At 74.5% G+C, this 114,350-nt stretch carries 91 protein-coding genes and 6 pseudogenes (1 of these 97 only partly in view); 45 read left to right on the top strand and 52 right to left on the bottom strand.

The genetic code is table 11. The features are described from left to right. Positions 1–145 precede the first annotated feature (145 nt). Entirely contained in the window at positions 146–868 is a 723-nt protein-coding gene (locus OYE22_RS06105) for a 3'-5' exonuclease (RefSeq protein WP_277319456.1), read from the top strand. Between the two features lie 95 nt (positions 869–963). Here the strand turns inward: OYE22_RS06105 and OYE22_RS06100 are convergent, their stop codons facing one another. Continuing rightward, a complete protein-coding gene (locus OYE22_RS06100) occupies positions 964–1,836 on the bottom strand; it encodes an aminoglycoside phosphotransferase family protein (protein ID WP_277319455.1) in 873 nt (290 codons plus the stop codon). Between the two features lie 579 nt (positions 1,837–2,415). Here OYE22_RS06100 and OYE22_RS06095 point away from each other — a divergent pair. The 4 genes from OYE22_RS06095 to OYE22_RS06080 all read left to right on the top strand — a co-directional run bounded on the left by OYE22_RS06095 (position 2,416) and on the right by OYE22_RS06080 (position 6,929). Next, positions 2,416–3,258: a sugar ABC transporter permease gene (locus OYE22_RS06095; RefSeq protein WP_277324005.1), complete on the top strand. Its 843-nt coding sequence runs from the start codon at positions 2,416–2,418 to the stop codon at positions 3,256–3,258. Between the two features lie 92 nt (positions 3,259–3,350). Continuing rightward, on the top strand, positions 3,351–4,193 hold the full coding sequence (locus OYE22_RS06090; RefSeq protein ID WP_277324004.1) for a carbohydrate ABC transporter permease: 843 nt from the start codon (positions 3,351–3,353) through the stop codon (positions 4,191–4,193). Continuing rightward, positions 4,193–5,521 (top strand): extracellular solute-binding protein, encoded by a 1,329-nt coding sequence (locus tag OYE22_RS06085; RefSeq protein ID WP_277319454.1) that lies wholly within the window; start codon positions 4,193–4,195, stop codon positions 5,519–5,521. The genes OYE22_RS06090 and OYE22_RS06085 overlap by 1 nt, the downstream gene beginning before the upstream one ends. A gap of 181 nt (positions 5,522–5,702) precedes the next feature. Further along, positions 5,703–6,929, top strand: coding sequence for a macrolide family glycosyltransferase (locus OYE22_RS06080; protein ID WP_277319453.1), 1,227 nt, complete (start codon positions 5,703–5,705; stop codon positions 6,927–6,929). A 72-nt stretch (positions 6,930–7,001) separates the two neighbouring features. Here OYE22_RS06080 and OYE22_RS06075 read toward each other — a convergent pair whose 3' ends face one another. Further along, complete coding sequence (locus OYE22_RS06075; RefSeq protein WP_277319452.1) at positions 7,002–8,147, bottom strand: NAD(P)/FAD-dependent oxidoreductase; 1,146 nt, start codon at positions 8,145–8,147, stop codon at positions 7,002–7,004. 177 nt (positions 8,148–8,324) lie between these two features. Here OYE22_RS06075 and OYE22_RS06070 point away from each other — a divergent pair, with 177 nt between their 5' ends. Together OYE22_RS06070 and OYE22_RS06065 are read left to right on the top strand one after the other, a co-directional pair. Then, a complete protein-coding gene (locus OYE22_RS06070; RefSeq protein ID WP_277319451.1) occupies positions 8,325–8,918 on the top strand; it encodes a TetR/AcrR family transcriptional regulator in 594 nt (197 codons plus the stop codon). Between the two features lie 80 nt (positions 8,919–8,998). Next, complete coding sequence (locus OYE22_RS06065) at positions 8,999–9,550, top strand: GNAT family N-acetyltransferase (RefSeq protein ID WP_277319450.1); 552 nt, start codon at positions 8,999–9,001, stop codon at positions 9,548–9,550. A gap of 24 nt (positions 9,551–9,574) precedes the next feature. On the opposite strand, the gene OYE22_RS06060 is transcribed toward OYE22_RS06065, so the two are convergent. Both OYE22_RS06060 and OYE22_RS06055 read right to left on the bottom strand, forming a co-directional pair. Next, on the bottom strand, positions 9,575–10,231 hold the full coding sequence (locus OYE22_RS06060; RefSeq protein ID WP_277319449.1) for a maleylpyruvate isomerase N-terminal domain-containing protein: 657 nt from the start codon (positions 10,229–10,231) through the stop codon (positions 9,575–9,577). 219 nt (positions 10,232–10,450) lie between these two features. Continuing rightward, positions 10,451–13,285, bottom strand: a complete 2,835-nt coding sequence (locus tag OYE22_RS06055; protein WP_277319448.1) for a hypothetical protein — start codon at positions 13,283–13,285, stop codon at positions 10,451–10,453. An 864-nt stretch (positions 13,286–14,149) separates the two neighbouring features. Here OYE22_RS06055 and OYE22_RS06050 point away from each other — a divergent pair. Further along, positions 14,150–15,025 carry a hypothetical protein gene (locus OYE22_RS06050; RefSeq protein ID WP_277319447.1) on the top strand — a complete coding sequence of 292 codons (876 nt, stop codon included), beginning with the start codon at positions 14,150–14,152 and terminating at the stop codon, positions 15,023–15,025. A 177-nt stretch (positions 15,026–15,202) separates the two neighbouring features. On the opposite strand, the gene OYE22_RS06045 is transcribed toward OYE22_RS06050, so the two are convergent. The 11 genes from OYE22_RS06045 to OYE22_RS05995 all read right to left on the bottom strand — a co-directional run bounded on the left by OYE22_RS06045 (position 15,203) and on the right by OYE22_RS05995 (position 26,030). After that, positions 15,203–15,988, bottom strand: a complete 786-nt coding sequence (locus OYE22_RS06045) for a sirohydrochlorin chelatase (RefSeq protein WP_277319446.1) — start codon at positions 15,986–15,988, stop codon at positions 15,203–15,205. Between the two features lie 10 nt (positions 15,989–15,998). Further along, positions 15,999–16,982, bottom strand: a complete 984-nt coding sequence (locus OYE22_RS06040; RefSeq protein ID WP_277319445.1) for an ABC transporter permease — start codon at positions 16,980–16,982, stop codon at positions 15,999–16,001. Beyond that, positions 16,969–17,763, bottom strand: coding sequence for an ABC transporter ATP-binding protein (locus OYE22_RS06035; RefSeq protein ID WP_277319444.1), 795 nt, complete (start codon positions 17,761–17,763; stop codon positions 16,969–16,971). Before OYE22_RS06035 ends, OYE22_RS06040 begins: the two co-directional genes overlap by 14 nt. 78 nt (positions 17,764–17,841) lie before the next feature. Further along, the gene (locus tag OYE22_RS06030) at positions 17,842–18,972 is read right to left on the bottom strand and encodes an aliphatic sulfonate ABC transporter substrate-binding protein (RefSeq protein WP_277319443.1); all 1,131 of its coding nucleotides are present in this window, start codon (positions 18,970–18,972) and stop codon (positions 17,842–17,844) included. 233 nt (positions 18,973–19,205) lie between these two features. After that, positions 19,206–20,621, bottom strand: a complete 1,416-nt coding sequence (locus tag OYE22_RS06025; protein ID WP_277319442.1) for a GTP-binding protein — start codon at positions 20,619–20,621, stop codon at positions 19,206–19,208. A 2-nt stretch (positions 20,622–20,623) separates the two neighbouring features. Beyond that, positions 20,624–21,559: a sulfate adenylyltransferase subunit CysD gene (gene cysD / locus OYE22_RS06020; protein ID WP_217198048.1), complete on the bottom strand. Its 936-nt coding sequence runs from the start codon at positions 21,557–21,559 to the stop codon at positions 20,624–20,626. A 50-nt stretch (positions 21,560–21,609) separates the two neighbouring features. After that, positions 21,610–22,215 (bottom strand): adenylyl-sulfate kinase, encoded by a 606-nt coding sequence (gene cysC / locus OYE22_RS06015; RefSeq protein WP_277319441.1) that lies wholly within the window; start codon positions 22,213–22,215, stop codon positions 21,610–21,612. A gap of 32 nt (positions 22,216–22,247) precedes the next feature. Beyond that, the gene (locus tag OYE22_RS06010) at positions 22,248–22,955 is read right to left on the bottom strand and encodes a phosphoadenylyl-sulfate reductase (protein ID WP_277319440.1); all 708 of its coding nucleotides are present in this window, start codon (positions 22,953–22,955) and stop codon (positions 22,248–22,250) included. After that, a complete protein-coding gene (locus OYE22_RS06005; protein WP_277319439.1) occupies positions 22,942–23,142 on the bottom strand; it encodes a hypothetical protein in 201 nt (66 codons plus the stop codon). Before OYE22_RS06005 ends, OYE22_RS06010 begins: the two co-directional genes overlap by 14 nt. Continuing rightward, positions 23,139–24,857, bottom strand: coding sequence for a nitrite/sulfite reductase (locus OYE22_RS06000; protein ID WP_277319438.1), 1,719 nt, complete (start codon positions 24,855–24,857; stop codon positions 23,139–23,141). Before OYE22_RS06000 ends, OYE22_RS06005 begins: the two co-directional genes overlap by 4 nt. A gap of 522 nt (positions 24,858–25,379) precedes the next feature. Then, a complete protein-coding gene (locus OYE22_RS05995; protein ID WP_277319437.1) occupies positions 25,380–26,030 on the bottom strand; it encodes a GNAT family N-acetyltransferase in 651 nt (216 codons plus the stop codon). Between the two features lie 90 nt (positions 26,031–26,120). On the opposite strand from OYE22_RS05995, the gene OYE22_RS05990 reads away from it, so the two are divergent. Then, the gene (locus OYE22_RS05990; RefSeq protein ID WP_277319436.1) at positions 26,121–27,512 is read left to right on the top strand and encodes a YhjD/YihY/BrkB family envelope integrity protein; all 1,392 of its coding nucleotides are present in this window, start codon (positions 26,121–26,123) and stop codon (positions 27,510–27,512) included. Between the two features lie 9 nt (positions 27,513–27,521). Here OYE22_RS05990 and OYE22_RS05985 read toward each other — a convergent pair whose 3' ends face one another. The 3 genes from OYE22_RS05985 to OYE22_RS05975 form a co-directional block, all read right to left on the bottom strand. Beyond that, the gene (locus tag OYE22_RS05985; RefSeq protein WP_277319435.1) at positions 27,522–27,872 is read right to left on the bottom strand and encodes a metalloregulator ArsR/SmtB family transcription factor; all 351 of its coding nucleotides are present in this window, start codon (positions 27,870–27,872) and stop codon (positions 27,522–27,524) included. A gap of 158 nt (positions 27,873–28,030) precedes the next feature. Next, positions 28,031–28,405 carry an ATP-binding protein gene (locus OYE22_RS05980; RefSeq protein ID WP_277324003.1) on the bottom strand — a complete coding sequence of 125 codons (375 nt, stop codon included), beginning with the start codon at positions 28,403–28,405 and terminating at the stop codon, positions 28,031–28,033. A 65-nt stretch (positions 28,406–28,470) separates the two neighbouring features. Then, positions 28,471–28,653, bottom strand: coding sequence for a hypothetical protein (locus OYE22_RS05975; protein ID WP_277324438.1), 183 nt, complete (start codon positions 28,651–28,653; stop codon positions 28,471–28,473). A 500-nt stretch (positions 28,654–29,153) separates the two neighbouring features. Here OYE22_RS05975 and rsgA point away from each other — a divergent pair, with 500 nt between their 5' ends. Further along, positions 29,154–30,326 (top strand): ribosome small subunit-dependent GTPase A, encoded by a 1,173-nt coding sequence (gene rsgA / locus OYE22_RS05970; RefSeq protein ID WP_277319434.1) that lies wholly within the window; start codon positions 29,154–29,156, stop codon positions 30,324–30,326. Between the two features lie 376 nt (positions 30,327–30,702). Beyond that, complete coding sequence (locus OYE22_RS05965) at positions 30,703–32,157, top strand: NAD(P)/FAD-dependent oxidoreductase (protein WP_277319433.1); 1,455 nt, start codon at positions 30,703–30,705, stop codon at positions 32,155–32,157. A gap of 313 nt (positions 32,158–32,470) precedes the next feature. On the opposite strand, the gene OYE22_RS05960 is transcribed toward OYE22_RS05965, so the two are convergent. After that, positions 32,471–32,674, bottom strand: a complete 204-nt coding sequence (locus OYE22_RS05960; protein ID WP_277319432.1) for a cold-shock protein — start codon at positions 32,672–32,674, stop codon at positions 32,471–32,473. Positions 32,675–32,940: 266 nt separating this feature from the next. Then, the gene (locus OYE22_RS05955; RefSeq protein WP_277319431.1) at positions 32,941–33,807 is read right to left on the bottom strand and encodes a helix-turn-helix domain-containing protein; all 867 of its coding nucleotides are present in this window, start codon (positions 33,805–33,807) and stop codon (positions 32,941–32,943) included. A 76-nt stretch (positions 33,808–33,883) separates the two neighbouring features. On the opposite strand from OYE22_RS05955, the gene OYE22_RS05950 reads away from it, so the two are divergent. Beyond that, entirely contained in the window at positions 33,884–34,732 is an 849-nt protein-coding gene (locus OYE22_RS05950; RefSeq protein WP_277319430.1) for an alpha/beta hydrolase, read from the top strand. Positions 34,733–34,786: 54 nt separating this feature from the next. Here OYE22_RS05950 and OYE22_RS05945 read toward each other — a convergent pair whose 3' ends face one another. The 3 genes and pseudogenes from OYE22_RS05945 to OYE22_RS05935 all read right to left on the bottom strand — a co-directional run. Further along, positions 34,787–35,269, bottom strand: coding sequence for a DUF456 domain-containing protein (locus OYE22_RS05945; RefSeq protein ID WP_277319429.1), 483 nt, complete (start codon positions 35,267–35,269; stop codon positions 34,787–34,789). A gap of 513 nt (positions 35,270–35,782) precedes the next feature. Then, a pseudogene (locus OYE22_RS05940) lies at positions 35,783–36,118 on the bottom strand (helix-turn-helix transcriptional regulator); the annotation flags it as partial. A 600-nt stretch (positions 36,119–36,718) separates the two neighbouring features. Next, positions 36,719–36,910, bottom strand: a pseudogene (locus OYE22_RS05935) (helix-turn-helix domain-containing protein); the annotation flags it as partial. 1,642 nt (positions 36,911–38,552) lie between these two features. Here OYE22_RS05935 and OYE22_RS05930 point away from each other — a divergent pair. From OYE22_RS05930 to OYE22_RS05920, 3 genes are all read left to right on the top strand, one after another. Next, positions 38,553–40,439: a protein phosphatase 2C domain-containing protein gene (locus tag OYE22_RS05930; RefSeq protein ID WP_277319428.1), complete on the top strand. Its 1,887-nt coding sequence runs from the start codon at positions 38,553–38,555 to the stop codon at positions 40,437–40,439. 110 nt (positions 40,440–40,549) lie between these two features. Further along, complete coding sequence (locus tag OYE22_RS05925; protein ID WP_277319427.1) at positions 40,550–42,292, top strand: pyruvate dehydrogenase; 1,743 nt, start codon at positions 40,550–40,552, stop codon at positions 42,290–42,292. A gap of 327 nt (positions 42,293–42,619) precedes the next feature. Further along, complete coding sequence (locus tag OYE22_RS05920; protein ID WP_277319426.1) at positions 42,620–43,021, top strand: ATP-binding protein; 402 nt, start codon at positions 42,620–42,622, stop codon at positions 43,019–43,021. A 268-nt stretch (positions 43,022–43,289) separates the two neighbouring features. On the opposite strand, the gene OYE22_RS05915 is transcribed toward OYE22_RS05920, so the two are convergent. Together OYE22_RS05915 and OYE22_RS05910 are read right to left on the bottom strand one after the other, a co-directional pair. Continuing rightward, a complete protein-coding gene (locus tag OYE22_RS05915) occupies positions 43,290–44,381 on the bottom strand; it encodes a DUF2637 domain-containing protein (RefSeq protein WP_277319425.1) in 1,092 nt (363 codons plus the stop codon). 484 nt (positions 44,382–44,865) lie between these two features. Further along, complete coding sequence (locus OYE22_RS05910) at positions 44,866–45,705, bottom strand: (2Fe-2S)-binding protein (RefSeq protein ID WP_277319424.1); 840 nt, start codon at positions 45,703–45,705, stop codon at positions 44,866–44,868. Between the two features lie 182 nt (positions 45,706–45,887). Here OYE22_RS05910 and OYE22_RS05905 point away from each other — a divergent pair, with 182 nt between their 5' ends. Beyond that, on the top strand, positions 45,888–46,535 hold the full coding sequence (locus OYE22_RS05905; RefSeq protein WP_277324002.1) for a GntR family transcriptional regulator: 648 nt from the start codon (positions 45,888–45,890) through the stop codon (positions 46,533–46,535). A gap of 108 nt (positions 46,536–46,643) precedes the next feature. On the opposite strand, the gene OYE22_RS05900 is transcribed toward OYE22_RS05905, so the two are convergent. After that, entirely contained in the window at positions 46,644–47,471 is an 828-nt protein-coding gene (locus OYE22_RS05900) for a hypothetical protein (RefSeq protein WP_277319423.1), read from the bottom strand. A 226-nt stretch (positions 47,472–47,697) separates the two neighbouring features. Continuing rightward, positions 47,698–48,900, bottom strand: a complete 1,203-nt coding sequence (locus OYE22_RS05895) for an IS110 family transposase (protein WP_277319422.1) — start codon at positions 48,898–48,900, stop codon at positions 47,698–47,700. 1,852 nt (positions 48,901–50,752) lie between these two features. On the opposite strand from OYE22_RS05895, the gene OYE22_RS05890 reads away from it, so the two are divergent. After that, positions 50,753–52,378, top strand: coding sequence for a phosphodiester glycosidase family protein (locus OYE22_RS05890; RefSeq protein WP_277319421.1), 1,626 nt, complete (start codon positions 50,753–50,755; stop codon positions 52,376–52,378). A gap of 188 nt (positions 52,379–52,566) precedes the next feature. On the opposite strand, the gene OYE22_RS05885 is transcribed toward OYE22_RS05890, so the two are convergent. Then, complete coding sequence (locus OYE22_RS05885; RefSeq protein WP_277319420.1) at positions 52,567–54,243, bottom strand: PucR family transcriptional regulator; 1,677 nt, start codon at positions 54,241–54,243, stop codon at positions 52,567–52,569. A 397-nt stretch (positions 54,244–54,640) separates the two neighbouring features. On the opposite strand from OYE22_RS05885, the gene OYE22_RS05880 reads away from it, so the two are divergent. The 9 genes and pseudogenes from OYE22_RS05880 (at position 54,641) to OYE22_RS05840 (ending at position 65,447) form a co-directional block, all read left to right on the top strand. Continuing rightward, positions 54,641–55,543, top strand: coding sequence for an FAD binding domain-containing protein (locus tag OYE22_RS05880; protein ID WP_277319419.1), 903 nt, complete (start codon positions 54,641–54,643; stop codon positions 55,541–55,543). Then, positions 55,534–56,135, top strand: a pseudogene (locus OYE22_RS05875) ((2Fe-2S)-binding protein). Before OYE22_RS05880 ends, OYE22_RS05875 begins: the two are co-directional and overlap by 10 nt. Before the next feature lie 2 nt (positions 56,136–56,137). Then, on the top strand, positions 56,138–58,522 hold the full coding sequence (gene pucD / locus OYE22_RS05870) for a xanthine dehydrogenase subunit D (RefSeq protein WP_277319418.1): 2,385 nt from the start codon (positions 56,138–56,140) through the stop codon (positions 58,520–58,522). Between the two features lie 228 nt (positions 58,523–58,750). Continuing rightward, positions 58,751–60,202 (top strand): NCS2 family permease, encoded by a 1,452-nt coding sequence (locus tag OYE22_RS05865; RefSeq protein WP_277319417.1) that lies wholly within the window; start codon positions 58,751–58,753, stop codon positions 60,200–60,202. 53 nt (positions 60,203–60,255) lie between these two features. Further along, on the top strand, positions 60,256–61,548 hold the full coding sequence (locus OYE22_RS05860; protein ID WP_277319416.1) for an XdhC/CoxI family protein: 1,293 nt from the start codon (positions 60,256–60,258) through the stop codon (positions 61,546–61,548). A 193-nt stretch (positions 61,549–61,741) separates the two neighbouring features. Further along, the gene (locus tag OYE22_RS05855) at positions 61,742–62,341 is read left to right on the top strand and encodes a hypothetical protein (protein ID WP_277319415.1); all 600 of its coding nucleotides are present in this window, start codon (positions 61,742–61,744) and stop codon (positions 62,339–62,341) included. Next, complete coding sequence (locus OYE22_RS05850) at positions 62,334–63,209, top strand: DUF692 domain-containing protein (RefSeq protein ID WP_277319414.1); 876 nt, start codon at positions 62,334–62,336, stop codon at positions 63,207–63,209. The genes OYE22_RS05855 and OYE22_RS05850 overlap by 8 nt, the downstream gene beginning before the upstream one ends. Beyond that, entirely contained in the window at positions 63,202–64,098 is an 897-nt protein-coding gene (locus OYE22_RS05845) for a DNA-binding domain-containing protein (protein WP_277319413.1), read from the top strand. Before OYE22_RS05850 ends, OYE22_RS05845 begins: the two co-directional genes overlap by 8 nt. Continuing rightward, positions 64,095–65,447 carry a ferritin-like protein gene (locus OYE22_RS05840; RefSeq protein ID WP_277319412.1) on the top strand — a complete coding sequence of 451 codons (1,353 nt, stop codon included), beginning with the start codon at positions 64,095–64,097 and terminating at the stop codon, positions 65,445–65,447. Before OYE22_RS05845 ends, OYE22_RS05840 begins: the two co-directional genes overlap by 4 nt. Before the next feature lie 85 nt (positions 65,448–65,532). Here OYE22_RS05840 and OYE22_RS05835 read toward each other — a convergent pair whose 3' ends face one another. The 3 genes from OYE22_RS05835 to OYE22_RS05825 form a co-directional block, all read right to left on the bottom strand. Further along, positions 65,533–67,095 carry an alkaline phosphatase D family protein gene (locus tag OYE22_RS05835; RefSeq protein WP_277319411.1) on the bottom strand — a complete coding sequence of 521 codons (1,563 nt, stop codon included), beginning with the start codon at positions 67,093–67,095 and terminating at the stop codon, positions 65,533–65,535. Then, positions 67,092–67,673: a phosphoesterase gene (locus OYE22_RS05830; protein ID WP_277319410.1), complete on the bottom strand. Its 582-nt coding sequence runs from the start codon at positions 67,671–67,673 to the stop codon at positions 67,092–67,094. Before OYE22_RS05830 ends, OYE22_RS05835 begins: the two co-directional genes overlap by 4 nt. A 138-nt stretch (positions 67,674–67,811) precedes the next feature. Next, on the bottom strand, positions 67,812–68,672 hold the full coding sequence (locus OYE22_RS05825; protein WP_277319409.1) for an LLM class flavin-dependent oxidoreductase: 861 nt from the start codon (positions 68,670–68,672) through the stop codon (positions 67,812–67,814). 598 nt (positions 68,673–69,270) lie between these two features. Here OYE22_RS05825 and OYE22_RS05820 point away from each other — a divergent pair. Continuing rightward, entirely contained in the window at positions 69,271–69,648 is a 378-nt protein-coding gene (locus tag OYE22_RS05820; protein ID WP_277319408.1) for a hypothetical protein, read from the top strand. Between the two features lie 209 nt (positions 69,649–69,857). Here OYE22_RS05820 and OYE22_RS05815 read toward each other — a convergent pair whose 3' ends face one another. The 13 genes from OYE22_RS05815 to OYE22_RS05755 form a co-directional block, all read right to left on the bottom strand. Then, positions 69,858–70,736 (bottom strand): hypothetical protein, encoded by an 879-nt coding sequence (locus tag OYE22_RS05815; RefSeq protein WP_277319407.1) that lies wholly within the window; start codon positions 70,734–70,736, stop codon positions 69,858–69,860. 185 nt (positions 70,737–70,921) lie between these two features. Next, positions 70,922–71,791, bottom strand: a complete 870-nt coding sequence (locus tag OYE22_RS05810) for a glycosyltransferase (RefSeq protein WP_277319406.1) — start codon at positions 71,789–71,791, stop codon at positions 70,922–70,924. Then, entirely contained in the window at positions 71,788–72,804 is a 1,017-nt protein-coding gene (locus OYE22_RS05805) for a glycosyltransferase family 9 protein (RefSeq protein WP_277324001.1), read from the bottom strand. The genes OYE22_RS05810 and OYE22_RS05805 overlap by 4 nt, the downstream gene beginning before the upstream one ends. A gap of 104 nt (positions 72,805–72,908) precedes the next feature. Then, positions 72,909–74,315, bottom strand: coding sequence for a PfkB family carbohydrate kinase (locus OYE22_RS05800; RefSeq protein WP_277319405.1), 1,407 nt, complete (start codon positions 74,313–74,315; stop codon positions 72,909–72,911). A gap of 33 nt (positions 74,316–74,348) precedes the next feature. Continuing rightward, a complete protein-coding gene (locus OYE22_RS05795) occupies positions 74,349–75,002 on the bottom strand; it encodes an SIS domain-containing protein (RefSeq protein WP_277319404.1) in 654 nt (217 codons plus the stop codon). Between the two features lie 98 nt (positions 75,003–75,100). Then, complete coding sequence (locus OYE22_RS05790; protein WP_277319403.1) at positions 75,101–76,339, bottom strand: glycosyltransferase; 1,239 nt, start codon at positions 76,337–76,339, stop codon at positions 75,101–75,103. Then, positions 76,336–77,304, bottom strand: a complete 969-nt coding sequence (locus OYE22_RS05785; protein WP_277319402.1) for a glycosyltransferase — start codon at positions 77,302–77,304, stop codon at positions 76,336–76,338. Before OYE22_RS05785 ends, OYE22_RS05790 begins: the two co-directional genes overlap by 4 nt. Then, the gene (locus OYE22_RS05780) at positions 77,301–78,365 is read right to left on the bottom strand and encodes a glycosyltransferase family 9 protein (protein WP_277319401.1); all 1,065 of its coding nucleotides are present in this window, start codon (positions 78,363–78,365) and stop codon (positions 77,301–77,303) included. Before OYE22_RS05780 ends, OYE22_RS05785 begins: the two co-directional genes overlap by 4 nt. Then, positions 78,362–78,940, bottom strand: coding sequence for an HAD-IIIA family hydrolase (locus tag OYE22_RS05775; protein ID WP_277324000.1), 579 nt, complete (start codon positions 78,938–78,940; stop codon positions 78,362–78,364). The genes OYE22_RS05780 and OYE22_RS05775 overlap by 4 nt, the downstream gene beginning before the upstream one ends. A gap of 99 nt (positions 78,941–79,039) precedes the next feature. After that, positions 79,040–80,095, bottom strand: coding sequence for a glycosyltransferase (locus tag OYE22_RS05770; RefSeq protein WP_277319400.1), 1,056 nt, complete (start codon positions 80,093–80,095; stop codon positions 79,040–79,042). Next, positions 80,092–81,909 carry a carbamoyltransferase C-terminal domain-containing protein gene (locus OYE22_RS05765; protein WP_277319399.1) on the bottom strand — a complete coding sequence of 606 codons (1,818 nt, stop codon included), beginning with the start codon at positions 81,907–81,909 and terminating at the stop codon, positions 80,092–80,094. The genes OYE22_RS05770 and OYE22_RS05765 overlap by 4 nt, the downstream gene beginning before the upstream one ends. Before the next feature lie 84 nt (positions 81,910–81,993). Beyond that, a complete protein-coding gene (locus OYE22_RS05760) occupies positions 81,994–82,956 on the bottom strand; it encodes an NAD-dependent epimerase/dehydratase family protein (protein ID WP_277319398.1) in 963 nt (320 codons plus the stop codon). A 249-nt stretch (positions 82,957–83,205) separates the two neighbouring features. Beyond that, entirely contained in the window at positions 83,206–83,811 is a 606-nt protein-coding gene (locus tag OYE22_RS05755; RefSeq protein WP_277319397.1) for an NAD(P)H-dependent oxidoreductase, read from the bottom strand. A gap of 731 nt (positions 83,812–84,542) precedes the next feature. On the opposite strand from OYE22_RS05755, the gene OYE22_RS05750 reads away from it, so the two are divergent. Beyond that, positions 84,543–85,820 (top strand): MFS transporter, encoded by a 1,278-nt coding sequence (locus tag OYE22_RS05750; RefSeq protein ID WP_277323999.1) that lies wholly within the window; start codon positions 84,543–84,545, stop codon positions 85,818–85,820. A gap of 127 nt (positions 85,821–85,947) precedes the next feature. Here OYE22_RS05750 and OYE22_RS05745 read toward each other — a convergent pair whose 3' ends face one another. The 3 genes from OYE22_RS05745 to OYE22_RS05735 form a co-directional block, all read right to left on the bottom strand. Next, positions 85,948–86,877, bottom strand: coding sequence for a polysaccharide pyruvyl transferase family protein (locus OYE22_RS05745; RefSeq protein WP_277319396.1), 930 nt, complete (start codon positions 86,875–86,877; stop codon positions 85,948–85,950). Positions 86,878–86,935: 58 nt separating this feature from the next. Continuing rightward, complete coding sequence (locus OYE22_RS05740; RefSeq protein WP_277319395.1) at positions 86,936–87,862, bottom strand: glycosyltransferase; 927 nt, start codon at positions 87,860–87,862, stop codon at positions 86,936–86,938. A gap of 145 nt (positions 87,863–88,007) precedes the next feature. Continuing rightward, a complete protein-coding gene (locus OYE22_RS05735; protein ID WP_277319394.1) occupies positions 88,008–88,235 on the bottom strand; it encodes a DUF6480 family protein in 228 nt (75 codons plus the stop codon). A gap of 392 nt (positions 88,236–88,627) precedes the next feature. Here OYE22_RS05735 and OYE22_RS05730 point away from each other — a divergent pair. The 3 genes and pseudogenes from OYE22_RS05730 (at position 88,628) to OYE22_RS05720 (ending at position 92,480) form a co-directional block, all read left to right on the top strand. Next, positions 88,628–89,456, top strand: a pseudogene (locus tag OYE22_RS05730) (IS5 family transposase). A gap of 30 nt (positions 89,457–89,486) precedes the next feature. Continuing rightward, positions 89,487–90,358 (top strand): annotated as a pseudogene (locus OYE22_RS05725) (IS5 family transposase). Between the two features lie 91 nt (positions 90,359–90,449). Further along, positions 90,450–92,480, top strand: coding sequence for a UvrD-helicase domain-containing protein (locus OYE22_RS05720; RefSeq protein ID WP_277319393.1), 2,031 nt, complete (start codon positions 90,450–90,452; stop codon positions 92,478–92,480). Between the two features lie 205 nt (positions 92,481–92,685). Here the strand turns inward: OYE22_RS05720 and OYE22_RS05715 are convergent, their stop codons facing one another. Further along, entirely contained in the window at positions 92,686–93,474 is a 789-nt protein-coding gene (locus tag OYE22_RS05715; protein ID WP_277319392.1) for a LysR family substrate-binding domain-containing protein, read from the bottom strand. A gap of 105 nt (positions 93,475–93,579) precedes the next feature. On the opposite strand from OYE22_RS05715, the gene OYE22_RS05710 reads away from it, so the two are divergent. Then, positions 93,580–93,972, top strand: a complete 393-nt coding sequence (locus tag OYE22_RS05710; protein ID WP_277319391.1) for a DUF5997 family protein — start codon at positions 93,580–93,582, stop codon at positions 93,970–93,972. A gap of 622 nt (positions 93,973–94,594) precedes the next feature. Beyond that, entirely contained in the window at positions 94,595–96,289 is a 1,695-nt protein-coding gene (locus OYE22_RS05705; protein ID WP_277319390.1) for a PHP domain-containing protein, read from the top strand. 96 nt (positions 96,290–96,385) lie between these two features. Here the strand turns inward: OYE22_RS05705 and OYE22_RS05700 are convergent, their stop codons facing one another. The 3 genes from OYE22_RS05700 to OYE22_RS05690 form a co-directional block, all read right to left on the bottom strand. Then, positions 96,386–97,306: a Gfo/Idh/MocA family oxidoreductase gene (locus OYE22_RS05700; protein WP_277319389.1), complete on the bottom strand. Its 921-nt coding sequence runs from the start codon at positions 97,304–97,306 to the stop codon at positions 96,386–96,388. A 224-nt stretch (positions 97,307–97,530) separates the two neighbouring features. Beyond that, positions 97,531–98,091, bottom strand: coding sequence for a GNAT family protein (locus OYE22_RS05695; protein ID WP_277319388.1), 561 nt, complete (start codon positions 98,089–98,091; stop codon positions 97,531–97,533). Positions 98,092–98,365: 274 nt separating this feature from the next. Beyond that, positions 98,366–99,202 (bottom strand): LuxR family transcriptional regulator, encoded by an 837-nt coding sequence (locus tag OYE22_RS05690; protein WP_277323998.1) that lies wholly within the window; start codon positions 99,200–99,202, stop codon positions 98,366–98,368. Positions 99,203–99,339: 137 nt separating this feature from the next. Between OYE22_RS05690 and OYE22_RS05685 the strand changes: the two genes are divergently transcribed. From OYE22_RS05685 to OYE22_RS05675, 3 genes are read left to right on the top strand one after another with little or no spacing between them, the layout of a single operon-like run. Next, complete coding sequence (locus tag OYE22_RS05685; RefSeq protein WP_277323997.1) at positions 99,340–101,010, top strand: AMP-binding protein; 1,671 nt, start codon at positions 99,340–99,342, stop codon at positions 101,008–101,010. Then, positions 101,007–102,866 carry an AMP-binding protein gene (locus OYE22_RS05680; RefSeq protein WP_277319387.1) on the top strand — a complete coding sequence of 620 codons (1,860 nt, stop codon included), beginning with the start codon at positions 101,007–101,009 and terminating at the stop codon, positions 102,864–102,866. The genes OYE22_RS05685 and OYE22_RS05680 overlap by 4 nt, the downstream gene beginning before the upstream one ends. Before the next feature lie 2 nt (positions 102,867–102,868). Beyond that, the gene (locus OYE22_RS05675) at positions 102,869–104,578 is read left to right on the top strand and encodes an AMP-binding protein (RefSeq protein WP_277319386.1); all 1,710 of its coding nucleotides are present in this window, start codon (positions 102,869–102,871) and stop codon (positions 104,576–104,578) included. 13 nt (positions 104,579–104,591) lie between these two features. Here the strand turns inward: OYE22_RS05675 and OYE22_RS05670 are convergent, their stop codons facing one another. Continuing rightward, a complete protein-coding gene (locus OYE22_RS05670) occupies positions 104,592–105,332 on the bottom strand; it encodes a hypothetical protein (RefSeq protein ID WP_277319385.1) in 741 nt (246 codons plus the stop codon). A 556-nt stretch (positions 105,333–105,888) separates the two neighbouring features. Between OYE22_RS05670 and OYE22_RS05665 the strand changes: the two genes are divergently transcribed. The 9 genes and pseudogenes from OYE22_RS05665 to OYE22_RS05625 form a co-directional block, all read left to right on the top strand. Further along, complete coding sequence (locus OYE22_RS05665) at positions 105,889–106,140, top strand: thiamine-binding protein (protein ID WP_277319384.1); 252 nt, start codon at positions 105,889–105,891, stop codon at positions 106,138–106,140. Next, the gene (locus tag OYE22_RS05660) at positions 106,137–106,517 is read left to right on the top strand and encodes a helix-turn-helix domain-containing protein (protein ID WP_277319383.1); all 381 of its coding nucleotides are present in this window, start codon (positions 106,137–106,139) and stop codon (positions 106,515–106,517) included. The genes OYE22_RS05665 and OYE22_RS05660 overlap by 4 nt, the downstream gene beginning before the upstream one ends. A 440-nt stretch (positions 106,518–106,957) precedes the next feature. Continuing rightward, positions 106,958–107,458, top strand: a pseudogene (gene uraD, locus OYE22_RS05655) (2-oxo-4-hydroxy-4-carboxy-5-ureidoimidazoline decarboxylase); the annotation flags it as partial. 95 nt (positions 107,459–107,553) lie between these two features. Next, positions 107,554–107,970: a hydroxyisourate hydrolase gene (uraH, locus tag OYE22_RS05650; protein ID WP_277319382.1), complete on the top strand. Its 417-nt coding sequence runs from the start codon at positions 107,554–107,556 to the stop codon at positions 107,968–107,970. 7 nt (positions 107,971–107,977) lie between these two features. Next, a complete protein-coding gene (gene pucL / locus OYE22_RS05645) occupies positions 107,978–109,030 on the top strand; it encodes a factor-independent urate hydroxylase (RefSeq protein WP_277319381.1) in 1,053 nt (350 codons plus the stop codon). 134 nt (positions 109,031–109,164) lie between these two features. After that, positions 109,165–110,607 (top strand): 8-oxoguanine deaminase, encoded by a 1,443-nt coding sequence (locus tag OYE22_RS05640; RefSeq protein WP_277319380.1) that lies wholly within the window; start codon positions 109,165–109,167, stop codon positions 110,605–110,607. 579 nt (positions 110,608–111,186) lie between these two features. Continuing rightward, complete coding sequence (locus tag OYE22_RS05635) at positions 111,187–112,527, top strand: nucleobase:cation symporter-2 family protein (RefSeq protein ID WP_277323996.1); 1,341 nt, start codon at positions 111,187–111,189, stop codon at positions 112,525–112,527. Positions 112,528–112,719: 192 nt separating this feature from the next. Beyond that, the gene (locus tag OYE22_RS05630; RefSeq protein ID WP_277319379.1) at positions 112,720–113,730 is read left to right on the top strand and encodes a LysR family transcriptional regulator; all 1,011 of its coding nucleotides are present in this window, start codon (positions 112,720–112,722) and stop codon (positions 113,728–113,730) included. 260 nt (positions 113,731–113,990) lie between these two features. Continuing rightward, positions 113,991–114,350 carry the 5' end (the start) of a carbohydrate-binding protein gene (locus OYE22_RS05625; RefSeq protein WP_277319378.1) on the top strand. It continues 1,002 nt past the right edge of the window, so 360 of the gene's 1,362 nt are visible here — the first part of the coding sequence; the start codon lies at positions 113,991–113,993; its stop codon lies beyond the right edge, outside the window.

The following is a 114,350-nucleotide window of genomic DNA, read 5'->3' as shown; positions in this document are numbered from 1 at the left end:
AAAACCCATCAACTCGGGCATATCCGCGCTTCTTGGGGTATTCGGCCGGTCGGAGCGGTCGGCCGCGCCCGACGCCGGACGGGTTGTCAGTGGCGCGTGGGAAGGTGATGAACAACAGGGGGACGCACCACGAAGGAGGGCCGCCATGGGCTGGCACCGAGAGCTGCTGATCGGCTTCGACCTGGAGACCACGGGCACCGACCCGGACGAGGCACGGATCGTGACGGCGGCGGTCGTCGAGGTCCGGGGCGGGGAAGCGGTGGGCGGCCGGGAATGGCTGGCCGACCCGGGCATCCCGATACCGCAGGACGCCGTCGCCGTGCACGGCATCACCAACGCCCGCGCGGCGGCCGACGGACGGCCGGCCCGCGAGGTGGTGGCCGAGATAGCGGAGGTGCTCGTGGCGCACTGGCGGGCGGGCACACCGGTCGTGGCGTACAACGCGGCGTTCGACCTGAGCATGCTGGCGGCGGAGTTGCGCCGACACGGGCTGCCCTCGCTGGCCGAGCGGCTCGGCCGGGCCGACGTCGGCCCGGTCATCGACCCGTACACGATCGACCGGTCCGTCGACCGCTACCGCAAGGGCAAGCGCACCCTGGAGGCCGTCTGCGGGCACTACGGCGTCCCGCTCGACCAGGCGCACGAGGCCCGGGCGGACGCGCTGGCCGCGGCCCGGGTCGCCTGTGCGGTCGCCGAGCGGCACGCCCAGGTGGCCGGGCTCGACCTGTGGGAGCTGCACCGCAAACAGGTCGGGTGGTACGCGGAATGGGCCGCCGACTTCCAGTCCTGGCTGCGCCGCAAGGGCACCCAGGACGCGGTCGTGGACGGCGCCTGGCCGCTGCGCGGGGCGCCCGCGATAGCCGGCTGACCGCGGGCCGGGCCCGAGGCGTCGGGCCGCCGCGGACGGATGGAGCGTCCCGCTACGAAGCGGGTGCGACCGCTACGGCGCGCCCCAACGGACGCTCACAGCGCGAACCACCGTACGCTCGGGTCGTCCGCGCGCAGTGACGCCACCCGGCGCTCGAACTCCGCGCGGGCGCTCGGGTTGCCCGGCGCGTGCTGCGCGACCCAGGCGCAGCTCGCCGTCTCCCGGGCCCCGCGCAGCACCGCACAGCCCTCCCACTCGCGCACGTCCCAGCCGTAGGCCGAGGTGAACTCCGCGTAGGCCGCCGGGTCGAGCCCGTACCGGTCGCGGGTGAGAGCCATCACTACCAGGTCGTGTTCGCGCAGGTCGCTGGCGAAGGTCTCCAGGTCCACCAGGACCGGGCCGTCGGCGCTGACGTGCACGTTGCGCGGCAGCGCGTCGCCGTGCAGCGGGCCGGGCGGCAGATGGGGCGTCAGCTCTGCCGTGGCCTGCGCGAAACCGTCCCTGCGCGCCCGCAGGTAGGCCGCGTCGGCGGGGTCGATCGCGTCCCCGGCCAGCCGCAGCCACCGCTCCACGCCGCCCAGCAGCTCGCGGCGCGGCAGCGCGAACGGGGGCTCCGGCAGCGCGTGCACTCGCCGCAGCAGCCCCGCCAGGTCGGTCGGGGTCGCGGCGCGGACGGCCGGCGGCAGCCGGTGCCAGACCGTGACCGGGTGCCCGTCGACCAGCAGCGCCCTCGGCTCGGCGGGGCGCACCGCGGGCACCCCGTGCTCGGCGAGCCAGGTCGCGACGCGCGGTTCGCGGCTCGCCCGTTCCCACAGCCCGCTCTCGCGCCCCACCTTGACCACGGTGCTGGCCAGCGCGAACACCGCGTTCTCGCCCAGGGCGAGCAGCCGCGCGTCGGCCGGCGTCCGCGCCAGCCCCGCCGCCGCCAGCACCCGCCGGGCCCGCTCCTCGGTGAACCCCGCGCTCACGCCAGGCTCCCCACGCCGTCACGCCCCACGCCGCGCCCGTCCTCTCGTCTCCGACCCTGTCTGGCCCTGTCTGGCTCTGCCTGACCGTGCTTGGTCGTGCTTGGCCGCGCTTGGTCCTGCCCGGCCCGGTTTGACCGTGTCTGGTCCTGCCCGGTCCCGCCCGGTCCTGTCTGGTCGTGCCTGAGTCTGACCGGTCCTGTGCGGTCAGTCTCGCATCGCGCGAGTCGAGGTCGTGCGCGCGTACCGCTTGACTGCGATACGGACCGTCAGCACGATGACGGGGGCCTCCTGACGGGCGCCCGCTCCCCGTGACCACGGGACGGTACCGCCCGCCCCAGGCGCGGCTGCCCCGCCCCAGCCATGCCCAGCACCGGGGTGCCGCGCTCCCCGGACGGCGTCCGGGCCGCCGCGCCCCACCGCGCCGCGCCGTGAAGGAGCCCCCCTGCCGTGAGACCGACGACCGAGGCGGCGCGGCCCGGTGACGAACCGGACCGCGCCCCAGCCAGCAGGGGCCGCGCCCCGGGGTCGGACGCCGGCCGGGGCCGGGGCGGGCGGCCCGCCGGGCTCGGGCCCTGGTTCCTGGTCCTGCCCGCACTCCTGCCCATCCTGCTGCTGAGCGCGGGACCCCTGCTGTACGGCATCGGCCTCGCGTTCACCGACTCCCAGTCGGGCCGCACCGAACCCACCGAGTGGATCGGCCTGCTCAACTTCCGCGACCTGCGCCACGACACCCTCTTCTGGGAGTCCTTCCGGGTCGGCCTGGTGTGGGCGGTGGGCGTGACGGTGCCGCAGTTCCTCCTCGGGCTCGGGCTCGCCCTGCTGCTCAGCCAGGACCTGCGGATGCGCTGGCTGGCGCGGACGCTGGCGATCGTGCCCTGGGCGATGCCGGAGGTCGTCGTCGGCATCATGTGGCGCCTCGTCTACCACTCCGACGCCGGCATCCTCAACGAGACGCTGCGCGACCTGCGCCTGGGCGACGGCTCCGACTGGCTCGCCGGGCTGTCCACCGCGCTGCCCGCGGTGATCGTGGTGGGCGTCTGGGCGGGGTTGCCACAGGTCACGGTCGCCCTGCTGGCGGGGTTGCAGAACGTACCGCGCGAACTGCGTGAGGCGGCGGCCGTGGACGGCGCCGGCGCCTGGCGCAGGTTCCGCACCGTCACCTGGCCCGCCATCCGCCCCATCGCCCTGGCCATCAGCGCGCTCAGCTTCATCTGGAACCTCAACTCCTTCGCCCTGGTGTACGTGCTCACCAGCGGCGGGCCCGGCGGTCGCACCCGGCTGCCGATGCTCTTCGCGTACGAGGAGGCGTTCCGCTACGGCCAGTTCGGCTACGCGGCGGCCATGGGCTGTGTCCTGGTCGCGGTCGTCTCCGTGCTGCTCGCCGTGTACCTCGTCGGACGGCTGAGAGGAGCGGACCAGTGAAGCGAGCCGACTCCGGATCGACGGGCCGCACGGCGGGCCACCCGGCGGGCCGCGCCTCCGGAGAGACCGCGCCGGTCCGGCCGCGCGCCGGCGTGCCCCGGCGCGGCCGACGCCGGGCGGCGCGCGCCGGCCAGTACCTGGCGCTCCTGGGCTACCTGGTCTTCCTGGCCTTCCCGCTGCTGTGGCTCCTCTCCACCGCGTTCAAGCCACCCACCGAACTCGCCACCCTGCACCCGACCTGGCTGCCGGAGCGGCCCACGCTCGACAACTTCCGGCGAGCCTTCGACGAGCAGCCGCTGCTGCGGGCCGCCGGCAACAGCCTGCTCACCGCGGGCTGCGCCGCCGCGGTCTCGGTGCTGATCGCCACGCCGATGGCCTACGTGATGGCCCGGCACCGCTCCGCGCTCTCCCGCGCGGCCACCGGCTGGGTGGTGGTCAGCCAGGCGTTCCCGTTCGTGCTGGTGATCATCCCGCTGTTCCTGATCCTCAAGGAGTTCCGGCTCATCGACGAGCCCGCTGGTCTCGTCCTGGTCTACGTGGTCTGGTCGCTGCCGTTCGCGCTGTGGATGCTCGCCGGGTACGTACGGGCCGTGCCGCGCGAGTTGGAGGAGGCCGCGGCGGTGGACGGGGCGGGCCGGCTGCGCACGCTGGTGTCGGTGACGGCGCCGCTGCTCGCGCCCGGCATCGTGGCCACCGCGCTGTTCACGTTCATCACCGCCTGGAACGAGTTCTTCTTCGCGCTCGTCCTGCTCAAGTCCCCGGAGAAGCAGACCATGCCGGTCGTCCTCACCCACTTCATCGGCACCGAGGGCGTCGCCGACCTCGGCCCGCTGGCCGCCGCCGCGCTGTTGGCGACCCTGCCGTCGCTGGTGCTGTTCGCCTTCATCCAGCGTCGGATCACCGGCGGCCTGCTGGCCGGGGCGGTGAAGCACTGATGGCGGGAGGCTCGTACGATCCGGCCCGTACGGCACCGCCGCCGCGCCGCCCCTCGCGCCGGCGCCTGCTGGGCGTGGCCGGGGCGGCCGGGGTCGGCGCGCTGGTGCCCGGGTGCGCGAGCGGGGACCGGGGCGGCCTGCGCTTCCTCTCGCTGGCCTGGCAGCGGGAGTCGGTGCGGGCCAACAAGGAGTTGGTCGCGGAGTGGAACGCGGCTCACCCGCGCTCCAGAGTGACCTACGTGCAGGGCAGTTGGGCCAGCGTGCACGACCAACTCCTCACCTCCTTCGAGGGCGGCGAGGCGCCGGACATCATCCACGACGCCTCCGACGACCTCGCGGACTTCGCCTACGGCGGCTACCTCGCCGACCTGGGCGGCCTGCTCGCGGACCGGCTGCGGCGCGAGATCCCGCCGCACGGTTGGCAGACCGCGACGTTCGGCGGGCGGGTGTACGGGGTGCCGTTCCTCCAGGAACCCCGCATGATCATGGCCAACCGGCGGCTGCTGGCCGCCGCCAGGGTGCGGCTGCCCACGGCGCGCGAGCCCTGGACGTGGGAGGAGTTCGCGGACGCCGCCGGGCGGCTCACCCGTGGCGCCACGTACGGGGTGGCCTGGCCGCTCAAGGAGCCGGTCTCCGCGACGCTGAACCTCTCGCTGTCCACCGGCGGCCGGCTGTTCCACCGAGGCGACGACGGCAAGGTCACCATCCGCTACACGGCGCGCGACCGGGTGGTGCCGAACGCCATCCGCGACCAGGTGGTGCGCGAGAGGTCGGCGTCCCGCGCCACCCTCGGTATGAGCGGCGCCGACACCCTGCCGGGCTTCTTCGGGGACCGGTACGCGATGGTGCCGCTCGGCTTCTCGTACCGGCAGCAGATCGTCCAGCAGGCCCCGCACGGCTTCGACTGGGTGGCGCTGCCCGCGCCCGCCGGCCCCGGCGGCGACCAGCGACAGGGCGTCAGCCCGCAGACGCTGTCGATCGCGGCGGACTGTCGCCGCAAGGAGGAGGCGATGGCCTTCGTCGACTTCCTGTTGCGGCCCGCGAACATGGTGCGGCTGGCCCGGGGCGACTGGCTGCTGCCCACCGGCACCACCGCGCTGGCCGACCCGGCGCTGCGCACCCCGCGCCACGGCTGGGCCACCGGCACCGCGCTCGCCGGCCACCTGCGCTCGGCGCCCGCCCAGTCCGTGCGCGGCTACCCGGAGTGGAAGGACAAGGTGGCCACGCCCGCCTTCCAGGAGTTCTACAGCGGCGCGATCGACGACGGTGAACTGCGGGACCGGCTGGTCTCCGACGGAAACCTGGTCCTCGCGCGCTACCAGCGCTGAGCGCCCCGACCGGGGCTGGTCGGGCCTGCCCAGCCCGCCGAGCCCTCAGCCCTCGCGTCCAGCCGCCTGGCCCCAGCCGCCGAGCTGCCGAAGCCCCCGAGCCGCCGCCGCGCGGACCCAATCAGTTGAACGATACGTATCGTCTTGCACGAGACGTATCGTCTCGCGTACAGTCCCGATCATGCCGACAACCGAACGCGCCCACATCGCCATGTTCAGCATCGCGGCCCACGGGCACGTCAACCCCAGCCTTGAGGTGATCCGCGAACTCGTCGCCCGCGGCCACCGGGTCACCTACGCCATCCCCGCCTCGTTCGCGGAGAAGGTCGCCGCCACCGGCGCGGAGCCGGTGATCTACACCTCCACCCTGCCGATGGACGACGAACCGGAGGCGTGGGGCACCGAACTCATCGACTACCTGGAGCACTTCCTGGCCGACGGCATGCAGATGCTGCCGCAGCTCCTCGACGCGTATGCCGGTGACGAACCGGACCTGGTGCTGCACGACATCACCTCGTACCCGGCGCCCATGCTGGCCCACCGCTGGGGCGTGCCCGCCATCCAGCTCACGCCGAACCTGGTGGTCTGGGACGGGTACGAGGAGACCGAACTGGCCCAGGGCTTCGAGGAGATGAAGCGCACCCCGCGCGGCGCCGCCTACTACGACCGCTTCGCGGCCTGGCTCGCTGAACACGACATGACGCACACCGACCCGGCCCGGCTGGTCGGGATGCCCGAGCGCGCCATCGTGCTCATCCCCAGCGCCCTCCAGCCGCACTACGACAAGGTCGACACCTCGGTCTTCACCTTCGTCGGCGCCTGCCAGGGGGACCGCGCCGACCAGGGGGAGTGGCACCGCCCGGCGCACCTGGACGCGGAGACCAAGGTGGTGCTCGTCTCGCTGGGCTCCGCCTGGACCAAGGAGCCCGCCTTCTACCGCGAGTGCCTCGCGGCCTTCGGCGACCTGCCCGGCTGGTACCTGGTGCTCCAGATCGGCAAGTTCGTGGACCCCGCCGAACTCGGCCCGATCCCCGACAACGTCGAGGTCCACTCGTGGGTGCCGCAACTGTCCGTCCTGCGCCAGGCCGACGCCTTCGTCACCCACGCCGGGGCCGGCGGCAGCCAGGAGGGGCTGGCCAGCGGCGTGCCGATGGTGGCGGTGCCGCTGGCCACCGACCAGTTCGGCAACGCGGCCATGCTGGCCGAACTCGGCGTGGCCCGGCACGTGCCCAAGGCGGAGGCCACCGCCGACACGCTGCGGGCGGCGGTGCTCGGCCTGGTGGCCGACCCCGAGGTCGCCGCGGCCGTGCACCGCATGCGGGAGCGCACGGCCGCCGAGGGCGGGACCGAGCAGGCCGCCGACCTCATCGAGGCCGCGCTGCCCGGGCGCGCCGCGCGGCAGGACTAGCCGCGCCGCGCGGGCGCCGGCTCGGCTGCTCGGCGCCGCTGGCCGACGCCGCCGCCCACGGGTCGCGGGCGCTCAGCCGTGGGCGGCGCCGGCCTGGCCGAAGTCGGGGACCTCGGCGGACAGCAGGTGTTCCGCCCCGCCTTCGAGGGCGCGGGCCGTCTCGACGGAGCGGGGCAGCATGGTCTCCTCGTACGCGCGGACGGCCTCCGCCACGGTGGTGGCGCTCGTGAGGGCGAGGGCGAGTTCGCTGGCGTCGAGCAGGGCGAGGTTGACGCCGACGCCGAGCGGGGGCATGAGGTGGGCGGCGTCGCCGAGCAGGGTCACCGTCGGGCAGGGCGGCCAGGTGTGCGGCACCGGGAGAGCGAGGATCGGGCGATCGACGTAGGGCCCGTCGTTGTCGGTGATCAACCGCCGCATCCGGGGCGCCCAGGCGGCGTACGCGTCCAGCAGCAGGGCGCGGATGCCGGCGGTGTCGTCGGCGGCCAGGCCGCTCGCGGCGATCCAGTCGATCGGGGCCCGCTGGACGAGGTAGACGCGGACCTCGTCCCCGCCGTTGCGCTGGGCGAACAGGCCGCGATCGCCGTCGGCCGCGGCGGCGCTCCCCGCGCCGACCAGCGCGGCAATCTCGGGGTGCCGGCGCTCGACGTCGGAGAACCGCGCCTCCAGGAAGCTCACCCCGGTGTACCGGGGGACGGCGGGGGACACGGCGGGGCGTACCCGCGAGAAGGCCCCGTCGGCGCCGATGACCAGGTCGGTTTCGACGCTCGTGCCGTCGGCGAAGCGCAGGCGCCGAGGTCCGTCGGCGGGTCCGCTGATCCCGTCGAGGGCGCGGCCCCAGCGAACGGTTCCCGGCTCCAGGGAGCCGAGTAACAGGTCGCGCAACTGGCCGCGATCGATCTCCGGTTGGAGGAGTTCGCCGGCCTCCGGGGCGGAGTGGAACAACAGCGACCCCGACGGGTCGAGTTGGCGCATCTCCTGCCCTTCGGGCCGGGCCAGTGAGAAGAAGTCATCGAGCAGGCCGGCCGCGCGCAGGGCGCGTTGACCGTTGTCGACGTGCAGGTCGAGGGTGCCGCCCTGGTCGCGCGCGGTCGGGCCGGGCTCGCGCTCGTACACGGTGACCGCGAGGCCGTGCCGCTGGAGGACCCGGGCGCAGGTCAGGCCGCCGGGCCCGGCGCCGATGACGCTGATCCTGGCGCGGGCGGGTGCTGGGGAGTGCATGGCTGTTCCTTACGTCGAGGGCGAAGGGATGCGGCGGGGCGAGGGCGCGCGGGGCGGCCAGGAGGGGGGCGGTCGCCGCGTCGGCCGGGCGTGCGCCGCTCTCAGAACAGCACATCGAATAAAAAAGTGCAACGAGTCAACTTTTTAAGCGAGACAACCATCGGTTACGCTCCCCCCATGACCGAGCCCCCCGTCGGCCGCCGCGAACGCAAGAAGGCGGCCACCCGACAAGCCATCGCCGACGCCGCCCTGCGCCTCTTTCTGGAGCGCGGCTACGACCAGGTGAGCGTCCGCGACGTCGCCGAGGCGGCCGACGTGTCGACCACGACGGTGTTCAAGCACTTCAGCGGCAAGGAGGCGCTCGTCTTCGACCAGGAGGCGGACCGCGAGGCGGCGCTCGTCGCGGCCGTACGTGAGCGGCCCGCCGGCCGGAGCATCCCCGACGCCCTCCGCGCGCACGTCCTCGACACCTGGTTGCCGCTCACGGCTGACCCCCAACTGCCCGATTTTGTCCGCCTCGTGGACACCACGCCCGCGCTGCGCGCCTACGCCGAGCACATGTGGACGCGGTACACCGATGCCCTCGGCGCGGCCATCGCCGAGGAGTGCGGCGTGCCCCACTCGGACCCCGCCTGCACGGCCCTGGCGCGGTTCGTCCTGGAGGTCCCGACCCTCGCGCGCGGCCAGGCGGACCGCCGCGCCGCCGTCGAAGCGATCTTCGACATCCTCACCCGGGGCTGGCAGCCACCCCGCCCGCCAGGCGACGCCTGAGCCCGGCCGCGCCGGCGGGGCCGCGCGACGGGCGCCCCGGCGACACGGCCGCGTCACACGGGCCGCGTACCGTCGTACGGATGAACGCACAGGTCAGCGGGTACGGTACGGGGTCGGGCGCACGGGTGCGGCCGGGCGGCGAGGGCGACCTCGAAGAGTTGACCCGGATCTACAACCACTACGTCGTCCGGACGCCCATCACCTTCGACACCGAACCCTTCACCGCCGAGCAGCGGCGGCCGTGGCTGCTGGCCCACCCTGCCACGGGGCCGCACCGGCTGCTCGTGGCCGAGGCGGGCGGCGCGCTCCTCGGCTACGCGACCAGCAGCGCCTTCCGTGCCAAGCCGGCGTACGCGACCTCGGTGGAGACCACCGTCTACGTGGCGCCCGAACAGGTGGGGCGCGGCGTCGGACGGCTGCTGTACGCCGGGCTCTTCGCGGCGCTGGAGGCGGAGGACGTCCACGTGGCGCTCGCCGGGATCACCGTGCCGAACGAGGCGTCCCGGCGGCTCCACGAGCGCTTCGGCTTTCGGCCGGTCGGCGTCTACGAGCGCGTGGGGCGCAAGTTCGACAGGTTCTGGGACGTGGCCTGGTTCCAGAAGCCGCTGTCCCCGGGGAACGCGGACGGCTGACCCCGCCGCCGACCGAGCGACGCCTCAGCCGATGACGAACGGCAACCGCTCGGCCAGCGCGCCGAGTTCGGCCACCTCCGCCTCCGTCGGCGCCCGCCGCCCGGTGCCGACCAGGAGGACGTCCCGGTCGCTGAACGACGCGGGGAACGCGGTGCCCGCGATCGTCTCCAGCGTGGCCCGGCAGTGCGCGAGAGCCTCGGCGGGCGGGCCCGCGACGCCGGGGAGGTGGGCGACCAGGTCGAGGTGGTGCAGTGTCCACTCAAGGACGTACGCGGTGCGGAAGTCGGCCACCGTCAACACCATGTCCTGGGTGCTCACCAGGGCGTCGGGGTCGGCGAGCTCGGCCGCGCGCCCGGCGGCGGAGCCGACATCGTCGAGGTGGAAGGTGAGCAGGTTCGGCTGTTCGTACGCGGCGGCCAGCCGGACGATCAGCGCGTCGAGCGGGTCGTCACCGGTCGGCGGCTGGTGCGTGACGCTCCAGTACGTCACCGCGTCGGCGGTCGGCTCCGTCGTGGCGGGGGTGGCGAGGGTGATCAGGACGTCCTGCGCGTCGATGACCAGGTGGCAGACGAGGTCGCGGACGAGCCAGCCGGCGCAGCCCGACGGCTGCTCGAAGGCCGCGTCGGGGAGTTCGGCGACCGCCGCGCGCAGCGCCGCCCAGGAGTGCGAGAAGAGATCCACCCGGGCACGGTAGTGCGGCCCGTGGCGGCCGAACAAACGAATTCGACGCGGCCCACCACCCGGGGGGAAGAGTTCGCCACACACGCGCCGCGCCCCTACGCCGATCGACGTAGGGGCGCGGCAACTCACCAGTGTGGTCGCGAGGTTGGCGACCCGCGGACGCCGCTCGGGCGCCCGCGGCGTGCGCCGGGCGACGCGTGTCCGGCGCCGGGCGGGGAGCTAGGAGGCGTCCCGCACCGTCCCGGTGACCAACGGGCCCTCGTACTCCTCGCTGTCGTCGTCGTAGGTGACCAACCGGGCCTGGAGCAGCTCATCCGGCTCGGTGATCGCGTCCTTGACGGTGGGCACGGTCACCACCGCGCTCAGCTTCCCCGCCCCCACCGGGATCGGGATGACCGGGGGCTGGGACGCCTGGGAGAGCGGGCGGACCGGGGTCTGGTCCTCGTAGAAGACCTCCTCGAACCACTTCTTCTCGACATCGACGCTGGACAACTCGGCCCCGCTGGCCGGGGCCCGGAGGCGCAGCACGGACCAGATGTCGGTGTCGGCGGCCTCGGACAGCGTCACCCGCCAACTCAGCGCCTGCCCCTCGGTGACCCGGTCCCTGACCGGTGTCACCGTGACCTTGGGCATCGGGTCGTCGTCGCGTACGAAAACCCCGCCGTGGTCGGAACCGACCGCCGTGCCGCGCAGCGCGCGTACCGAGACCCAGTACCCGACATCGGCGCCGTAGCGGGTGTTGCCCCGCACCGTGAACGGGATGTCGATGGTCTGGGTGCCCGGGCGCACCGTCACCGTCCGGTACGTGAGCTTGTCCGTCGTGCGGTCGGTGGTGAACAGCCGGACCTGGCCGGTGCCGTGGCCGGCGACGCGGATGGGCACCCGGTGCGTCCGGACGCCCGCGTCACCCTCCTTGACCTCCACCCGGCCGATGTCGATGCGGGGCAGGGCGGTGGGCCGGACGGCGGGCGTGCCGGGGCTCCAGCCCCACGCGTCCACCAGCCACGCGCGACCGGGGCCGCTACGTGGCGTCAACTCCAGCGAGGTGATCCGCTTCAGGTCGAGCCTGGCCCGCGCGGCGGCCGACAGCGGCACCCGCACCTCACGCCCCCACAGGGACGCGGTCCGGTCGGTGCCCGGCAGCCCGTCCACGCGCACCCGGCCCAGCGTCGCGCGGTGGCCCGCAGCGTCGGTGAGGGTGACGTCGAGCGAGGTGCCCGAGGTGTTGGGCGGCACCATCACGCGCAGGGCCAGCTCCTTGGAGCCGGCGACCGAGACCGGGCGGGGCAGGCCGACGCGGGCCGGGGTGCCCGCCTTGGACCAGCGCAGCGCGACCGCGTGCCGCTCCGGCTCGCCGGGCGCGTACCAGAGCGAGAAGTGCGGGGACCGCTGGTTGGACTCGGGCGGCAGGCAGGGCGTGCCGGCGGTGTTCTCGTCCGAGTCCACCTGTACGCACATCCGCGCGCCGGTCACCTTCAGCGAGGTGTGCGGCACGACCAGCGGCGTGCGCCGCCCGCCGACCGCGTGGCTGAGCACCCGCGCCGGGCCCGCCGACGGCGCGCGCCGCTGGGACCCGTCGAGCAGCGGGCGCACCCGGTCGTCACCCGCGACGAACAGGCGGGCCGCGGCGGCGACGTAGGTGGCCCCGGCCCGCTGCTGGTCGGCGGCGCTCAGCCGGGTCTTGGCGCTCGGCGCGCAGACCCGGTCCGGTGCCTCGGGGTCCTCGTAGAAGTCGTCCTCGGCGGGCGCCTCGGCCTGTCCCGGCGTCCACTCCGTGTTGAAGAAGTTGTGGTTGGCGCCGACCACGTACAGCGCGCTGTGCAGGGCGGCGCCACGGCTGACGCCGCGCGTGCCGTCGGCGTACACCTGGCCCTGGAGGTCGGACACGTCCCCGTCGCAGCCCGGCAGGATGGTCGCCGACGGCACGTCGGGCACGGGGTTCTGCCCGAAGATGGTCGGCCCGATCAGGACGTTGCCACGGATGCGCCAGCGCACCGGGCCCCGGTAGCCGTCCTCGGCCGCCGGCGGGCGGCTGAGGCTGTCGAGCGCGGCGCGGTTGACGCCCTCGCCGCCCCGGGAGTGGCCCACCAGCAGCACGCGGGACAGGTCGGCCGGCGCCACCGCGCGCACCGCGCGCGGGGTTCCCTTCGGCCTGTCGGCCCATCCCGCCCAGCGGGCCAGGTGCTGGCGCACCAGCGAGGAGCGCGCCTGGGCGCCGCCGTCCTCCACGACGTCGTCCTGGCCGTTGATGCCGTTGGCCGAGATGGAGACCGTCACGTAGCCCTGCGAGGCGAGCAGCTTCTGGGCCTGGAGGTAGCCGCGGTAGCTGGGCACCGGCTTGCTGCCGGCCGCGCACGGCCAGTCGCCGGTCTGGTCGTCAGCGGACGGGCCGAAGCACGTGTAGTGGCGGCCGTGCAGGAACAGCGCCAGCGGCCGGCGGCCGGGGGCGTTCGTCGGGCCCACGACCGTGGCGCGCATCTCCACCGGCTTGGCGAAGCCGGGGAGCCGCACGGCCGGCAGGTCGTACTCGCCGCTGGTGGTGCGGTAACGGCCCGGCACGCCGGGGTCGACCGGGCCCGGGGGCAGGGCCGCCGGCGGCTCGGCGGGGGCGGTGGGCCGGGCCGTGCGCGGGGCGTTGTGCCGGGGGGCCGCGTCCAGGCGGCGACCGCCGGCCCGGACCTGTAGCTCGTCCGTGAGCTGGAGCCGGGCGTCGGCGAGCGGCAGCCGGAACGTCCTGCCGTCCTTCGCCGCCGTGGGCCGGCCGACGAGCCGGTCGCCGGCGTAGAACTCGACGCGGGCGTCGCCCATGGGCACCGGTTCGCGCGAGCGCCAGACCAGTTCCCGGTCGGCGCCCTCCCCGTCGAGCCGCCAACCCGCCGGGAGGCGCTCGGCGGTGGCGCCCGGCGGGGCGGTCGGTATGTGGGTGCCGGGTTGCTGCTGTGGCACGGGTCTGGGCGCCGCGTGCGCCAGCCCGGGCACCCCGGCCGCCAGCGCGAACACCGCGGCCGTGGCGGTGATCACGCGCGGAACACGGATCAAGGTGGACCTCCTCATGGATCGGCGCTGATCGGTGAGACCAGCCGGAGGACCCACGAGGCGGCGGGCCTCCGCTACCGCGGAGGATGCCGACCGCGATCCACGGGTTGCCCGCCGCCCGCACCACGTCCGAGACGTCACATCCGGCGGGGAAATCTGTCCGAAAGCGGGCTTGTGAGGCGGGGGCGTGGGGCTTCAACGGCGCGTACGAGCCAACAGTTTGAGCCGCGTGGGGGAGCGGGCCGCGCGGCGGGCCACCCGGGCGCGCGGGCCGGATACACATGCGAGGTCACGCACATGTTGCATAGGTAAATTGTGTCAGTTATTGCCAAGGGAGCCGACCGGAGTGCGTAACTTACGCCGCATACGGGCGACATGCGGGGCGTTGGATATGTCACAACGCCTCAACTTGGTTGTGTCGACCACCGTTGGTCGGCAAGAGTTTCGAGTCTCCTCGGGGGTGGCCCTGGCCGCGCCCCGGTGGAGCGGGAGTGTCGCGCGCTGCCGGTCGGTCGCGCGCGCCCCCAGGCGTCCGGCCGTCGCGCCCAACCCCCACGGGGCGCGACGGCCGGCCCCTTGCCCCTTGGGTCCTTTGCTCCCGGCCCTTCCGTCACGCGCGGCCGTGGTCACTGTCCGTGTGGGATGTGCCACACCCAAGGCGTCCGGGAGGGGCCGCGAGGGGAGCCGTCGCGCGCGCTGACCGGCGAGTAAACCCGTCCCGCCGCCTCGCCGCGTTAGGTCGGTCACACCCCCGCTCACCTGCGGCTATTGCGCGGAAGTACCCCTTGTTCTGTTGGCCGGCGAGTTACCTTACCGCAACGTAGCGTGCTTAAGCTTTCCTCTGATCCTGGCACCCGCCACGAGAAGCGAGGACGACTGACAGTGGGCACGTTACGACTGACCGCAGCCGATCTGCGGGGATTCTCGGCGCCGCCCAAGGTGCGCAACCTGCACAACGGCTACCGCTCGGTCAGTTGGACAGCCCCGGCCAAGCTGGCCGACGGCTGCCGCGAGCGGATCTTCGATGTGGTGGCCGACGTCGCCACCCGGACCTTCGAGACCGACCACTCCAACTACTGGAAGGCACGCAAGGAACAGAACTTCTTCGACCAGGTCTCCAACTTCACGCTCACCCTGGCGCCGGACGACGAGGTCGTCGGCTGGGCGGGCTACCAGCGCAAGCGCTTCTTCGGCAAGCGCGTGGTCTACCTGGACGCGGCGGGCCTGCTGCCCGCGCACCGGCGCTCCAAGCTGTCGGCCCGGGTGCAGGCGCGGTTCCTGATCACCGAGGTCCTGTTGCGGAACCCGTTCGGACACACCTACGTGGTCCTGCGGACCCAGAACCCGGGCATACACGCCGGGTTCACCAAGACCTTCGGACCCGACCGCGTCTTCCCGCAGCCCGACCGCCCGGTGCCGGAGCAGGTGCAGCGCCTCGGCGTCGCCGCAATGCGGTGGCTCGGCCACCGGCCCGAGCAGATCGACGCCGAGAAGCTCGTGGTCAGGGAGGCCCTGGGCGGCCTGCTGTCCCAGCTCTACGGGCAGGCGCCGCGCAGTGGCGATGCCGAACTCGACGGGTTCTTCGCCGAGCACATCGGCACCACGGACTGCTTCGCCCTGATCACCAAGGCCAGCGCGGGCCCGCTGCTGGCGTTCATGGCCCGCGAGGCCAGCCGCCAGGCGGCCACCCGGCTGGGGAGCCATCTCGGCGTCGCGCTGGGCGGCGTACGACACGCCATGCGCCGCGTCTCCCGCTGACGGCTGACGGCTGACGGCGCGCCCGGGCCCGATCGCGGGCCGGGCCCCCTGATCGCACGCTGGGCGACGCGGCCGTGGAGCAGAGCATGGCAACGTTGCCCATCACCCTCCCGACCGGCCCCTCGGCCGGCCACCGGCGTCGGCCGGACCCCGGCCGACGCCGGTGGGGCCGTACGGTCAGGCGCTGAGCGGTACGCCCAACGGCGTGCGCACCGCTCGCGCCTGACGCGCCTGTTCATAGCGGCGCAGCAACAGCGCGGCCACCTCCGGCGCCGGCCCGAGCACGTCGGCCAACACGTCGGCGCCCGCCCGGGCGGCCCCGTCCGCGATGCGGTCGGGCAGCCGCCCGGGCGCGATCACGTACGGAGCGACGGCCACCCGCCGGGCGCCGTCGGCGCGCAGCGCGCGTACCGCGTCCTCGGTCCCGGGGATCGAGGTGAGCGGGGCCGCCGCGGAGGCGAACGCAGGCCGCACGGCGCACCAACCGGTGTGCCGCCACTCCCGCGCGATTTCTGCGATCACTGCGATCGCCTCCGGGTCTGAGGAGCCCGCCGAGGCCAACGCGACCCCGGTGGTACCGCGGTCGCCGGGGCGTACCCCGGCTTCCGCGAGGCGCCGCTCGAGGGCGGCGCCGAGCAGCGCGGACGGGCCGAGCACCGCCGCCTGCCGCACGCTCAGGTGCGGCAGCGCGGTGCGGGCGGCGCCGAGCACCGCGGGAATGTCGACCTTGGCGTGGAAGGCGTGGGTCAGCAGCAGCGGCACCGCCACCACCTCCCGTACGCCGTCGGCCGCCAGCCGCGACAGCACCTGTGACACGCTCGGCGCGCAGAAGTCCAGGTAGCCGACCTCCACCCGCAGCCCCGGCCGCAGCGCCCGTACCCGAGCGGTCAGCTCGGTGACGGTCGCCGCGTGCCGCGGGTCGCGGCTGCCGTGCGCGATGATCACCAGTGCGTTCGCGTGCATCGACGTACCCCTAGCGGTTGCTGGCCAGCAGGCCGCGGCTGCGCAGCACCCGCCGCTCGATCGGCGCGAAGATCAGCAACTCGATGCCGATGCCCACGATGAGGATGAGCAGGATCGCCGCCAGCACCAGCGACATGTCCGAGTCCACCCGCGCCTGGTCCAGCAACTGGCCGAGCCCGGTGCCCAGCTCGGGCGAGGTCGCGATCAGCTCGGCCGCCATCAGCGAGCGCCAGGAGAACGCCCACCCCTGCTTGAGCCCGGCGATGTAGCCGGGCAGCGCGGCCGGCAGCAGCACGTGGCGGATGCCGGCGAACCCGGTGGCCCCGATGGTGCGGCCCGCGCGCAGGTACAGCGGCGGGATCTGGTCGACCCCGGCGACCAGACCGTTGGCGATCGAGGGCACCGCGCCGAGCAACACCACCGCGTAGATGGTGGAGTTGGTCAGCCCGAACCAGATGATCGCCGCCGGCACCCAGGCCACCGACGGCAGCGACTGGAGGCCGGAGAGGATCGGGCCGATGGCAGCGCGCACGAACCACACCCGTGCCACCAGGAGCCCCAGGGGCGTGCCGATGATCAGCGAGGCCGCGAAGCCGAGCGCGCCGCGCGAGACGCTCTCCCACACGTAGCCCAGCAGCGTGCCGTCCAGCCACTTGTCCTGCAGCGCCCGCGCCACGTCGGCGGGGCTGGGGAGCTGGTAGTGCGGCTTGACCTCGAAGTGGTAGGCGAGCTGCCAGGCCGTCAGGACCAGGGCGATCGCCACGATCGGCGGTACGACCTTGTCGAGCAGGACCCGGGCCAGCGGCACCCGGGTCCTGGTCTGGGTGTCCAGCGCGTCCAGGCCCGCCTCCAGGCCGGCGAGCTGGTCCGGCCCACCCTCGGGCGCGCCGGTCGCGGCCGGCTCCTTGGTGACGGTGGTGCCGGCGGCCGGACCCGCCGCCTGGGGCTCTGGGCCCGCGGGGCCCGTGGAGGACGAGTTGTCAGTGCTGGCCATGGCGCCGGATCTCCCCACGGAGCTGCTCGGTGATCTCTACGGACAGGTCGGCGACCGCGGCGTCCTCGATGCGCCGCGGCTGGGGTATGTCCACGGTCCACTCGCGGGCGATCCGGCCGGGCCGCGAGGAGAGCAGCACCACGCGCTGGGCGAGCCGCACCGCCTCGCTCACGTTGTGCGTGACGAACAGCACCGAGACGTGCGTCTCGGCCCAGATACGGGTCAGCTCCTCGTGCAGCACGTCCCGGGTGATGGCGTCGAGGGCCGCGAACGGCTCGTCCATCAGCAGCAGCTTGCTGTCCTGGGCCAACGCCCTGGACAGCGCCACCCGCTGCCGCATGCCGCCGGACAACTCGTGCACCCGCTTGCCGTACGCGCCCTTGAGGCGCACCAGGTTCAGCAGCCGCTCGGCCTCCGGGCGCCGCTCCGCGCGCGGCACCCCCCGCATCCGCAGCGCCAGCTCGATGTTCTTGCCCGCCGTCAGCCACGGGAACAGCGCGTGTTCCTGGAACATCAGGGCCGGCCGTCCGCCCGGCACGTCGATGTTGCCGGCGGTCGGCTTGTCGAGCCCGGCGACCAGGTTGAGCAGCGTGGACTTGCCGCACCCGGAGGCGCCGAGCAGGCAGACGAACTCGCCGGGCGCGACGTCCAGCGTGATGTCGTCGAGCACCTGCTGCCGGGCGCCGGGGCGGCCGAACGACTTGGAGACGTGGTCGATGCGCGCGGCGTGGCCGCTGGACCGTTCCGTCGTGACGGGCTGTTGGGTGAGCGTGGCGGTCATGGCGTCACCTCCTGGGAAGGGGGCCGGTGGGCGATAGGACGTGGGGGGCGGCGCGTGGGGGGTGGCGAGTAGCGCGTGCTAGCTGGCGCCGAGCCCGGCGTCCTCGACCTCGGGCTTCCCCGCGGCCTTGAGCACCTTGTTCAGCAGTGTGAGGTCGTAGATGCCGTCGAGCTTGGGCTTCTCCAACAGGCCCGCTTCGACGGCGTGCTCCGCCTCGTCCCGCAGCGTCTTGGCGAGCGGGTCGTTGGTGACGTCCACGTTCTTGAACGCCGGGTCGAGGACCTTGGCGTCCAACTGGCTCCCGGTCAGGTTCTTCAGGGCCGCGTTGACCTGCTTCTTGGCCGCGTCCGGGTTGGCCTTGATCCAGTCGTTGGTGCGCACCGAGCCGCGCAGCACCGCCTCGACGACCTTCGGGTGCTCCTTGAGGAACTTCTGCGAGACGATCACGTTCGTGATGACGAACTTGCCGCCCTCCCACAGGTCGCGCTCGTCGAGGATGACCTTGCCGCCCTCGGCCACCAGCTTGGAGGCGGTCGGCTCGGGTACCCACGCCCCGTCGATCCCACCCTGCTTGAAGCTGGTGGGGATCTCCTTGTTGTCCTGCCGGATCACCGACACGTCGCCCTTGCCGGTCTGGGCGTCGACGTCGTAACCCTTCTCGGACAGGTAGTTCAGCAGCGCGACGTCCTGCGTGTTGCCCTTCTGCGGGGTCGCGATCCGCTTGCCCTTGAGGTCGTCGGGCGTCTTGATCTTGTCCGGGTTGGCCACCAGCGAGACGCCGCCGGAGGCGGAGCCGCCGATGATGCGCAGGTTCTGGCCGCCGGACTTGGTGTAGCCGTTGATGGCGGGCGACGGGCCGATCCAACCGATGTCGATGGAGCCGGCGTTGAGCGCCTCGATCTCCGATGGCCCGGCGTTGAAGGTGAACGGCTTGATCTGGGTGCCGCCCAACTCCTTCTGGATCAACCCCTCCTGGATGCCCACCAGCGGGGTGGCGTGCGTGACGTTGGCGAAGTAGCCGATCCGCACCGAGTCCAGGCCGTCGATCTTGGCCCCCTTGGCCTTCGCCGCGGGCTTCTTCCCGTCGTCCTCCTTCTCCGACCCGTAGCCGCAGGCGCCGAGCGCGCCGATCAGCAGCGGGGCCAGGGCGGTGGCGGCCAGGAGGCGGCGGCGGGCTCTGCGGGCGCGGGGCGCGGGAAGGGCAGACATGGCAGGTGGTTCCTCTCAGCGAGCCGGGGCACGCCTCAGGGCGGCACCGGCGGTGGTTCCGGGGTACGGAAGAGCACGAGCGATCCGGCCGGGCGGCCGGGGGTGCGGGGGGTGGGGGCACGGCGGGCGGTTAGCACGCACATCGCCCGACCCCGCCCTGACCGGAGCCGAGCGCGCCGCTGCCCACGCGACCGCCCTCCTTCGCGAACGTCGAGAACGCCTCACCCGCCATGTCAGACACCCCGTTCCGGGTCGCCGCCGGGCCGCGCGCCCGACTCCGCCGGACCGGCGGCGAACGCCTCGCCGGCCATGCCCGCGGTCAGCGTCGTACCGTCCGCCGGGTCGATCAGGAGGAAGGAACCGGTGCGCCGGGAGGCCGCGTACGTGTCAAGGGCCAGCGGCTGCGCGGTCCGCAGCACCACCTGGCCGATGTCGTTGGCGGCCAGCTCGCCCGGCGCCGGGTGCTGGGACAGGTCGTCGAGGGTCAGCCGCGAGGGGATGTCCTTGACGATGGCCTTGACCGTGCGGGTGGTGTGCTTGAGCAGTACGCGGTCGCCGACGCGCAGCGGCCGGTCCGCCACGTGGCACACCGTCGCCGCCACGTCCTGGGTGCTGGCGGGGGCCGCGTCGGCCGGGGCGATGAGGTCGCCGCGCGAGACGTCGAGGTCGTCGGCGAGCCGCAGCGTCACCGACTGCGGCGCCCAGGCCGCGTCCACCGGGTCGCCCAGCGCGTCGATGCCCTCGATCACGCTCTCGCGCCCGGACGGCAGCACCACCACCGGCTGCCCCACCCGCAGCACGCCGGAGGCCACCTGTCCCGCGTAGCCGCGGTAGTCGGGGTGCTCGGCGGACTGCGGGCGGATGACGTACTGCACCGGGAAGCGGGCCACGTCGCGCGCCGGGTCGGCCACCACCGGCACCGTCTCCAGGTGTTCGAGCACCGTGGGGCCGCCGTACCAGTCCATGTTCGCCGACGGCGCGACCACGTTGTCGCCGGCCAGCGCCGAGATCGGGATGGCCGTGCACCAGGCGTCAGCCGAGCCCGCGGCGCCCGCCGCGCCGGACGTGCTGACGGTGCTCCAGCCGGGGATGCCGAGCGAGGCCACGTACGCGCTGAACTCCTCGGCGATCGCGGCGAACACCGGCTCCGCGTAGTCCACCAGGTCCATCTTGTTGACGGCGAGCACGATGTGCGGCACGCGCAGCAGCGCGGCGACCGCGGCGTGCCGGCGGGTCTGCTCGACCACGCCGTTACGGGCGTCCACCAGCACCACGGCCAACTCGGCCGTGGAGGCGCCGGTGACCATGTTGCGGGTGTACTGCACGTGGCCCGGGGTGTCGGCGAGGATGAACCGGCGCCGGGGTGTGGCGAAGTAGCGGTAGGCGACGTCGATGGTGATGCCCTGTTCGCGCTCGGCGCGCAGCCCGTCGGTCAGCAGCGCCAGGTCGGGGCCCTCCGTGCCACGGTGCCGCGAGGCGTGCTCGACCGCCTCCAACTGGTCGGCCAGTACCGACTTGGAGTCGTGCAGCAGCCGCCCCACCAGCGTGGACTTCCCGTCGTCCACGCTGCCGGCGGTCGCGAAGCGCAGCAGCGAGGCGGCCGGCGCCCGCTCGGTCGGCCCGGGCTGGCCGGTGATGATGCTCGTCATGGTTAGAAGTACCCCTCGCGCTTGCGGTCTTCCATCGCGGCCTCGGACAGCTTGTCGTCCGCCCGCGTGGCGCCCCGCTCGGTGAGTCTGGACGCCGCTATCTCCTCGATGACCTGGGAGATGGTGGCCGCCTGGGAGTCGACGGCGCCGGTGCAGGACATGTCGCCGACCGTGCGGTAGCGCACCAGGCGGCGTTCGACCCGCTCGCCCTCGCGCGGGCCGCCCCACTCGCCGGGCGCCAGCCACATGCCCGAGCGGGAGAAGACCTCGCGCTCGTGCGCGTAGTAGATCGCCGGGAGGTCGATCTTCTCCCGCTCGATGTACTGCCACACGTCCAGCTCGGTCCAGTTCGACAGCGGGAAGACACGCACGTGTTCGCCGGGGGAGTGGCGCCCGTTGTAGAGCTGCCACAGCTCGGGACGCTGGCGGCGCGGGTCCCAGCCGCCGAACTCGTCCCGCAGCGAGAACACCCGCTCCTTGGCCCGTGCCTTCTCCTCGTCCCGCCGGCCGCCGCCGAAGACCGCGTCGAAGCGGTTCTTCTCGATGGCGTCCAGCAGCGGCACCGTCTGGAGCGGGTTGCGGGTGCCGTCGGGCCGCTCGCGCAGCTCGCCGCGGTCGATGAACTCCTGCACCGAGGCCACGTGCAGCCGCAGCCCGTGCCGCTCCGCGACCCGGTCGCGGTAGTCGATGACCTCGGGGAAGTTGTGCCCGGTGTCCACGTGCAGCAGCGCGAAGGGCACCGGCGCCGGCGTGAACGCCTTCAGTGCCAGGTGCAGCATCACGATCGAGTCCTTGCCGCCGGAGAACAGGATCACCGGCCGCTCGAACTCGCCCGCCACCTCGCGGAAGATGTGCACCGCCTCGGACTCCAGGGCGTCCAGGTGGGCGAGCGCGTACGGGTTGTCGGTGTCCGCACCGACGGACGCGGGGGGTGTCATGGGGGGCTCCTCTAGGTCGCAGTGTGCGTCGTTCGCCGTGCGTGCGCCGCTCACACCATCCCCCGCGTGGCCAGCAGCGCGTGCAGCGCCGCCGCGGACTCGTGCACACCCTGCCGGTGCGTCTCGATCCGCAGGTCCGGGTCCGTCGGCGCCTCGTACGGGTCGTCCACGCCGGTCAGCCCGGAGATCTCGCCCGCCGCCTGCTTGGCGTACAGGCCCTTCACATCACGCTCGGAGCACACCTCGACCGGGGTCGCCACGTGGACCTCCAGGTACGGCGTGCCCGCGCTCTGGTGCCGCTTGCGCACCGCCTCCCGGCTGTCGGCGTACGGGGCGATGACCGGTACCAGCGTGATGACGCCGTGCGAGGCCAGCAGTTCGGCCACGAAGCCGATCCGCTGCACGTTGGTGTGCCGGTCCGCGCGCGAGAAGCCGAGCCCGGCCGAGAGGAACTCGCGGATCTCGTCGCCGTCGAGCACCTCGACCCGGTGTCCCTCGCCGGTCAGCCGCTCGGCCAGCGCGTAGGCGATCGTCGTCTTGCCCGCGCTGGGCAAGCCGGTCAGCCACACCGTCCCGCCGACTGACCGGGTGGCCCGCACGGCGTTCGCGTCGTGCGGGGTGCCCGCGGTGGGCCCGTCTGCCGGGGCCGTGCTCATCGATGGCTCCTGGGGTATGTGTGTGTCCGTCATCAGCCGTGCAGCCCGCATTCCGTCTTGCCGCGCCCCGCCCAGCGCCCGGCCCGCGCGTCCTCGCCCGCGAGCACCCGCCGGGTGCAGGGGGCGCAGCCGACGGACGCGTAACCGTCCATCAGCAGCGGGTTGGTGAGGACGCCGTGCTCGGTGACGTAGGCGTCCACGTCCTCCTGCGTCCAGCGGGCTATCGGCGACAGCTTCACCTTGCCGCGCCGCGCGTCCCAGCCCACCACCGGCGTGCCGGCGCGGGTCGGGGACTCGTCGCGGCGCAGGCCCGTCGCCCACGCGTCGTAGCCGGCGAGCCCCTCCTCAAGGGGGGCCACCTTGCGCAGCGCGCAGCACAGGTCCGGGTCGCGGTCGTGCAGACGCGGGCCGTACTCGGCGTCCTGCTCGGCCACCGACTGACGGGGCGTCAGCGTGATCAGGTTGACGTCCATCACCGCCCCCACCGCGTCCCGGGTGCCGATGGTCTCGGGGAAGTGGTAGCCGGTGTCGAGGAAGACCACGTCCACGCCGGGCCGTACGCGCGCCGCCAGGTGTGCCACCACGGCGTCCTCCATCGAGGAGGTCACGCAGAAGCGCGCACCGAACGTCTCGACGCCCCAGCGCAGGATCTCCAGCGCCGACGCGTCCTCCAGTTCGCGGCCCGCCCGCTCGGCCAACTCCTGTAGCGCGCCCGCCGTGCGGTGCTCAGTCGTCGTCATGACGACCACCCCTCTCGCCGGTCCCGGCGTCATCGCGCCGCAGACCGGCAGCTAGCAGTCCTAGGAACGACAGTCGGAACGCACGGTTGCAGGAGGCACATTCCCAGGCGCCGTGGCCCTCCTCGGACGGACGGAGGTCCTCCTCGCCGCAGTACGGACAGTAGAATGGCGCGGTCCGCTCGCTCACGACAGGTCTCCTTCGGCCGCGCGGCCGACCCACTGGGCGAACCGCTCCCCCTCGGTCCGCTGGTCCTGGAACCGGGTCAGCAACCGCTCGACGTAGTCCGGGAGTTCGGCCGAGGTGACCTTGAGGCCGCGGACCTTGCGACCGAACCCGGCCTCGAGCCCGAGCGCGCCGCCGAGGTGCACCTGATAGCCCTCGACCTGGTTGCCGTCGCCGTCCGTGACCAACTGGCCCTTGAGCCCGATGTCGGCGACCTGGATGCGGGCGCAGGCGTTGGGGCAGCCGTTGATGTTGATGGTGAGCGGCTCGTCGAAGTCGGGCAGGCGCCGCTCCAACTCGTCGATCAGGGCCGCGCCGCGCGCCTTGGTCTCGACGATGGCCAGCTTGCAGAACTCGATGCCGGTGCACGCCATGGTGCCGCGCCGGAACGTCGACGGGTTCACCTGGAGCTCCAGCGCCTCCAGGCCCGCGACCAGCGAGTCCACCCGGTCCGACGCCACGTCGAGGATGATCATTTTCTGCTCGGCGGTGGTCCGCAGGCGCCCCGAGCCGTGCTCCTGCGCCAGCTCGGAGATCTTCGTGAGCGTCGCACCGTCCACGCGGCCCACCCGCGGCGCGAAACCGACGTAGTACCGGCCGTCCCGCTGCCGGTGCACGCCCACGTGGTCGCGCCAGCGCTCGACGGGCTGCTCGGGCCCGGGCCCGTCGGTGAGCTTGCGCTTGAGGTACTCGTCCTCAAGCACCTGCCGGAACTTCTCCGCGCCCCAGTCGGCCAACAGGTACTTCAGCCGGGCGCGGTTGCGCAGCCGGCGGTAGCCGTAGTCGCGGAAGATGGAGATGACGCCGCCGAAGACGTCCGGCACCTCCTCCAGCGGGACCCAGGCGCCCAGCCGCACGCCGAGCTTGGGGTTGGTGGACAGCCCGCCGCCCACCCACACGTCGAAGCCGGGCCCGTGCTCGGGGTGGCGGACGCCGACGAACGCGACGTCGTTGATCTCGTGCACCACGTCGAGCAGCGGCGAGCCGGAGACCGCGGTCTTGAACTTGCGCGGCAGGTTCGAGTACGCCGGGTCGCCGATGTACCGGCGGTGGATCTCGTCGATGGCCCAACTGCCGTCGATGATCTCGTCCTCGGCGATGCCGGCGACCGGGGAGCCGAGGATGGTACGCGGGGTGTCGCCGCACGCCTCGGTGGACGACAGTCCGACGGCCTCAAGGCGGCGCCAGATCTCGGGCACGTCCTCGATCCTGATCCAGTGGAACTGGATGTTCTGCCGGTCGGTGATGTCCGCGGTGCCACGCGCGAACTCCTGCGATATCTCGCCGATCACCCGCAGTTGCTCGGTCGTCAGCCGCCCGCCGTCGATGCGCACCCGCATCATGAAGTAGCTGTCGTCCAGCTCCTCCGGCTCCAGGACGGCGGTCTTGCCGCCGTCGATGCCAGGCTTGCGCTGGGTGTACAGGCCCCACCAGCGCATCCGGCCGCGCAGATCGGCCGGGTCGATGGTGTCGAAACCGGTCTTGGAGTAAATCGTCTCAATGCGTGTCCGCACATTGAGACCGTTGTCGTCCTTCTTGACCTGCTCGTTGCCGTTGAGCGGAGTGAAGTGCCCCATGGCCCACTGGCCCTCGCCACGGTGGCGACCTGCCTTGCGGCGGGGCGCGGCGGCGGGGGCGCCCGGGGCCGGAGACTGCGGGCGTTCCGAATTGGCGGCCATGGCGATATGTCCTTCGGGGCGGCTTGAGGCCGTGCGGGACGGCGTGCGGCGAGCGTGGCGGATGGCGACGTGACTGAGCGCGGGCATGGGCTCAGCCAGGGGGAAAGCGGGGCTGCGCTGAAACTCTCGGCTGCGCGGTAGGGCGCCGCAACCTAGCGGGCTGGGCCGGCGGTACCTCGCCGATCCGCGCGCGAGCGGGCGCGTGGCGGCCCGTGACGGGCCGGGGCGGGGTGTCGTGAGATCAACGGAAGACGCACGTCCGCGGCGGCGAGGACGGCGAAAACGCGGTGGTGCTGTGCTGTCAGCCCGCCGAACAGATGGCGCTGGACATGCGTCCGAGGTCGACGTGTCGTCGACTCACCAAGGCGATTCCAGCTCTAGACATGACGGAAGCCTGGCACGGGCCTTTGTTGACCGTCCAGCATTGTCCATTATGTGGGCGATGGAGTCTCGCCAAGTGGGATACTGTGGGGTCGCTCACACGAGTGAACGGGGTTCGCTTCGCGCCCCCACGGACTCGCCTTAGGCGCTGGTGGGAGCCGTGTACGCGCCGGGCCACGGCCCCGGATTGACCGGCTCCGGCTCCTCGTCGGTCGTCGTCCGGTAGACGCTGAAGCCGCGCTTTTGGTAGTTGCCGAGCGCGTGCTCCCCGTCCTTGGAGCAGGTGTGCAACCACACCCGTCGGGTGGCGGGCAGATCCGGCCACCGCTCGCCGAGGTCCCACGCCCGCTGAACCCCGACCGACAGCAGGTGCCCGCCGATGCGCCGCCCCCGAAAGGCCGGCAGCAGCCCGAAGTAGGCGATCTCCACGGAGCCCGGGGAGGCGGAAGAACCGGAAGAGTCGGAGGAGCCGGCGGAGCCGGAAGAGCCGGCGGAACCTTCCGCGTTCGCCGCCAACTCGACGTACCCGGCCGGCGTGCCGTGCTCGTACGCCACCCAGGTCTCCACGCCGGGGCGGGCCAGCGCCCGCCGCCACTGTTCGTACGTCCACGCCAGCCGGTCGATCCAGGCGATGTCCCCGCCGACGGAGGCGTACAGGAAGCGGCTGAACTCGGGGCTCGGCACCTCGGCGCGCGTGATCCGCACCCCGGCGTCGGGGGGCGGCGGGGACGCGGGGGAGAGGTCGGTGGGAGCGGTCTGTTCCAGATACCAGGTGGTCACGGTGGTGGTCATGCCGGCAGCCAACCACGCGGCCCCGCCCCGCCGGCGATCGGCCCAGGTCATCCGGCAGGCCAGGGTCGAAAGGACAGATACGGTGAGAAGGTGCAGCCAGCGAACGAAACCCCCAGTCGACCGACCGGTCGACTGCACAGGGCACGCGCCCTGTCGCAGCATGTGTCCAAGCGCAAGATGGCGTGGCTGCTCCTGAAGGACACCGTCAACTCCTGCATGGAATACCGGGTCACCGGCCTCGCGGCCGAGGCGGCGTTCTTCACGCTGCTCTCGCTGCCGCCGCTGCTGCTCGGCCTCATCGGGCTGCTCGGTTACCTCGACGCCTGGACCAACACCGAAACCGTCGCGACCATACGGGACAACATCCTCGACGCCTCGGGCACCGTCCTCTCCGACAAGGGCGTGAGCGACATCGCCCGGCCCCTGCTCGACGACGTCATCGAGGGCGGCAGACCCGACGTGATCTCGCTCGGCTTCGCCATCGCCCTGTGGTCCGGCTCGCGCGCGGTGAACGTCTTCGTCGACACCATCACGATCATGTACGGGCTCGAAGGCCACCGCGGCATCGTCAAGACGCGACTGCTGGCCTTCCTGCTCTACCTGGTCGCCCTGCTCGTGGGGGCGGTGGCGCTGCCGCTGATGGTGGTCGGGCCCGACGCGGTGGTGCAGATCTTCCCGCGCAGCGCGGACACCGTACGCGTCCTGTACTGGCCCGTGGTCATCCTGCTCTCCGTCGCCTTCCTCACCACGCTCTACCACGTCTCGGTGCCCGTGCGCTCGCCCTGGCGGGAGGACATCCCGGGCGCGCTGATCGCCCTGACCATGTGGGTACTCGGCAGCTTCCTGCTCCGCATCTACCTGACCCAGACGGTCGAGGGCCCCACCATCTACGGCTCCCTCGCGGCGCCGGTGGCGGTGCTGCTGTGGATCGGAGTGTCCGCGTTCGCGGTCCTGGTCGGCGCCGCGGTCAACGCCTCCCTCGACCGGGTCTGGCCCTCGGTCGCCACGGCGGCGGCCCGCGAGGAGCGCGAGCGCGAGCGGCGCCGGGCGGCGGCCCGCGCCTACGCCGAGGCGGCGGCCATGGCGGGCGACGGCGACGGGGACGGGGCGGACGCCGAGCCGCCGTCGGAGTTCCCCGAGCGCTGGGCCCAGTTCCTGCCCCCCGAGGACGTCAGGTCGCGACTGCACGCCTGGCGCGAGCGCACCCAGGAGGGCGACACCGCGCGCCAGCGGCCCACCGCACGCCCGGACGAGGCCGCGCGCGAGGCGGCGAGGCCGCCTCGGGACCCCGAGCACGCACCGGCCCCGGCGCCCGACCCGCACTACCCGCCCCGCCCCAGCTACCCGCCGGGCCCCTTCCCCCCGAGCGCGTACGGCTCGGGCGAGGGCCCCCGGCCCGCGGACGCCGAGTCGCGGGGCCCCGCCCCGGAGCGAGGCCGCCCGACGGGTTCGGTGCGCGGCCGACACCGCGCCGGGCCGTAGAGCGGTTGCTCAGGGAGGCGGCTCGGCTTGGCCCGTCGCGGCCTGGAGGTCGGCGAGCAGTTCGGCCTGGTTGGCGAGGACGCCGGTGAGGATGGTGCGGGCCGTCGCCAGCAGTTCGGCGACGCGGGGGCTGGTCAGCGCGTAGTAGACGGTCGAGCCCTCCCTGCGGGGCGCGACCAGGTTCGCCCGCCGCAACACGGCGAGCTGCTGCGACAGGTGCGCGGGCCCGACCCCCACCTCGGGCAGCAGCTCGGCGACCGCGTGCTCACGCTGGCTCAGCAGCTCCAGCACGCGGATGCGGACCGGGTGCCCGAGCGTCTTGAAGAACTCGGCCTTGAGTTGGTACAGCGGCGTGCTCATCGAACCGGCCTCCCATTCCGCCCGCGCTCGCCCGCCCACCGATGCCGGGGCCGCACGAGCCCCACGCGACGCATCCGCCCAACATTCCTCAGCATGCGGCCATCCTCACCCGCGCGGGCCCGGGAGATCGACCCGGGCCCGGCCCCACCGGCCACGGGTCACAGGGGCAGGGTGACCCAGATGCTCTTGCCGCCGCCGTCGGCGTCCTGCCGTACGCCCGCCGTGCCGGCCAGTTCGAGCGTGAGCTGCACGACGGTGGCGAGCCCACTGCCGCCGCCGGTCATCGCGCCGTACAGCGGCGGCTGGTACGGGTGGCGGTCGTGCACCCCGAAGGCGAAGGTGTCCCGGCTCGCCCCGTACATGATGGTGATCTGGGCGGAGAGCGCGGAGGCGTGCCGGACGCTGTTGGTCACCAGCTCGCTCAGGATCAGCAGGGCCGGGTCGGTGACCGGGTGTCGCACGGCGGCGCTGATGCCCCATTCGGCCAGCGCCAGCTCGGCCGTCTCGCGGGCCACCCGCACGGCGGACGGCATCGTGGGCAGGGTCAACAGGTGCTGGTAGGGCAGGGCGGCGAGTTCGGTCAGCCCGGCGAGTCCGATCACGGCCACTCCGCGCGCCGTGAGCCGGCCACCGACAGCGGGGACCGGGGCACCTCCGTCGCGGTCCGCGACTCCCGCACGGGCAGCGGCCCCGCCCGCAACAGCTCCGGTACGCGTGTCCGCGCGGGGCGGCCCAGCACGCGGAAGGACTCGGCCTTCGCCTGGTACAGCGGAACCGACACGACCCCTCGACCTCGACTTCCCCGCACTCCGGCCGGGCCGGGTGCGCCCGGCCACGGGCCGGACGACGGCCGGCGCGGCGACAGGCTGCTGAGCGCGGGCGCCCCTGCGCGCCGCCCGCACACCATCCAACGAATTGCGAAGTTTCGCAATTCACCGAATCGGTCAATCCGCTTTCGCGACCGACGCTCGCGACCGACACCCGCGACCACCGGCGACCACCCGCCAAACGGCCCACGAAAGGTCCCACGTGACGGCCCGTGAAAAAGCGGTGGCCGGGCCGCGCGGTCCGGGGCTAGAGTGCTCGCTGTTCCCCTTCGGCGGCAGCAAGCCGCCGAAGTCAGACCGTGTGTGACAAGGAGGTGTCGACCGATGGCTGTCGTTGCGCTGGGCGCTGCCCGCTTCCGCGAGTTCATCAAGTCCACCTCCGTGGTCCCCGGCTGATCCTCTCTTCACCGCGCGTCGTCGCGCCCGGCCGGGGACCCTCCCGAAGGGTCACCCAGTGTCATCCTCTTCCTCTCGCTCCTCCCTTTCTTCTTCTCTTCTCTCCACCGGTTCCGCTGATTCCGCTGGTTCATCCGGTTCCTCCGCCGCGCACCCGCTCGCCCCGTACGGCTGGGACGCGGACTGGGAGGCCGAGTTCGCCCCGTACGCCGCGCAGGGGCTGGTGCCCGGGCGCCTGGTGCGGGTCGACCGTGGTCAGTGCGACAGCGTCACCCCGTACGGCGTGGTCCGCGCGGACACCGAGTACGTCACGCCGCACGACCCGCTGCGGGTGGTGTGCACGGGCGACTGGGTCGCGCTCGACCCCGAGGGCCGCGACCCGCGGTACGTGCGGACGCTGCTGCCGCGCCGTACCGCCTTCGTGCGCTCCACCTCGTCACAGCGGTCCGAGGGCCAGATCCTGGCCGCCAACGTCGACCACGCCCTGATCGCCGTCTCGCTCGCGGTCGAACTCGACCTCGGGCGGGTGGAACGGTTCCTGGCCCTGGCCTGGGAGAGCGGGGCGACGCCGCTGGTCGTGCTGACCAAGGCGGACCTGGTGGACGACGCGGCCACGCTCGGCCACCTGGTCGCCGACTGTGAGAACACCGCGCCCGGCGTGCAGGTCATCGCGGTCAGCGCGACCACCGGCGACGGCTTGGACATCCTCGCCGCCTCGCTCGCCGGTGGCACGGCCGTCCTGCTCGGCCAGTCCGGCGCCGGCAAGTCCACGCTGGCCAACGCGCTCGTCGGCGACGAGGCCCAGGAGGTCCAGGCCACCCGGGACATGGACGGCAAGGGCCGGCACACCACCACCACCCGCAACCTGCTCGCACTGCCCTGGGGCGGGGTGCTCATCGACACCCCCGGGCTGCGCGGCGTCGGGCTGTGGGACGCGGAGGACGGCGTGGCCCGCGTGTTCTCCGAGATCGAGGCGCTGGCCGGGGAGTGCAGGTTCCACGACTGCGCCCACCAGGCGGAGCCGCACTGCGCGGTCCTCGCCGCCGTCGAGGACGGCTCGCTCCAGCAGCGCCGGCTGGACAGCTACCGCAAGCTGCTGCGTGAGAACGAGCGCATCGCCGCCCGCACCGACGCCCGGATGCGGGCCGAGATGCGGCGCGAATGGAAGCAACGGCAGGCGCTCGGCCGGCACATGATCGAACGCAAGCGGGGCGTGCAGCGCAAGCCGTAACCCGCCGGGCGTCCGGCGCCACGGGGTCGGGCCCGCCCGGGCCCGGCCCCCGCGCGCCACGCCCCGGGGCCCGCCCGACCGGGTCGCCCCGGCCCGGCGTACGCCCGGCCGGGCGCCCGACACCGCGACCCGTTGCCCGTTCCGCTCCGCCGGGTGGCTCGCCCCGGGCGCCGGGGTAAGGATGGAGCCTTGCGGAGGGCGCGACCCGGGCCAGCCGACAGCGGATCGACCAGCTCGCACCGAGCCGCGCCGAACCCGCGCCGGACCGGGCCGCGTCGCCGATGGCGTGACCGTGGCCGAGGCCCCGGTCGACGCCGTAGCCGAGCCGTTGCCGAGGACCGTGGGGTCCCCGTCGCCACAGAGAGAGCGGGTTGTGATGGACGCCGCCATGGATACGTACGACGTCATCGTCCTGGGCGCCGGCCCGGTCGGCGAGAACCTGGCCGACCGGGCGCACGCGCAGGGTCTGTCCGCCGTCGTCGTGGAGAGCGAACTGATCGGTGGCGAGTGCTCGTACTGGGCCTGCATGCCCAGCAAGGCACTGCTGCGCCCGGTGCTCGCGCGGGCCGACGCCCGGCGCACGCCGGGCCTGCGGCAGGCCGTGACCGGGCCGCTGGACGCGCCGGCCGTGCTGGCCCACCGCGACGCGTTCGCCTCGCACTGGAAGGACGACGGCCAGGCCCAGTGGCTGGACTCGGCGGGCATCGACCTGGTGCGCGGCCACGGGCGCCTCAACGGACCCCGGCGGGTCACGGTGACCGAGCCGGACGGCCGACAGCGCACGCTCACCGCGCGCCACGCCGTCGCGGTCTGCACCGGCAGCCGCGCCGCCCTGCCCGACCTGCCGGGTCTCGCCGACGCGCGGCCGTGGACGAGCCGCGAGGCCACCAGCGCCGCCAGCGTCCCGGGGCGGCTCGCCGTGGTGGGCGGCGGCGTCGTGGCCGTCGAGATGGCCACCGCCTGGCGGGCGCTCGGCGCCGAGGTGACCCTGCTGGTCCGTGGCCAGGGCCTGCTGCCCCGGATGGAGCCGTTCGCCGGCGAACTGGTCGCCGCAGCGCTCACCGAGGCCGGCGTGGACCTCCGCACCGGCACGTCGGTGACGGAGGTACGGCGCCCCGACCCGACCGGACCCGTCACGCTCACCCTCTCCGGCGACGGGGCGAACGCGGGCGGCACCCTCGAAGCGGACGAGGTCCTCTTCGCCACCGGCCGGGCACCGCGCACCGACGACATCGGCCTGGAGACGGTCGGACTGACCCCCGGCGCGTGGCTCGACGTGGACGACACCTGTCAGGTGCGGGACGTGGCGGGCGGCTGGCTGTACGCGGTGGGCGACGCCAACCACCGGGCGCTCCTCACCCACCAGGGCAAGTACCAGGCGCGCGTCGCGGGCGCCGTCATCGCCGCCCGGGCGCAGGGCCTGCCGCTCCTGGAGACCGACCCGTGGGGCGCGCACGCCGCCACCGCCGACCGCGCGGGCGCCCCGCAGGTGGTGTTCACCGACCCCGAGGTGGCGGCGGTCGGCCTGACCGCCGCCGAGGCGGAGCGCGCGGGCCGCCGGGTACGCGTCATCGACCAGGACCTGGGCCAGGTGGCGGGCGCCAGCCTGTACGTGGACGGCTACCGCGGCCAGGCCCGCATCGTCGTCGACCTGGACCGCGACCACCTGATCGGCGCCACCTTCGCCGGCCCCGCCGTCGGCGAACTCCTGCACTCCGCGACCCTGGCCGTGGTGGCCGAGATCCCCATCGACCGCCTCTGGCACGCGGTGCCGGCCTATCCGACGATCAGTGAGGTGTGGTTGCGGTTGTTGGAGGCGTACCGGGGTTAGGGACGGCGCCGCCCCAACTGGTGAAGGGGGCGGAGCGCGTGGTGGTGGCGGGGCGCGGCGCGCCCCACGGGATGGGGAGGGGCGGCTTCCCGGGAACTACCCTGTGCCCGCGTACGAACGCGGAACAGGGCCGCGCGGCACAGTGTGCCGCACGGCCCTGATCAGGTGCCGCCCACGACCCGGCCGTCAGTCTCCGAGACGTGGTAGTCGAAAGACGTCGTCGTCGGAAGATGGGCCCCGCTGGCGCGGTGCCCCGTCGGGCGGCCGGGTCTGCCCGGGGCGGTCGTACGGCTCCGGGCGTGGGCGAGGGTCGTCAGGCGACGTTGATGTTCTCGGCCTGCGGGCCCTTCTGGCCCTGGGTGACGTCGAACGTCACGGCCTGGCCTTCCTGGAGCTCGCGGAAGCCCGTGGCGTTGATCGCGGAGTAGTGCGCGAACACGTCGGGGCCGCCGCCGTCCTGGGCGATGAAGCCGAAGCCCTTTTCAGCGTTGAACCACTTCACAGTTCCTGTAGCCATGTCTCATGCCTTCCAGCCGATGTGCGTCTCCCCGCGAGGTGCGGGGGACGGAGGTGATCGCCCTGGTTCCTGCGGCACAACACAGCAGAACGCCCACGCCAAGGACGTGGGCGAAGGGGTACTTCCGAACCATGACAGCTTGAGCAGACGCTACACGGATGCACCCGCTGTCACCAGAGGTATCCGCATCCGTGTCACCCTGACAGCCCGATCGGGGCCCGCAGGGCGGGTACGGCGGACGCCGCCCGCGCGTCGGTCGGCGCTGTTCAGCGTCGCTGTTCCGGGCCCCTTCGAACCGGCGGTCCGGTCGGCCAGGCGCGGGCGTCCACCGTCAGGAACGGCTCGTCCACCACGGCCGCCGGCGTGGCGCCGGTGAAGGCCCTGACGTCCCGGTGCAGGTGGGACTGGTCGCAGTAACCGCTGTCCGCCGCCACGCGGGCCGCGCCGTGCCCCGCGACCATGCGGTGCACCGCGTGGTCGAAGCGGACCAGCTTCGCGGCGTGCTTGGGCGCCATGCCCAGGTGCGCCTGGAAGCGGGACCACAGGCGCTTGCGGCTCCAGCCGAGCTCGGCCGCCAGGCCGTCGACGCGGACGCGACCGCCGCTGGTGAGGATCTGGTCCCAGGCCCAGGCCACCGCCGGGTCCGCCGGCGGTCGCGCCGCGCACCGGCGGGCGAGCAGCGCGTCGATCAGCGCGAAACGGTCCCGCCACGAGGGGCTCTCGCCCAGTCGCTCGCGCAACCGTGCCACCTGCCCGCCCCACAGCTCGTCGAGCGGTATCGCCGTACCGGTCAGATCGGCCGGGCAAACGCCCAGCACCCGGCGCGCGAGCACGGGGGACAGCCGGACCTGTACGCACTCGACGTGCTCGCCCCACGCCCGGACCCCGCCCCCGGAGCCGAACCCGGGCCCGGCGACGAGGCTTCCCCGGTGGTGCCGCCCGGTGCCGTCGGCCACGGTGGGCGCGCCCGTGCCGAACTCCAGGACGAGCATCACGGCCGGATGCGGGACCACTCGCAGGCCGCCGGCCGCCAGGTTCGGGACCCGGAACCCGGCCATGTCAGCCCCGGCCACCCGGCTCGGGCGCGACGGGCGGGCGACGTCCCAGGCGGCGGGCTCGCCCCGGTCAGCCATGGTGGCCCGCGGCGGCGGTGGCCGGAGGGAACATTCGTCCAAGCCGGCGGCGCGTACCGGAGGTGACAGTGGGCGCATGACGCCATCCGACGAACACCCCGAGGCGCGTGGCGGCGCCGGCGCCGGCGCCGGCTCGACCCTCCGCCTGGAACACGGCGACGTCCACGTCCGGCGGGACGGCCCCCGTGACGCCCCCGCGCTCCTGCTGGTCCACGGTTCCGCCACCTCCGGCCGCTCGTGGGGCGCGCTGGTGCCGCTGCTGGCCGCTTCCCATCACGTCATCCGCGTCGACCTGCTGGGGCACGGCCGCTCGGCCGCGCCGGTCGACGACCGTGGCTACGAGACCCCCGAGCAGGCGCGCACGCTCGGCACGGCGCTGGACCGGCTCGGCGTCGAGCACGTCGTGGCCGTCGGCCACTCCAGCGGCGGCTACGCCGTCACCGCTCTCGCCGAGCAACGGAGCGACCTGGTGACCGCGCTCGCGCTCATCAACACCGGCCCCAGCATGGACGCCTTCATCGCACCGCGGACCACCGTGCTCGACCCCGCGCGCTGGCCACCGACCGACGAGCGGATACGCCAGTTCGCGAGCACGGGTTTCCGCGAGGGCTACGACGTTCCGCGAGAACTCATCGAGGAGCTGCGGGGCATGACCTACCAGGCGGTGACCGCGGCGGCCCGGGCGGCCAGCGCCTATCTGGGCCAGCGGGCGCTGCCGGCGCGGCTGACGGCCGTCGGCAAGCCACTGCAGGTGATCTTCGGCGACCAGGACCGCAGGTGGCGCCCCTCGTCCGCGGCGGACTACCGCGCCGTCCCGGGAGCGCGGGTCGATGTGCTGACGGGTGCCGGACACACGCCCATTCTGGAGGAGCCGTCACGGACGGCGGCACTCCTCCTGGCCTTCGCCGCGCTCCATGCCACGTGAGCCCGGCCGGGCAGGGCCGACGCCGGCCCGGCCACCGCCCACACCCCCTACCGCTCAGCCGAAGATCACCGCGGCCAGCCAGGCACTGGTGATCAGCAGACAGATGACCAGCTCGACCAGGACGGCGAAGCCGATGGCGCGCAGGGCGTCGCGGGTGGAGACCCAGGCCGGGCCGTGCGCGCCGAGGCGGACGCGCTCGGCGGCGTAGAGCCCGGCCAGGAAGCCCGGCACGGCGCCGATCACGGGTAAGACGACGAAGCCGACGCCCGCCGCGCACGCGGCGAGCAGGAGCGTGCCCCGGGTGATGCCCGAGCCGCGCATGCTGCGGGCGGGCAGCAGCCACCTGAGCACCTGGTTGAGCAACAGCGCGGCCGTCGCCCCGGCCAGCAACGCCCAGGCCACCGAGGTCTGCTCGGCCATCGACCACCACAGCACTCCGGCCCAGACGAGCAACGGCCCCGGCACCCCCGGCAGCACGACGCCGACCAGCCCGAACAGCAGCACCAGGCCGTCGAGAACGAGCTGCCCAGTACCCATGGCCCCAGCCTGCCGGACCACGCCACCGACCGCTCATCGACGACGTTCCCTGGTGCTGGTGCTGGTGCTGGTGCTGGTGCTGGTGTTGGTGCGTGCTCGTGCTGGTCGCGGTCGCGTCGTTGCCGGGGGGCGGGGGCGGGGGGCGGGGGGCGGGGGCGGGGGCGAGGTACGGAGCGTCTCCGGGCCGGCCCGGCCCGTCGGGCCCTGTCGCTAGCGCGGGCCGTCGCCGTGGCTCGCGGGCTGGCCGGGCTCGCGGCGTAGGGCCGTGGGTCTCAGCCGCGTGGGCTTGTTGCCGTCCCGGAGCGTGGCGTTCGTGGCCCGGTCGGCGCCTGACCTCGCCGAGTGCCCGGTCGCGTACGCGGGGCCGTACGCCGTGGCTCGCTCGGGCGCGGCCGCGCCGCCGTGCGCCGGCGTGCGGGGCACCGGGGGGCGGGGCGGCGAAGGGGGCTGCGGGGCGTGGGGGCGGTCCGCCTCGGGCGGGGTGCCGGTGGCAGCGGTGGCCGGGCGGGGCGGGCGGGATATCCAGCGGAGCTCGTACGCGTGCCAGCCGAGCTGGAGCCTGGTCGTCACGCCTGCCCGCTCCATCAGCCCCTTCACCCGGCGCTGCACGGTGCGCAGCCCGAGGTCGAGTTGCTTGGCGACGCTGGCGTCGGTCAGCCCGGCCAGCAGCAGCGACAGTATGTCCAGGTCCGTCGCGTCCGGGCCGTCGGGCGGCGCGGGCGAGGCCGCCGCCGGTCGGGCCGCGCCGGGGCGCAGGGCCTCCGGCCGCAGCGGCACGGCCTCCCGCCAGACCCCCTCGAAAAGCGCGAGCAACGCGGTCAGCAGCCCGCTGGGGTGGACGACCAGCGCCTCGCCGCGCGCCCCGCGCACGCACGCCCCCTCGTCACAGGTGCCGGCGTACGTGCCGGTGTACGCGGCCGAGTGCGGCTCGTCCCGGGGCTCGGCGGGCGCGCCGTCGTACGCCTCGCTCGTGGCGCCGGGGCCACGGCTGGGCGTTGTGGCGCAGCACGGGCGGTGCAGCGCGACGAGCGCGAGGTGCCCGTCCACGGCCAGCAGGGTCGTCGGCAGCCGGTCCACTACGCGGACCTTGGCCTCGTAGCCGCGCCCGAGGGACGCCGCGAGTTCGCCGAGCGCGGCGGGGCGCGACAGCAGCGCCCGCTCGACCACCACGCGGTGGCGTACGCCGGGGCGCAACGGCACGCCGCGCGGCAGACGTTCCGTCGCGGGGACGAGCGCGCACACCTCGTCGGTAGCGGCCGCGAGCAGTTGCAGCGAGCGGTGGCCGATGGCGGTGGTGCCGCGGGCGATCTCCACGGCGTCCTGCGTCGCCGACCGGGGCACCCCGTTGCGGTACTCGTCGCTCAGGACCGCGACGGCCCGCTCGGCCCGCTCCAACTCCTGGCGGCGCCGGCCGAGCAGCGTGCCCAGCGCGGCGTCGGGGGGCACGGCGACCCAGCGTTCGGCGCGCCCGGCGGACCGGGCCGCGAGCCCCTGCCGCTCCAGGCGGCGCAGCGCCCGCTCGATGTCCTCCTCCGAGCGGAACAGCCTGAGGGCGAGTTCGGGAACCTCGGCGGCGCCGAGCGCCACCAGTGTCCGGTACGCCGACTCCTGCCCTTCGTCCAGCCCCAGTGCACTCAGCATGCCGCGCCCTCCAGAGAGTCGGTTAGCGAAAAGCCGGTTAGCGAAAGCCGGTGGGCGAGAAGCGGGCCAACGACGGACGCGACGGGAATACGCCGCGGCGTGAACCCGCCCCGCGCGGGCACACATCCTCGCACTGGCAAGCGCGTTCCTGCCCAGTCGATCGGCGGGGGCCAACCCCACGGTGACCGGGGCTGGTGCCTCGAACGGGGTGTGGAGACGTTCTGGTCTTCCGGTCCACGTGCGTCGTGTGCGGTGGAGAATATGGGCCATGAGCCAGCAGGGGGAACACCGCCACGGCCACGAGGACGACTGGTGGCGGGAGTTGTACGAGGCGGACCAGGGCGACACCGGTCCCGCCGTCGGTCCGGACTCACTGGATGACCGCTTCGACTCGGCGGCCCAGACGCTCGGCACACCGCCGGACCAGGCCGCGCCGAAGGACGCCGGTCCCCCCGTGGCCCCGCCCGAACCGCCACCCGCGCCCCGGCGCGAGGCCCCTGCCGCGCCCACCACGCCACCCACCCCGGCCGAACCCGCGCTCCCGCCCACGCCTCCGGCACCGCCTCCCGCGTCCCCGCACGAGGCTCCCGCCACGCCACCCGCACCCCCGGCGCCGCCGGTCCCCGCGAGCCCGCCGGTTCCCGCGAGCCCGCCGGAGCCCGCCCCGCCACGGGAGGAGGCGCAGCCGCCTCGGCAGCCGGACCCGCCCGTGGCCAGGCCGGGCGCCTCGGCGACGACGGGCACCCCGGCGGAAGCGCGTACCTCAGCGGAAGCACGGACCCCGGCAGAAGCGCGGACCTCAGCGGCACCACACGCTCCGCGGGGCCCGAAGGACCCGCAGGTTCCGGACGCCCCGCAGGCCCCGAAGGACCCGGAAACCCCGCAGGTGGCTCAGGCCCCGGAAGCGGCGGAGGCCGAGGAGAAGGCGCCGAGTGCGGCGGCCGAGGAACTCCCGTGGTGGGAACAGCCCGACACCGCACAGGTCCTGGCCTGGTGGGGGCCAACCCCCGATCCCCAGGCCCAGGCCCAGGCCCAGGCTCCGACGCCGGACGGGCCGGCCGCCGACGAGCCCGCCGCGCACCGACCGGCGACGTACGGTCCTGACTCTGCCGACCCCACCCCTGATGGTTCCGCTCCGGACGGCCCCGCCCCGGACAGTGCCGGCGGCCTGCCCGGGTCGCCGGACCCGGGCGGGGCGCCCGAGGCGTCTGGCAGCTCACAGGGCACGGGGCGGCGGGGTTCGGTGCTGGAGCAGGAGTCGCCGGGATCTGCCGGGGCCTCCGGACCGTTAGCGGGGGGCATATCTTCCGGCGACGCGGGCTCCGTTGGCGCGGTCGGGCCGACGCGCCAGTCGGAGGTGGACGCGGGCGCGGTCGGGGCGCCGACGGGGGAGGGCGCCCCGACGACCGGTGTCCCGGTGGCCGGCGCTCCGGTGGCCGGCTGGCCCTGGGACGTGTTGTTCGGGGGCGGCCCGCCCTCGGCGGCCGGGCGTAAGCCGAGGCCGACGGCGGAGCCGGGCCCGCTGGGGAGCGCGAGCCGATCCCGGCCGGTCGCGCGGGCCCCCTGGGAACCACCGCCGCCTCCCGGCACCGAGGGCGGCGCCCCTGGCCTCCCCGGTTACGGCACACCCGTCGGGTTCGCGATGCCGAGCCCCACGACGCCACCCAACGCGCTGCGTACCTCCGACGAGCCCGCCGCCCCGGCCACCGGCACCTCCCGCGAGACCACGACCCACCACCACCCCGCCGCCCACCCGGACGCCGCCCCCGGGCCCCGCTCCGACGCCGCCCCCGGCGCACGTACGGACCCGGGTACGCAGACCACCGCTGCCCCCGACGCCGACGACGGCGATACCGCCGCCGCCCCAGACGTCAGCGCCGACGACACGCCCGACGTCGTACCGACCGGCGCCGAACCCACCAGCGCCGAACCCAGCGGCGTACCCGCCGGCGACCCACCGACCCGCGACGTACCGACCACCGGCCTACCGACCCGCCGCGCGCCGGCCCGTGGCACACCGCCCGCCGACGTACCGACCCGGGAACTGCCGACGCGGGACCTGCCCTCCCGCCAGGTGCCGCCCCGTCAGGCGTCGCCGCGCGACGGGTCGCCCCCCGACGTGCCGTCGTCGTCCCGCACCGCGCCGACCCGCGACGTACCCGCCACGGCCCCCGGCCCCGCCGACCCGTGGAGTTCGCCCGACGAGCACCCGGCCACGACCGAGTTGCGCCGCCCCAGCGCTCCGCACCGGGGTCGTCCGAACGGCCCCGTGGCGGACCGGCCAGGGGTGGCCGCCACCTCGCCGGGGTCCGCCACCGCGTGGGGCGGAACCGGTGAGGCGCCCGTGGCGGGTGCCGAGGGGGCGGGTGCCGGGGCCGCGCAGCAGCCGGCCGGCCGGTCCGGGGCGCGGCCGTTCCGCAGCGGTCAGCCGCGCGCCGAGGGGGAGTTCATCGGGGCCCGCCCGCCGACGTACGCGGCCGAGCCGACCGCGCTGCCGCAGGCCGACGCCGCGGACCTCGACGCCCTGGTGCCCGACACCACGTTGGACGGGGCCAGCTACGGCCCGCTCACGCTGCGCGCCGTCTCCTCGCGCGGTGACTCGGCCCGCTTCCGTGGGGAGCCCCGCCGCGACGCGCTGCTCACCGCGCGCTTCGGCAGCGGGGACGAGGCGCTGTTGCTGGTTGCCGTGGCCAGCGGGGTCAGGGCCGCGCCGCTCGCACATCGGGCGGCCCGCGAACTGTGCGCCTCGATCGGCGGGGCGATCGGGCGCAGCCACGTCCGGCTCGCCGACGACGTGCACAGCGGGCGCCGCGCGGCGCTGAAGTCGGGGCTGCAACGGCTCACCGACCGGGCCTACGTCCGGCTGCGCGCGCACGCCCACGAACTGGGTCTCGACCCGACGGCGTACACGGCGTCGCTGCGCTGCCTGCTGCTGCCGGTCGCCCCCGACTGCCGTACCCGGGTCTTCTTCGGCGTCGGCGACGGCGGGCTGTTCCGGCTGCGGGACGGCGCCTGGCAGGACGTGGAGCCGGCTGCCGTCCCCCCGGCGGCACCGACCGGCCCCGCCGCCGCCGACGGCGGCCCCGCCCCCGACGGCAGCGGCCAGGCCCCGTCCGCCGCCGGCCCCGCCGCCGACCAGCGGCCGGTGGCCGACCCGCGGATCGCGGTGGGCCTGCCCCTGACCGGTGAGCCCGCAGGCGCCGAGCCGGGGGCGGGCGGTGGCGGCGCCGGCGAGTCGCGTGCCGCACCGGGCGGGCCCGGCGCGGAGCCGACCGGGGCGGCGGCCACGGGCGCCGCCGTCGAACCGTTCCGGTTCCAGGCGGCCGTCGCCCGGCCGGGCGACGCGCTGCTGCTGTGCAGCCCGGGCCTGGCGGAGCCGTTCACCGGGCAGCCGGCGCTCGCGGAGGCGCTGCGCGAGCGGTGGTCGCAGGGGGAGCCACCCGGACTCGCGGCCTACCTGGCTGACGTACGGCTGCGGGTGAAGGGCTACGCCGACGACCGTACGGCGGTCACCGTCTGGGAGGCGTAACCGCGCCGTTCGTGGGTTGATGGGAGGAACCGGGGCACCCGGCCCGGACAGCGGGCGCCTGCTCCTCGGCGCCCGGTACCCGCGGAACCCAGCGGAAGGGCGAGCGCGCGATGGCGAAGCAGACCGTGGCGGAGCAGTTTGTGGACATCCTGGTGCGAGCCGGGGTGCAGCGGCTGTACGGGGTGGTGGGCGACAGCCTCAACCCGGTCATCGACGCCATTCGCCGCACCCCGGGCATCGACTGGGTTCAGGTCCGGCACGAGGAGGCAGCCGCCTTCGCGGCCGGCGCCGAGGCCCAGCTCACCGGGTCGCTCGCGGCCTGCGCCGGCTCCTGCGGGCCCGGCAACGTGCACCTGATCAACGGCCTCTACGACGCGCACCGCTCCATGGCGCCCGTGCTCGCCCTGGCGGCGCAGATCCCCAGCAGCGAGATCGGCACCAGCTACTTCCAGGAGACCCACCCCGACCAGCTTTTCCGCGAGTGCAGCCACTACAGCGAGCTGATCTCCAACTCCCGGCAGATGCCCCGGGTGCTCCAGACCGCCGTGCAGCACGCGATCGGTCGCGGCGGCGTCAGCGTGGTGTCGCTGCCCGGCGACGTGGCCGGCGAGACGGCCCCCGAGCGCGCGGTCGAGCACGCCCTGGTGACCTCGCGGCCCTCCGTACGCCCCGGCGACGCCGAGATCGCCGAGCTGGCCCGCCTGGTGGACGACGCGAAGCGGGTGACGCTGTTCTGCGGCAGCGGCACGGCGGGCGCGCACGACGAGGTGATGGCGTTCGCGGAGCGGGTCAAGGCCCCGGTGGGGCACGCGCTGCGCGGCAAGGAGTGGATCCAGTACGACAACCCGTACGACGTCGGCATGAGCGGGCTGCTCGGCTACGGCGCCGCGTACGAGGCGACGCACGAGTGCGACCTGCTGATCCTGTTGGGCACCGACTTCCCGTACAACGCCTTCCTGCCGGACGACGTGAAGATCGTGCAGGTGGACGTCCGGCCCGAGCACCTGGGGCGGCGTTCCACGCTGGCGCTGGCGGTCTGGGGCGACGTGCGTGAGACGTTGCGCTGTCTGACGCCCCAGGTGCGGGTGAAGAAGGACCGCAAGTTCCTCGACCGGATGCTCCGCAAGCACGCGGACGCACTGGAAGGGGTCGTCAAGGCGTACACCCGCAAGGTAGACAAGCACATTCCCATCCATCCGGAATACGTCGCATCGGTGCTAGACGAGGAGGCGGCCGACGACGCGGTCTTCACGGTCGATACGGGGATGTGCAACGTCTGGGCGGCCCGCTACCTCACGCCCAACGGTCGGCGCCGGGTGATCGGTTCGTTCTCGCACGGGTCGATGGCCAACGCCTTGCCGCAGGCGATCGGCGCGCAGTTCCTCGACCGGAAGCGGCAGGTCGTCTCCATGTCGGGCGACGGCGGGTTCGCCATGCTGATGGGCGATTTCCTCACCCTGGTCCAGTACGACCTGCCGGTGAAGATCGTGTTGTTCAACAACTCCTCGCTGGGCATGGTCGAGCTGGAGATGCTGGTGGCGGGCCTACCGGCATATGGCACAAGCAACAACAACCCGGACTTCGCCCAGATCGCTCGCGCGGCGGGCGCCTACGGGGTGCGGGTGGAGAAGCCCAAACACCTGCGCGGGGCGCTGCGGGACGCCTTCGCGCACAAGGGGCCGGCGCTCGTGGACGTCGTCACGGACGCCAACGCGCTGTCGATCCCGCCGAAGATCCGCGCGGAGATGGTGACCGGGTTCGCGCTCTCCGCGAGCAAGATCGTCCTGGATGGCGGGGTGGGGAAGATGGTGCAGATGGCCCGCTCAAACCTGCGCAACCTCCCTCGTCCCTGAGCGGGGGGTGGTGAGTGTGGGTCGGCTGAGTGGGCATGCATGGTGAGAGCGCGCGTTCGAATCGCACGGTTCGTCGGACAGACGGGGATCGGTAGGAAAGGTTCGGGGCGGGGAGGTATGGAGCGTCAGCCTGCGCGGTTAAGCGATACGGACCTTCGGTGGGAAGCCGGTACGGCGACCGTCGGACGGAACGCCTCGGGGGAGGCCGCACGGATCACGAGGCAGACCAGGAACGTCGTGGGGGAGACCGGGGGAAGCGCCGGAGCGGTGGGAAGGGTCGCGGCGGATGACGCCGGCGGCGGAGCGCCCGAGGACGCCGAACCACAGATGACACGGCAGTTGCGCCGGGGGGAGCTCACGGGGATCTCCGACGTCCGCAGGGCGCTGCGCGAACTGCTGCGCCAGTGGGGCGGCAGCCCGGAGCAGGCCCACGTCGCCGAGCTGTTGACCAGCGAACTGACCACCAACGCCCTGGTGCACACGGACGGCGGCGCCGTCGTCCGGGCCCGCCTGCCGCGCGGCACGCACGCCCAGGTGGGCGGCCGACTGCGGGTCGAGGTCCGGGACTTCGCCGACGGCATGCCCCGACCGCGCCGGGAGGCGCCGCACGCCGGAACGTCCGGGCGGGGGCTGCTGCTCGTGGAGGCGATGGCCGACACCTGGGGCGTGCGCGAACACGGTGCGGGCAAGGTGATCTGGTTCGAGCTGGGGGCGGACACCCCGCACTGAGCCGCGCGGGAGGCGACCGGCGAGGAACTGCCCGGCCCCGGGGCCGGGCGGTGTGTGATCCGCGGCGTGCCGCCCCCCCGCCGCCCGCGTACGCGCCGGGGCAGCCGCACGGGACGTACCAGGTGTACGAGGGGTACGAGACCTGCGAGCGTACGAGACCCGCGAGGCGTACAGGCCGTGCCAGGAAGCGAGCCGGACGAGGCGCGGAAAGCGACGTGGCCCGTGCGGGGCGCTCCCCGCACGGGCCACGTTCACGGCGTGTCCTGACTCAGCCGAACTGGCGCTCGATCTCCGCGAGCTTCTCCTCCAGGGAGTCGAGGCGCGGGATCGTGAGCGTGTCGTCCTCGGCGGTCAGGTCAACGGTACGCGGGCGGCCAGAGGCCGCCGCGCTGCCCTCCTTCTCGGTGCTGGTGACCGGCTGGAGCGCCGGCCGGGAGAGCACGGGCAGATTTCCCGGCCGTTCGGCTCCGGTCGGGTCGGATATGGCACTCTCCGAACTCAACTGCCCGGCCGGCGCCGGCAGGCCGCCGCCGGCGTCCACCTGCCGCCCACCGCGTCGGCCCCACATCCGGTGCTGCCGGTTGTAGGCCCGTATGCGGGCGCGGTCCAACTTGTCCTGATCGCGCCGGCGCTGGCGCTCCTGGTCCTTCTGCCGCCGGTCCTCGCGGACCTCCTCCACGGCCTCGTCCAGCGTCCGCACGCCCTCAAGCAGCATCAGCGACCAGGCGGCGAACGTCTCGCGGGGCGCCCGCAGCCAGCGCACGATCCGGATCTGCGGCAGCGGGCGCGGCACCAGACCCTGCTCGCGCAGGGCGGCCCGGCGGGTCTGCTTCAGCGCGCGGTCGAAGAGCACGGCCGCCGACAGCGACATGCCCGCGAAGAAGTGCGGGGCGCCCGCGTGGCCCATGCCCCGCGGGGCGTGCACCCAGTTGAACCAGGCGGCGGCGCCCGCGAAGGTCCACACCAGCAGGCGGGAGCCGAGCGCGGCGTCGCCGTGACTCGCCTCGCGCACCGCCAGCACCGAGCAGAACATGGCCGCGCCGTCGAGCCCGAACGGGACCAGGTACTCCCAGCCGCCGTGCAGGTTCAGGTTCTGCCGCCCGAAGCCCACCAGGCCGTGGAAGGACAGCGCCGCGGCCACGGCCGCACAGCAGAACAGCAGCAGGTACGAGGCGCTGCCGTAGATGGCTTCCTTGCGTCGCCGCCGCTCCTCGCTGCGCTCCCAGGAGTCGGCGGGTGCGGCGGCTTCCTTGGCGGCGACCTTCTGACCGCGCGTCTTCAACGTCACCGCTACCGCGACCCCGACGACGGCCACGGCGACCGGAAGCGCCCAATCAAGCGATATGTCGGTCATTCTCATCCGGTGCCCCTTGCCTCGCTTCCGTGACGTTTAAGCCGCAGTGCGACCTATCGCGGGTCATCTTGACGGAACCGGACCTAGTCCTAGGGCGTTTCCGGGCAAGAGGACGCCAACGGAGATCCCGGGCATCCGGATAGGTGCGATGCGGGCCGAACGCGGGCACGATGACGCCGCGTCGCGTTCGAGTCGCGAAACCCGATGGGGTGAATCTACCGCAAGTGATTGGTGCGGTTGACCAGTTGCGGAGGCTTGATCGGCGACCAGTCTCGGACGGCCTGGTGTGAGGGCGTGTCCGGGGGCGCGCGTCGAGCGGTGAGGCCGCGTCACATCGCCGGGGGACACGTCACGGACAGGTCATCCGATGAGTCGTCAGCCTCCCGGAAAGAGTATGTCCTCGCAGGCGGGTGGCGCCTCACGGGGCGGCGCGCCCCCGGCAACCCGTCAGCTCAGGCCGACGGGCGGCACGTTGCGGTGCGACGGGGCGTCAGGCCGCCGTCATGCGCCGTACGCGCTCCGCGTCGCCGGTGCGCGGGCACGTCACGCAGGTGTCCTCGGGGCGCAGCGTGTAGAAGAGGCAGCAGCTCGCCCGGTCCCTGGTGCGCAGCGGCTCGCCCGCGGGGCCGGTCAGCGCGCGGAACCCGGCGCCGCCGACGTAGGGGGCGGTGGCGCCGGGCAGCAGTTGGCTGGCCGCGGTCAGCGCCCGTTCCTCCTCGCCGAGCAGGTGCCCGATGTGCCACAGGCCCTCGACGACCTCGTCCGTCACCATCCCCCACAGCGCGCGCGAACCGCGCCGCATGCGTGGCCGGAAGCCTTCGAGTACCGGCCCGAGGTGCTCGGCGACGGCGGACCGCACCTCGGCGCGCAGCGCCGCCTCGTCCGGCACCACCCGGGCGTCGGGCGCGGCGGCCGCCGGGTCGCCCGGCAGGCAGGCGAAGGTCGTAGGGCGCACCGTCATGCGGCCCAGCGTGCGCTGGAAGGAGACCCGGTCCACCGGGGCCCGGGGCACCCGTCGTTGGAGCAGCCACGGGATGGTGATCAACAGGCAGGCCGGCCAGGCGTAGCGGTGCAGGCCGAAGCTGGCGACGACCTCGGGCCGGCCGCGCTGCCCGTAGTCCCGCAGCACCTGCGCGTCGTCCCAGGCCAGGAAGGCGTCGAGGGCAGGGCCGCCCGTGGCCAGCTCGGCCGCGGTGACCCAGCCGTCGCCGGTGCGCGGGTCCTCGTCGGTGATGGTCAGCGCGGGGTAGACGGCGCTGAGTCGCTCGTACGCCGCCAGCAGCGGCCCGGGCGCGGAGGGTGGGGACGGAGGGGAGGGCACCACGGACATGAGCGGACCACCGAATCACGGGCTGCGACAGGTAAGGCTTACCTTACGCGAATCGGTCGGTGTGGGAATTGACGCGCTATCCACCTATGGTGCGTGAAGCCCGGAAAGTCCGGGCCAAGGCGGACAGGGACATCGCAGGGGGCCGAGTGGAGCAGTGTGCCGCGCAGGTGAACGCGGGCGGGTTGCCCGGGGCGCGCGCGGGGGCGGCGTCCGCCGTACCCGCCCTGCCGCGCCGGTTCTCGGTGCGCGAACAGGTGTTGGACGCGCTGCGTGCCGCGCTGCTCGCCGGCGAGCTGAAGCCCGACCGGGTCTACTCCGCCCCCTCGCTCGCCGACCGATACGGGGTCTCGGCGACCCCGGTGCGCGAGGCCATGCAGCGGCTCGCCAGCGAGGGCGCCGTGCACATCGTCCCCAACCGTGGCTTCCGGGTCGCCCGGCGTACCCCGCGCGAGGCCGCCGAACTGGCCGAGGTACGGGCCCTGCTCGAGGTGCCGGCGATCCTGCGGCTGGCCCGCACGGTTCCGGCGCGGCACTGGGCGACGCTGCGCCCGCTGGCCGACGCGGCGGCGCTGGCCGCGGCGGGCGGGGACGTGGCCGGCTACGCGGACGCGGACCGGGCCTTCCACGGAGCGGTGCTCGGCATGAGCGGAAACAGCCAACTCGTGCGGATAGCAGCGGAGTTGCACCGCCGCTCCCAGTGGTCGACGGCGCCCACCCGGGACCGCGCCGACCTGGTCGCCGACGCCGCCGAGCACGCGGCGCTGCTGAGCGCCCTGTCGGCGGGCGACGCGGTCGCCGCCGAGACGGTGATCCGCGCGCACTTCGCCTGAGGCCGGGGCGCGGGGCGGGCCGTCGCGCCCCCGCTCGCCCGCCGTGCGAGGCCCGCCCCGTACTCCGTCCCGGTCTCGTACTCCCTCCCGGTCCCGTACGCCGCCCGCTCAGTCAGCAGCCGCGCTGTTCTCGGGCGCCGCCTCCATCGCCCGCAACCGTCGCGCCAGCCAGGCCGGCACCCCGCCCAGCAACCGCACCAGGCGCCCGGCCTCGGCGCGCAGCCGGGCCGCCTCCGGCTCGGGCTCGACGCTGGCCAGCGCGACCAGCGCGGGGGCGATGCCGATGAGGTAGCCCAACTCCTCCCGAATCCTGAGCGACTCGGCGAACCCGTGCCGGGCCTCGGCCCGGTCGCCCCGTTCCTCGGCCATCGCGGCGAGGTGGCGCCAGGTAAAGGAGGACAGCAGCGCGTCGCCCTGCGACAGGGCGGCGGCGTGGGCGCGTTGGAAGGCGGCCTGCGCGCTGGACGCGTTCTTGGACAGGTGCTGGGCGAGCAGTCCGCGCCGGAAGTCGAGCAGCGGACGGGTGCGGGAGTCGGGACCGAGCAGCGCCGCCGCCCGCCCCAGCGCGGCCCGGGCCTCGTCCGCCCGGTCCCGGTTGCCGAACAGCGTGGCCGCGTACGCCAGGTGCCCGCGCTCGCACGCCGCCGCCCCGCGCTCGTCATCGGTGTGCGCGATGGCCTCCGCCGCCCGCAACGCGTCCTCGGCCGCCTCCCAACTCCCCGCGGTGAACATGCACTGTTCGGTCAGTACGGAGCTACGCAACCGGGCCGCCGCCGGATCGGTCGTGGCCAGCGGGCTGAGCAGTTCCGCGGCGTCGTGCCAGCAACCGCGTGAGCGCAGTCGCCATACCGCCGTGTGCAGAGGGTCGTCCAACAGCCCGGCATGGAGCCCGCCTCCTGGCTCTCTTTCGGAATCCGACGATCCAGAACGTGACATGGCGGTGTCCGCCACATTGCCCTCCCCAAGCGCGCCATCGAGCCGGAAGTCGTGCGCGCATCTCAACACGGAAAACAGGGCCCGGCCAAGGGGTAGGTGTGAATTGATTCACAAACTTGGATCTCTTCTGACCAGGTAATGACGGCCAAGCAGTGGTAGAGGAAGATCGCGCCGGGGTGAGGGCGGGTACGGGGGTGTGGGGCGGGGGGTGCCTCTATGTCTTTCGTCAAGCGGTGCGTGGGGTTTTGGGTTCGTAGAAGGTGCCGTCGCGGAGCATCGCAAACAGCACGTTGATCCGCTGGCGGGCCAGGCGGAGGAGGGCTTGGGTGTGGGTCTTGCCTCGGGCCCGGCAGCGGTCGTAGTAGGTGCGGGAGGCGGGATCGTGCAGGGCCGCGAAGGCGGACAGGAACATCGCCCGTTTGAGCTGCCGGTTGCCGCCTCTGGGCGCATGTTCGCCGTGGACCGAGGTCCCCGAGGACTTCGTCGTGGGTGCCAGGCCGGCGTAGGAGGCGAGGTGGGCGGCGCTGGGGAAGCTGGTGCCGTCGCCGACGGTGACCAGCAAAGTGGCGGCGGTCCTGACCGCGACCCCCGGAATCGAGGTCAGGACCGCGGAAAGAGGGTGGGCCTCCAGCAGCTGTGCGATCTGTGTTTCCAGAGCTCGTCGCTGTTCGTGGACGGCCGCGAGCGAGCGGGCCAGCGATGGGATCACGACGTCGAGCGTGCCGGTCCCGGGGACGACGACGCTCTGCTCGTCGAGCGCGTCGAAGATCTCGTCGATCAGTCGCTGAGCCATGCGCGGGGCCTTGGGCCGGATGACTTCAACGAGCCTGCGGCGACCGGCCTTTCGCAGGGCGGATGGAGATCCGTGGCGTTCCAGCAGCCAGGTCACGGCCGGGTGGTCCAGGCGCGGGCCGAGTACCCGTTCCAGGCTGGGGTGGAACTGGGTGAGCAGGCCGCGTATCCGGTTGGAGGTGCGGGTGGCCTCGGCCGCCAGGTCCTGGTCGAAGCCCACCAGCACGGTCAGCTCGGCGGTGATCTCGTCGGTCGGTTGCAGCGAGCGCAGGGTGTGCGGCATCGTCCTCGCGGCGTCAGCGATCACGGCCGCGTCGCGGGCGTCGGTCTTCGCCTCGCCCGGGTAGAGGTCGGCGATCCGCCGCATCGAGAGTCCGGGCAGGTAGGCGACCTTGCAGCCGGCGTCCCGGGCGACCGTCAAAGGCAGGGCTCCGATCGAGGCGGGCTGGTCGACGATCACCAGTACGGTGCCGAACTTCGCGGCCAGCTTGTCGAAGACGGCCCGCAGCTTCGGTTCGCTGTTGGGCAACTGCTTGTCGAAGACCTTCTTGCCGGCCGGGGTCAGCCCGTGCCCGTGGTGGGCGCTCTTGCCGACGTCCAGGCCGAGAAAGACGCCCACGTCGTCGATGTCGTCCAACCCATCCTCCCGAGCGGGGTTCGTGCGGTGCTGGCCAGGGCGTTGGCGTCGTTTGCGCGCATCCACGTTATGCAGACCTACTCGCCCGCGAGCGGCCTGGCATTGCGCCAGGCCAGGCGGTGGTCGGACCTCTCATCAGCGTCTCCAACGGCGCCTCTCGGACCCGGTAACACCACCCCCCAGGTCATCTCTTCGACAGAGGGGGAACAGTCATGCCGGGCCCGGAGGCCAGCGGTCCCCTTGCGGAACCGCAAAGAAGATAACGGGGGGGGGCTGGTTTTGGTGGTGTGCTGGGTGGGGGGGGACATCCCCCCGCGCGCGGGGACCAGGTCCTGCCAGTTGTAGTTCTCGTTGTCCCACCAGGGGACATCCCCGCGCGCGGGGACCAGGCCCGGCCCGTCCTCGAGATCAAGACGTCGCAGGGGACATCCCCGCGCGCGGGGACCAGCTGATGGGCGACGCTGGCGAGTTGGGGAAATCGCCGCGCGCGCGGGGACCAGACCACCGGGTGGGGCCCGTACTGGCTGGACGGGGGGACATCCCCGCGCGCGCGGGGACCAGACCACCGGGTGGGGCCCGTACTGGCTGGACGGGGGGACATCCCCGCGCGCGCGGGGACCAGACGCCGAACACGCCTGCGACCAGGTGGTCAAGGGGGACATCCCCGCGCGCGGGGACCAGGCCTCGTGCAAGGCGACACGGGCCGCGATGTTGGGGACATCCCCGCACGCGCGGGGACCAGGCCGCCGACGAGATGGCCTCACGTGGCGACGAGGGGACATCTCCGCACGCGCGGGGACCAGCGCGCGCTCGACGAGCCGGCCGGCGTCGCCCTGGGGACATCCCCGCACGCGCGGGGACCAGCGCACGCCCTCGCGCACGGCGCCTTTGGGGGCGGGGACATCCCCGCACGCGCGGGGACCAGCCGGCATCGCTTCCCACGTGCGCCCCATGACCAGGGACATCCCCGCACGCGCGGGGACCAGAGCAATTGACCTGGGGCTTTATCTCGTGAGACCCCGGTTTTCTGCAACTTCCATGGATCGCGACCTATCGCCCGACCGCGACGAATCGCCCATGTCATATCCTCCCGACGAGAAGCCTGTTCAGCCTAGCGTTGCGCTTCAGCAGCGCTCCCGACGAGCAGCGCCGAGGCGGCCGAGCGGGTGGCGGAGGGGCTTCTCGACCCGGGGGTGCCCGATGTCATGACGTACGAGCAGGACCTCACCGTGCCCGGAGCGGCGGGGGAGCTGTTAAGGCGGTCGAGCGGCGGCTCGGGGTTGTGAAGGTGCTCGTCAACAACGCCGCGCACTGGGAGGGGCCCGACGAGACGCTGACTCTCGACCACGCGGCGCTGACCCGGACCGACGGTGCCGACCTCTTCGGCCCGTGTTGCTGACGGGGCGAGTTGACCCGCAGGTGGCCGGTGGACACGCACTGTGAGGAGTGCTCCGTGGGGGCGTGCCGCGCTCGACCCGTTGGCCAGGCGGGTCGAATGGCCAACCTGCCTGGCCTGACCAGCGGAGAAACGGCGGCGAGTTGGGGAGTCGGGCGCGGTGTGGGCGCCGTGGGTCGCGTCGCATGTTCACCTCGGCGACGTCGGTGTGACCGCTGAGCGTTCCGGGGCGCTGCGAGGGTGCCGGCTGGGTCGCGGGTCGCGGCTCAGCCAAGCCGGGGTCGCCGAGCGGGGCCGACGGTGGGCCGTGGTGTGCCGCGCCCGGTCGGTCGGGCCGAGGCGGCGTCGACCGTACGGGACAGTGTGACCGGGCCGGGGCGAAGGTGATCGGGTCCGATCGGCGCGGGCCGGGTTGTGGCCGTCAGTGCGGCGGAGAGTGACTGAGGAGTGTTCGACGTGTTCAAGGTGTCCAGCCGTTCTCGATCGCTGCGGCCTGCCGCGCTGGCGGCGGTGCTCGTCGCGGCGCTCGTGGCGCCCGGCGCCACCGCCCAGGGCGCCGCCGTGTCCCACCGCGCCGCGTCCGGGGTGCCCACCGCGGAGGTGGCCCGTGGATGGGGCGGCGTGCCCAAGCCGGTGGCTGGTTGGGAACGGGACCGGCTGGCTCCCGGGGCCGACCTCTACCAGGGCGTCATCGCCGGCAAACCGGGCGCCGACCACTGGACGGTCACCGTGCGTGGCGCGGGCGGCGCCCACCTGCTGTCGAAGGCGGCGGCCGACACCCTGGCCGGCCAGTTGCGCACGGCGGGCTTCGAGCCCCGCGCGGAGCGCGTGAGCTGGCCGCGCGGCGCCGACCGCGTCGGACTGCTCGGCGTACGCACCCGGGTGGGCACCTTCGGCGGCCAGAACCAGGCCGACGCGCAGCGCAAGGCCCTGGCGGCGGCCGGCTTCGACGCGGTCAGCGAGTGGACCGGCGGCGACGGCGCGCCCGGTACCGGGCTGGCACAGGTGAAGGTGGCCGTCATCGACCCGGCCCGCTTCGACGGGAAGCTCGGTGGCACCTACGGCACCCACGTGGCGGGGCGCGAGAACGTCAGTGACATGGCGGCCCGCTCCCGCGCGCTGCTCGCCGTGAACGCCGGCTTCTTCGTGATGGAGAGCCGCGACGGGGTGCCGGGCGCGGCGGCGGGCATCGCCGCATACGACGGCGAGTTGCAGAGCGCCGCCACCAACGGCCGGGTGGCGATGGTGCTGCGCGGCGACGGCCTGCGCCCCGAGTTCCGCCACCTGAGCACCGACCTGCGGGTGCGCGCCGGTGACGCGTCCGCGGTCATCGACGGTGTCAACCGCGTCCCCGGCAAGATCCGCAACTGCGGCGGCACCGGCGGCGACCTGCCCACCGAGCGTCCGTCGCACGACGTGACGTGCACCGACCCGGACGAGATCGTGCGGTTCACCGACGAACTCGGCGCGGCCACCCCGGCGGGTGAGGGCGTGGAGGCCGTACTCGACCGCTCGGGCCGGGTGGTGGAACTGCGCCCGCGCGGCGGCGCGGTGCCCGCGGGCGGCAGCGTGTTCGCCGGCATCGGCGAGGGGGAGGGGTGGCTGCGCGAGCACGCGGCGGTCGGCCAGCGGCTGACCGTACAGGAGAAGATCACCGACGAGCGCGGCCGACAGGTGCGCCTCGGCTCCGGCGACGACATCGTCAGCGGCGGGCCGCGGTTGGTGCGGGACGGCCAGGTGGCCGTCGACTTCGCGGCGGACGGCATCGACCGCCCGGACGAGCCGTCGTTCGCGTACACCTGGGGCCTCAAGCGCAACCCGCGTACGGCGGTCGGCGTGGACGCCCGCGGCCGGCTGATCGTGGTGACCACGGCCGGTCGCCAGCCCGGCTACAGCGACGGCCTCGGCCTGCACGAGATGGCCCAGTTCATGCGGTCGCTGGGGGCCCGACAGGCGATGAACCTGGACGGCGGCGGCTCGTCGGCCATGGCGGTGAACGGCAAGCTCATCACCATGCCATCGGACGCGAGCGGCGAGCGCGCGGTGGGCGACGCGCTGGTACTCACGCGCCAGGCGCGCTGAGCGATGGCCTGCCGGCGCGCGGTGGGGTAGCGCGCGCCGGCAGGCCCACGGCCCGTCCCCCGATACGCGCCGGCCCGCGGCCAGGCCCGTCCCCCCCCGGTACGCGCCGGCCCGCGCCCCTGGCCCACCGCCCCCCGCCGAGGCGCCTCGTATACCGCCCCGCCGGCGGGAGGCGCCCCGCCGGGCCGTCAGCCCAGGCGCAGGGCCAGGAAGAAGTCCAGCTTGTCCTCAAGGCGGGACAGGTCGCGGCCGGTGAGCTGCTCGATGCGGCCGACGCGGTAGCGCAACGTGTTGACGTGCAGGTGGAGGCCGGCCGCGCAGCGGGTCCAGGACCCGTCGGCGGCGAGGAACGCCTCCAGGGTGGGGACGAGTTCGGCGCGGTGGCGGCGGTCGTACTCGCGGAGCGGGTCGAGCAGCCGGGCCGTGAAGGCGCGTCGTACGTCGTCGGGGACGAACGGCAGCAGCAGCACGTGTGAGGCCAACTCCTGGTGGCCGGCCGCGCACACGCTGCCGGGGCGGGCCGCGGCGACCCGGCGCGCGTGCCGGGCCTCCTCCACCGCGCCGCGCAGCCCCTCGGCCGACAGCACGGCGGCGCTCACCCCGATGGTGAGCCGGCCGTCGTCGGCCAGGCCGTGCGCCAGGGGTTCGCGTACCGCCGCGAGCAGCGCGTCCGCCCGCACCGTCGGTTCGGCGTCCGGCGGGTCCTGGGCCAGCGCCGGCAACGGCACCAGGGCCACCGCCTCGTCGCCGGTGTGGGCCACCGCGATCCGGTCCGACGGCTCGGGCCCGGGCGCTGTCGGGTCCACCAGGATCTCCTCGAGGAGTGCCTGGGCGACCGGGCCGCCGGCGACGTCGGCCCCCGACCACTCGACCCGGGCGACCACCACCTGCCAGTGCGGCGCGGTGCCGAGCCCGGGCAGCAGCACCGGGGCCGCGACCCGCAGCCGGGCGGCGATCTCCGCGGGCGGGGCGCTCGCCTGCACCAGTTCGAGAACCTCCTGCGCGAGCCGGCGGCGCACCGTGCGGGCCGCGTCCCGGCGGTCGCGCTCGACGGCGATCAGCTGGGTGACGCCCTGGAGCAGGTCGAGCCGTTCCTCGGGCCAGTCACCGGCGTCGGCCTCCACCACGAGCAGCCACTCCGAGAGCACCGTCTCGCGCACCTCGTGCCCCTCGCGGCCACCGCCGTCGACCGGGAAGAGGGAGTACGTGGTGCCGCCCGCGCCGGTGGTGACCCGGTGCGGCCAGCGGCGCCCGGCCCGTACGGCGGCCAGGTGTTCGCCCGCGAGCCGGGCCCGCAGCGCGGCGGGCAGCGCGGGCCCCTGCCCCGCGAGCGCCGAGCCCGCGATCTGGCGCCCCGTCGCGGACAGCACCCACGCGCGCAGGTCCAGGTCGCTGCCGAGCAGGTCGAGCACCACCTCCGGGCCGCCGCCCGCCGGGCCCGCGCTCATCAGCCTGCGATGCCGGTCCACGACGGCGGCCAGGTCCCCGGCCCGTTCGCTGGAGACCTGCCGCACCACGTGTTCGGTGATCGAGGCGAACGAGACGTCCTCGACCACCGAGAACAGCGGCAGCCGGTGCCGGGCGCACGCGACCATCAGGTCCTCGGGCACGGAGCCGAGTTCGGCCTCGCCGGCCGCCAGCCCGGCGACCCCGGCGGCCGTCAGGATGCGTACGAACCGCTCCGAGTCGGCCGGCTCGCGGTGCCAGGCGAGGCCGGTGAGGACCAGCTCGCCGCCGGACAGGTAGCGGCTGGGGTCGCGTAGGTCGGTGGTCATCACGCCGCGCACGGTGCGGTCGAGCTCCTCCTCGCCGCCGAGCAGGCGCAGGCCAAGGGCGTCGGTGTCCAGCAGTGCGCGCAGCCGCATCGTCTCGTCAGCCGATCTGTCTCGTGGGGCGGGCGCCCGGCTCGGCCGGGGAGCCGGGGCGGTGGCGCCCGGTTGGGGCGCCCGGGGTGGGGGCACGACGCGGTGGGCGGTCCCGCCGGGCGGCGCGGTCGTGGCGGCCGGCCCGTACGGGGTACCCGTGGTGTGGGTCGGGTGGGGTGAACGCCAGGGCACGCACTCCACGTCGTTCGTTCGAATCTACAAGACCGGGCCGCTGGCCAGCCAACTGCTTCATGCGTTCGGTGACTGCACCGGGCGTGTCGCGCCTCGGTGTACTGGGGGTAGGCCGCGTGAACTGGACATGACCATGCGCTCGACGGGCCCCACGAGGCCCGCGCGGGCCCGCTTCACAGCCCCGCTATCCGAGAAGAGCACACCCATGGACTTCCTGCGCCCCGCAACCTGGGGGGAGGCGCTCGCCGCGAAGGCGGAGCACCCTTCGGCGGTGCCCATCGCCGGCGGCACGGACGTCATGGTCGAGATCAACTTCGACCAGCGCCGTCCCGCCCACCTCATCGACCTCACCCGCGTCGCCGACCTCTACACCTGGGAGGTGGACGCCGAGCGTGTACGGCTCGGCGCGGCCGTCCCGTACACGCGGATCATGACCCACCTGCGCGCCGAACTGCCCGGCCTGGCGCTCGCCGCCCACACCGTGGGCTCCCCGCAGATCCGCAACCGTGGCAGCGTGGGCGGCAACCTGGGCGCCGCGTCGCCGGCCGGGGACTGCCACCCCGCGCTGCTGGCCGCCGGGGCCGAGGTGGAGGCGGAGTCGGTGCGCGGCACCCGGCTGATCCCCATCGACGACTTCTTCACCGGCGTCAAGCGCTCCGCCCTGGAGCCGGACGAGCTGATCAGGGCGGTACGGATCACCAGGGCCACCGGCCCGCAGCAGTTCGCCAAGGTCGGCACCCGCAACGCCATGGTGATCGCCGTCTGCGCCTTCGGGCTCGCGCTGCACCCGCAACGGCGCCGCGTCGGCACCGGCATCGGCTCGGCCGCGCCGACCCCGGTGCGGGCCAGGACGGCCGAGGAGTTCCTGGCCGCCGCCCTCGCCGACGGCGACCTGTGGACCAGCGGCGAGCCGCTTCCGCCGGCGCTCGTCAGCGAGTTCGCCGAGCTGGCCGCCGGCGCCTGCAACCCCATCGACGACGTGCGCGGCTCCGCCGCCTACCGCCGGCACGCGGTGGCGGTGCTGGCCCGCCGCACCCTCGGCTGGGCCTGGGAGAGCTACCGGGACCAGATCGGCAGCACGGAAGGAGGCGCACCGCGATGCGCGTGAACCTGACGGTCAACGGACGCCCGCAGACGGCGGACGACGTGTGGGAGGGCGAGAGCCTGCTGTACGTGCTGCGCGAGCGGCTCGGCCTGCCCGGCTCCAAGAACGCCTGCGAACAGGGCGAGTGCGGCTCGTGCACGGTGCGCCTGGACGGCATCCCGGTCTGCGCCTGCCTGGTGGCCGCCGGCCAGGCCGAGGGGCGCGAGGTGCTCACCGTCGAGGGCCTGGCGCACCACGCCAGGCAGCGCCTCGCCGGGGGAGCGCCCGCCGAGGCGCCCGCGCCACCCCCGACCCGCCCGCGCCGCCCGGCACCGACCTCGCCGCGGCCCGGCGCTGGCGGGCCCACCCCGCCGACCCGGCCAACAGTGAACTCGCCCCGATCCAACAGGCGTTCCTGGACGCGGGCGCCGTGCAGTGCGGCTTCTGCACCCCGGGCCTGCTGGTGGCCGCCGACGAACTCCTGGAGCGCACCAGCGAGCCGTCCGACGCGGACATCCGCGAGGCGCTGGCCGGCAACCTGTGCCGCTGCACCGGCTACGAGGCCATCCTGGACGCGGTGCGCCTGGCCGCCGCCCGCGCGAACGAGGGAGGGTGACCATGGGCGCCATCCGCATCCCGGCCAGCCTCACGCAGGCCAGCCAGGTCCGGGGCGGCGTCGGCGAGTCCACGCCACGCCCGGACGGCACGCTCAAGGTCACCGGCGACTTCGCGTACGCCTCCGACCTGTGGCACGAGGACATGCTGTGGGGCCACACGCTGCGCAGCCCGCACGCGTACGCCGAGATCCGCGCCGTCGACGTGAGCCAGGCCCTGCGCGTGCCGGGCGTGTACGCCGTCCTCACCCACGCCGACCTGCCCGCCGCCACCCACTACGGGCTGGAGATCGCCGACCAGCCGGTGCTGGCCCGGGACGTGGTGCGCTGCCACGGCGAGCCGGTGGCCGTCGTCGCCGCCGACCACCCCGAGACCGCGCGCCGGGCCGCCGCCAGGATCGTCGTGGACTACCGGGAGCTGACCCCGATCACCGACGAGGCCAGCGCGCTGGCCCCAAACGCGCCGGTGCTGCACCCCGGGCGCACCGACGCGCACGCCGCCCACGTGCCGCACCCCAACATCGTGCACCGGCAGCCCGTCAGGCGCGGCGACGTGGCCGCGGCCCGGGCCCGCGCCGACGTCGTGGTCAGCGGCGACTACGAGATCGGCATGCAGGACCAGGCGTTCCTCGGCCCCGAGTCGGGGCTCGCCGTGCCCGCCGCCGACGGCGGCGTCGACCTGTACATCGCCACCCAGTGGCTCCACTCCGACCTGCGCCAGCTCGCGCCCGTCCTCGGCCTGCCCGAGGACAAGGTGCGGATGACGCTCTCCGGCGTCGGCGGCGCCTTCGGCGGGCGCGAGGACCTGTCGATGCAGGCCCACGCCTGCCTGCTCGCGCTGCACACCGGCAAGCCCGTCAAGATGGTCTACAACCGGTTCGAGTCGTTCTTCGGCCACGTGCACCGCCACCCGGCCAGGCTGCACTACGAGCACGGGGCCAGCCGCGACGGCGTCATCCAGTACCTGACCTGCCGCATCGTGCTCGACGGCGGCGCGTACGCCTCGGCGTCCCCGGCGGTCGTCGGCAACGCGGCCTCGCTCGGCGCCGGCCCGTACGCCATCGCCAACGTCGACATCGAGGCCCTCGCGCTCTACACCAACAACCCGCCCTGCGGCGCCATGCGCGGCTTCGGCGCCGTCCAGGCGTGCTTCGCGTACGAGTCGCAGATGGACAAGCTCGCCGCCGAACTCGGCCTGCACCCGGTGGAGCTGAGGCGGCGCAACGCGCTGTCGCAGGGCGCCGCGATGCCCACCGGGCAGGTGGTGGACTCGCCGGCGCCGGTCGCCGAACTGCTGCGCCGAGTGCGCGCGATGCCGATGCCGCCCGAGCGGCAGTGGGTCACCGCCGACGAGGCCGGCGAGACCATCGACGTACGCGCGCTGCCCGGCGGCCGGGCCGGCACCACACACGGCGAGGGGGTGGTGCGCGGCGTCGGCTACGCCGTCGGCGTCAAGAACGTGGGCTTCTCGGAGGGGTTCGACGACTACTCCACCGCCCGGGTGCGCCTCCAGGTGGTGGCCGGCGAGCCGGTCGCGGCGGTGCACACCGCGATGGCCGAGGTCGGGCAGGGCGGCGTCACGGTGCACGCGCAGATCGCCCGCACCGAACTCGGCGTCGCCGAGGTGACCATCCACCCCGCCGACACCCGCATCGGCTCCGCCGGCTCCACCTCCGCCTCCCGGCAGACCTACGTCACCGGGGGCGCGATCCGCCGCGCGTGCGAACTCGTCCGCGAGCGGGTGCTCGACCTCGGCCGGGCCCGGTTCGGCAGCCACCACCCGGCCTGGGCCACGGCCGAACTGCTCCTGGAGGGCGGCAAGGTCGTCACGGACGGCGGCGAGGTGCTGGCCGACCTGGCGGACGTGCTCGGGGACGAGGTCGTCGACGTGGAACGGGAGTGGCGGCACCGCCCGACCGAGGCGCTCGACCCGCACACGGGCCAGGGGTTCGGGCACGTGCAGTACTCGTTCGCCGCGCACCGCGCCGTGGTCGAGGTGGACACCGAACTCGGCCTGGTCAAGGTCGTGGAGCTGGCCTGCGCGCAGGACGTCGGCAAGGCGCTCAACCCGCTGTCGGTCGCCGGCCAGATCCAGGGCGGCAGCACGCAGGGGCTCGGCCTCGCCGTCCTTGAGGAGGTCGTCGTCGCGGGCGGGAAGGTGCGCAACCCGTCCTTCACGGACTACCTCATCCCCACCATCGTCGACACCCCGAGCATCCCCGTCGACGTGCTCGAACTCGCCGACCCGCACGCCCCGTACGGGCTGCGCGGCGTCGGAGAGGCGCCCACCCTCTCGGCCACGCCCGCCATCGTCGCCGCCATCCGCGCGGCCACCGGCCTCCCGCTGCGCCGGGTGCCCGTACGCCCCGAGCACCTCACCGGCACCTGACCGGCGCCTGGTCCGCGACGTTCCCGGCCCCGGCCGCGCGCGGCGCCGGGGCCCGGCGGTGTCGGGCCCGCCCACGCGCGGGCGGGCCCGACACCGCGACCGATTCCGAGGAGGCCAGCACACCGAAGGAGAGCGAGCGTTCGTCTCGGGCCGTCCCCCGGGTCGTGCGGCAGCGTCCCCGCGCCCCGCGGTCGCCGCGGGCGCCCTCACCCCAGGGAGACACGCACCATGACCCGACCGTCAACCCGGCCACCGGCCACGGCCGACGAGGTGGGCGCCGACCCGCCAGCGCCCACCGGCCCCTCCCGGATCGACCGGTACTTCCACATCACGGCGCGCGGTTCGACGCTCGCCCGCGAGGTGCGCGGCGGCGTCACCACCTTCATGGCGATGGCCTACATCCTGCTGCTCAACCCCGTGCTGCTGGGCGGGCCCGACGCCGCCGAGCACACGCTGGAACGGCCCGCGCTGATCACGGCCACCGCCCTGGCAGCCGCCGTGACCACGCTGTTGATGGGCCTGGTCGGCAGGGTGCCGCTGGCGCTGGCAGCCGGGCTCAGCGTCTCCGCCGTCCTCACCACCCAGGTGGTGCCGTACATGACGTGGCCGCAGGCGATGGGCATGTGCGTCGTCTACGGCGCCGTCATCATGCTCCTCGTGGTCACCGGGCTGCGCGAGGCGATCATGAACGCCATCCCGGCGCCGCTGCGGCACGGCATCACCATGGGCATCGGGATGTTCGTCGCGCTGCTCGGCCTCGTCAAGGCGGGCTTCGTCGGCGCCGGCGCGCCGGTCACGCTCGGCGTGGACGGCGAACTCCGTGGCTGGCCCGTGCTGATCTTCTGCGTGACGCTGCTGCTGATCTTCATGCTGCAGGCCCGCGAGGTTCCCGGCGCGCTGCTCGTCGGCATCGTGGCCGGCACCGTCGTCGCCGTGGTCGTCCAGGCCGTCGGGGACCTGCCGGCCGCGACCTGGGGCGGCCGGCCGCCCCAGCCGCCGGGCCACGCCGTCTCGCGGCCGGACTTCTCGCTCATCGGGCAGGTGGAGTTCGGCGGCTGGGGCGAGATCGGCGGGGTGACCGTCGGCGTCATCGTCTTCACGCTGGTGCTCGCCGGCTTCTTCGACGCCATGGCCACCATCATCGGCGTCGGCACCCAGGCAGGGCTGGCGGACGAGCGGGGCCGCATGCCCGGGCTGAGCAAGGCGCTGTTCGTCGACGGCGCGGGCGGGGCCATCGGCGGCGTGAGCGGCGCGTCGGGCCAGACCGTCTTCATCGAGTCGGCCACCGGCGCCGGCGAGGGCGCCCGCACCGGGCTCGCCAGCGTCGTCACCGGCCTCCTCTTCGCGGCCTGCCTCTTCTTCACGCCGCTCACCCAGATGGTGCCGGCCCAGGTGGCCGCCGCGGCGCTGGTGGTGATCGGCGCGATGATGCTGCGCGACGCCCGCCACGTGGACTGGGCCGACCACACGGCGGCCGTGCCGGTGTTCCTGACCGTGGCGCTCATGCCGTTCACGTACTCGATCACGGTCGGGGTCGGCGCGGGCGTCATCGCGTACGTCTGTCTCAGGGCCGCGCGGGGGCAATGGCGCGAGCCGGGCCCCTTCCTGTGGGCGCTGGCCGTCGTCTTCACGGTCTACTTCGCTCTGCACCCCATCGAGGGCTGGCTCGGGGCGGCCTAGCCGTCGAGTCCCGAGCGCCGCGCCCGCTTGTAACGCCGAGGGAGCTGAGAACCATGCTGGACATCGCCGACGAACTGACGCGGTGGCGCGCGGCGGGGCGGGACTTCGCCGCCGCCACGGTGGTGGCCGTGAGCGGCAGCGCGCCCCGCGAGGTGGGCGCCGCGCTGGCCGTGGACGCCGACGGCGCGGCCGTCGGCTCGGTCTCCGGCGGCTGCGTGGAGGGGGCGGTGTACGAGCTGTGCCAGCGGGCCCTGGAGACCGGGCGCGGCACCGTCGAACGCTTCGGCTACAGCGACGACGACGCCTTCGCCGTCGGCCTGACCTGCGGCGGGGTGATCGACGTGCTGGTCACACCGGTGCGCGGCGGCGGCCTTTCGGGCCGGGCCGGTGACGCGGGTTCCGGCGACGCGGGTCCCGGTGACGCGGGGCCCGGTGGCCGGGCGGCCGGGGAGGCGTCGGCGACGGTGGCGGCGGCGCTGGACGCGGCGGCCCGCGGGCGGGCGGCGGCGCTGGTGCGGGTCGTCACCGGCCCGGCCGAATTCGTCGGCGGCGCCCTGCTGGTGCGGCCCGGCGGCGGGTACACCGGCTCGCTCGGCGGCGACCCGGCGCTGGACCGCACCGCGGCGGCCGAGGCCGCCGCCCTGCTGGACGCGGGCCGTACCGACACCCGCACCATCGGCGCGACGGGCGAGCGCTGCGGGGAGCCGGTCACCGTGCTCGTCGAGTCCAGCGTGCCGGCCCCCCGCATGATCATCTTCGGCGCGGTGGACTTCGCGAGCGCCCTGGTACGGGTCGGCGGGTTCCTCGGCTACCACGTGAGCGTGTGCGACGCCCGCCCGGTCTTCGCGACGCCCGAACGCTTCCCGGAGGCGGACGAGGTGGTGGCCGACTGGCCGCACCGCTACCTGGACGCCCAGGTCACCCGGTCCGCCCGGGCCGCCGGGACCGAGCCGGGCGGGGCGCACGCGGGGGAGGGGGCAAACGAGGGGCGCGCCGGCGGTGGCATCGACGGCCGCACCGTGCTGTGCGTGCTCACCCACGACGCCAAGTTCGACATCCCGCTGCTTGAGCGCGCGCTGCGGCTGCCGGTCGGCTACGTCGGCGCCATGGGCTCCCGGCGCACCCACCTGGACCGGCTGCGCCGGCTGCGCGCCGCCGGTCTGACCGAGCGCGAACTGTCCCGGCTGCGCTCGCCCATCGGCCTCGACCTCGGCGCCCGCACGCCGGAGGAGACGGCCCTGTCCATCGCGGCCGAGATCGTGGCCGACCGCCGCGGCGGCACCGGCACCCCGCTGACCGGCGCGCATACCCCCATCCACCACGCCCCGCCGCCGCCCCGGACCTGACCGGCCCCCGCCCGCCACCACCCGCCACCCGGCCCCCGCCAAACGGGCCGCCCGACGCGTCGGCCATTCGCGGGATTCGGGCGCCGCGCGCTCCGCGCGAGAAGAGACGACACGTCAGGTCGGGCACGATGGCGACCCCGCGACACATGCTCGCCGTGTCGGTACGCGAACGATCAAGCGCGGAGGTAGATCCGTGAGTCAGGGAAACGGCCACGTGTCCCCGGACGGCGCCGTGAACTCGGAGGACGTCGAGCGGGCGCGCGCCGCGGTGCACGCCATCGTCGCCGACGTGAAGGCCGGCCACCACGAGTCGGGCGAGGGGCGCCGACTCCACCTCAGCGAGGCGCCCGACAGCGGCGCTTCCTGGCCGGAAGACGACCAGCCGAAGGAACTGCACGTCTGCATGGGCCTGAACTCCTGCCGCAACCAGGACGCGCCGGGAACGGCCCCGATGGCCGGCATGGGCCAGTGCGCGACCGTCGTGCACGTCTGCCACGGCGAGGGCGCCTGTCGGGGCCTGGGCGGCTGCGGGTACGCCGGCAGCGACTACGAGCAGGCCCACCCGGGCGAGCAGGCGTGCCGCTGGAACGGCAGTTGCGCCAGCCCCATCAACGAGAGCCGCGTGCTGGCGTGCGGCCCGCACAAGGGCAAGAGCGTGTGGAAGCTGGCCCGCAAGCTGTTCGAGGCCCGGATGTACGAGGCGGGCCTCGCCTTCGGCCCCTCGCCCGGCCAGGGCTGGCCCGACGACGTCATCCCCCCGTACGACGTCGTCAAGAAGCCCACGCATGCCTGAGGCGGGCGCGCCGGCCCGGGCCACCGGCCCGGGCGCGCGCCGCCTCGGCTTCGGCGTCGGGCTGCGCGGCCCGCACGTCCCCCACATCCGCGCGCACTGGCCCGAGGTCGACTTCTTCGAGGCGATCACCGAGAACTACCTGGACTCGCGCGGCGCGCGGCGCCGCGCGCTGGCCGAGATCGCCGAGCGCTACCCCGTCCTGCTGCACGGGGTGTGCCTGTCCGTCGGCAGCACCGACCCGCTGGACCGCGACTACCTGGCACTGCTGCGGCGCCTGGCCGACGAGGTCCGCGCGGTCTGGGTCTCGGACCACCTGTGCTGGACGGGCGCGGCGGGCGCGCACAGCCACGAACTGCTGCCGCTGCCGTTCACCGAGGAGGCCCTGCGCCACGTCGTACGCCGGGTGCGGCTGGTCCAGGACGTGTTGGGGCGCGCGATCGCGCTGGAGAACCCGAGCAGCTACGTCGGCTTCGCCGGGGCGGAGATGCCCGAGTGGGAGTTCGTCTCCCGGGTCGCGGAGGAGGCCGACTGCGCCGTGCTGCTGGACGTCAACAACGTCTACGTCTCCTCCGTCAACCACGGCTTCGACCCCCGCGCCTACCTGCGCCACCTGCCACACCACCGGGTGGCCTACGTCCACCTGGCCGGGCACCGGCACCACGGCACGCACATCGTGGACACCCACGACGCCCCCGTGGCGGAGCCCGTGTGGGAGCTGTACGACCAGGTGGTGGAGCACACCGGCGGCGTCAGCACGCTCATCGAGTGGGACGACCACCTGCCGCCGTTCCCCGGGCTGGCCGCCGAGGCCGACCGGGCGCGCCGCCGCGCTGGGCGCCCGTCCCCGGCCGGGGCCGTCCGTGGCTGACCTGGTCCACGCGCCGGGCGCCCTGTCCGGACTCCAGAGCTGGTTCCAGGCCGCGCTGCTCGCCGCCGACCCGCCCGAACCGGACGCCGCGCGGCGGGTGTTGGCCGCCGGCGGCGTGCTCGACGCGCGGGCGTGCCTGGACCTGTACCGCACGAGCTACCGGATGCGACTCCTTGAGTCCATGCGGACCACGTACCCGGCGCTGCGCCTCCTCCTCGGCGACGACCTCTTCGACCGCTTCTGCGCCGAGTACCTGGACGCCTGCCCGCCACGCTCCTGGGCCCTGGCCCGGCTCGGCGACCGGTTCGCCGACCACCTCGAACACCACCGCCCCGACGCCCACCTCGCCCCGGCGGCCCGCGAACGGTGGATCGACCTCGTCGTGGACCTGGCCCACCTGGAGCGGACGTACGGCGAGGTGCTCGACGCGGAGGGGACGGAGGAGTCGGCCGAACGGGGGCAGCCGCCGGCCGACCTCCCCGACGCGGCCTGGCTGGACGGCGCGCCCCCGGCCCCGGCCCCGTGCCTGCGGCTGCTGCGCACCCGCGCCGTCGTCCACCCGTACCTGCTGGCGGCGCGGCGCGGCGCGGCCACCCCGGACCGCCCCCGGTACCGGCCGAGCTGGCTGGCCGTCAGCCGCCGCGACTACACGGTCGTGCTGCGCGAACTGTCCCCGGAGCAGTACGCCGCGCTCCGCGCGCTGCCCCACGCCGCGACGGCGCGGGAGGCGCTCGGCGCGGTCCCCGCGGCCCGTGGCGCGCGTTGGCTGCGCGCCTGGACGACCGCCGGCCTCCTCACCCCGCCCCCGCACCACCACACCCCGGCACCCCCGTCACCCCCGCACCGCCCCGCGCGCACCCCCACCCGCGAAAGGACGCCCGCCCCGTGACCGCCACGGCACCCACCCAGGCCCCCCGACTCGCCGCCCCGCCCTACACGCCGCCCGAGCCGCTGGTCCCGACCCGCAAAATCGAGACGTATGAGGAGTTGGTCTCCCACCTGCACGCCGCCGCGAAGGTGGAGATGTGCACCCTCGGGCCGTACCTGTACGCCGCGTACTCCATCAAGACCCGGGGCTACTCGCAGTGGTCCCCGGGCATCGGGGCGCTGCGCACCCTCCTCGGCATCGCCGTCGAGGAGATGCTGCACCTGTGCCTGGCGCGCAACGTGCTGGTGGGGATCGGGGCGGGGGACCGCATCCGGTTCTGCGACGAGACCTTCGTCCCGAAGTTCCCGAGCGACCTGCCGCACCGCCACCCCGCCCTGCCGTTGGCGCTCGGCCCGCTCTCCACCGACCTGGTGCGCGGGACCTTCCTGGAGATCGAGAAGCCGCACAAGGTGCCCGCCAGCGACGACCTGCCCGCCGGCCAGGAGGTCGCCGACGGCATCGTGCGCAAGGACGGTGACGTGTGGGAGTACGCCACCATCGGCGAGCTGTACCGCCGGGTCATCGAGGGCATCAAGCACCTGGACGGCAAGGGTGAGATCCCCTGGAACAAGGACGGCGCGCGCGGGTGCCAGTACAACCGGGGGTTCTGGAACGAGTACGGCGGCGGGAAACCGGTCGTCGTCACCGACCAGAAGACCGCCCTCCAGGCCCTGAACATCATCATCGACCAGGGCGAGGGCGCCGACCCGAGCAAGGGCACGGTGCCCAAGAACCCGAACAACCCGCGCCCGGGCCTTGAGGAGTACACCCACTTCGAGCGCTTCAACCGGATGCTCCGCCACATCGAGGGCATCGGCATCGTGGACGGCACCCGCGAGGCGGAGGTCAACATCGACTCCGACCTCGCAGTCGAGCAGAAGCTCGCCACCAACCCGCACCTGTCCGACTACCAGGGCTCGCCCATCTACCGCCCGCTGGCCCTGTTCAACGCGTCCTTCACCTACATGCTGCGGCTGCTCGACCAGTTGTACGCGACGCCCGTCGCCGACGAGCGGTGGGTCAACGACCCCAAGCGCTACCACATGGAGCGCGTCTTCATCGCCGTCATGCAGGGTGTCCTCTACCCCGTCGCCGATCTCCTGGTCAGCACCCCTGTCGCACTCGACGGGGCCCGGGTCGGCCCGCCCTTCGAGTTCTACGCCTTCTCCACCGACCCGGGCGACGGGGACATGCGGGACCAGCTCATCGCGCTCTGCCGGCAGGCGCTGCCGGACTTCCCGCAGCTCGGTGGCGACGACGGCGTCCTACGCCAGATCGACCTGCTCGTCCCCGGGCTGCACCCGGCCTGAGCCCCCGGCGGCGCCGGGCGCGGGACGCGTGGGACCGCCCGGCCCCACGGCCCCGCCTCCCGGCGCCACGGCGCCGCCCGGCCGGTTAACGGCCGGTGGGCCTGCGGTACTGCGCCGGCGAGCCCTTGGTCCCCTCGTCCTCGTACGCGCCCGCGCGGCCACGGTCCACGTGGAAGGTGGTCAGGGTGGTCACCGGGGACGCCGGGTCGCGGCGGTCGCCGATCACCCGCATGTGGGTGCTCCAGCGCTCGGGCGTGACCTCGTACACGTCGTAGCCGTAGCGGTTGCCCTCGAAGTACTGGAGGTGCGGGTTGGCCGCGCCCATCAGCGGCCCGTTGGTCCTGTTCCAGTCCGCGCTGTAGGCGCCCGAGGTGACCGAGTGCGCGGTGAACTCGGTGCCGATGACGGGGGAGGAGACGTCGTCGAAGTCGGGCCGTACGTCGTCCACGAACGCCGAGTGCCAGTCGCCGGTGATCACCACGAGGTCCTCAAGGCCCGCGTCGTGCACGTGGGTCAGCACCTCCCGGCGCTCGGCGAGGAAGCCGTCCCACTGGTCGGTGAACATGTAGCCACCGCCGGGCCGGCCACGGAGCTGGCTGAGCATGATCGAGTTGGCCCAGCAGTGCCAGCCGTCCCCGGCCCGGTCCACGCCCCGCTTGAGCCACTCCTTCTGCGCGCCGCCCAGGATGGTCCCGTCCGGCAGGTTCTGCGCGGAGCGGTAGGAGCGCAGGTCGAGGATGGTCAGCTCCAGCAGGTCGCCCCAGCGCCGCACCCGGTGGATCTCCGGGTCGGGCAGCGCCGAACCACCGGCGTCGCGGTGCGGCATGTGCTCGTACCACGCCTGGTACGCGGCGGCCCGGCGCCGCATGAACGGCGCCCCGCCGCCGGTCCCGCTGTAGTCGTTGACCACCTCGTGGTCGTCCCAGGTCAGGAACCACGGGTGGGCCGCGTGCGCCTCGCGCAGCGACGCGTCGCCCTTGTAGAGCGCGTGCCGCACCCGGTAGTCGGCCAGCGTCAGCACCTCGGGCGCGTTGTGGTCGCGCACGTGGTCGCCGCCGACCGGGCCGTGCTCGTATATGTAGTCGCCCAGGTGCATCACGAAGTCGACGTTCTCGCGGGCTATGCCGCGGTGGGCGGCGTAGAAACCGTCGTGGAACGCCTGGCAGTTGGCGGCGGCGAAGCGCACCGAGGAGACGCGGCCGACCGGCGCGGTCCTTGTGCGGCCCACCCGGCTGCGCTTGCCGAGCGCGCGGAAGCCGTACCAGTAGTGGCGCCCGGGGCGCAGCCCGTGCACGGGCACGTGCACGCTGTGGCCCAGCGTCGCGGACGCGGCGACCGTGCCGCGCGCCACCACCCGGCGCAGCCGCGCGTCGGCCGCCACCACCCACTCGACCTCGACGATCTCGGGCAGTTTCTGCTCGGCGGCCAGCGGCTCGGGCGCCAGCCGGGTCCACAGCACGACGCTGTCCGGCCGCGGGTCGCCGGAGGCTATGCCGAGCGTGAAGGGGGCGGGGTCGTAGTCGGCGCCCAGCGCCTCGGCGGCCTCGCGGGCCTGCGCGGGGGACAGGCCGGCGCTCAGCGGCCACACGACGTTCAGGGCACCGGCGGCGGCAGCCGCCTTGAGCAGGTCACGACGGTTGAGCTTCACGCCCGGCCTCCGCGGTGGTGGGTGAGGGTCAGGGACAGGGCGTCGGCGTAGCCGTCGTTGGACGTGCCGCCACCGGCGCGGGTGAAGACGAGCAGGGCACGGGCGGTGCGCGCGCCCGGCGGCACGGTGCCCGAGCTGGCGCGTTCCACCAGCCCGGTACGGCCCGCGCGCTCGGCCGCCGCCACGGGGCCCAGCACGGCCAGGGCGAGCGGTGTGCCGTGGGCGTCGCGGAACTCGACGGACAGCCGGGCCCCGTCCTGCTGCCCCGCGTAGCCGCCGAGCCAGGCGGTGACGGAGAACCGCACGGCGCCCCGGTCGACAGCGCGCCGCCCCACCCGCCCCGTGGCGGGCAGCCGCACGTCCTGCACCAGTGCCGTACGGGGCGAGTCGCCGCCCGAGAAGAACCGGCTGCCGCGCGCGGCCGGGCCGGGGTCGGCCGGCGTCGGGTAGCCCCCGCCCACGTCGTAGCCGACGAGGGCGGGCGCCCCCTCGACGATCCGCCAGCCGGCCACCTCGGTGACCGGCTCCGCCGTGCCACCGGGCCCCGCCTCGGCATCGCCGTTGACCAGCAGGTTCATCCGCGCCTCCCAGAACTGAGGTGACGCGGGTGCGTCACGCGCCAGGCATCTCACCAGCGATGTGTGAACGGCAGTCGGCGTGTGGTGAAACGTCCCGCCGGGGGCCTGCCGGAGGCGGCCGGCGTGCCCCGGCGACGGCTACAGCCGGGGCGGGCCCTGCTCGACGCGGCGCATGATCGGCGCCAGCTTGTCCACCTCGTCGTCGATCAGGTGCCGCTCGTCCCACCAGGTGGCCCCCGCGTCCCGCAGCGGCCCGAGCAGGTCGCGGGCGCGCGCCGGATCGGCCGGGCTGACACCGCCCACGACGAACTCGAAGGGCTCGCCCCGCCGCTCGCCCCGCTGGGCGTTCACGTACTCCACCAGCTCGCGGTACTCGGCGGCGGCCGGAGCCTGCCCGTGGTCGGCCGAGGTGAACAGCGGCACGGCCCCGTCCCAGCGGGCGGCCCGGCGCATCGGCGCGCGGCGCGGCCAGAAGCCGGCGACCCAGACCGGCACCCGGGGCCGCTGCACCGGGGTGGGCAACAGGGCCACCTCGCGGGCGGTGAAGTGCCGGCCCTGGTGGGTCACCTCCTCGCCCGACCAGAAGCGGGTCACCAGGTCGAGCCCCTCGTCAAGGCGTTCCGCCAGCACCCGGGGGTCGGTGGACTCGCCGAAGCTGCCGTACTCGTCCTCGATCGGCCCGCCCAGCCCCACCCCCAGGACCACCCGGCCACCGCTGAGCCGGTCCAACGTGGCCACCTGCCGGGCCAGTTGCTGCGGTCGGCGCCGGGCGACCGGGGTGACCATGGTGCCGAGCCTGATCCGCGAGGTGGCCAGCGCGGCGGCGGTCAGCAGCATCCAGGGGTCAGCGAAGGAACGACGGTGGTACTTCTCGTGCACCACGTGGTCCCAGACGAACAGTCCGTCCCAGCCGGCCTCCTCCGCCGCCGCCGCGACCCGGGCCACCGTACGGACGTCAGCGAAGTCTCCGAAGTTCGGGATGTTGAGAGAGAAGCGCATTCGAGCATGCTGCTTCATCGGATGGGGCGAGACAAGGATGCCGCCGCCACGGTTTTCGTGATGAAGGCCGCGAAGTCCTCCCGCTCGTCCGGTCCCGCCTTTCCCAGGGAAATCCGCCGCCCCAACCATTCGAGGGAGGCGCGGGCCGTCGCCCGGGGCGGCGGGCGTCAAGGTCGGCCTGTTAGTAACACGACGGCGCTTTCAGGACGGCCGCGCTCGGAATGGTGGCGCATGCGGGTACGAGGGGCGACCCCGTGTTCGACGGAATGCCCGGGGCGGGCGGGGAGGCTCGACGCCACCCCGGACACGCGCGGCAGAGCCCTCGTCAGAAGGGCTCCGACCAGGGGTGACTGACCCTTTGCCGGCCCAGCCGTGAGGTCGCCCGTATCGCACGGGGGATCGACTGATGCCACGGCGCGGAAGTACAGCAAGGCGCCTTTTGTTCAGCAATGATGGCCCGCTCGGAGAACAATCGGCGTGGAGCGCAATGCCCGCGCGTGCGTGATAACTGGGACGCGAGGAAAGGGGAAATGTGAATTCCCGCATGGCGCGGAATCCCCTTTCGGGAGCCTGCCGTTGCCTCGCTACATTCATCAACATGAACGCGAAAACGAATATCCTGAGCGTCGGTGCGGCGGTAGTCGCCCTCTTCGGCGCCACTCTGGCCACGGCTCCCGATGCCTCGGCGCGGAGCATGCGCGGATGCGACTTCCCGCGCGTCTGCTTCTACAAGACCCAGGCGGACTTCGACGCCAATCGTCCGACGGCCGCTTACAAGGACGTCACCAGCGGATTCCAGAAGCTGGGCTCCCAAGCCCGCGGTTCCGTCAAAGCCGTCAACAGCCGCAATGACGACGGCGCGATCGTCAAGTTCGCGAACAAGCCTGGCACGGTGTGCGTCCAGCCCAGCTCGTGGTGGCATTTCGGCTCGGACGTGGTGACCCACATCCGCATCGTCGACAGCCCCAACTGTTAGGGCGCGGTCTACGGAGCGAGCGGGGCCGGCGTGGCATCCCGGCCCCGTTCGCGCGGTCTCTCCGACCGCGCCCCGCCCGTCGGTCCGCGCTCGCCGTCGGAGCGGCCTCAGTCCCGGGTGACGGACCAGACGCGCGCGCCTTCGGGCGCGTCGCGTACGGCCGAGGGCACACCCGAAGGTGCCCGCCCCCGGCGCACGGCGCGCCCGGCTCACGCGTAGTCGTACGTCATGCCGATGCCCAGGGTGCTCCGCGCCGGGAGGAGGCCGGTGCCGACGAGGGTGAGGACCGGTGGCGTGAGCAGGTCGGCCAGGCGGGTCAGCTCGTCGGGGGCGAGCGCGTCCCAGGGGGCGGCGGCGAGTTGGTCGGTGAGCTTCTCGACCGAGGTGCGGACCCGCAGCCCCTCCTCGGTGGCCCGGCCGTCGGTGTGCACCAGCCCGCGATCGGCCAGTCGCGCGCGGGCGGCGTCCCAGTCCGCGTCGGACCACTGCCGGCTGCGGAACAGTTCCGGCGGCGCGGCGCCGACCGCCGCGTGCGAGACTAGGGCCTCGACGGGCCCGAGGTGGTGGGCCTGGAGGGCGGCGACGTGGCCGTCGCCGCGGTGCTCGCGTAGGAGCGTGGCCGCGTGCCAGAGCACCTCGTGCGACTCATCGGGCCAGGGCAGCGCGGCGTTGGCGGCGGCCATGGGCCGTCCCGCGACGCCCGCCGCCTCGGCGGCGCGCCGGGCCAACTCGGCGGCCTCGCGCAGCTCCGGCGAGCCGACGTGGTCGCCCAGCAGCTTCCGCAGCGCGCGGTCCACCGCGACGCCGCGCGCCGCGAGCACCCGCTCGGGCGCGGCGACCCGCCAGGCCGGGGCGGCGTGACGCTCCACCATGTCCGGGCTGAGGCTGTAGAAGAGGGAGGTCACCAGCGCCGGTCCGACCGGGCCGAGGGGTGCCGCGCGGTAGGCGAAGTAGCTGGGCCAGCGCTCGTCGGTGGCGTACCCGAGCGCGGCGGCCTCCTCGAACGCCTCCGGCGCGTAGTACAGCGTGGCGTGTACGGGCTCCAGCAACTGCCACATCCGGCGAACGGCGTCGAGGCGGTGCGTCATGGCGCGGCCCTTCCTGTCACGGTTACTCACGGCAAATCTTGCCATTGACTAGATTGCGTCACCGTGGGGATCTAGTCAATGGCAAGATGCGGGTGCGGGTGCACGGTCTGGTCCCAGGTGAGGATGACGACGCGCCGTCGGGCGATCCGCAGCAGTTCCCCGCTGCCGCCCGGCCCGCCACCGGCTCAGGCCGCCGACTCCACGAGCCGCACCCGGCGCTCGACCCGGGGCGGCAGCCGGCGGCGGTGGGCGAGGGCCGCGGGGAGCCGCCGCGCGGTGCCCCGCAGCGCCGCCCTGGCCTCGGGGTCCCGCAGGCTGTCCGCGAGCAGCCGGGCCGTCTGGCCGACGGCGTGGCGCAGCGGGCGCCGCATCCACGCCGTGAGCACGACGTTGCGGCGCACCCGGGCCTCGCGCCCGGGCCGGGGGCCGGTGTCCGGGTGGTGTCTGGCGACGACGCCGGGGCAGTGCGCGAGGCCCCACCCGTGCGCGTCGAGGTCGAGCGCGAGCAGCGCCTCCTCGGCGCCGAAGTGCAGCACCGGGTGGAAGCCGCCCACGTCGAGGAAGGCGCTGCGGCGCACCACGGCCGCGCAGGCCAGGAAGCCCAGCACGGCGGGGCCCGGCAGGTCCGCGTCCCGGCCGAGCGGCGAGGTGGACAGCGCGTCGTTGATCGGATCGGGCAGGCCGTCCGCGCCCACCCGCGTACTGGCGGCGATCAGGGCCAGTCGCGGGTGCGCGTCCAGCAGGTCGGCCGCCCGGTCCAGCGCGCCGGGCTCCCACCACGAGTCGTCGTCGCTGAACGCCACGTACGGGGTGTTCAGCACGGCCGCGCCGTGCGTGCGCCCCACGGCGCCGAGGTTGCGGCCCGGGCTCACCAGGCGCACCCGCGGGAAGCGCCGGCGCACGGCCTCGGCGGTGCCGTCGGTCGACCCGTTGTCCACCACGACCACCGGTGGGCGCTCGGGCAGCCGCGTCAACCGGTGCAGCGTGTCGAGGACGCGCTCGCGGCGGTCGCGGGTGATGACCACGACGCCGACGCGGGGCGGGCGCGCGCTCATGAGACCGCCGGCTCCGCGACCAGCGGGCCGCGCGCCCCGGTGTCGAGGAGCGCGCGCACCGCGCCCAGCACCTCGTCCGGGGTGATGCGCAGCAGCCGCTCGTCCGGCCGCTCGCCGTGCGCGTCGCCGGGCCGGTGCGGATCGGCCGCCGCGCCCTCCGGTCCGCCGTCGGGCGAGGGATGCCACAGGACGCGGTGCCGGGGACTGTGGGGCGGCCCCCACAGGCCGGGCGACACGGGCCCGAACAGAACGACGGACGGGGTGCCGAGGGCGGTGGCCAGGTGGGCCAGGCCCGTGTCGCCGACGACGACCGCCCGGGCGCCGGCCACCAGGGCCGCGAGCCGGTCGAAGGGCACGTCGGCGGCGCCGCCGAACACCGCGTGGGGCGGCAGCCCGGCGCGCTCGGCGACCTCGGCGGCCAGCGGGCCCTCCCTGACCCCGGCGGTGATCACCAGGCGGTGCCCCCGCGCGCGCAGCGCGGCGGCGACCGCCGCGAACCGCTCCGGCGGCCAGCGTCTGGCCCCGGCGTCCGCGCCGGGGTGCAGCACGACGGCGCCGGCGGCCGGGGACGGGCAGGCCGGGGCGGGCAGCCGCAGATCCGCCGGGTCGGCCGGCAATCCGTACCAGCTCAGCAGCCGGCACCAGCGCTCCCGCTCGTGCTCGTCCGCGCGCCACACCGGCCCCGGCAGGTGCGGGGTGCCCGGGTGCGCGTACGCCCACAGTCGGCCCGGGCGCAGCCGGTCGAGCAGCAGGTGGCTGGGTGGGCCGTTGCCGTGCAGGTCGATCGCGACCTCGGGGGGCGGTCCGCTCCAGTCGAGGCGGCGGGGCACGGCCCGGCCGGGCGCGGTGGTGGGCAACAACTGGTCGACGACGCCGGTGGCGCGGGCGGCGTCGGCCAGCCGGGCGGGCGCGGCGAGCACGATCCGCCGGCCCGGCAGGCCCCGGCGCACCGCCCGCAGCGCGGGCAGCGCGGTCAACAGGTCGCCAAGGCCCAGGGCGCGCAGCACCAACACGCGGCCGGCGCCGGCATCGGGGCCGGCCGTGGCGCGCCCGGCGGCGTCCGGTTCGGGCCCCGCGACGGGGCGGCCGGCCGTGGCACCGGTGCGCGGCGGCCCGGTCACCGGCGCGGCTCCCCGGCGGCGGCGCGGGCCGCCGAGCGGGCCGCGCGGTCGGCGAGCGAGGTGGTGGAGCGGCCGTCGAGGTAGGGCAGGACCAGCGCCTGGCCACCCCATTCGCGCAGGGCGGCGGCCTCCGGCAGGGCGTCGACGGAGTAGTCGCCGCCCTTGACCCACAGGTCGGGCCGCAGCTCGCGCAGCAGCGGCTCGGGGGTGGTCTCGCCGAACACAGCGACCGCGTCCACGCTGCCGAGCCCGGACAGCACCCGCACCCGGTCGGCGACGGGGGTCAGCGGGCGCCCCGGGCCCTTGAGGCGGGCGATGGACTCGTCGGAGTTGACGCACACGATCAGGCAGTCCCCTATCCGGCGCGCGCTCTCCAACAGCCCCACGTGCCCGGCGTGCAGCAGGTCGAAGCAGCCGCCGGTGGCCACCACCGTCCCGCCGGCCGCGCGCACCGACGCGGCCAACTCGAAGGCGTCCACGGAGCGTCGGTCGTCGGTACGGGGCGTCGGCGAGGCCGCCCACAGGTCGCCAGCGCCCGCGCCGCCCGCCGCGACGAAGGCCGCCGCCTCGGCGACCCCGCGCTGCACGGCCTCCTCCGGGAGCGCGCCGTCGGCCAGCGCGCCGGCGGTGGTCGCGGCGAAGCAGTCGCCGGCGCCGCACGGGTCGCCCTGGGCGCGGTAGGGCGCGGGCACCAGCATCGGTCGGTCGCTGCTCGCCTCCACCAGCAGCGCCCCGCGCTCGCCCAGCGTGACGGCCACGGCCGCCGCCTGCCAGTGGTGGGCCAGCCAGGCGCCCCGCGCGGCGTCGGCGCGGAGCGAGGCGTCGTCGCGCGGACACAGCGCGCGGGCCTCCGCCGCGTTGGGCGTGGCCAGCCGCGCCCCCGGCACGGGGGTGCCACCGCGGGGGTGCGGGTCCCACAGCAGCGGTGCCCGCGCGGCGGCCCGCGCCAGTTCGGCCCGTACGGCGTCCGCGGTGCCCCGCCCGTAGTCGGCGACCAGCAGCGGCTGACCGCTGGCCAGCGCCGAGCGCACCGCGTCGCCCGGCTCGCCGCAGCGGCCTCCGCCCCGGTCCACGCGCACCAGCGGCCGGCCGGCCGCCCGCACCCGCGTCTTGACGGGCAGGCTGCCGTGGAGCGGGAGTTCGACCAGGCGCACCCGGCCGGCCAGGGCCTCGCGTACCGCCTGGCTCGCCGGGTCCTGGCCGAGCGCGGTGACCAGGGTGACCTCCCGGCCGTCGCGGGCGGCCAGCGCGGCGGCCAGACCGGCGCCGCCGGGTCGGCTTCGGTCCTCGGTGACGTCCACCACCGGGGCCGGGGCGTCCGGGGCCAGGCGGTGGGCGTCGCCGTCGATGTCCTGGTCGAGCAGGGCGTCACCGACGACGACGAGCGGGGCTCGGGTGCTCACGGGAACCTCCTTCGCGGTCACAGCGGTTCGCGGTCACAACGGGCGCTCCCGGCGGGCCCCGGCCGCCTCCAGGGCGGAGCCCGCCGCGCCGGGCGCGCGGTGCCGGGCGCGGGCGGCGTCGAAGCTCTCGCACAGCAGGTGCACGGCCACCAGGTGGGCCTCCTGGACGGTGGCCGTGCTCTCCGCCTGGACGGCCACCACCTCGTGCGCGGCGCGGGCCAGCGGGTTGGGCGCGGGCCCGGTCAGCGCCCACACCCGCAGCCCGGCGGCCCGGCCTGTCTCGGCGGCGGTCAACAGGTTCTGGCTGCGCCCCGACGTGGACAGCAGCAGCAACACGTCGCCGGGCCGGCCGTGCGCGGCCACCTGGCGGGCGAAGACCTGGTCGAAGCCGTAGTCGTTGCCGATGGCGGTCACGCTGGAGGTGTCGGCGTGCAGGGCGATGGCCGAGTAGGCGGGGCGCTCCTGCCGGTAGCGGCCCACCAGTTCGGCGGTCAGGTGCTGGGCCTGGGCGGCGCTGCCGCCGTTGCCGGCCGCCAGCAGCCGCCCGCCGACCGGCAGCAGCGCGGCGAGTTGGCCGCCCCAGTCGGCGACGTCGCGCAGGCCGCGGCGGCGGAAGCGGAGCAGCGCCTCCTGGAGGGACTGGCAGTGGGCGTGCGCGCTCTCGTGAACGTCGCTGACATCGCTCATGGTGGGATCGGGCGAGCGCGCGCGATGCGCGCGGCGGGCCCGCGCCTCCCTTCGCTCTCGGTCTCGTTCGGGCGCCGGACACGCGTTCCGGCGGGTGGTCAGGCGACCTTGGGCACGGCCGGGCGGCGGGCCAGGGTCTCCCGGTAGACGGCCTCGGTGGCCGCGGCGACCTGGCCCCAGCCGTACCGGGTCAGCACGCGCCGCCGCCCGGCCGCCCCGCAGGCGGCCCGCAGGGACGGGTTGTCCAGCAACTCGGCGACGGCCCGCCCCAGGGCGGCCGGGTCGCCCGGCGGTACCAGGCGGCCGGTGCTCGGGTCGGTCACGGTGTCCAGTTGCCCGCCGACGGCGCTGGCGACCACCGGCGTGCCGCACCCCATCGCCTCCAGCGGCACGATGCCGAACGGCTCGTACGAGGCCGGGCACAGCACCACGTCGGCCGCCCGCAGCAGCGCCGGTACCTCCGCGCGCGGCAGGCCCCCGACGAAGCGCACCCGGTCGGCGACGCCGGCCGCGCGGGCCAGCGCCCGCAGCCGGCGCACCTCGGGCTCCTGGTCCACCCGTTCGGGCGGCGGCCCGCCGGCGATGACCAACTCGGCGTCGGGCAGGTGCGCCAGGGCCGCGATGGAGACGGCGGCGCCCTTGCGCGGCACCAGGCGGCCGATCTGGACCAGCAGGTGCCGGTGGCCGCCGCGACCCGCGACCGGGCCCCACGGGGTGAAGCGGTCCGGGTCGACGCCGCAGGGCACCACCGTCACCCGGTGCGCGGGCACGCCCATCGCCACCAGTTCGGCGACCTCGTCCCGACAGGTGGCGATGACCCGGTCGCAGCCCTCGCCCAGCTCCGTCTCGCAAGCCACGCGCTCGGCCGGGCTGGTGTCGCTCTCGCGCTGGTGGCGGCGCTTGACGGTGCCCAGCGCGTGGTACGTGTGCGCCAGCGGCAGGTCCAGCTCGCGGCAGGCGGCCAGGGCGGCGAGGCCCGACATCCAGAAGTGGGAGTGCGCCACGTCCGGCGGCTGCCGCTGCCAGTCGCGGGCCAGGAAGTGGCCGAACTCGTCCATGTACGGCAGGAGTTCGTCCTTCGGGAGTTGCCGGTCCGGCCCGGCCGGCACGTGCCGCACCTCCACGCCGGGCCGCAGGAGCACACGGCTGGGCAGGTCGGCCGCGTCCTTGCGGGTGTAGACGGTCACCCGGTGGCCCCGGTGGGCGAGCGCCCCGGCCAACTGGGCGACGTGCACGTTCTGGCCGCCCGCGTCCACGCCGCCCAGCACCGCGAGCGGGCTCGCGTGCTCGGAGACGAGTGCGATGGACAGTCCACGGGCCTGCTCGACGGCGTTCATCGGGCCACCACCTCCGCTGTCAGTTGCTCCCAGTCGTAGAGGAAGCGCTTGAGTCCGTACCGGGCGAGCGCCGCCTGTCGGGCGCGCGCGCCGTCCTCGGCCGCGGCGGCCGGGTCGGCGAGGTAGCCGCGGGCCGCCTCGGCCAGTTCCTCGGGCCGGGTGGACAGCGTCCCGGCGCCCGGCGGCACCGCCAGCACCGCCTCGGTGGTGGCCAGCGCCACCACCGGCATGCCCAGGTGCATGGCCTCCAGCAGGGACAGGCCGAGCGAGGTCCAGCGCACCGGGTGCAGGTACAGGCGGCAGGCGGCCATCGCGTCGTGCAGCGCCTCCTGCGGGAGGTCGGCCGCGCGGCAGCGGTCGGCCGGCAGCCCGAGGTGGTCGGCGAGACCCTCGGTGCCCATTCCGAACACGCTCAGCGGCGCGGCCCGGGACAGGGCGGGGAGCAGGTCGGTGCCGGTGGTGCGACCGCGTCGGACGGGCTCGTTGACGACGACGGCGGCCCGTTCGAGGTGGCCGCTGTAGCGGTGCCCGGGGTCGACGATGCCGTGCTCGATGACGGTGGTCGGCGTCGCCCCGCTGTCCCAGAACAGCCGGTTGAAGTGGGTGACGTGCACCAGCGTCAGGTCGTCGCGGTCGGCGTACGGGTGCCGGGTGTCCGGCACGCTGCCGTGCGGCGCGTTGTGCTCCAGGTAGACGGCCGGGATGTCGCGGCCGGGCCGGCGCCCGCCGAGCCACCGCTCGACCAGCGCCTCCTCGTGCGGGCGCTGGAGGACCACCAGGTCGACGGGGTCGTCCCGCAGTTGCGCCGGGGTGCGCTCGCGCACCGACTCCGGCCAGCGGAAGGTGCGCGCCCGCCCCAGCCCGTCGGGCCCGCGGTCCTCGGTCACGGGGACCAGGTACGTGTGCGGGCCCTGCACGAAGGCGGTGGTCCACGAGCCGTGCACGTGCCACAGCAGGATGTTCATACGGTCGCCCCTCGGTCGGGTTCGGTGGCGAGTTGGCCCCCCGGCGGCCCGCCGCCGACCAGCGCGTCGACGGCGGAGACCACGGCGGCGTCGGTCACCCCGTTCAGACACGGGTGGCCGGGCACCGGGCACCGGCGCGCCCGGGTGTCGGCGCACGGCGCGTCCTGCTGCCCCAGCAGCACGTGCGGCACCCCGTACGGCCGCCACAGCCGGGCCGGCACCACCGGCGCGAACAGGCAGGCGACGGGCGTGCCGACGGCGGCGGCCAGGTGCGCGGGCCCGGTGTTGCCGACGACGGCGGCCCGCGCCCCGGCCAGCACGCCGGCCAGTTGGCGCAGGTCCGTCGCCCCGCCGAGGTCCAGCGCGTGGTCCCCGGCGACCCGGGCGGTCAGCGCCCGCTCGCCGGGGCCGCCGGTGACCACCAGGCGGTGCCCGGCGGCGGCCAGCGCGGCGGCGACCCGGGCCGCCCGCTCGGGGGAGAGCGCGCGGGCGGGCACGGCGGCGCCGGGGTGGAAGACGACGTAGGGCTCGGTGCCGGTCAGCGCCGCCGCCGGTGGCGGCGTCAGCACGCGCAGCCGGCCGTCGTCGCCGGGGGGCAGCGCGAACCCCGCCGCCCGGGCGAGGTCGAGCCCGGCCTCGGCCTCGTGCTGGTGCGGCGCCCGCTGGTGGCGCAGGTCGAGCAGCGAGCCGGGGTAGTCCACGCTGTCCGCCGCGATCCAGCCCACCCCGGCCAGCTTGAGCAACAGCGCGGCCGGCAGCGGGCTCTGGTGGAACGAGACGAGGACCAGCGCCCGGTCGAAGCGGCCGGCCGCCACCGCGTCCACCAGCGCGGCGGTCCGCCGTGGGGAGACAGGCGCGGGATCGAGGCCCACCCACGGCGCCTCGTGCACCAGCACCTCGTCCACGCCGGGAAGCAGGCGCGCGGCCCGCTCGCCGAGCGGACCGCACAGCAGCGCGGTGTACGAGGAGCCGGCCGCGGCGGCCCGCACGGCGGGGCCGGCCAACAGCACGTCGCCGGCGCTGTCCAGGCGGACGACCAAGGTGCGGGGCAGGTCGCTCATGCGGCGCCTCCCGCCGGTCGCGCCGGGGCGGTCACCAGCCGCACGGCCGCCAGCAGGTCGCTCGCCCGCTCGTCGGCCGCCGCCGTCTCGGCGGGCAGGGTGACCGGGGTGGGCACGAGCACGCCGCGCGCGCCGGCGGCGCGGGCCGCCGCCACGTCGGCCCCGATGTCGCCGATGACCGCGCAGCGGGCGGGGTCGGCGCCCAGCCGCTCGCAGGCGGCGAACACCAGGCCGGGGGCGGGCTTGCGACAGCCGCAGCCGTCGTCGGGCCCGTGCGGGCACACCGCCCACACGTCGAACGGGCCGAGCAACTGCTCCACCCGCCGGTGCACGGCGCTCACCCGCTCGCGCGTCAGCAGCCCCCGGGCCAGCCCCGACTGGTTGCTGACCACCCCCACCGGGATGCCCAGCGCGCGCACGGCCTCCAGCGCCGCCCCGGCCGTCGGCACCGGGCGCACCCGCCGCGGGTCGCCGTTGTACGGCACGTCGACGACCAGCGTCCCGTCCCGGTCGAAGAGCACCGCCTGCGGCAGCCCGGTGTCGTCCGCGTCGCGCGGCACGTGGGTGGGCGGCACGCCGGCGCGCGGGGTGATCCACGGCCCGTCGGGAGCGCCTTCGGGCACGGGCCAGGGGGGAGGCGGCGCGTGCGGGTTACTGGTGTGGATGCCCATCGGCTACACCCGCTCGGCGCGCGGCCGGACCGGCTGGCGCGCGGCGGTGGGCGGGCGTCCGGGCGGCAGCGGGCGCGCCGCGCGGTGGCGCACGAGGCCGCGCAGCCAGTGGTAGCTGGCCAGCGGCGGGATCAGCGGGCTGGTCAGCGCCATCGTGGCGACCTCGGCCCCGGTGCGCGGCCCGGGCGCGATACGGGCCCAGGCGAACTCGGTGGTGCCAAGGCCCCACAGCGCGGCCCAGCCGGCGGCGGCCCGGCGGCGGCCGGCCAGCGCGCAGGCCACCGAGGCCAGCGCGGCGCCGGTCACCGCCAGGTGCGCGGGGCGCCTGCCGCGCGGCGCGTCGGCCCGCCGCCACCAGGAGCGGCCGTGCAGCCGGGTCATCAGCACGTCGTCGGCGTTGCCGGCCTGCGCGCGCAGCGACACCAGACGGTCGGCGGGCCGCACCGGATGGGTGGTCGTGCGACGGCCGCTCGCGATCTCCCAGCCGGCCGAAACCATCCGTAGCGCCAGGTCGGCGTCCTCGCGAAAGGCACGCCGGAACCGCTCGTCGAAGCCGTCCACCGCCCGCAGCGCGGCGGTGCGGCAGGCCATGTCGGCGGTGATCCAACGCGCCGTGGCCAGGCCGGCGGTGCCGCGCTCCCAGTCCGTCGGCCGGCGGTCGGCGGGCAGTGGCACGGCGATCCGGGCGGTGACGGCGGCCGTGCCGGGCGTCGCGGCGGCCAGGTCGGCGGCGAGCGCGGTGGCCCAACCGGGGGAGGGGATGACGTCGTCGTCGAGGAAGACCACCCACGGCTCGCGGGCGGCACGCCAGCCGATGTTGCGCGCCGCGGCGGGCCCGCCCGCGCAGCCGAACGCGATCTCGACCCGGTCGCGCAGCACGTCGGGCACCGCCACCGGCAGCGCCGTACACAGCTCCGGCGGCCGGTCGTCGACCAGCACGATCCGGCTCGGCCCGGGTTCGCCCGCGTCGGCCAGCGCCCGCAGGCAGGCCGTCAGGCTGGGCCGGCCCAGCGTCGGGATGACGACCGCGTACGGCGGCGTCGCGTCGGCGCCGCTCATCGGCTGCCTCCCTGGTGGTCGGGGGTGGGATAGCGGGCGGGCCCGTGGGCGGCCCAGTCGGGTGGCGCGGCGTCGTCGGCCAGCGCCGCGGCGTCGTCGGCGCCGGCGGTCGGCTCGTAGGAGCCCTGGCGGTACGAGCTCTGCCCGGCCGAGGCCGCCGCCTCGTCGCGCCGCGCCGCGAAGAAGTCCCCGCGGCGCACCACGAACGGCCCGATGGCCAGCAGGTCGACGGGCGCGGAGCCGAAGCACTCCAGCGCGTCGCGCGGGTCGTCGACCATGGGCCGGCCGGCCGTGTTGAGGCTGGTGTTGACGACCACGGGCAGTCCCGTGCGCCGCTCGAAGGCGGCCAGCATCCGGGCCACCAGCGGTTCGGTGGTCGCGTCGACGGTCTGGATGCGGGCGGTACCGTCCACGTGCACCACGGCCGGAATCCGCTCGCGCCACTCCGGCGCCACGTCGTGCACGAAGAGCATGTACGGGCTGGGCAACGGCCCGTCGAAGAGGTCGGGCGCCCGCTCGGCGAGCACCATCGGCGCCACCGGCCTGAACTGCTCGCGCCCCTTCACGTCGTTGAGCCGCTCCAGGTTCCCGGCGTGCCCCGGGTGGGCCAGCAGCGAGCGGTGCCCGAGCGCCCGCGGGCCGTACTCGGAACGCCCCTGGAACCAGGCCACGACGGCGTTGTCGGCCAACGCCTCGGCCACCGTTTCCGCGACGTCGTCGGGGCGCTCGTAGGGCACGGCCGCCGTCTTGAGCCGGGCCTCCAGTTCGGCGTCCGACCAGCCTCGGCCGAGCGCCGCGCCGGGCATCGGGTCCGGGGCGGAACCCCGTTCGGCGCTGAGCAGCAGCGCGCCGCCCAGCGCGGTGCCCGCGTCGCCGGCGGCCGGCTGTACCCACACCGCGTCGAACGGGCCCTCGCGGGCGATCCGGGAGTTGGCGACGCAGTTCAGGGCCACGCCACCGGCCAGCGTCAACACCTCGTCGTGGGTGTGCCCGTGCAGCCAGCGCGCGAGGTCGAGCAGCGTCTCCTCCAGGCACGCCTGGGCGCTGGCGGCCACGTCGGCATGGTCCTGGGTCCACGCCTCGTCCGGCCGGCGCGGCGGACACAGCTCGTGCCAGGGCACGCCCGCCGCGCGGAACCCGCCGTCCCCGGTGGCGTGCACGTACCGGCGCAGCTCACCGAGCACGCGCGGGCGGCCATGTGAGGCGAGCGCCATCACCTTGAACTCGTCCGACGAGCGCAGGAACCCCAGGTGTTCGGTCAGCTCCTCGTAGACCAGGCCCAGCGAGTGCGGCAACTCCTGCCCGTACAGCGGCTCCAGGTGCGCGCCGACGCGGCGGGCCGCCAGGTGCGAGGTGCGCTCGCCACGGCCGTCGAGCACGAGCACGGAGGAGGAGTCGGCGCCCGGGGCGCCGAAGGCGCTGGAGGCGGCGTGCGCCATGTGGTGCGGGACGAAGCGCACGATGTCCGGGTCGAGTCCGGGCAGCGCGGAGTTCAGGAAGCCCGGCGCCTCCCGCGCGTAGGCGAGCCGCAGGTGGTCCCACGGGTCGTCGAGGCCCATGGTGTCGGCGGGGCGGGCCAGGGTGGGATCGAAGGAGTACGCGACCGCGTCCAGGTCCTGGGGCCGCAGCCCGGCCTGGGCCAGGCACCACCGCGCGGCGTGCTCGGGCATCTCCCAGGCCGCGAACGGCACCGGGCGCTTGCCGTGCTTGCGGCGCGAGAAGCGTTCCTCCTCGGCGGCGGCGACGGTGTGACCGTCGATCACGAGGGCTGCTGCGGGGTCGTGGAAGAGGGCGTTGATTCCCAGAACGCGCATAGGACCGGGGGCCTTTCGGCGAAGGCGACGGTGTCGCCGGGTCGGCGGGGGGGGCAACGGCCGGGGCGGTGGCCGGCAGGCCGGTCAGGCGGCGAGCCGCTGGCGGAACCAGCCGATGGTGCGGCGCAGGCCCTCGTGCGCGGTGACGCGCGGCTCCCACTGGAGCTTGCCGCGGGCCAACGTGATGTCGGGGCAGCGCACGGCCGGGTCGTCGGTGGGCCGTTCGATGAACCGGACGGTGGACCGGGACTCGGCCAACTCAACGACCAGGTGCGCGAGTTCGAGCATCGTGATCTCGACCGGGTTGCCGAGGTTGACCGGGCCGCGCAGGTCGGACGCGGCGGCGGCGAGGATGCCGCGCACGGTGTCGTCCACGTAGCACAGCGAACGCGTCTGCCGGCCGTCCCCGGTGACCGTGAGCGGCTCGCCGGCCAGCGCCTGCCGGATGAAGGTGGGCACGGCCCGGCCGTCGTACCCGCGCATGCGCGGGCCGTAGGTGTTGAACAGCCGCACGATGCCGGTGTCGACGCCGTTCACCCCCGCCTCGGCGGTGGTCAGCGCCTCACCGAAGCGCTTGGCCTCGTCGTAGACGCTGCGTGGGCCCACCGGGTTGACGTTGCCCCAGTAGTCCTCGCTCTGCGGGTGGCGCTGCGGGTCCCCGTAGACCTCCGAGGTGGAGGCCAGCACGAAGCGCGCCTGGTGGTCGCGGGCCAGGGCGAGCGCGTTGCGCGTGCCCAGGCTGCCGGTCTCCAGCGTGTGGACGGGCAGCCGCAGGTAGTCCGCGGGGGAGGCGGGGGAGGCGAAGTGCAGGACGAGGTCCACCGGCCGGTCGACCTCCAATGGCCGGCAGGCGTTGGCGCGTTGGAAGGTGAACCGCTGGCTGCCGAGGAAGGGCGCTATGTTCTGCCGCGCCCCGGTGCTGAGGTCGTCGATGCAGGTGACCTCCGTGCCCTGGTCAAGGAGCGCGGCGCACAGGTGAGAGCCGACGAAGCCGGCGCCTCCGGTGACGACGGCGTGGCGCCAGCGGGGTGCGACAGAGGTGTTCATGTGCCCTCCTTCGGTGCCGGGCGGATTGGCCGGTCGCGGGGGTGACGGCCGGCCCGGGCATGGTGCTCGTGCATGCTGAGGGTGTCGTCGCGCGAGGCGAAAAACCCCAACAAACGGGCCTAAACAGCTTTCAGACTGACATGAGTGGATGTGTCGCGCGACACTGCCGGATCGCCCCACCCCGGTCCGAGCGGCACGCGGCGGGCCGCGCCGGCGGCGCGCGGAGCCGGGACGGCGGCCGGCCGGCGCTCAGGAAGGCGGCGGGCCGAGCGGCCGGACGCTGAGCGCCTCCGCTACTCCGATCAGGTTCGCGGCCATGGCCTTGCCGGTCGACCGCGCCCAGTCGTGCCCACGCTCGTCGTCCAGGAAGTCGGGCCCGGGCCCGGGCCCGAGGTGCCAGTACGTCCACGACTGGCCGGGCACCGTGAACCCGATGTCCACCAGCGCCCCGCTGATCTCGCTGATCACGTGGTGCGCGCCGTCCTCGTTGCCCGTCACCACGACGCCCGCGACCCGGTTGAACGCCACCGGCCTGCCGGCGTCGTCGGTCTCGCTGAGCATCGAGTCCATCCGCTCCAGGACCCGCTGCGCCACCGACGAGGGCCGCCCGAGCCAGGTGGGCGACGCGATGATGAGGATCTCCGAGGCGAGGATGTGCTCGTGCACGGTCGGCCACTGGTCGTCGCCGCCCATGTCCCGCTCGACGCCGGGGGTGAGCTGGAGGTCGACCGCCCGTACGACCTCGGACGGCACCCCTCGGCGAGCGCACTCCGCCACCACCACGGCGGCCAGCGCCTCGGTGTTGGAGGGGGCGGGGGTCGGTTTGAGGGTGCAGTTGATCACGAGTGCCTTCATGCCTGCCGGAGTACCCGCCCCACACGGTTCACGCGGGCCAAGCGGGTGAGTCGCGATGCGTCTCACGGGGATAACGGTGCGTAGGCGGGTCGTACGCCACCCCGTACCGCCGTGCGTACGCCCGTACGCCCGGACGCACGCGGCGCCGCGTCAGGTGCCGCGTGCCGTGGGTCGCGGGGCTGGTCGGCGGGGCCTCGTGCGGGCGGTCGCAACCACCCCGACGGGCCTTGTGACCAAGGGCACGCACCCGTTCAGTCCCCGGAAACGCGGGGGTACCGGCCCCTGCGCCGGCGAGAGGGAGGTCCGGGTCACAGCGGCGGGCCGCCGTCGTCTGTGACAGTGGGGCCCTCGCTGAGCGCGGTGGACCGATCGATTCCGTCCCACGCACAGCAGCAGCCCGGCCGCCGCGGCCACGACCGCACGGCGGGCCCCGTCACCCGAGTCCGTTCTCCGAGCCTGCTGGGCTCTTCACGAAACGTGCCGACGTGTCCCTCTCTGTCTCCGCTCTCGCCCGCGTGCCCGCGCCCGCCCCGGCGCCCGACGCGAGCCTTGACGACCCCCGCGGCACGGCCCGCGCCGTCGCCGACCCCGACGCCACGCCCGCCCCCGCGCACGCCCCCTCCCGTACGGAGCGCGCCCGCGCCCGCCTCGGGCGCCGGGGCGCGCTGGGCCGTGGCGACCGGGGCGCGGCGCCCGAGCGCTCGCCCTGGCGCTGCCTGCGCTACCCGAGCATGCGCTGGTGGTCGCTGGCCAACCTGGTGTCCAACGCGGGCACCTGGATGCAGCTCACCGTGCAGAACCTGCTCGTGCTCCAGGTCACCGGCTCCGCCGCGGCGACCGGCCTCTCGCTCTCCGCGCAGGCCGGGCCCGGGCTGCTGCTCGGCGTGTTCGGCGGCGCGGCGGTCGACCGCTGGCCCCGGAGGATGACCGCCGCCGTCAGCCAGGCCGTGCTTGGCGCCGTGGCCTTCACCACCGCCGTACTGGTCGCCTGCGACCAGCTCAACGTGGGGCTGCTGATGGCCCTCGCGGTCGTCACCGGTCTGGTCGCCACGATCGACGGCCCGGCGACCGCCCTGCTCGGCAACGACCTGGTGGCCAGGAAGGACGTGCCGTCCGCCATCGCCCTCGGCTCGGTCGTGCACAGCGTCGGCCGCCTCGTCGGCACGGCGGCGGCCGGCGTGGCCATCGGGGTGTTCGGCACCGCCGCGGCCTACGTCACCAACGGGCTGTCGTTCCTCTTCGTCGCCGCCGTCATCCCCTTCCTGCGCTTCGCGCCGCCCGAGCCGGCGGAGCCGGACACCGCCTCCGACCGGACGGCGTCCGTGGACCAGGCGGCCAAGGAGAGCGCCGCGGCGCGGATGACCGCCCGCGAGGGGCTGTCCTTCTTCCTGCGCAGGCCGCGCCTGGTGGCGCTGGCCGTCATCACGGGCCTGGGCGCCATCTTCGGCCGCAACTACGGGCTGACGCTCGCGGTGCTGGTCACCGGCGCGCTGCACGGCAGCGCCGCCGACTTCGGCACGGTCTCCACGGTGCTGGCCGTGGGCGGCATCGCCGGCGCCGTGCTCGCCGGCCGCATGCAGAACCCCTCCGTACGACTGGTCGGCACGCTGACCGCCGCCGGCGCGGTGCTCCAGATCGCCGCCGGGTTCTCCCCCTCACTGTTCCTGCTGCTCCTGCTGGTGCTGCCGATGGCCATGGTGGAATCCGTCTCCGACACGGCCGGGACCACCGTCCTGCAGACCGACCCGCCGCCGTACATGCGGGGCCGGGTACTCGGCGTGTGGCGCAGCGCCAGCACCGGCTGGGGCCTGGTCGGCCCGCCGCTGCTCGGCCTGCTGATGGAGTTCGCCGGGGCCCGGGGCGCCCTGGTCGTCGGCGGACTGCTCGTCGCCGGCGCGGTGGGCGCGGGCACCCTGCTCCGCTCCCGCCTGCTCACGACCTGGGAGGCCGGCCGGCTCGCACCGCGCCCGTCCGTCGGCTCCCAGGCCGCCTTGGGCCAGGCCGCCTGAGCGCGGACCGCGCGGGTCCCGGGCCCGCGCAGCGGCGCTGAGCCCCGCGTAGGGGCGGTGGGCCCGCGCCGTGGCGGGCCAGCGCCCTGGCGGGCGGGACGCGCCGCCCGCCACGCCCGGCCACCCGTCACTCCTGACCAGGAGCGAGGTGGCGCAGCAGGTCGGCGAGGAGGCCCGGGTCCGTGGGCGCGCCGGCGGAGTGGGCCAGCTCCCGTGCCCGGGCGCGCCCGGCCGGGCTCAGGCACCAGTCCAGCGCCTGGTCGAGTTCGGCCGCCGTCGCCCGCTCGGCCGGCAGCACCATCGGCCAGCCGAGCGCCGCGGCCTGGGCGCTGACCTTCGCGCTGCCCGCCACCGGATCGACGGCCAACACCGGCGTCCCGGCCCGCAGCCCCAACACCAGCCCGTGCAGCCGGGTGGTCACCACGGCGTCCAGCCGGGCGAAGACCGCGTGCACCTGGTCCGGGCTGGCCGGCAGCCGCCAGTCGTCGGCGTCCAACCGGGTGTCGAGCGGCAGCCGCGCGGCGTCGAGCCCGCCGGCCCACGCCTCGATGACCCGCGCCACCTCCTCGTGGCGCCGGCGCGCGCCGTACTCGTGCTGGCCCTCGGTCACCACCACGCCGACCACCGGCACCACCCGTGGCGGCGGCGCGTGCCGGCTCAGATCCGGCGCACCCGCGGCCGCCGCCTCGTCGCGCGCCAACACCACGTCGAACCCGGTGACCGCCGGGTCGGCCGGATCCACCACGGACACCCCGACGGCGATGCGCCGGCAGTCGGCGAAGCGCCGGTGCAGGTCGAGGAGCGGCGCAGGGACGCCGTCGACCGGGGGGCGCCGCGAGTGCAACGGCCCGCACGCGAAGACCAGGTGCGTGTACGCGGCCGGGTCCACGTTCTCCAGGTGCAACCCCGCCGGCCGGAAGGTCGGGGACCAGGCAGTGTCGTACGGGATCGACGCCCCGCGCAGCGCGTCGCGCACCACGTCGGCGACGAGCAGGTCACCCGCGGTGACCTCGCCGTGCAGGAAGCTGAACCAGCCGGTCAGCAGGGTTCGGGGCACGGGTCAACTCCTTGGGGCCGGCACCGGCCGTCGTCGGTGCGCTGCTGGAACCCGCCGGTCAGCCGACGTAGCGGCGGGCCGACGACGCGTTCTGCGGCGCCTCCAGGAGGGCCAGGCGGCGCTCCACCGAGGCCGGCAGCGGCCGGCGCTCGCGGACCACCCAGGGCAGCCCGGCCAGCGCCTCGCCCACGGCGCGCACGGAGGTCGCGTCGCGCGGCACCGTCGCCGCGAGGTGGGCGGTACGGCGCAGCGCGGCCGGCGCCGAGCGGCGCAGCCAGGCGAACCACAGGGTGTTCCGGATCCCGTGGCGGCGGCGCAGCCGCGCGTCGCGGCTCGCGGACGGCCGGTGGTGGATCGTCAGCTCCCGCGCGTAGGCGAGCCACCAGCCACGGGCGGCCAGGTCGGCGGCGAGCAGCTCCTCCTCGCCGCCGAGCCACAGCCGTGGCGAGAAGCCGCCCGCCGCGCGGAAGGCGTCGGCGCGCAGCACGGTGGCGGCGGCCAGGAACGACCCCAGCGCCGGGCCGGGCAGCCAGCCCGGGCCCTCCAGCGGCGAGTCGCGCAGCTCGCTGACGATCGGGTCCTCGAACGGTTCCCCCGCCGGCTCGCCCCCGTCGGTCAGCGGCGGGTGGACGAGGATGCGCGCGGTGACGGAGGCGAGCCCGGGGTGGGCGTCGAGCAGGTCGGCCGCGGCCGTCAGGGAGCCCGGCTCCCACCACGAGTCGTCGTCGCAGAAGGCGATGTAGTCCGTGCCGACCAGGCGCGCGGCCAGGTTCCGGCCGACCGCCCCCAGGTTCCGACCGGGCTCGACCAGCCGCACCGACGGCCGGTGGGCCCGTACCGCGGCGGCCGTACCGTCGGTCGAGGCGTTGTCGACCACGATCACCGGTGGCCGCTCCGGCAGCGCGGTGAGCCGCTCCAGGGTGTGCAGGAGTTCGGCCCGGCGGTTGTGGGTGATCACCACGACGGTGATCCGGTGCTCGCTCATGCGCGGTCCTCGGGGATCGACGGACTCGGGTCGTGGCCGCCACGCGCGCCGAAGGCGGGCCGGGCCCACGCCCGGGCACGTTTCGGGCGCCGGCCGCCCGTGGCCCGGGGGCGGCAGGGGCGGCCACGGGGCCCGCGCGGCGGTGTCACTGGAGCCAGATGCGGGCGACGAAGTACACCACCGCGGCCAACACCAGCAGCCCGATCAGGAACACCGGTGCCTTGGCCCATCCGGTCGTCGGATTGTGCGTCTCCTCGGGCCCGGCGTCGGGGGTGCTGCCCTCGGCGGGCGGCGTCTCCCCGGGAGGCACCGACCCACCGGGTTCGAGACCCGGTGTCGTCCGCGGGTCCGGATCGGGGTTCTTGTCGTCCATGCCTCTACGAGTAGACGCACCCGGGGGTTTTCACACCTGCGGACCCTCTTTCCCGCCCACCAGGACCCCGCGCGCGGGCGGCACGCGGTGCCGCGTGCCGCCCATGGCGGCCGTGGCGCCGACGACGGCCGCCACGCCCATCGCGGCCATTGCGGCTGAAAAGGCCCTCTTCCCCCGATACGAGGCCAAGGCTCACCCTGGCCACGAGGGCGAGCACGACGCGGCGCGGAGGGGTGGCCTCAGGGTGTGCGGAGGCGTACCGAACGCGGTGGTAGCGCCCGGGCCGGCGGGTGCGCGCCCTGCCGCCTCAATGGCGGACCGTCCTATCATCGTCACTCCGCGTTCTAGGCGGTGTCTTCAAATGATCTTGTCTGGTGGATCATGGTGTCGTGATACGTCGCCATGAACTGTCCGATGCCGAGTGGGAGTTCGTCCGGCCGCTGCTGCCCGAGTCGTTGCGGGGACGCAAGCGGCTGGACGACCGCAGGGTCCTGAATGGGATCGTGTGGAAGTTCAGGACCGGGACGGCCTGGCGGGATGTGCCCGAGCGCTATGGTCCGTGGGCGACGCTGCATACGCGTTTTCGCAGGTGGGCGGCGGACGGGACGTTCGACCGGATGCTGCGGGCCGCCCAGGCCAAGGCGGACGCGGCGGGTGACATCGAGTGGCTGGTGTCGGTCGACTCCACCATCGTCCGGGCACACCAGCACGCGGCCGGGGCCCGAAAAGGGGGCTCCAAGACCCGGCACTCGGCCGCTCCCGAGGCGGTTTGACCAGCAAGATTCACCTGGCCTGCGACGGTCGGGGCCGTCCTCTCGCCTTCCTCGTGACGGGCGGGAACACCAACGACTGTGCCCAGTTCACCGCCGTGATGGAAGCGATCCGGGTGCCCCGGATCCGACCCGGTCGACCCCGCACCCGACCCGATCATGTCATGGGCGACAAGGGCTACAGCTCGAAAGCGATCCGTACCTGGCTCCGTCGCCGCGGCATCCCGCACACGATTCCCGAGCGGGCCGACCAGGTCCGCAACCGGTCCCGGCGCGGCAGCCGCGGAGGCCGCCCGCCGGCCTTCGACCGCGAGGTCTACAAGCACCGCAACGTCGTGGAACGGTGCTTCAACCGCCTGAAACAGTGGCGCGCATCGCCACCCGATACGACAAGACCGCCCAGTCCTACGAAGCAGCCGTCACCCTCGCATCACTCCTGATGTGGGCGTGACATTTGACGACAGGTCCTAGGCAGTTTCGTTTGGATCAGTCAGTCGTTGGTCCGGGTGTGCCGTTGACTGATGCGCAGTGGGCGCGGATTGAGCCGTTGCTCCCCGACCGGACGCCGCAACGGGGTGGCCGTTGGCGGGACCATCGTGAGGTGATCGACGCGATCGCCTTCAAGTTCCAGACCGGTACCCAGTGGGTGCACCTGCCGGAGAAGTACGGCAACTGGCGGGGCGTCTACAACCGGCTGCGGATGTGGGCCGTCGACGGCACGTGGGAGCGGGTGTTCACCGCCCTGGTGGCCCAAGCCGATGCGGACGAAGACGTCAGCCGGGCCGTCTCGGTGGACTCCACGATCGTGCGGGCCCACCAGCATGCGGCCGGGGCCCGTAAAAAGGGGCCCCGGCCGGCGAGCCGGACGATCACGCCATCGGCCGGTCCCGCGGCGGACTGACCACGAAGATCCACCTTGCGGCCGACGGCCGGTGCCGGCCGCTGGTGTTCGTCCTCACCGCCGGACAGGCCGGAGATGCACCCGCCTTCACGGACGTCATGGCCCGCCTGCGCGTTCCCCGCCCTCTTGGACGGCCCCGCACCAGGCCGGACCTGGTCCTGGCCGACAAGGCGTACTCCTCCCGCGCGATCCGCAGTCACCTGCGCAGACGCGGCATCCGCGCGGTGATCCCGGAACGGGCCGACCAGCAGGCCAACCGGCGGCAGCGCGGACAGGCAGGCGGCAGACCTCCGGCCTTCGACCGCGAGGCGTACAGGCAGCGCAACACCGTCGAGCGGTGCATCAACCGCCTGAAGCAGTGGCGCGGCATCGCCACCCGCTACGAGAAGACCGCGACCATCTACCTCGCCGGACTCCACATCGCCGGCATCTTCCTCTGGTCCGCCCGCTGATCCAAACGAAACCGCCTAGGGGGGACTGGAAATGGCGGCAGGCTGGTCGGCTTCGCGACGGGCGTAGGAGGCGCGGCGGCAGGAGCGGCTGTTGCGCGAACAGTGGCAGGCAGCGCGTCGGCGGGCGCGCCAGTGGGAAGCGGCGAGTGACGGCGAACGTCGCGTGGCCGCACAACTGTTGGTGCTCACCGAGCGCGGCTGGCGGCTGCTGGTGGACCGGCGGTGGCCGGGAACCCGTACCGCCAACGTGGACATGCTGATGGTGGGACCCGGCGGGGTCTTCGTCATCGACGTGAAGAACTGGCGATCCGCTCCGCGCATTGTCGGCGGCCAGCTCCACGCCGGAGGCGAGCCGCGTGACGAGCACGTGGTGAAGCTTCTCGCGGTCACGAAGGCGGCCGAGAGCGCCGTCGCGTCGCTCGGCATGTCCCCGGTGGCGGTCCAACCGCTCATGGTCTTCGCCGGGCACCGGGTCGACGCCGAGATCGGCAGGGTCCGGCTACTCGGCGAACACGAGATCGGTTCGGCGCTGCTCTCGGAGAACCGCAGACTGCGTACGGAGTCGGTGCGCGCGTTCGCCGACCACCTGGAACGGGTCTTTCCCGACTACGCGGGGTCGACGGTGGAACAGGAGGGCCCCACCGTCCAGCAACAGCAGGCCCGACAGGCCGAGCCGGACGGCCTGTTCGACCTCCGGGGCCTGCGGGACGCGGCACTGGAAGAAGCCATGCGGGCCCCGATCGAGCAGTGGATGACGTTCCTCGACCCCGATCAGGTGGCGCTGGTCCGCCGCAACTGGTCGGGCCCGGCGCGCATCAGCGGTCCGGCGGGTACGGGGAAGACGGTCGTGGGCCTGCACCGCGCGGCCCACCTCGCCCGGCGCACCGATGGCCGGGTCTTGTATGTCACGTTCGCGAACAACCTGCCCCGGGTGCAAGGCACGTTCCTCAGGGCGATGTCCCCGGCCGTCGCGGACCGGGTGGACTTCAGCAGTCTGCACTCCTGGGCGCAGGACTTCCTCCGGGAGCGCGGCGTGAGCGTCCGGCTGCACGGGAAGAAGGCCGAAACCGCCTTCAGCCTCGCCTGGAAACACGTCGGGCGGGACAGCCGCCTGGCGGAGATAGACCCCGCGGCGGACTACTGGCGCGACGAGATCGCCCACGTCATCAAGGGCCGCGGCATCACCACGTTCGAGGAGTACGCGACCGTCCCCCGACGCCGCCGCCGCGCGATCCTGCGCCGGGCCCACCGGCAGGCGGTGTGGGCGCTGTACGAGAGGTACGAGTCACTGCGCAACGAGCGCGGCGTGCACGACTTCGACGATGTCCTCTCCCTCGCCCTGGCAGAAGCGAGCCGGCACACCGACCGTCCCCGGTACGCGGCCGTCATCGTGGACGAAGTCCAGGACCTCACCCTCGTCGGAGTCCGCCTCCTGCACGCCCTGGTCGGCGACGCCCCCAACGGGCTGCTGCTCGTCGGCGATGGCCAACAGGCCGTCTATCCGGGCGGCTTCCGACTCGTCGACGCCGGCATCGACATCCGCGGTGATCGCGGACAGGTTCTGCGCACCAACTACCGCAACAGCAAGCAGATCCTGGACGCCGCACTCGGGGTCGTCGCCGACGACGCGTTCGAGGACATCGACGGTCTGCGCAGCCCCAGCCGTCGGGACGTTGACGTCACCTACCACGACGGAGAAGTGGTTCGCGTCACGAAGCCGACCGTGGCCGAGCACGACCGGGCCCTGCTGGACGCCCTGCGTGACCTGCCAGCGCAAGCGCTCGCCGACGCCGCCGTGCTGTGCCCCTCCAAGCGGGCCATCGCCCACTACCAGCGGCTACTCACCGGGGCGCAGCTCCCGGTGTGCCTGCTGGAGCACTACGACGGGAACCCCGTCGACGCGGTCAAGCTGGGCACCTACCGCAAGGCCAAGGGCCTGGAGTTCAAACGCGTGTACCTGCCGCAGCACGACGTCGCCCCGCTGAACGGCGCGCGGGCCGCCGAGTCGGGTGGCGCGGCGGGACAAGAAACGGCACGGGAGCGTGCGGAACTCGCGCGCAGCCAACTCTTCGTGGCGATGACCCGGGCCCGGGACGTGCTGTGGCTGGGTCGCGTGGCCTGAGGAGGGCGACGTGGGGGCTTGGGTGAGCGCACCAACCGTCGAACGGCGGCCTTGCCAAGGCACTGAGTCCGGCCCGTCCTGGTGTGCGGGTTGCACGTCGCGGTGGTTGGGTGGGCTGAGGCCTGTCGAGGGGCTGCCCGCTGGAAGTGGTCCGCTCGCGGGTGGAGGGAAGCCGCCCCTCCCCGCCCCCTGGCCCCCGCAGGCGCTACGGCCTGCGGCGGGGCTTGCCGCCCTTGGGGCCGCCGGAGCCGCGGCGGGGGTTCTTGGCGGACGGCTTGCCCGCCGACCTGCCGGCGCCCCTGCCGCCGCCCTTGCCCCCGGCGGGCTGTTGCCGGCGCGTGGCGGTCTTGTCCGGGCGCTTGGCCTTCGGCTCGGGCTCGGTGCGGCGGCCCCGGGTGCTGTTGACCGTACGGCCGCGGACGATGCCGATGAGGTCCTCCACCAGGTCCGTCGTGGCCTCCTGGGGCCACGACAGCGCTACGCGGGAGGTAGGCACGTCCGTGATCGTGCGGTACGTGAGGTCTCTGCGGTGGTGCAGCCGGGCCAGGGACTGCGGGACGATCAGTACGCCGATGCCCGCCGCCACCAGTTCGACGGCGTCGGCGGTCGTGGCGGGGCGCTCACGGGCGGGGAGCCCCGGCGGCTGTTCCCAGCCCAGGGTGTCGTCCAGCGGATGGAGCGCCACTTCCTCGGCGAGGTCGGCCACGGTCACCTCGTCGGCCGCCGCGAAGAGGTGGTCCTTGGGGATGACGACCACCGTCGTCTCCTCGTAGAGGGGGATCGCGCTGAGGTCGTCGCCGTCCACCGGAAGCCGGACGAACCCCGCGTCGGCCTCACCCCCGCGCAGGGCCCCGCAGATCTCGGCGGCCGGCGTCTGGGTGAGGGTGAGGGGGATGTGAGGCAGTCGCTCGTTCCAGATGCGCACCCACTTCGAGGGCGTCACCCCGGGTACGTAGGCGAGCCGGAACGCGGGAGAGTCTGCCGAGCCTGTCACCTCGCCAGACTACCGGCCGTAGTCGCCGACCGACCCACGGGAGGCCGCAGGCGGTGGCGAACCCTCGTGGTCAGCGCGTGCGCATCGGCTCGTTACCCTTAATCCATGAGCCAGACCATGAAGCCCGCCACCGCTGCGAAGAAGCTGGGTGTGTACCTTGAGGCCACCCCCGCCGAATTCCGGGAGGGCGTGGTCTCGCGCACCGAGCTGAACGCCCTCCAGGCCGACCCGCCCCAGTGGCTGAGCGACCTGCGCCAGAACGGCCCGCACCCGCGCCCCGTCGTCGCGGCCAAGCTGGGCGTCTCCGTCTCGGGCCTCGCCCGTGGCGGCGTCACCGAGCCCCTCACCACGCAGCAGATCGACGCGCTGAAGGAAGAGCGGCCCGAGTGGCTGGAGCGCGAGCGCGCCACGCAGGCCGAGGTCCGCAAGGAGGCCGTCCGCCTGAAGGCGAAGAAGGCGGAGCAGTCCGAGAAGGCGGCACGGGCCGAGCAGGGCTGAGCACGGGGCGGGCGCGCCATGACCGCTCCCTCGCCGTTACCTGTCATCGACCGCCGGCCGTCCGCTGCCCGCCCGACACCCGCCGCCTGACACCCGTTATCCGTGGCCCGTCGTCTGAGGCCGGCGGGCCCCGGCCCGGCGACGAGTCGACTCCGACGCCCGGCTGACGGGAAGCGCGGGTTCTCCGTACCGCGTTGGGGCGCGTCGCGGCTTCTCCCCGACGCTGTTGACGCTTCGCATCGCCCATGGTCGGGACAGCGGGGCGAGCCACGCTCCGGAACCACCCTTCGTCGGCGCGGGTGTACTCGCCACCGCCTGCGACAGTCGCGGGGCCGGCACACGCTGGAGGGTGTGCCCCGCGAGGGTTGACCCCTTCGACGAGGGTTGGCCTCTTCGCGCGTTGGCCTTCGCCCCGCCGGCACCCGTGGCTCCCGCCGCACCTCAGACAGCGGTGACCAGCGGTGATGCCCTGATCACGAGTCATGAGTCACGAGTCACGCACCCCGCTTGTCCGTCACAGGGGGAGTCCGCGAAGTTCGCCCCCGATTCACCCGGTCGTTTCGCGTTCCAGAAATCCTCCTCTTCACGCGAAATGTTCCTACCCGACGGAGAACAGCACGTCATGACCCACCCTGTGCCCGAATGGGCCGACCCCCAGGTGCCCGCGGAATCACTCGACCCGCAGGGGCTCAGCCGTCGAGGGCTGATGCGTCGCGCCGGCCTGTTCGGGGCGGGGTTCGCCGCCGCCTCGCTGCCCCTTCCCGCGCTGGCCCACGGGCGCGGGCACGGGCACGGGGGACACGGTCCCGGCCACGGTCACGGCGGGCACGACCACGCCCCCAACCTGGTCTACCTGGTGGGGGACCACCACAACCACACCGTCTACAGCCACGACGCCAAGTACACGTTCTCCCAGATAGCCTCGGCGGGGCGGAAGTTCGGCCTTGACTGGATGGTCTTCACCGAGCACAGCAACATCGGCCACGCCAGGTTCGGTGCCGCGCGGGAGCACCGCGAGATCCTGCGGGCCCGTGCCGAGAACCGGCGCATGCTGATCTTCCAGGGCCTTGAGTGGTACATCCCCGGTGCCGAACACTGCACCGTCTTCTCGCCGCCCGGCCGGCACGAGGTCGACCTGCTCACCCGCTTCGAGGAAGCCTTCGACGGCAAGCTGCTCGGCTACACGGCCGGCGGCCCGAACCACCCCGACACCCCGCGCAACGAGGCGCACGCGATCAAGGCCCTCAAGTGGCTGGCCGAGCAGCGACGCACCCGGTACGTGGACGACGTCCTGGTCCTCGCCAACCACCCCATGCGGCTCGGCATCGACTCCCCGCACGAGCTGCGCGGTTGGCGCGACGCGGCCCCCGACATCATGATCGGCATGGAGGGCGCTCCCGGCGCCCAGGCAGGCGCGATCCCCGGCTGGCACGCGGACACCAACGTACGCGGCGAGTACACCAACTCGCCCTCCGCGGACTCCTGGCCCGGCTATCCGCGCGAGGCGTACGTCACCTACGGCGGCTTCGACTGGGCGACCGCGACCGTGGGCGGCATGTGGGACGCGATGCTGGCGGAGGGCAAGCTCTTCACCATCACCTCCAACTCCGACGTCCACCGCGTCGCCCAGGACACCTGGGTCAACGGTGACTGGCGACCCGGGCAGAACTTCGACAACACCGGCCGCCTCCCCGACCCGTACAACACCACCGAACCGCAGCCCGGCGGCGACTTCTGGCCCGGCCAGTTCAGCCGCACGCACGTGGGGGTCACCCGGTACGGCTACCGGCACGTGATGGAGGGGCTGCGTGCCGGGCGGGTCTGGGTCGACCACGGCCACCTCGTCGACGGCATCGACGTCAAGGTGCGCGGCGAGCGCGGCAACAGTGCCACCCTCGGCGGCCGGCTGCGGGCCCGGCGGGGCGAGCGGCTCACCCTCACCGTGACCGTGACCGCGGCCTCCCGCCGCAACCCGTACGGTGTGCTGCCCCGGCTGCGACACGTCGACGTCATCCGCGGCGCGGTCCGCGGGCCGGCCGCCGACCGCGACGACTGGCGAGCCCCGGACACCCGGGTCGTCCACACCTCCGACGTGGCGGGCCGTCGCGGTACGTACACCCTGCGCATCCCGGTCGGGCGCGCGGAGCACCCCTTCTACCTGCGCCTGCGCGGCAGCGACGGCAAGCGCCACGGCGCGGGCTTCCTCGGCGCGAAGATCGACCCCCACGGCCCGCTCCCCCACGAGCCCGGCAAGGGTGACCCGTGGCTCGACACGTGGTTCTACACCAACCCGGTCTTCGTGGACGTCACACGCTGACGGCCGAGCTCCCCGGGGCCACCGCCGGATCATCCCGGCCGGGAGGCCAACGGACTGGTCGATCATCCACCGCCTCCGGGACGCCGCCGCCGGCGCTCAGGGCCGCTCCGGCCCGGCGACCTGGACCGTACGGTCCTCGGCGAGCGAGCGCCGGGCGGCGTCCAGTACGCGCACGATCTCGTCCCCGAAGTCCACGTCGCACGGGTGGTCCCGGCGCCCGTCGGCGACCATGGTCACGAGCGTGTCGACCGCCTCGGCCGCGGCCAGCGAGGCGGTCGTGAAGCCCCGGGGGAGAGTGTGCACACCCTCCTCGCCGACGGCGGTGGTCACCACCTGACGGGCGGTGGGCGGCGCGGTCAGGCTCAGCGCGGCGGTACCGGTGGCGCCCGAGGCGTGTCGGGTCGTCAGGTGCACGGTGTCGCCGCGTCCGGCCAGCGCCGCGACCCGTTCGACGGGTCCGAGCAGCGGGGACAGGATGGACAGCGCGTGCGGGCCGATGTCCCACAGGGCACCTTCACTGCGCCGCCAGTCGCCCGGGGCCGGGCGCTCTCGCGGGTCGTAGAGCGGCACGAGCCAGACGGCGGAGGCCGTGTGCCAGCCGCCGGTACGCTCCGCCGCGTCGATCCACACGCGCTGCTCGGGCCGGAAGCGGCAGGTGAGGAAGGTCAGCGAGGCGACGTCGGAGGCGCGGACGGCCGCGCGGACCCGGGCGGCCTGCCCCGGGTCGACCGCCACCGGCTTCTCCAGCAACAGGTGGCGGCCCGCGCGTGCGGCGCGCTCGGCGAGGTCGGGCTGGACGGTGGGCGGGACGGCGAAGACGACGGCGTCCACGTCCGCCAGGAACGCGTCGAAGCTGTCGTAGGCCGGCGCCCCCAGCGCGTCGGCGGTCCGCGCGGTCCGCTCGGGCGACCGTCCCCACACCCCGGCGAGCAACCCGCCCGTGCTGGCACGCACACCAGCTCCGTGCGTGTCGCGCGCCCACGCGCCCGTGCCCACCAACCCGAACCGCAGAGCCATGCCAGCCCATCCCCTTCCACACCGCCGTCGTATCCGAACAGTGCCACGATGCCGCACCGGCTGCTCGGCCGTCGGCCTTCGTGACCGTGCCCTCGATCCCGTCGCGAGCGTATTCGGCCGGCAGGTGTCGGCGATGCCGCCGGGGAGGCGGCACGCCCCGGCCCCGCACCCGCCGGAACGGCACCTCCTGTCCGGGGGAGGGTTGTCCGCGCCCCGGGGAGGGGCTACCCGCGGCTGGCCGGGGGCTCGTTCAGGGCGGCCATCAGCAGCTTGTCGTGCCGCTCGCCCGCCCAGTGGAACGCGTGGCGTAGCCGGCCCTCCAGGCGGAAGCCGCAGCGCTCGTACGCGCGCCTGGCCCGGTCGTTGAACGCGAACACCTCAAGCCACACCCGGTGCAGCCGCACCTGGTCGAAGGCGTAGTCGAGCAGCAGCCGGACGGCCTCGGGGCCGACGCCCCGGCCGCGTGCGTGGGGGGCCAGCGAGACGCGGAGCGCGGCCGACTCGTTGTCCGGGTCCACCTCGGTCAGCGCCATCTCGCCGAGGAACGCGCCGCTGGCCAGGTCCTCGACGGCCAGGTCGAGCCGGTCCGGCTGCTCCGCGCGGCTCGCGCACCAGTCGGCGATCTGGGCCGGGGTGAAGGAGCGGTGCGTGCCGGTCAGCCGCCGCGTCTCGGGGTCGGTGGTCGAGGCGTACATCGCGTCGGCGTGGGACGCGGTGAGGGGGACCAGCCGCAGCCGTTCCCCGGTGAGGGTGGGCTTCGTGGCGAGGGCCTGGCGTTCGATCATGGGCCCCTGCCTACCCGCGGGCGGCGCCGAACGCCACCGCGTTTCGCCCGCCGTGGGCCCGTCGCCGGCAGGGGCGGGCGGTCGCGCACCCTTTGCCGGCGCCCGGACGAACCCGAGTGCGTCAACGCGCTCCCACGCGCCCCCCGCGCACCACGGCCACGACCACACCTGCGACGGCGACGGCGACCACAACCGCGACCGCCAGCCACGACCACGGATCGCGGCGGCGCCCACGGCCACGTCCACGGACAGCAGTCGCCGCACCCCCGGACCGCTACGGCAACAGCCCCGCCCGGCGCGCCGAGACCACGGCCTGGAGCCGGGTGTGGGCGCCCAGCTTCCGCATGGACGACCGCAGATAGCTCTTGACGGTCTCCGGGCGCAGCCCGAGCCGGTCGGCCGCCGTCGCGTTGGTGGCGCCCGACGCCACGCAGGCGAGCACGTCCACCTCGCGCGGCGACAGCTCGACCGTGGGCAGGTGGGGCGCCCGGTCGGGCGGGGGAGTGGCCTCGGGCGAGGCGGTGGCCAGCCGGCCGAGGACGGCGAGCAGGTCGTGGCGGAGCTTCTGGTCGTGCACGCGCTGGGCCAGCGCCCGCAGTTCGCCGTGGGCCGCGCGTACCTCCTCCCACGCCGACGGGTCCGCCTCCGGCGGGCGCGACGTGGCGGTCAGCACCCGCTGCGCCTCGTCCTGCGCGGCGTCGCGCACGGCGAGCGCCTGCTCCAACTCGCGGGCCGCCTCGACCGCCACCGACATGGTGCGGTCGCCGAGCGCCATCGGCTGCCGCAGCGCCCCGTACAGCACCCCCCGCACCCGGCGCCGCACCACCACCGGGACCGCGAGCACGCAGCGCAGCCCCTCCGCCGCGACGGCCGCGTCGTACTCGTGGCTGATGACCCGGGAGGCGGGGTAGTCCGATACGTAGACGGGGCGGGAGAGCGCCATGGCCTTGCCTCCGAGCCCGTTGCCGGTGGTAATGGTGAGACCGAGGAGCACGGGCGTGGCCGTGCCGGCCAGTTCGGCTATGCGGAATTGGCGGGTCCCCTCGAACAGTCCACCGAACGCGACCGGTAGTCCGCCGCTCCGTCGCATCCGTCCGAGCGCGGACCGCATTTCCACGGCGCCGTACGTATCCGCCACCGACACCTCCCCGTAAATACCGTCACCCCCGTCCGGGGGTAGTGAGACTCAGATCACTCGTCGCACGATGCTAGCGAGCGCTTTGGCAATGAGGAGGACATGTGGCGGTAATCGGTCCGACCGAAGAGTTCCGGGCGGCGCGGGACTTCCTGCTCCGGCACCGGGAGGACTACGCGGCTGCCTACGCCGGGTTCCAGTGGCCGCGCCCCGAGGTGTTCAACTGGGCGCTCGACTGGTTCGACCCGCTGGCCGAGCGGGTGGACCGGACGGCCCTGCACATCGTGGAGGAGGACGGCACGGAGACCCGCCTCTCCTTCGCCGAGCTGCGCGCGCGCTCCAACCAGGTGGCCAACTGGCTGCGCGCCCAGGGTGTGCGCGCCGGCGACCGGATGGTGGTGATGCTCGGCAACCAGGCCGAGCTGTGGGAGACCGCGCTGGCCGCCATGAAGCTGCGCGCCGTCGTCATCCCCGCCACGCCGCTGCTCGGCCCCGCCGACCTCACGGACCGGATCGAGCGGGGCGGCGCCCGGCACGTCGTCGCCCGCGCCCTGGACACCGTCAAGTTCGCCGACGTGCCCGGCGACTACACGCGGATCGTGGTGGGCGCCGGGGACGAGGCGCCGGGCTGGCTCGACTACGCGGACGCCTACGCCGCGCCCGCCGACTTCACGCCCGAGGGGCCGACCCGCGCCAGCGACCCGCTGATGCTCTACTTCACCTCGGGCACCACGGCCAAGCCCAAGCTCGTCGAGCACACCCATGTCTCGTACCCCGTCGGCCACCTGGCCACCATGTACTGGATCGGCCTCAAGCCCGGCGACGTGCACCTGAACATCTCCTCGCCGGGCTGGGCCAAGCACGCCTGGTCCAACCTCTTCGCCCCGTGGAACGCGGAGGCCACCGTCTTCGTGTTCAACTACACCCGCTTCGACGCGGCGCGGCTGATGGCCGAGATGGACCGGTGCGCCGTCACCACGTTCTGCGCGCCGCCCACCGTGTGGCGGATGCTCATCCAGGCCGACCTGAGCGCGCTGCGCTCCGCGCCACGGGAGGCCGTGGCGGCCGGCGAGCCGCTCAACCCCGAGGTCATCGAGCAGGTGCGGCGGGAGTGGGGGGTGACCATCCGGGACGGGTTCGGGCAGACCGAGACGGCCGTGCAGGTCGCCAACACGCCGGGCCAGCCGCTCAAGACCGGCTCCATGGGGCGGCCCACGCCCGGCTTCGCCGTCGCGCTGCTCGACCCGGTCACCGGCGTGCCCGCCGACGAGGGCGAGATCTGCCTCGACCTGTCCGCGCGGCCGGTGGGCCTGATGACCGGGTACGCGGGCGACCCCGAGCGCACCGCCGAGGCCATGTCCGACGGCTACTACCGCACCGGGGACATCGGCGCGCGTGACGCGGAGGGCTACATCACGTACGTGGGGCGGGCCGACGACGTGTTCAAGGCGTCCGACTACAAGATCTCGCCGTTCGAGCTGGAGAGCGCGCTGCTCGAACACGAGGCCGTGGCCGAGGCCGCCGTGGTGCCCGCGCCCGACCCGGTGCGGCTCGCCGTGCCGAAGGCGTACGTGGTGCTCGCCGAGGGCTGGGAGCCGGGGCCCGAGACCGCGAAGGAGCTGTTCGCGCACTCGCGCGCGGTGCTCGCGCCCTACAAGCGGGTGCGCCGCATCGAGTTCGCCGAGCTGCCCAAGACCGTTTCCGGCAAGATCCGCCGCATCGAGCTGCGCGAGCGTACCGCCCAGGGGGGCGGCGCCGCCGAATACCGTGAGGAGTCCTCATGACCGGCCCCGCCACCAGCAGTCAGAGCACCGAGCCCGCCACCACCGGCGCGGCGCCGGCCAGTACGGGCCAGGACGCGGGCACCGCCGCGCGACCGGCCGCCGAGCGACACCCCGAGGCCGCCGCCGGCCAGACGCTGACCCCCGGGCGCGTGGAGTCGGGCCAGTCGCCACCCGCCCTGTCGTACGCCAGCGGCGCCGGTGACTCGCCGCTGCTCGGCGAGACCATCGGGGCCAACCTCGACGCGGCCATCGCCCGCTTCGGGGACCGCGAGGCGCTGGTGGACATGGCCAGCGGGCGGCGCTGGACGTACACCGAGTTCGGGCAGGCGGTGGACGGGGTCGCCCGTGGCCTGATGGCCAAGGGCGTCGGCAAGGGCGACCGGGTCGGCATCTGGGCGATCAACTGCCCGGAGTGGGTGCTGGTGCAGTACGCGGCGGCCCGGATCGGCGCGATCATGGTCAACATCAACCCGGCCTACCGCGTCCACGAGCTGCGCTACGTGCTCGAACAGGCCGGCATCCAGGTCCTGGTCTCCTCGATCGAGCACAAGACCAGCGACTACCGGCGCATGGTCGAGCAGGTCCGCGCCGACTGCAAGGCGCTGCGCGACGTCGTCTACATCGGCGACCCGACCTGGGACGGCCTGGTGCGCGCCGGAGCCGCCGTCGCGCCGGAGCGGCTCGCCGCCCGCCAGGCCCAGTTGAGCTGCGACGACCCGGTGAACATCCAGTACACCTCGGGCACCACCGGCTTCCCCAAGGGCGCGACGCTCTCCCACCACAACATCCTCAACAACGGCTTCTTCGTGGGCGAGTTGATCAACTACACCGAGCGCGACCGGATCTGCGTGCCGGTGCCCTTCTACCACTGCTTCGGCATGGTCATGGGCAACCTCGCCGCCACCAGCCACGGCGCCTGCGTGGTCATCCCCGCCCCGTCCTTCGACCCCGTCGCCACCCTGCACGCGGTCGAGCGGGAGCGGTGCACGTCGCTGTACGGGGTGCCGACGATGTTCATCGCCGAGCTGAACCTCCCCGACTTCGCCACCTACGACCTGACCACGCTGCGCACCGGCATCATGGCCGGCTCGCCGTGTCCGGTGGAGGTCATGCGACGGGTGGTCGCCGAGATGCACATGGCCGAGGTCGCCATCGCGTACGGCATGACCGAGACGTCGCCGGTCTCCACCCAGACCCGGGTCGACGACGACCTGGAGCGCCGCACCGCCACCGTCGGGCGGGTGATGCCGCACATCGAGGTCAAGGTGGTCGACCCGGCCACCGGCGTGACCCTGCCCCGTGGCGAGGCCGGCGAGCTGTGCACCCGCGGCTACTCGGTGATGCTCGGCTACTGGGAGCAGCCCGAGCGCACGGCCGAGGTGATCGACTCGGCGCGCTGGATGCACACCGGGGACCTGGCGGTGCTGCGCGAGGACGGGTACGTGCAGATCGTCGGCCGGATCAAGGACATGATCATCCGGGGTGGCGAGAACGTGTACCCGCGCGAGATCGAGGAGTTCCTCTACTCCCACCCGAAGATCGCCGACGTGCAGGTGGTGGGCGTGCCGGACGAGAAGTACGGGGAGGAGATCGCCGCCTGCGTCATCCTGCGCGACCCGGCCAACCCGCTCACCCGCGACGAGCTGGCCCGCTTCTGCCGGGGCCGCCTCGCGCACTACAAGGTGCCCCGCTACCTGCGCGTGGTCGAGTCCTTCCCGATGACGGTCAGCGGCAAGGTCCGCAAGGTGGAGCTGCGCGACGAGGTCGCCCGGGCCCTGGCCCCGCAGCGGCCCGCGCCACCCGTCGAGCCCGCCGCCCCGGCCCCGCGCCGCTCGGTCGCCGAGAGGGCCAGCTGACGATGACCCTCTCGTACGCGAGCAGCCCCGGCGGCGAACTGACGCTGACCGGGCAGACGATCGGCGCGGCGCTGGCCGAGACCACCAGCCGGCACGGCGACCGCGAGGCGCTGGTGGAGGCGGCCAGTGGCCGCCGCTGGAGCTACGCCGAACTGGACGCCTCGGTGGCCGAGGTCGCCCGCGGGCTGCTCGCGTACGGCGTGGCGGCGGGCGAGCGCGTCGGCATCTGGGCGCCGAGCAGCGCCGAATGGGTGCTGGTACAGCTCGCCGCCGCCCGCGTCGGCGCCATCCTGGTCAGCCTCAACCCGGCCTACGGGGCGGACGAGTTGGCGTACGCGCTCCGGCAGTCGGGGACCAGCGTCCTCGTCGCCGCCAGTGAGTACCGGGGCACCGACTGCCGGGCCGTGGTGCGCGCGGCGCGGGCCGCGTGCCCCGACCTGCGCGAGGTCGTGCACCTCGGCGACGCGTCCTGGACCGCGCTGCTGGCGGCGGGCGAGCGCGCTGCCGGCGAAGCGGGCCGGGGGGCGGACCGGCGTACGGGCCGGGGCGCCGGCCACGACGCGGGCGACGACGAACTGGCCGCCCGTGCCGCCACGCTGAGCTGCGACGACCCCATCAACATCCAGTACACCTCCGGCACCACCGGCCACCCCAAGGGCGCGACCCTCTCGCACCACAGCATCCTCAACAACGCCCGCATCACCGGCAGTCTGCTGCGCTACACCGAGCACGACCGGATCTGCCTGCCGGTGCCGCTCTACCACACCTTCGGCATGGTCGTCGGCGTGCTGGCGGCCGTCAGCCACGGCGCCTGCGCCGTCATCCCCGCCCCGTCCTTCGACCCCGCCGCCACGCTGCGCGCCGTCGAGCGGGAGCGGTGCACGTCGCTGTACGGGGTGCCGACGATGTTCATCGCCGAGCTGAATCTCCCCGACTTCGCCACCTACGACCTGTCCACGCTGCGCACCGGCATCATGGGCGGCTCGCCGTGCCCGGCCGAGGTGATGAAGCGGGTCATCGCCGAGATGCACCTGTCCGAGATCGCCATCGCGTACGGCATGACCGAGACCTCCCCGATCGCCACCCAGACCCTGCTGCCGGCGGCGGACGAGAGCGCCCTGCTCACGCTGCGCCGGCGCACCGAGACGGTCGGAGTGGCCCACCCGTACCTGGAACTCAAGGTCATCGATCCGGTCACGGGGCTCACCGTGGAACGGGGCGAGCGCGGCGAGCTGTGCGTGCGCGGCTACAGCGTCATGCTCGGCTACTGGGCGGAGCCCGAGCGGACGGCCGAGGTGATCGACGCGGCGCGCTGGATGCACACCGGGGACCTGGCGGTGATGGGCGACGACGGGTACGTGCAGATCGTCGGCCGGATGAAGGACATGATCATCCGGGGTGGCGAGAACGTGTACCCGCGCGAGATCGAGGAGTTCCTGCACGCGCATCCGAAGATCGCCGACGTGCAGGTGGTGGGCGTGCCGGACGAGAAGTACGGGGAGGAGATCGCCGCCTGCGTCATCCTCGCGCCGGGCGCGCGGGAGCTGACCGTGGACGAGGTCGCGGCGTACTGCGAGGGCCACCTCGCGCGCTTCAAGACCCCGCGCCTGGTACGGGTCGTGGCCGACTTCCCGCTGACGGCCAGCGGCAAGGTCCGCAAGGCGGTGCTGCGGGAGGAGACCGTCGAGGCCCTGCGCGGCCCGCGGCCATGACCGGCCCGGGCGCTCAGACCTCGGGTGGGCCCATCCGGATCAGGTCGTCCGCCGGGTCGTTGACCGGCTGCGGGGTGCCGGTGAGGTCCATCACGAACAGCGGCAGGTACAGCTCGTCCGCGCGCGATCTCGCGATGCGCGCGTACCCCGCGAGCGAGAAGAAGACGCTGACGGCCGCCTCGCTCAGGCCGTGCAGCCACAGGCACTCCACGTCGCGCACCCCGGTGGGCCGGGTCGTGGGGTCCACCTGGGCGACGATGCCGGGCCCGCGCAGGTCGACCCCGGAGGGGGCGCGGTCCTCCACCCGGCGCATGCTGGTGAAGCCGAGCCACTTCAGGTACTGCGCGGCGGCGGTCACCACGTCCCGCCCGGTGCGGATGGTCACCGGGTGGAACGCCGGCCGCAACACCGCCGAACTGGGCGCGGGATGCGCGCCGGTGGCGCCCGCGACGCCGGCGCCGCCCGTGGTCGCGAGCCGGCTGCCGGTCTCCTCCGGCGCCTCGGCCACCGGCAGCCGCACCACCGTGCCGCACGGGCAGCCGAGTTCGGGCTGTGGCCAGTGGTCCCTGCGCCCGCAGGAGTGGCAGCGCACGGCGACCCAGGAGTCCTCCCAGGTGCGGTGGTCGAGGCGGGCCACCGGGCCGGCCAGGATCGGCACGGTCAGCGGGGCGCCGCAGGCGCAGGGGAAGGTGGGCGGCGTGAACGAGTGCTCACGGCTGCACGCCGGGCACCGCACCGGCACGCTCTTGGCCATCGTCGGCTCCAGCAGGACACGTGGAACGGGGGGTTGGGTTACTACGCGCTCCCATCGTCCACGATGCGCGGGGCGTTGGGGAGACGGCGAGCGGGTTTCGGCCGTGGCCACTTAGGGCGTGTCACTTGAGGGCACCGCCGCCCAAACGCGCCCCCGGCGCTCGCCCCTCACCGCGGCGAGCGGCGAGGGGCGCCCGCCGGACCGTGCCGTAGTGCGCGAACCTTCCGCACGCCGGCCCGGCCGTGCCCCGCGCCGGGGCCCGCCCCGGCGCCCGGGGCCGTGCCCGCGCCGGCGGCCGACCGCGTCGGCGCGGCCGGCCACGGCGCCCAGGTTGGCGCGGAAGCGATCCGTCCCCTCCGTCCGGCACCGCCCGCCCGTATCCGGCCCGACACCCGCGAGCCACGGCGCGGACGCCTCCCGTGCCCCCGCACACCTGATCAACTAACGCAATACGGAAGGTCGATTCTGCTTCATGGAACAGCGTCGAGCGGGCTGGCACACTGCTGCCAGGGGCTGGGCGCGGTCGCGGGGGATGGGGCGCAGTAGGTTGGGTCGGGTGAGACTCAGGGTTGAATTCACCACCGAGCCGTTCGACCTGGACGAGACGCCGTCCCACGCGTTGGTGGCCCGGGAGGTCGTACGGGCCGCCGATCTGGACGCGGTTGACGTGGGCCCGTTCGGCAACACCGTCGAGGGCCGCCCCGACGTCGTCCTCGCGGCCGTGGACACGTTGCTGCGCCGGTCCATCGAGGCCGGGGCGACGCGCGTCTCGGTGCAGGTCAACGTCGTACGGGAGGAGGGGGCGTGACCGAGGTCGGGGACCACCCCTTCGCCGCGGCGGTCAAGCCGCTCATCGACGCCATGGGGGGCGAGATGGTGCCGCCCGAGCGCGCGGCCGGCGACGACGTCGTGCTCTCCTGGGAGGGGCGGGAGGTGCTCGCGGTGCGCCTGCCGCATCTGTCCGACTCGCTCGACCACATCCTGGCCGACCTGGAGCGGCGGCACGGCATGCCGCTCGCGGACCTGGACCGCAAGGCCAAGCAGTCGGTGGTCCGCGTGCTGGAGGCGCGCGGCGCCTTCTCCGTACGCCACGGCGTGGAGACGGCCGCGACCGCGCTCGGCGTGAGCCGCTTCACCATCTACAACTACCTGAACAGGGAGAAGGTCGGCCGGGCCGGCGAGTAGCGCCCCGGGCGCCGCGCGGTGCGGGCCGTCGATCCAACGCGGGTCGGCGGCCCTGGTGTTGTGGCGCGCGCCACGAGAATTTCAACAAACTGTTGACGATGTGCGGCGCAGGGTCTTAGCTATCCGGAAGCACGATCGAGCCCGAGCCCGGGCGCTCGTACCGCGCTCGGCCCCGGGCCGTGGCGTCGTCGCGCCGGGCGCCTGCCGCCTCGTACATCCGCCGACACCCCGATGGCCGCCGCGTCCGGCGCGGCTCGCCGCCATCCGCCGCCCGACGGGCCGGCCATCCGACCGGCCGGTCCCCGCCGCCCCACGCGCCGCCCGAGTCCGGACCGCCATACAGCTCCACACCCGCACGGCTCCACACCCCGCCCGACTCGGGGCTCCGTACAGCCCCAGGCTCTGCTCAGCCGTTTCACCGCACCACAACGGAGGCTGATGTGACGTCGAGTTCGCCACCGGGTCTCGCCCGGTTCAACGGTGCCGATGACGCCGCGGCGTCCGCCGCCCTGCACGCGGTGTGCGCGAGCCGCGCGTGGGCCGCGGCCGTCCTCGCGCGGCGCCCGTACGCCAGCGCCGACGACCTGTTGGCCGCCGCCGACGCCGCCCTGGCGGCGCTGACCGACGCGGACCTGGCCGAGGCCATGGCCGGGCACCCCCCGATCGGCCGCCCGCACCCGGGTGACCCGACCGCCGCGCACGAACAGCGCGGCATGGCGGGCGCGCCGGAGGCGCTCCGGGCCGAGCTGCTCGCGCTGAACCTCGCCTACCAGGAGCGGTTCGGGCACGTCTTCCTCGTCTGCGCCACCGGGGTGACGGCCGACGGGTTGCTGGCGGCCATCCGGGAGCGGATCGGCAACACGCCCGAGCGGGAGCGCGCCGTCGCCCGCGCCGAGCTAGGCAAGATCAATCGCCTCCGGCTGTCCAACCTGCTGGCTGACGGGGTACTCGCCACCGCGGGCCCGGAGCCCGGCGGCCCCGGCCGGGCGGCCGGCACCACCGCCGGCACGAGCGAAGGAGACGAGGGAGCAACCGGATGAGCGACCACCTCACGAGCGACGAGAACGGCGAGGCCCACACCAGCGGCGACACCCGGGCGTCGGTGTCCACCCACGTCCTGGACACCAGCGCGGGCCGGCCGGCCGCCGCGATCGGCGTCGAACTCTCCGCCCGCGCCTCACCCGACGCCGCCTGGAGCGTGCACGCGCGCGCCGCCACCGACGCCGACGGGCGCTGTACGGGCCTGCCGACGCTGCCCGCCGGCACGACGCACGCGCGGCTGCGCTTCGACGTGGGCCCCCACCTCGCCGCGTCCTCCGAGCGGGCCGGGGGCGCCGACGGCGGCGCGTTCTTCCCGGAGGTGACGGTGGCCTTCGCCGTCGCCACCGGCGAGCACTACCACGTGCCCCTGCTGCTCAACCCGTTCGGCTACTCCGTATACCGAGGGAGCTAGCACTGCCATGACAGCGTCCTCCGCGTCCTCCACGCCCTCCGTCGCGTCCGCGTCCTCCGCGTCCGCGGCGCGCCCCGCCTCGTCCGCCAACGGCCACCCCGCGGCCCGCGACGACCCCGGCCGGTCCGGGCCCGCCGTGCTGGGTCAGAACCAGTACGGCAAGGCCGAGTGCCGGGTCGTGAAGGTCAGCCGGGAGGGCGCCACCCACCACCTCAAGGACCTGAACGTCTCGGTCGCCCTCTCCGGCGACATGACCGACGTCCACCTGGAGGGCAGCAACGCGAACGTGCTGCCCACCGACACCGTCAAGAACACCGTGTTCGCCTTCGCCCAGGAGCACGGCATCGCCTCGGCCGAGCAGTTCGGCATCCTCCTCGCCCGGCACTTCGTCACCAGCCAGGAAGCCATCACCCGGGCGCGCGTGCGCGTCGAGGAGTACGCGTGGCAGCGCATCGAGACCTCCGACGACGCCTCCCGCCTCGTCGGCGCCGACGCGGTCCGGCACTCCTTCGTACGCGCGGGCCAGGAGGTGCGCACCGCGCAGGTCAGCTACGACGGCCGCGGCTGGGAGGTGATCTCCGGGCTCTCCGGGCTCACCGTCCTGAACTCCACCAACTCGGAGTTCTGGGGCTACGCCAAGGACCGGTACACGACCCTCAAGGAGACGTACGACCGCGTCCTAGCCACCGACGTGCACGCCCGCTGGCGCTACCGCTGGGCGAGCGACGAGGAGCCCGCGCCACGGTGGGACGCGGCCTACGAGCAGACCCGCACCCACCTGCTCCAGGCGTTCGCCGAGACCTACAGCCTCTCCCTCCAGCAGACGCTGTTCCAGATGGGCTCGCGAGTGATCAACAACCGCCAGGAGGTGGACGAGATCCGCCTCTCGCTGCCCAACAAGCACCACTTCCTGGTAGACCTCGAACCCTTCGGCCTCACCAACGCCAGCGCGGACGGTGCCGTGTACTACGCGGCCGACCGCCCGTACGGCCTGATCGAGGCGACCGTCCTGCGCGAGGGCGCCACCCAGTCCATTCCGACGGACCTCACCAGCCCCTGAGCGGCGGGGCGCGCGAAGTCGCCGCCACCGCACGGCGGTTGGCGCGACACGCGGTGCCGGTCGGTCGCCAGCGGCCCCCGCCGCCGGCCCCCGGCGCCCGCCCCGCCTCGACCCGACGACACCGAGGAACCCCCATGGCAGCACCGGAAGCCCCAGCCGACCCGGCGGACCACGCCCGCGACCCGCGCCGCGGCGCGGACCGGACGGGCGCGCCGGCCCGCACCGTCATCGAGAACTGCGCCGTCGCCACCGTGGACGCCCACGACACCGAGTACGCCTCGGGCCACGTGGTCGTCGCGGGCAACCGCGTCGAGTCCGTGGGCCCGGGTCCCGCCCCGGCCGACCTGCGGGGCGTGACCCGGCGCGTGGACGGCACGGGCCACCTGCTCACACCCGGGCTCGTCAACACCCACCACCACTTCTACCAGTGGCTCACCCGCGGCCTGGCCCAGGACGTGGGCCTCTTCGACTGGCTCGTCGCGCTCTACCCGGTCTGGGCGCGGATCGACGAGCCGATGGTGTACGAGGCGGCGCGCGGCTCGCTGGCCATGATGGCCAGGGGCGGCGTCACGACCGCCATGGACCACCACTACATCTTCCCGCACGGCGCCGGCGACCTGCTCGGCGCGGAGATCCGGGCCGCGCGCGAGCTGGGCGTGCGGTTCAGCCCCACGCGCGGCTCCATGGACCTGGGCACGGAACAGGGCGGACTGCCGCCCGACTTCGCCGTCGAGACCACCGAGGCGGCGCTGACCGCCACCGAGGCGGCCATCGACACCCACCACGACCCCTCCTTCGACTCGATGCTGCGCGTCGGCGTCGCGCCCTGCTCGCCGTTCTCCGTCTCCACCGAACTCCTTCGCGACGCCGCGACGCTGGCCCGCCGCAAGGGGGTGCGGCTGCACACCCACGGCTCCGAGACGGTGCAGGAGGAACAGTTCTGCAAGGAGACGTTCGGCATGGCCCCCACCGACTACTTCGAGTCCACCGGCTGGCTCGGCGACGACGTGTGGATGGCCCACTGTGTGCACCTGAGCGACTCCGACATCGCCGCCTTCGCCCGTACCGGCACGGGCGTCGCCCACTGCCCCTCGTCCAACGCCCGGCTCGCCGCCGGCACCGCCCGGGTACCGGACCTGCTGCGCGCCGGGGTGCCGGTGGGCCTCGGCGTGGACGGCACCGCGTCCAACGAGTCGGGCGAGCTGCACACCGAGCTGCGTACCGCGCTGCTCGTGCACCGCATCGCCGGCGGCGCCGACGCGTTGGGCGCCCGCCAGGCGCTGCGCATGGGCACGTACGGCGGCGCCCAGGTCCTGGGCCGGGACGCGGAGATCGGCTCCCTCGAACCGGGCAAGCTGGCCGACCTGGTGCTGTGGCGGCTGGACGGCATCGGCCACTCCACGATCGCGGACCCGGTCGCCGCGCTCGTCTTCGGCGCCCCCGCGCCCATCACCCTGTCGCTGGTCAACGGGGTGCCGGTGGTCGAGGACGGCCGGCTCACCACCGCCGACGAGGAGACCATCGCGCGCGCCGCCGGCGAGCAGGCCCGCCGACTGGCCCGCATCGCCGCGGCCTAGCCCGGCCGGCGCCGCCGCCCGAACTCGGCCGAGGGGGACGGCCCTCGGCCGGGCTCGCGGGCCACGGCCCGCGAGCACACCGCCGGCCCGGGAGGGCGCCCGCGCACCGCCTCCCCGGGCCGGCCCACGATCACCCGGCCCCCGATCACCGCCGCTCTCCGCCCGCCGCCCCGCCCCTCGTGCCCGGCATGCCCGGTCGCCACCGGCGTCACCGGCCCGGCGGCGCCGTCCCGTACCCGCGCGCCCCGCGCCCGTCCGCGTACCCGCGCGTCGGGTACCTCTCGCACCTCGCGTACCTCCCGCACCCGCGTGCTTCGCACCTCGCACCTCGCACCGCAAGCGTGCCCACCGCCCACGCACCGCTCCGCGAACTCCGCGCCCGCGAGGGCGCGTTCACCGACAGGAGGAACCGCCGTGGCGCCAGTGCCCAGGTTTCGTCGAACCACCGCAGCCTCCACGCCCGGGGCGACCTCCGCGCGGTGGCGGAAGCGGAGAGGAGAACGGGCGCCGGAGCGCGACCGCGCACCAGCGCGGGCGCGAGGGCGGTCGGCCGAGCCGCCGCATCCGGTCGACGCGACGCTGCCGCCGGGGAAGACGCTGGCCAGCGGGCTCCAGCACGTGGCCGCCATGTACGCCGGAGTGGTGGCCCCGCCGATGATCATCGGCCCCGCCGTGGGGCTCGATCCGCCCGAGACCGCCTTCCTCATCGGGGCCAGCCTCTTCACCGCCGGCATCGCCACGCTGCTACAGACGCTCGGTGTGTGGCGGATCGGGGCCCGGCTGCCGTTCGTCAACGGCGTCTCCTTCGCGAGCGTGACGCCCATGATCGCCATCGGCGAGTCGGCCGGCCCCGGCGACGCGCTGCCGGTCATCTTCGGCGCCACCATCGTCGCCGGTGTGCTCGGCTTCCTGCTCGCGCCGTACTTCCGCCGCCTGGTGCGCTTCTTCCCGCCGGTGGTGACCGGCAGCGTCATCACCCTCATCGGCCTCTCGTTGCTGCCCGTCGCCTTCAACTGGGCCCAGGGCGGGGCTCCACGCGCCGCCGACCACGGTGCCCCGGAACATCTGGCGCTCGCCGCGGTCACGTTGGCGACCGTGCTGGCGCTGCGCCGGCTGTTGCGCGGCTTCCTGCGCCAGATCTCCATCCTGCTGGGTCTGGTCGTCGGCACCCTGATCGCCGTCCCGTTCGGGATGACCAGCCCGGACGGGGTCCGGCAGGCGGACGTCTTCGGCTTCCCCACGCCGTTCGAGTTCGGCGCGCCGCAGTTCCAGCTCGCGGCGATCGTCTCGATGTGCGTGGTGATGCTGGTGTGCATGACCGAGTCCACCGCCGACATGCTCGCGCTCGGCCAGATCGTGGACCGCCCCACGGACGGCCGGACGCTGGAGGGCGGGCTGCGCGCCGACGCCCTCGGCACCGCCGTCAGCCCGGTCTTCAACGGCTTCGCCGCCAGCGCCTTCGCGCAGAACATCGGCCTGGTCGCGATGACCGGGGTACGCAGCAGGTACGTGGTGGCCACCGGCGGCGGCATCCTCGTCCTGCTGGGCATGTTCCCGGTCGCCGCCGCCGTCATATCCCTGGTCCCGCTGCCGGTCCTGGGCGGCGCGGGCATCGTGCTCTTCGGCTCGGTCGCCGCCAGCGGCATCCAGACCCTGGGGCGGGCGGACCTCGACCGGGGCGAGAACGCGCTGATCGTGGCCACAGCGCTCGGTGTGGGCCTGATCCCGATCGCCGCCCCCGGCTTCTACCACGCCTTCCCCGCCGACGTGTTGGTCGTCCTGGACTCCGGCATCAGCACCGGCTGCCTCGTGGCCGTCGCCCTCAACCTCGCCTTCAACCACCTGGGCGGCCCGACGCCAGCGACCCCCGCCGACCAGCCGGCCGGCTCGCCACCCCCACCGGTACCGACCGCCCCCTGAGCCGCGCCGCCGGCCTCAACGCCCGCCCCCGCCAGGCCGCCCCGCCCCCGCCAGGCCGCCTGCCCCGCCTGGCGTCCGCCGTTCGCGGGCCGCCTCCGCCGTTCACGGTCCGCCGGTGTCGTCACGGCCTTCCGTAGCTCTGGTCTGGACCTGGGTATTGTCCCGGGCCGACGGCGGGTCCAAGCTCGCACCATGGACCTGGAGATGCGGCATCTGAGGGCGATCCGGACGATAGCCGAGGCGGGCAGCCTGACCCGGGCGGCCGCTGTGCTCGGGCTCGCGCAACCCGCCCTGAGCGCGCAGTTGAAACGGATCGAGGCCACCCTGGGCGGGCGGTTGTTCGAGCGGGGCCGGTACGGCGTGCGGACCACCGCGCTGGGCGACTTCGTGCTGGACCGCGCCCGTATCCTGCTGCCCGCCGTGGGGCAGCTCCAGCGCGAGGCCGTGCGCCTGACCCAGGACGGCGAGCAGGCGCCCGCCTTCCGGCTCGGCGGCACCCACGGGCCGCTGCTCGGCGCCATGGTGGACCGGTTGTCCGCCGCCCACCCGGGCGCCCCGGTGACCACCCGTATCTCCTGGTCGGACCGGGAGATCGCCGCGTCGGTCGCCGACGGGCGGCTGAACTTCGCCGTCATCGGCGCGTGCGGACAGAGCACCCCGCCCGAGCCGGACCGGTTGGCCTGGCGGCAGTTCGCGGTCGACCCGATCTTCGTCATGCTCGGCACCGACCACCCGCTCGCGGCCCACTCCGAGGTCGAGTTGGCCGACCTCGCCGAGGAGGCGTGGGCCGTCGTGCCGGGCGACGGCTGCTTCGGCGAGTGCTTCAACGCCGCCTGCGCCCGGGCCGGGTTCCGGCCAAGGCGCCTGTACGAGACGGACATCGCCTCCTGCGTCTACCTGGCCGAGGTCGGCCGCGCAGCCGGCCTGTGCCGCGCCACCCTGCCCACCCCGCCGGGGCTGGTGACCCGGGCGTTGGCCGGTACGCCGCTGATGTGGCGCCACCTCATCGGCTGGGACCCCTACGGGCCCGCCGCCGACGTCGCCTCCGACGTGGTGGAGCACGCGTACGCCGCGCACGCCGACGCCGCCACCCGCAGCGAGAGTTACGCCGCCTGGCTCGCCGCGCGCGGCGCCGAGGTCTGGAACCCGGCCCCCAACCCGCGCCGGGCGCCGTCCAGACCGGGGGAGAGGTCCCTGGCGTAGCCGTGGGACGGGACCCGGGCGCGGCCGGGCGATGGGGACCTGATGTGATGGTCGTGACGCGGCGCGGTGCAGGTCGCGGGCGCGACGGTGGGGCGGACGTGGCCCGCGTGGTGGCCGGGGACCGATCGCGGCGGCGCACGTCGATGGCGGCGCCGCCACAGGTCCATACCGCGAGGCAGGGGTAAATCTGGAATCTTCTGCGGAAGAGATCGCGCCACTTACGGTTTCGCCAACCCCCACCGAAACCGAGGAGACACCCCATGCCCCAAAGACACGCCACCATCGCGTGTGCCGCGGCAGCGGCGGTCGGCGCCCTCGCCCTCAGCCTGCTGCCTGGCACCGCCTCCGCGCGATCGGCTGACTCCGCCGCCCCGACGGCCGCGGAGACCCTGCGCGTCGCCGACACCTCCCCGGCCGTCCTCGCGGCCATGCAGCGCGACCTGGGCCTGAGCAGCCCGGAGCAGGCCAAGGAGCGACTGGTCAACGAGGCCGACGCCGGCGCGCTCGCCGGCCGGCTCCAGCAGTCGCTGGGCCGCGACTTCGCCGGCGCCTGGGTCAGCGGCGCCGAGTCCACCACGCTGACCGTCGCCACCACGGACCGCTCCGAGGTCGCCGGCATC

This window comes from Streptomyces sp. 71268, from assembly GCF_029392895.1.
Taxonomy (GTDB): Bacteria; Actinomycetota; Actinomycetes; order Streptomycetales; family Streptomycetaceae; genus Streptomyces.
This window is presented reverse-complemented; position numbering and strand designations above follow the sequence as displayed.

What these genes read in the sequence shown, in the direction of transcription:
- OYE22_RS05705 (WP_277319390.1), top strand. Translation starts at nt 94,595, where the DNA reads ATGACCCACCCTGTGCCCGAATGGGCCGACCCCCAGGTGCCCGCGGAA.
- OYE22_RS05740 (WP_277319395.1), bottom strand. Translation starts at nt 87,862, where the DNA reads ATGAGCGAGCACCGGATCACCGTCGTGGTGATCACCCACAACCGCCGG.
- OYE22_RS05825 (WP_277319409.1), bottom strand. Translation starts at nt 68,672, where the DNA reads ATGCGCTTCTCTCTCAACATCCCGAACTTCGGAGACTTCGCTGACGTC.
- OYE22_RS06080 (WP_277319453.1), top strand. Translation starts at nt 5,703, where the DNA reads ATGCCGACAACCGAACGCGCCCACATCGCCATGTTCAGCATCGCGGCC.
- OYE22_RS05755 (WP_277319397.1), bottom strand. Translation starts at nt 83,811, where the DNA reads ATGAAGGCACTCGTGATCAACTGCACCCTCAAACCGACCCCCGCCCCC.
- OYE22_RS05980 (WP_277324003.1), bottom strand. Translation starts at nt 28,405, where the DNA reads ATGCCGTCCGCCGTGCGGGTGGCCCGCGAGACGGCCGAGCTGGCGCTG.
- OYE22_RS05920 (WP_277319426.1), top strand. Translation starts at nt 42,620, where the DNA reads ATGACACGGCAGTTGCGCCGGGGGGAGCTCACGGGGATCTCCGACGTC.
- OYE22_RS06000 (WP_277319438.1), bottom strand. Translation starts at nt 24,857, where the DNA reads ATGGCCGCCAATTCGGAACGCCCGCAGTCTCCGGCCCCGGGCGCCCCC.
- OYE22_RS05765 (WP_277319399.1), bottom strand. Translation starts at nt 81,909, where the DNA reads ATGCGCGTTCTGGGAATCAACGCCCTCTTCCACGACCCCGCAGCAGCC.
- OYE22_RS06035 (WP_277319444.1), bottom strand. Translation starts at nt 17,763, where the DNA reads ATGACCGCCACGCTCACCCAACAGCCCGTCACGACGGAACGGTCCAGC.
- OYE22_RS05860 (WP_277319416.1), top strand. Translation starts at nt 60,256, where the DNA reads ATGCTGGACATCGCCGACGAACTGACGCGGTGGCGCGCGGCGGGGCGG.
- OYE22_RS05985 (WP_277319435.1), bottom strand. Translation starts at nt 27,872, where the DNA reads ATGAGCACGCCGCTGTACCAACTCAAGGCCGAGTTCTTCAAGACGCTC.
- OYE22_RS05630 (WP_277319379.1), top strand. Translation starts at nt 112,720, where the DNA reads ATGGACCTGGAGATGCGGCATCTGAGGGCGATCCGGACGATAGCCGAG.
- OYE22_RS05955 (WP_277319431.1), bottom strand. Translation starts at nt 33,807, where the DNA reads ATGGCTGACCGGGGCGAGCCCGCCGCCTGGGACGTCGCCCGCCCGTCG.
- OYE22_RS05675 (WP_277319386.1), top strand. Translation starts at nt 102,869, where the DNA reads ATGACCCTCTCGTACGCGAGCAGCCCCGGCGGCGAACTGACGCTGACC.
- OYE22_RS05735 (WP_277319394.1), bottom strand. Translation starts at nt 88,235, where the DNA reads ATGGACGACAAGAACCCCGATCCGGACCCGCGGACGACACCGGGTCTC.
- OYE22_RS05995 (WP_277319437.1), bottom strand. Translation starts at nt 26,030, where the DNA reads ATGACCACCACCGTGACCACCTGGTATCTGGAACAGACCGCTCCCACC.
- cysD (WP_217198048.1), bottom strand. Translation starts at nt 21,559, where the DNA reads ATGACACCCCCCGCGTCCGTCGGTGCGGACACCGACAACCCGTACGCG.
- OYE22_RS05960 (WP_277319432.1), bottom strand. Translation starts at nt 32,674, where the DNA reads ATGGCTACAGGAACTGTGAAGTGGTTCAACGCTGAAAAGGGCTTCGGC.
- OYE22_RS05900 (WP_277319423.1), bottom strand. Translation starts at nt 47,471, where the DNA reads ATGTCACGTTCTGGATCGTCGGATTCCGAAAGAGAGCCAGGAGGCGGG.
- OYE22_RS05790 (WP_277319403.1), bottom strand. Translation starts at nt 76,339, where the DNA reads ATGAACGCCGTCGAGCAGGCCCGTGGACTGTCCATCGCACTCGTCTCC.
- OYE22_RS05910 (WP_277319424.1), bottom strand. Translation starts at nt 45,705, where the DNA reads ATGTCCGTGGTGCCCTCCCCTCCGTCCCCACCCTCCGCGCCCGGGCCG.
- OYE22_RS05820 (WP_277319408.1), top strand. Translation starts at nt 69,271, where the DNA reads ATGAACGCGAAAACGAATATCCTGAGCGTCGGTGCGGCGGTAGTCGCC.
- OYE22_RS05785 (WP_277319402.1), bottom strand. Translation starts at nt 77,304, where the DNA reads ATGAACATCCTGCTGTGGCACGTGCACGGCTCGTGGACCACCGCCTTC.
- OYE22_RS06070 (WP_277319451.1), top strand. Translation starts at nt 8,325, where the DNA reads ATGACCGAGCCCCCCGTCGGCCGCCGCGAACGCAAGAAGGCGGCCACC.
- OYE22_RS05670 (WP_277319385.1), bottom strand. Translation starts at nt 105,332, where the DNA reads ATGGCCAAGAGCGTGCCGGTGCGGTGCCCGGCGTGCAGCCGTGAGCAC.
- OYE22_RS06025 (WP_277319442.1), bottom strand. Translation starts at nt 20,621, where the DNA reads ATGACGAGCATCATCACCGGCCAGCCCGGGCCGACCGAGCGGGCGCCG.
- OYE22_RS06055 (WP_277319448.1), bottom strand. Translation starts at nt 13,285, where the DNA reads ATGAGGAGGTCCACCTTGATCCGTGTTCCGCGCGTGATCACCGCCACG.
- OYE22_RS05700 (WP_277319389.1), bottom strand. Translation starts at nt 97,306, where the DNA reads ATGGCTCTGCGGTTCGGGTTGGTGGGCACGGGCGCGTGGGCGCGCGAC.
- OYE22_RS06045 (WP_277319446.1), bottom strand. Translation starts at nt 15,988, where the DNA reads ATGCACGCGAACGCACTGGTGATCATCGCGCACGGCAGCCGCGACCCG.
- OYE22_RS06075 (WP_277319452.1), bottom strand. Translation starts at nt 8,147, where the DNA reads ATGCACTCCCCAGCACCCGCCCGCGCCAGGATCAGCGTCATCGGCGCC.
- OYE22_RS05945 (WP_277319429.1), bottom strand. Translation starts at nt 35,269, where the DNA reads ATGGGTACTGGGCAGCTCGTTCTCGACGGCCTGGTGCTGCTGTTCGGG.
- OYE22_RS05695 (WP_277319388.1), bottom strand. Translation starts at nt 98,091, where the DNA reads ATGATCGAACGCCAGGCCCTCGCCACGAAGCCCACCCTCACCGGGGAA.
- OYE22_RS05710 (WP_277319391.1), top strand. Translation starts at nt 93,580, where the DNA reads ATGAGCCAGACCATGAAGCCCGCCACCGCTGCGAAGAAGCTGGGTGTG.
- OYE22_RS06010 (WP_277319440.1), bottom strand. Translation starts at nt 22,955, where the DNA reads ATGACGACGACTGAGCACCGCACGGCGGGCGCGCTACAGGAGTTGGCC.
- OYE22_RS05750 (WP_277323999.1), top strand. Translation starts at nt 84,543, where the DNA reads ATGCGCTGGTGGTCGCTGGCCAACCTGGTGTCCAACGCGGGCACCTGG.
- OYE22_RS05780 (WP_277319401.1), bottom strand. Translation starts at nt 78,365, where the DNA reads ATGAGCGACCTGCCCCGCACCTTGGTCGTCCGCCTGGACAGCGCCGGC.
- cysC (WP_277319441.1), bottom strand. Translation starts at nt 22,215, where the DNA reads ATGAGCACGGCCCCGGCAGACGGGCCCACCGCGGGCACCCCGCACGAC.
- OYE22_RS06030 (WP_277319443.1), bottom strand. Translation starts at nt 18,972, where the DNA reads ATGTCTGCCCTTCCCGCGCCCCGCGCCCGCAGAGCCCGCCGCCGCCTC.
- OYE22_RS05930 (WP_277319428.1), top strand. Translation starts at nt 38,553, where the DNA reads ATGCCGAGCCCCACGACGCCACCCAACGCGCTGCGTACCTCCGACGAG.
- OYE22_RS05640 (WP_277319380.1), top strand. Translation starts at nt 109,165, where the DNA reads ATGGCAGCACCGGAAGCCCCAGCCGACCCGGCGGACCACGCCCGCGAC.
- OYE22_RS05680 (WP_277319387.1), top strand. Translation starts at nt 101,007, where the DNA reads ATGACCGGCCCCGCCACCAGCAGTCAGAGCACCGAGCCCGCCACCACC.
- OYE22_RS05810 (WP_277319406.1), bottom strand. Translation starts at nt 71,791, where the DNA reads ATGAGCGCGCGCCCGCCCCGCGTCGGCGTCGTGGTCATCACCCGCGAC.
- OYE22_RS06065 (WP_277319450.1), top strand. Translation starts at nt 8,999, where the DNA reads ATGAACGCACAGGTCAGCGGGTACGGTACGGGGTCGGGCGCACGGGTG.
- OYE22_RS06105 (WP_277319456.1), top strand. Translation starts at nt 146, where the DNA reads ATGGGCTGGCACCGAGAGCTGCTGATCGGCTTCGACCTGGAGACCACG.
- OYE22_RS05885 (WP_277319420.1), bottom strand. Translation starts at nt 54,243, where the DNA reads ATGCGGCTGCGCGCACTGCTGGACACCGACGCCCTTGGCCTGCGCCTG.
- OYE22_RS05950 (WP_277319430.1), top strand. Translation starts at nt 33,884, where the DNA reads ATGACGCCATCCGACGAACACCCCGAGGCGCGTGGCGGCGCCGGCGCC.
- OYE22_RS05830 (WP_277319410.1), bottom strand. Translation starts at nt 67,673, where the DNA reads ATGAACCTGCTGGTCAACGGCGATGCCGAGGCGGGGCCCGGTGGCACG.
- uraH (WP_277319382.1), top strand. Translation starts at nt 107,554, where the DNA reads ATGAGCGACCACCTCACGAGCGACGAGAACGGCGAGGCCCACACCAGC.
- OYE22_RS05770 (WP_277319400.1), bottom strand. Translation starts at nt 80,095, where the DNA reads ATGAGCGGCGCCGACGCGACGCCGCCGTACGCGGTCGTCATCCCGACG.
- OYE22_RS05925 (WP_277319427.1), top strand. Translation starts at nt 40,550, where the DNA reads ATGGCGAAGCAGACCGTGGCGGAGCAGTTTGTGGACATCCTGGTGCGA.
- OYE22_RS06085 (WP_277319454.1), top strand. Translation starts at nt 4,193, where the DNA reads ATGGCGGGAGGCTCGTACGATCCGGCCCGTACGGCACCGCCGCCGCGC.
- OYE22_RS05795 (WP_277319404.1), bottom strand. Translation starts at nt 75,002, where the DNA reads ATGAGCGATGTCAGCGACGTTCACGAGAGCGCGCACGCCCACTGCCAG.
- OYE22_RS06040 (WP_277319445.1), bottom strand. Translation starts at nt 16,982, where the DNA reads ATGGCCAGCACTGACAACTCGTCCTCCACGGGCCCCGCGGGCCCAGAG.
- OYE22_RS05865 (WP_277319417.1), top strand. Translation starts at nt 58,751, where the DNA reads ATGACCCGACCGTCAACCCGGCCACCGGCCACGGCCGACGAGGTGGGC.
- OYE22_RS05690 (WP_277323998.1), bottom strand. Translation starts at nt 99,202, where the DNA reads ATGCGGTCCGCGCTCGGACGGATGCGACGGAGCGGCGGACTACCGGTC.
- OYE22_RS05760 (WP_277319398.1), bottom strand. Translation starts at nt 82,956, where the DNA reads ATGAACACCTCTGTCGCACCCCGCTGGCGCCACGCCGTCGTCACCGGA.
- OYE22_RS05880 (WP_277319419.1), top strand. Translation starts at nt 54,641, where the DNA reads ATGGACTTCCTGCGCCCCGCAACCTGGGGGGAGGCGCTCGCCGCGAAG.
- pucD (WP_277319418.1), top strand. Translation starts at nt 56,138, where the DNA reads ATGGGCGCCATCCGCATCCCGGCCAGCCTCACGCAGGCCAGCCAGGTC.
- OYE22_RS05850 (WP_277319414.1), top strand. Translation starts at nt 62,334, where the DNA reads ATGCCTGAGGCGGGCGCGCCGGCCCGGGCCACCGGCCCGGGCGCGCGC.
- OYE22_RS05915 (WP_277319425.1), bottom strand. Translation starts at nt 44,381, where the DNA reads ATGAGAATGACCGACATATCGCTTGATTGGGCGCTTCCGGTCGCCGTG.
- OYE22_RS05965 (WP_277319433.1), top strand. Translation starts at nt 30,703, where the DNA reads ATGGACGCCGCCATGGATACGTACGACGTCATCGTCCTGGGCGCCGGC.
- pucL (WP_277319381.1), top strand. Translation starts at nt 107,978, where the DNA reads ATGACAGCGTCCTCCGCGTCCTCCACGCCCTCCGTCGCGTCCGCGTCC.
- OYE22_RS05815 (WP_277319407.1), bottom strand. Translation starts at nt 70,736, where the DNA reads ATGACGCACCGCCTCGACGCCGTTCGCCGGATGTGGCAGTTGCTGGAG.